The organism is Gammaproteobacteria bacterium (assembly GCA_033720895.1).
Classification (GTDB): domain Bacteria; phylum Pseudomonadota; class Gammaproteobacteria; order Natronospirales; family JAJUFS01; genus JAWWBS01.
In genome coordinates this window covers 1-115,343 of sequence record JAWWBS010000001.1, presented here as the reverse complement: position 1 = coordinate 115,343, position 115,343 = coordinate 1, and the positions used below count along the sequence as shown (strand labels likewise).

Here is a 115,343-nt window from a genome sequence, read left to right as displayed (position 1 = left end):
CGTGCGGCGAGTGTTCTGCCTGCCAGGAAATCGACCAGGGTCGTTTCGTGGACCTGATCGAGGTGGACGCGGCGTCGCGTACCAAGGTGGATGACACCCGCGAATTGCTGGACAACGTGCAGTACGCGCCGACCCGGGGCCGTTACAAGGTCTACCTGATCGACGAAGTGCACATGCTCTCGCCCAATTCCTTCAACGCCCTGTTGAAGACGCTGGAAGAACCGCCGCCGCACGTGAAATTCCTGTTTGCGACCACCGACCCGCAGAAGATGCCGGTAACGGTGCTGTCGCGCTGCCTGCAGTTCAGCCTGAAGCGCATTCCGATGCAGATGATTGCCGATCATCTTGAAAACGTGCTGGGCCAGGAAGGCATCGAACGGGATGAATCGGCGGTGAACCTGCTGGCCCGGGCCGCCGAGGGCAGCATGCGCGATGCGCTGAGCCTGATGGATCAGGCGATCGGTTTTGCCGGTGGCGAATTGCGGGATGCCGAGGTGCGCAGCATGCTGGGTACCATCGATCGCAGCCAGCTTTTCGACGTACTTGATGCGATTGCCGCTGGCGATGGCGCACGTGCCCTGGAGGTCGTGGCCGACCTTGATACCCAGGCGCCGGATTACAAGCTGGTCGCCGAGGAGCTGGCAGTGTTGTTGCAACGCCTTGCCCGTCTGCAGATCGTGCCCAAGGGCACCGAGGATTGGGAAGATCTTGCGAGACTTTCGCCCCTGGCGGAGGCCATGGCGCCGGAAGATGTGCAGTTGTATTACCAGATCGTCGTGAAGAGCATGAGCGATGTTGCAGCAGCCAGCGATGGTCGCAGTGCATTCGAAATGTTGCTGTTGCGCTTGCTGGCCTTCCGGCCGTTGGTGGACAGCGGGGAAGCAACGGCAAAAAAAGCTGAGCCGGTCGCGCCGGTAGCGCGGCCGGCCAACAAGGACAGTGCCGGCGGGGCAGCCAGCGAGACGGGTTCTGCCGGCGGGAGTGTTGCGCCCGTGACGGATGTTGCGAGCGCGGCAGTGGAGCCGGCGCCCGCGACTTCGGTGACGCCGCCGGCATCGGGCGGCAACTGGAAGGATCCCGACTGGCATGGCTTGGTCGATGCGCTGGGCATGACCGGCGTGGCGCAGCAGCTCGCCATGAACTGCGTGTATTCGCATCGCGAGGGCAATACCTTGCACCTGGAGCTGGCAGAGCAGCATGGCCAGCTGGTCAGCGGGCGACTGCAGGAGCGTATCGAGGAGTCGCTGTCCCGCTTTTATGGCGAGAAGCTGAAGATCCAGATCGATTTGAAAGAGCCGGACGGCGAGACGCCGGCGCAGCGCGATGCACGGCGCCAGGCCGAACGCCTGGCGCAGGCAAAGCGTTCGCTGGAGGTCGACCCGACCGTCAATGAACTGCGCGAGACATTCGGCGCGGCACTGAAGGAAGACACGATTGCACCGCTGGACTGATCGTCCGGCCAGAAGCGACAGGAGAAGGCAATGAAAGGCGGATTGGGCAACCTGATGAAACAGGCCCAGAAGATGCAGGAGGGCATGAAGAAGGCCCAGGAAGAAATCGCGCGTCTCGAGGTCGAGGGTGCGGCTGGCGGCGGCATGGTCAAGGTCACGATGACCGGCAAGCACGAGGTGAAGCGGGTCGAAATCGATCCGGCCGTGCTGGAGGACGATCCCGACATGGTCGAGGATCTCGTTGCCGCAGCGATCAATGATGCCGTGCGCCGGGTCGAGGAACTGACCCAGGAGCACATGTCCGGCCTTACCGCCGGCATGGGTGGCCTGCCGCCCGGCTTCAAGATGCCGTTCTGATCGATCACGAGAGGTTGGTTCGAAATGGCTTACTCACGGCGCGTTGAGACCCTGATCGAAGCACTGCGGGCGCTGCAAGGGGTCGGCCCCAAGTCGGCACAGCGCATCGCGTTCTCGCTGCTGGAGCGTGATCGTGACGGCGCCCAGCGGCTGGCAGCGGCGCTTGCCGATGCGGCCGAGAACGTCCAGCACTGCGTTCGCTGTCGGATGCTGAGCGATGACGAACTGTGTGGCATCTGTGCGGCGAAGAATCGTGACGAGTCGTTGATCTGTGTGGTCGAAACACCTGCCGATGTCATGGCGGTAGAGCAGTACACCGGCTACCGCGGTCTTTATTTCGTGTTGATGGGCAAGCTGTCACCGCTGGACGGCATCGGTCCCGAAGAGCTGGGCCTGGATCGCTTCGAAGCCCGGCTGGATGAAGGCGAGGTCACTGAAGTCATCCTGGCGACCAATCCCACCATCGAGGGCGAGGCCACGGCGCATTACATTGGCAACCTGGCCCGGGATCGCGGCATGAAGGTCACGCGCATTGCACATGGCGTTCCGATCGGCGGCGAGCTGGAGTATGTTGATGGTGGCACGCTGTCGCATGCTTTCACGGGAAGGCTGGATTTCGGTTGATAGTGCGGCTTGCCGGCAAGGCAGGCGCAAAGGGGGTTAGTACCATGAGCGATTGCCTGTTCTGCAAGATGGTGGTCGGAGACATACCGGCGGACATCATTTACGAGAACGATGATGTCATGGCGTTCCGGGACATCAATCCGCAAGCGCCGACGCACGTGCTGGTCATTCCGAAGAAGCATGTTCCGACGATCAACGACATCGGCATCGATGATGACGCGCTGGTCGGCAAGCTTTACCTGGCGGCAGCCGATGTGGCAAAGCAGGAAGGCATTGCGGACAGCGGTTATCGCTGCGTCATGAACTGCAACGGTGATGCCCAGCAGACCGTGTTCCACATTCACTTGCACATGATTGGCGGCAGGAAGATGAACTGGCCGCCAGGCTGAGGAGACTGATCAGTATTCCTTGTACTGTCGGTCCATGATCTCGGCCATGCCGAGATACGCCTCGTAGCGGCGCAACAGTATTTCTTCCGCATCGACAGCGGCCCGCACGGCGCAACCCGGCTCGGCACGATGCACGCAGTCGGCAAACTTGCAGTTGTTGGCGCGTTCGCGCATTTCCGGAAACAGTCCTGCAAGCTCCCTGACCGGCATCGGCCAGAGGCGGTACTCGCGCACGCCAGGAGAGTCGATCAGCCGGCCGCCATTGGCCAGGTGGTAAAGCGTGGAGCGGGTGGTCGTGTGCCGGCCTTCCTGTCGCGCTGCCGAGATTTCGCCGACCTTGATGTCGTTGTCGGGCAACAGGTGCTGGGCAATCGACGACTTGCCGACGCCCGATGGTCCCACGAGCACTGCGGTGTGATTCTGCAGTGCGTCCTCCAGTGCCTTCATGCCCTCGCCGGACTCGGTGCTCAGGAGGATGCTCGGGTAACCGATATCACGATACTCCTCGGTGAACTCCTGCAACCAGTCCATGACCATCTCATCGGCCAGGTCGACCTTGTTGATCACGATGACCGGCTCCGCACCGCTGGCCTCGACGGCCACCAGGTACTTGTCGACGGTAAAGGACTCCAGCATCGGTTCGAGTGCAACCACCACCAGGACGCGGTCCACGTTGGCTGCCAGCGCGGAGCGCTTGCGGGAGCTGTCGAATCGTTCCAGCACGGTTTCGCGCTCGAGGATGTTCTCGATGACGCCCTCGTCCTGCTGGGTCAGGCTGTACTCGACCCGGTCGCCGCTCACCGGCTTCAGCTGTCGGCCGCGAACCACACAGGGCAAAACGCTGCCATCTGCCGTCTCGACATCGACATGTCGGCGGTAGTTGACGATGACCGTGCCGACAGCATTGCTCACGAGGACAGCCTGGCCAGGTGCTCGATACGCACGGGTGCCGGCGGGTGTGAATCATAGAACGCCGAGTGCAGCGGGTCGGGGGTCAGGGTGCTGGCATTCTCGCGGTACATGGTAACCAGTGCCGTGATCAGGGCCCTCGGGTCGGCCTGCTCGGCAGCAAACTCGTCGGCTTCGAATTCGTGCTTGCGCGAGTAGCGCGCCGACAACGGCGTCAGCGGGAAGGTGAACACCGGCAATACCAGCAGGAATACGAGCAAGGCGGCATGATTCGATGGTGTGGCGATGCCTAGCGCGGAGTAGAGCCAGGGCTCGTCGACGAGCCAGCCGAGCAGCGCCAGTGCCAGCAGCGTCGTGACGGCGCTGACCAGCAGGCGCTTGACGATGTGCTTGCGCTTGAAGTGCCCGAGTTCATGCGCCAGCACGGCCTCGATCTGGTCGTTGTCGAGGTCGTCGATCAGGGTGTCGAAAAACACGATGCGCTTGGATTTGCCGACGCCGGTGAAATAGGCATTGCCGTGGGCCGAACGACGCGAGCCATCCATCACGAATATGCCCGAACTCTTGAAGCCGCAGCGGTCGAGCAGTGCTTCGATGCGCGATTTGAGTTCACCGTCCTCCAGCGCCGAAAAGCTGTTGAACAGCGGTGCGATGAAGGTCGGATAGGCCCAGGTCAGCACCAGGCTGAAGCCCATCCACAGGGCCCACACCCACAACCACCACAGCGCGCCGGTGGCCTGCATGAACCACAGCGTTGCGTACAGCAGCGGTGCGCCGATGGCGACCATCAGCAGCAAGGCCTTCACGGTATCGGCAATGAAAAGGCCCGGTGTCATGCGATTGAAGCCAAATCGTTCTTCGACCACAAAGGTGCTCCAGGCCGACAAGGGCAGTTCCAGCACCGTGTTGATCAACAGCACGGCCAGCACCACGGCGATACCCTGCCAGTAGCCGGAGAGGTCGCCAAACAGGGCAGGCAGTCCAGCTTCCACGAGGTTGATGCCGCCGCCAAGGGTGAACGCCAGCAGGATGATCGTGCTCAGCAACAGGTCCCAGCGCCCCAGGGCTGCTTTGGCCACGGTGTAATCGGCGGCTTTCTGATGCTGCTCCAGGTTGATGCTGTCGGCGAACGCAGCCGGTACGGCATTGCGATGGGCCTTGACGTGGGCGACCTGGCGAGCAGACAGCCACAGGCGTATCAGCAGGCCAGCAAGGAGAAAGATCAGGAACAGGACGGTGAAAGCATGCATGGTTGGCGGAATCCCGGGTAATGCGGATGGTCTGCCGCGGGCGCGGCAGTTCGAAAGGTGGAGGGTAGCGTCTGCTAGAATGCTCGGCAAGCTGTGCCGACCCGGGCACTTGCCGCGGACCGGCCTGAAGCAGCCACTGAGAACAATGATGGAGGGAGCATGCCCCAGAGCGCGGACAACCTGATCTGGATCGACCTGGAGATGACCGGCCTCGATCCGGATAACGACCGCATCATCGAGATCGCCACCATCGTGACCGATGCCTACCTGAACGTGCTGGCCGAGGGCCCGGTGCTTGCCATCCACCAGCCGGACGACGTGCTCGCCGGGATGGACGAATGGAACACCCGACAGCATGGTGGCTCGGGCCTGACGCAACGGGTCAAGGACAGCACCATCGACCTGGCGGAGGCCGAGCGCCAGACCCTGCTTTTCCTCGCGGAGTGGGTACCGGCCGGCAAGTCGCCCATGTGCGGCAACAGCATCTGCCAGGATCGCCGTTTCCTGGTTCGCGGCATGCCGGCACTGGAGCGCCATTTCCATTACCGCAATCTTGATGTCAGCACGCTGAAGGAGCTGGCAAGCCGCTGGGCGCCGGAAGTCGCGAAGGGCGTCAAGAAGAACTCCTCGCACCTGGCCATGGATGACATCAAGGATTCCATCGCCGAGCTGGCCCATTACCGGGCCACCTTGTTCGCGACCGATGTCCTGCTGGACGCGGCCAAGCCTTGAACGAGTGAGCGCATGCCCGAACTGAATTTTTCCGCGGCCAGCGAACGCAACAAGGACGCCATCCTGGCGCACATCCGGCCGGTGTTGCGCGAAGCCAGCGCCGTGCTGGAAGTCGGCAGTGGCACGGGCCAGCATGGCGAGCACTTTGCCGCGGAAATGCCCTGGTTGATCTGGCAGACCAGTGACCTGGAAGAACATCATGCCGGCCTGAAGGATCGCATCGCTGCGGCCGGTCTCGACAACCTTCGCAAGCCGCTGTCGCTGGATGTGCTGGCCGACCCCTGGCCGGACGTTTACTACGACGCGGTATTCACCGCCAATACCCTGCATATCATTCCATGGGACGGCGTGCTGCGCCTGGTCGAGGGTGCGGCCGCCCGGCTGGTCGAAAACGGCCTGTTCATTGTCTACGGACCCTTTCTCGTGGCCGGGCAGCCGACCAGTGACAGCAATGCCGCTTTCGATGCCGCGCTGCGGCGCGAGAACCCCGAGATGGGTATTCGCGAGCTCGAAAACCTGTTGGAGTTCGCGGCCAGCTGTGGCCTGACCCTGCTTGCTGATTGCGCCCTGCCGGCGAACAACCGGCTGTTGCTGTGGCAGAAACCGGCATGCTGACGGCAGCGGATGTTGCGGCGGCGGCAGAACGTATCGAGCCCCATGTCGAGCGCACCCCGGTCCTCACATCAGCCAGTCTTGATGCCGACTGCGGCGCAAGCCTGTTTTTCAAGTGCGAGAATTTCCAGAAGATCGGTGCGTTCAAGGCGCGTGGTGCAATGAATGCGGTCCTGCTGCTCGATGACGATGCCGCGGCCAGGGGTGTGGCCACGCATTCGTCCGGCAACCACGGTGCCGCGCTGGCACGTGCGGCAGCCATTCGTGGCATTGCCTGTACGGTCGTCGTGCCCCGGGGCGCAAACAAGGCCAAGCTGGCCAACATGCGGCGCCACGGTGCAAAGCTGGTGGAGTGCGAACCCACCCAGCGGGGGCGGGAGTCGACGCTGGCCGATGTTGTTGCCGGTAGCGGAGCGACCGTCGTCCACCCTTATGCCGACGACGCTGTCATGGCCGGGCAGGGTACGGTGGCGATGGAATTGTTCGCGCAGGTTGATGCGCTGGACCTGCTGATCGTGCCACTTGGCGGTGGTGGCCTGATCGCGGGTTGCGCCACCTGGGTGGCCGAGCATTTTCCCGGGACGCGTGTCATCGGGGTGGAACCCGACGGCGCGGCCGATTGCGTTGCGAGTATCGAAGCAGGCCGCGTCGTGCCGGTCGAGCCGGACACGATTGCCGATGGCTTGCGCGCCACGGTTGGCGCGCCGAACCTGGCCATCATCCGCGAACGTGTCGAACGGGTCGTGACGGTATCGGATGCCGAAATCGCAAGCGCCATGCGCGACATCATGGAGCGCATGAAAATCGTGGTGGAACCTTCCTGTGCGGTCGGACTCGCCGCCATCCAGGCCGGCAGTATCGATGTGCAGGGCCTGCGCGCCGGAATCGTGCTGACTGGCGGCAACGCCGACCTGACCGACTTGTTCGCCAGCTAGGGCAGCAATCAGTCGTCCGCAGCAACCTGGTTGCTGGTGCCGGCACCCACTTCGGGATTCAGGATGCTCACGGGCTGTCCCGGCCGCAGCCGTTCCGCGCCACGCACGATCACCAGGTCGCCAGGCTGCAAATCGCCTTCGACGGCTACCAGGTGGCCCGAGCCGGCGCCCGCAATGACATTCACCTGGTCGGCGCTGCCGGTATCGTTGATGCGGAACACGTGCGCGCCTTCACGGCGCAGTACCAGCGAGTCGCGCGGCACTGCGATCACGGTTTGCGCATCCGCGATAGGCACGGCCACTCGCAGTGCTTCACCGACCGTCCAGCGGCTGGCGTCGATGTCGATGCGCAGTTCGATCAGGTGGTTACGGGCATCGCCGAAGGGCACGACGGTTCTTACCAGGCCCTGTTCACGCTTGTCACCGTTTCTCAGCAGAATCGAATCACCTTCCCGGACATGTGTGCTTGCCGTCAGCGGAGCGCGGGCGATGACCTCGAGGTTGTCCGGGTCGACGAGCCGGACGATGGTGTCGCCGTTCTGGACGCGTTCACCGATGTTCCGCGAGCGTGAGGTCACCACGCCATTGAACGGCGCGACCAGCTGGGTCTTCTCCAGGCGGTCTTCCAGCTCTGCCAGGTTGGCGCGTGCAGCGGCCAGGTCGGCTCGCGCAACATCGCGATTCGATGTCGTCTGTTCACGCGCACTCTGCGCGGCGTTGTTGGCAGCGGCGAGCTCATTGAGTCGCACGGTCTCCTTCTCGAGGAACGTGAGTTGCGCTTGCGCTCGCTGGACCTGCGCAGCTGCTGCATCACGTTGCAGGCGCACCGCGGTGTTGTCGATGCGCGCCACGGCATCGCCAGCGGCAACTCGGGTGCCGACGTCAGCGACCCAGGTAAGTCGACCGGTGGCTTCGGCAGAAAGGTCTGCTTCGTTTCGGCTGAACACCGTGCCCGTTGCGCTGGCGGTGGCTGCCAGGTCGGCTTCCACGACCAGGTCGACCCTGACCGGCGCCGGCGGTGGCCCCTGGCGCTGCGGTCCGGCTTGTGGCGCGGTCGGCAGCATGGCGGCCACCAGGCCGGTGGCAAGAAGTCCGCGGGTTTTCAAGGCAAATCGCTTCAATGCGAATTCTCCGGTTTGCTGTTCTGGGTGGACCGCAAGCTTCGACCTTGCAGCCCGTGATTCGTTCATTGCCTGGTCCATCACCATCATACTCCTCAAGGCTCTCTCGACGGTGCGGCTGGCTGTCCTTCCCAGGCAGATCCGGCGGCACTGCGCTGCACGACATCCTCGCCGATGCGCAGCAGGCTGGGCAGCAGGATCAGCGTGAAGACCGTGCTCACGGCCATGCCGCCGACGATGACCGAGGCCATGCCGCGATAGAGCTCCGTGCCGGCGCCGGGAATGAGAACCAGTGGCAGCATGCCGAACAGGCTGGTCATGGTGGACATGAGGATCGGCCGCAGGCGCAGCCGGACGGCCTGTTCGACAGCCTCGCGGCGCAGCATGCCTTCGCGTTCAGCGGCACGTGTCTGGTGCACCAGCAGGATGGCATTGTTGACGACGAGTCCCAGCACGGTGATGAAGCCGATCATGGTCAGCAGGTCCATCGGCTGGAAGGTGAACAGGTTGACGATTCGCAGCATGATCACGCCGCCGACGGTGGCGAGAGGCAGCGCCATCACGACCAGCAGGCTGTCCTTGAAGGATCGAAACAGGGCGCTCATCAACAGGTAGAGAATCGCGATGGCAAGCGCAAAGCTGCTGCTCATCTCGACCAGCGCGTTCTTCAGGTTGCCGGCGGTGCCAGCGTACTGGATGCTGCCGTCTTCGGGCAGGGCAGCGCGAATGGCCGGTGCCGCCTGGTCACGCAGCAGGTCGATGGCATCGGAGATGGACATGTCGCTCGGTGGCGTGACACGCAGGGTCACGGTGCGGCGGCGATCGACACGGCGAATCTGGTTCGGGCCAGCCGTGCGCTCGATATCGACCAGCTCGCCAAGCGGAATCACGCCCATGTTCGGCGTGCTGACCGGCAGGGCTTCGAGTTCCTCGGGTGTGTCCCACTTGCCGGCACGCAGGACCATGTCGATGCGCTTGTCGCCGTCGAAATAATCACCCACGAACAGGCCATCGCCCATGGCACGAATGACGTTGGCGACCGTGCGTCGGTCCCAGCCCGCTTCGGCAATCCGTCGCTCGTCGGGGATGAGTCGCAATTCCGGTTCGCCGAGTTCGAGCCCTGGAATGGGCTGAACACGAGCGCCAGGGATGATCTGTGGTATTTGCGCAAAGCCCACGGCGGCAGCGTCCAGCAGCGCATTGGTGTCGCGCGACTGGATGTCGACGTCGACCACGCGGCCGCCGGACACGTTGCCGAACAGGGAGCGCCTGCTGCCGAAGGCGAGGGTATCGGGCAGCCCGCGCAGGATCTGTCCGTTCAGCAGGTTGAGAAGCTCGTCGACCTTGTCCGGATCTTCGGCACGTGCACCCATGAAACCGCCAGAGCCGAACACGCCCAGGAAGTTGCTCGATATGGCAGGTTCCTTTTCACCTGCAAGGTATGGGGCCATGCGCTCGTTGATGACCTTGACCAGCTCTTCTTCGCCGGTGCGCGCATTGTTTCCTGGCGGTCCTGCAATGAATGCGAAGATCAGGTTCTGTTTGCCATCCGGCAGGTAATCCGGCGTCGGCAGCAGCAACACGGCAACGAGCACGGGAATGCTCATCAGGCCGGCGATCCAGCCGGTGCGCTTCTTTGGCGTCGAGGTGATGTTCATGATCATCGCCGTGCCTTTTTCCCACCAGCCGGCATGCGGATCCCTGGCCGTTGCACGTTGCAGTGATGTGGCGGACAGGGTGGGGATGACGGTCACTGCGATCAGCAGCGATGCCACGATGGCAACCGAAATGGCAATGGCCAGGTCGGCAAACAGCTGCCCGGAGAGATCGCGTATGAACAGTACCGGCAGGAAGATCGCGACGGTCGTCGCAGTTGAAGCAAGCAGCGCGCCCCAGACCTGGCTGGCGCCATGTTCGGCAGCCGTGAAGCCTTCTTCGCCTCGCTCGCGCAGGCGGACGATGTTTTCCAGCACCACGATGGCCGCATCCAGCACCATGCCGACGGCAAAGGCCAGGCCCGCCAGCGAAATGATGTTCAACGTGCGACCGAAGTAGTTCAGCATGATGAAGGTGATCATCAGCGAGGTCGGGATCGCCAGCGCAACCATCAGCGTGGCGCGGAAGCGACGCAGGAACCACCACAGGATCGCGATTGCCAGGCCGATGCCGAGCAGCAGGTTGTTGCGCAGCATGGCGATCGAAGCATTGATGTACTCGGTCTCGTCATAGACCTGGGTCAGGAACAGGCCTGCCTGCTTCAAGGGGCCTTCGTTCAGCTCGACGACCGTGGCCTTGAGGTCGTCCATCACTTCAAGGACATTGATGCCCTGTTCGGCCTGGGCGTTGATCGCGATGGAGGGGCCGCCGTTCTGGGTCAGGCGACCTGAAAAATCACGATAGTCGATTTTCACGGTGGCAATGTCGCCAAGACGCACGGGGTTGCCATCGCGCCAGTCGAGCACCATGTCTTCCATTTCCGAAACGTCATACTGGCCGGCGAAGCGCACCGTGTACTGGCGTCGACCGACATCGGCAAAGCCGCCCGAGGTGTCGGTGTTGCCGCCGGTCATGCTGGCCAGCCTCGGAATGTCGATGCCGTAGGCCGAAGCTCGGTAAGGATCGAACTCGACCCGCACTTCCTGGCCACGACCGCCGTAGGCGTTCGAGTTGGCGATGCCGGGGACGCGTTCGATACGGGATTGGACCACTTCCTCGACATAGTCCTGGTAGGTCGCCATGTCGCGCTCATTGCCTTCGAGGGGTCGCAGGGCGAACCAGGCGATGGCGGTGAAGTTGCTGTTGCCACCGGTGAAAAGGATGGGTTCGTTGGCGTCGGCAGGGTAGGAGGGCACCCGATTCAGGCGATTCAGCACTTCGATCAGCGTTTCCTGCATGTCGGTATCGACATCCAGGGTGATAGTAATGCCGGCCCGGCCAGCGGCGGCCGAGGACTCCAGCTTGACCATGCCCGGCAGGCCGCGCAGCACGTCTTCCTGCGGTTCGATGATCTCCGATTCGACTTCTTCGGGCGCGGCAGCACGCCAGGTCGTCTGGATGACCACCTGCGGCCGCTCGACATCCGGCGTCATCTGGATCGGAAGCCGGAACAGGCTGATGGTGCCGAACATGACGACCAGCAGGATGCCGACCACGACAGCGACCGGGTTGGAAAGCGAGAGTTTGGTCAGGTTCAAGCCGGCGTCTCCGCAAATTCAGGGTAATGGCGTTCAGACTGCGCCAGGGCATCGAAGTTCACCAGGACCCGTCCCGATGGAACTTTGCTTGCCATTGAAGTCTAGCTCGTGTTTACTTCATAAGCTTATGTATTTAGTGAGATTTTCATGACGCGGGAGTCGATTTCCATCCGTCCTGGACGCCGCGACGATGGTCCCGAGCTGGCGGCGATGGTGCATGCCGCACTGCACGAGCATGGTCTCGTGCCAGAGCCCGCTGGCGTGGATGCAGACCTCATGGACGTCGAGGAACGCTATCTCGCCCGTGGGGGTTGCTTCGAGGTGCTGGTGAACGAAGCGGGCGACGTTGTCGGATGCTATGGCCTGGTGCCGGGCGGGGACAGCGTGGTCGAACTCAGGAAGATGTTTTTCAAGCCCGAGCTGCGCGGTCGCGGGATTGGCTCGGCATTGTTGAAGCGTGCCATCGGCAAGGCGAAAGACATGGGGTTCTCCAGCATGCGGCTGGAAACGGCCAGCTGCCTGGTGGCTGCGAAAAAGCTTTACGAGCACTTCGGCTTCGTAGCCCTGGCAGGCAGGCCCAATGTGCCGCGTTGCGACCTGGCCTACCAACTGGATCTTGGACGGCTCAACAAAGCGGCGAGAGCCACACCGCGATACGATTTCAATGATCTGCCAACTCAGCTGGAAGAGAGCGAATGATGAATTGCAAGAAGCAGATGACGGTCGGCATGTTGATGGCATTCCTGTCCATGCCGGCGATGGCGGTGCCTGGCACCGACCTCTGGCGTGTCGATATCGATCTCGATGCCAATCCGGCGATCGTGGGTGAGCCGGAGCAGCTGACCACCCGTCCAGGTTACGACAACCAGCCGTACTTCGAGGATGAAGGCACGCTGCTGTACACGCGCATGGACGACAGCGGCCAGTCCGATGCGTACAGGCTTGTCATTGGCGGGGGTACGACCCCGGTCAGGAAGACGTCGGACAGTGAGTATTCGCCGCAGTTGAACCCTGCTGGCGAAATCACCGTCGTCCAGGTCGATCCGGCGAACGTGCAGCGCCTGGCGGTACTGAAAGAGGGCGACAACATTCGCGGCTATGAAGCCGTGTTTCCCAATCTCGAAGGCGTCGGCTACCAGGCATGGCTTGACGCGTCGCGCGTCGGGCTGTTCCTGATCCGCGAATCGGCCGAGCTGCACGTGGCCAACCGCGACTCTGGCGAAGTCATTCGCCTGGCCGAGAACATCGGTCGCTGTATCGTTGCAGTGCCTGGCGTGCCTGGCTCGATGTATTTTTCGGAACCGGATGCCGGTGGCAAGTACGCCATCAAGCGTCTCGATGTCGATGCGCGCAAGATCACGCGCATTGCCCCGCATGTCGGTTCGGCAATGGATTATGCGCCCTTGCGGGATGGACGCATCCTGATGGCTGATCGATTCACCCTGAAGTTGTGGGATGGCGCGCAGTGGCAGGTGCTGAAGGAATTCAAGGGCCTGCCGGGCGAGATCACGCGCCTGGCCGTCAGTCCCTCGGGCAAGCAGCTGGTTTTCGTTGCAGCAGAATAGACGGTTGCTGTAGCCGCCGGAGCGGCCGGCTACGCACCACGATTCGCCCTACCGCGGAGCTTCAAATGACATCATCGCTGAAGACATTCCTGTTCACGTTTCTCGCCGGGCTGGCGCTTGGTGCGCATGCCGGTACCGAGCCCGATCCGGCGGATCGGATCGTCGGCTTGTGGGTGACCGACAAGGGCGAAGGTCATGTCGAGATATTCAAGGAACAGGATGGCTACGCCGGTCGCCTGGTGTGGATCAAGGAGCCGTTCTTTCCCGAAGATGATCCGATGGCCGGAGAAGTGCGAATCGACCGTGAGAATCCCGATCCGGAGTTGCGAGACCGTCCGGTCGAGGGCTTGAAGATCATGCAGGGCTTTGCCTATGACGGTGACGATCGGTGGACCGACGGCACGATCTACGACCCGGAGAATGGCAAGACCTATCGCTGCAAGATCTGGCTGACCGACGATGGTCACCTCAAGGTGCGTGGCTATGTGGGCATTTCGCTGTTCGGCCGCACGACCGAATGGATTCCCTTGCTGGGAAGTTCGGGAGCAGCCGTCGATACCGACGAGCCGGATCAAGCGCCCGCAATGGATGACGAGCAAGCCGGTACAGAAATCGAAGACGAACCCCGCACCGACAATGCCGACGACGGCAAGGATGACGCGCAATGAGCAGCCTGGAAGATCACAAGGCCGGCGAGACCACTGAAGAGTACCTGCTGAAACTCAGGAACCTGACGCCTGATGATCACGAGGCGCTGCGCAAGCTGATGGACAAGGCGTACACCGGCCTTGACGATTCGGTCTGGACGCGAGACGAATTCACCGCGCAGCTGAATCGCTTTCCCGAGGGCCAGCTCTGCATCGAGGATGGCGGTGAAGTGGTCGCTGCGGCGCTGACCATGATCGTGAACTACTCGCGGTTCGGGGACTCGCATACCTATGACCAGATCACGGGTGACGGTTACTTCACCACGCACGATCCGAACGGCGACGTGCTCTATGGCGTCGACGTGTTCGTCGACCCCGAGTATCGCGGCATGCGACTCGGGCGGCGTCTCTATGACGCTCGCAAGGATCTTTGCCGCAACCTGAACCTGCGAGCCATTATCGCTGGAGGCCGCATCCCCGGCTATCACAAGTATGCCGAGGAAATGACGCCGGAAGAGTACGTGCAGCAGGTCCGGATGAAGGAAATCTACGACCCGATTCTGAGCTTCCAGCTCGCCAACGATTTCCAGGCGCGTCGCGTGATCCGGAACTACCTGCCTGACGACAAGGATTCGCTGGGTTACGCCACGGTACTCGAATGGAGCAACATCCATTACCACGAGACCGAGCCGTCGGCGATCACCTCGTCGAGTTCCACCGTGCGGGTTGGCACGATTCAGTGGCAGATGCGGCCAATGAAGTCGGTCGACGAATTGATGAACCAGGTCGAGTTCTTTGTCGATGCCCTGGCGGGCTACAACGCCGACTTTGCCGTCTTCCCCGAGTACTTCAATGCGCCTTTGATGAGCCAGTTCAACAAGTACAGTCCGGCCGAAGCAATGCGCAAGCTAGCGGGCCACACCGAGGAAATCTGCGAGCGCCTCATAGAGCTGTCTGTCAGCTACAACATCAACATCGTCGCGGGATCGATGCCGGTCTACGAAGAGACAGGCCTGTACAACGTGGCATTCCTGTTTCGTCGCGACGGCACCTTCGAGACGCAGTACAAGCTGCATGCGACACCCGACGAAAAGAAATACTGGGGTGTTCGCGGTGGCAACAGCCTCAAGGCCTTCGATACGGACAGCGGTCGCGTCGGCATACTGGTCTGCTATGACTCGGAATTTCCCGAGCTGCCGCGGTTGCTGGCAGAGCAGGGCATGCAGCTGCTGTTCGTGCCTTACTGGGTCGATACCAAGAACGGCTACCTGCGTGTGCAGCGTTGTGCCCAGGCACGTGCGATCGAAAACGAATGCTACGTCGCCATCACGGGCAGCGTCGGCAACCTGCCGAAAGTGGAAAATGCCGATATCCAGTATTCGCAATCGGCCATATTCACACCCGCAGACTTTTCCTTTCCGCATGACGGCATTGCTGCAGAATCCACGCCGAATACCGAGATGACGCTGATCGTCGATCTGGACCTGGAAAAACTGAAGGTATTGCGTGACGAGGGTTCGGTGCAGAATTTTCGCGATCGCCGTCGCGATCTTTACCAGGTTCGCTGGCTGCCCGACGACAGGTGATCAGTTTCCGTCCAGCATCCAGGCAGCGGCACGTTCGGCAATCATGATGACAGGGGCATTGGTGTTGCCGGAGGGGATGGTCGGCATCACCGAGGCGTCCACTACGCGCAGGCCATCGATGCCACGCAGCCGCAGGTGGCCGTCGACCACGGCCATGTCGTCGCTGCCCATCCGGCAGCTGCCCACCGGGTGATAGACGGTTTCGGCTTTCTGTCGAATGAACCGATCAATACCTTCGACAGTTGTCACATCATCACCAGGAAAGACTTCCCTGTGCCGGTAGGGCGCGAAGGCCTGTTGCGCAAATATGCTGCGTGACAGTTCGACACAATCACGCATCACTGGCAGGTCCCTGTCATCGGACAGGTAGCGCGGGTCGATGCGCGGCGCGGCAGCGGGATCGCTGCTGGCCAGGGTCACGCCGCCGCGGCTCCTTGGTTGCAGGCAGCACGCGTGGATGGTCATGCCCTGCATGCCGAGCTTGTTGCGGCCGTGGTCGTCGAGCAGGGCAGGGACGAAATGCAGCTGGATGTCGGGACGCCCGTCCTCCGCCCGGCTGCTCATGGCGAAGCCGCCGGCCTCCGCAGCGTTGGTGGACCCGACACCCTTGCCGGTAAACAGGTATTCGATGCCAACCAGCGCTTCCTGCACGAAATTGAGGTCATAGGTATTGATGCCACGGGTCTCGACCAGGGTGCAGATATCGAGATGGTCGTGCAGGTTCCGTCCGACGCCGGGCAGTTCCAGCACGACCTCGATGCCGTGCTGCTCGAGATCCCTTGCAGAACCGATGCCTGACAGCATCAACAGCTGTGGCGAGTTGATGGCGCCACCGCAGATGGCCACCTCGCGAGCAGCATGGACGTCGATGAGCTGGTTGCCGAGCCGGAAACGAACGCCGCTGGCGCGGCCCTTCGTGATCAGTACTCTTTCAACGAGTGCATTGGTGACCACGGACAGGTTGCGTCGATCTCGAGCAGGCTTGAGGAATCCGCTGGCGGTGCTGCAGCGTCGGCCGTTGCGTTGCGTGACCTGGTAGAGGCCTGCTCCGAACTGTTCACGGCCATTGAAGTCCCCGTTGGCCGGCAAGCCATGTTCGGTGGCGGCCTTGATGAAGGCATGGCTGAGTTCGTGTGAATGCAGCAGGTCGGAAACTCCCAGCGGTCCGCCCGTGTCGTGAAAGACATCTTCGCCGCGACTGTTGTCTTCCGATTCGAGGAACCATGGCAGCACCTGGTCGAAGCTCCAGTCTTCCAGCCCGGGCTGGCGTGCCCAGCCATCGTAGTCTTCGCGCTGGCCACGGATGTAGCACATGGCGTTGATGGAGCTCGAGCCACCGAGCACCTTGCCGCGCGGCCACCAGAGCTTGCGGCCGGCCAGACCCTGCTGGGGTTCGGTGTAGTAATTCCAGTTCAGCGCCAGGTTGGCAGCGAGTTTCGGCAGCCCGGCCGGCATGTGGATGTAGGGACTGCGGTCGGCGCCACCGGCTTCGATCAGCAAGACGCGATTGGACGGATCTGCCGACAGGCGGTTGGCCAGTACGCAGCCGGCGCTGCCTGCGCCGACGACGATGAAGTCGAATTCGGAATTATGCATGCACCATCCCCTGGCAATGCCGTGTCATTTCGATCGCTTGAACATGCGTGGCAGGATCTTCAGGAGCTTGCCGACCCCCTTCAGGCGGCGCGCCAGGCCGCGACCGTGTATGGCGTGGATGCCACCCAGCAAGCCGTCATAGATGCTGCGGCTGAAGGGATACCAGAAGACATTGCGCTGTGCGAAACCCAGCCAGTCATCGATAACGACCTGCGGGTCGGTCATCGCTTCGAAGGCGAATTCGCCATGGCCACGACCGAGACCCGAATCGCCAGGGCCTCCCCAGGGTGTTTCGGTCAGGCCATGGCTCAGCATGTGGTCATTGATGGTGACGGCGCCAGCCTTCAGGTGGCCGGCGAGCTCGCGAGCGTGCTTGCGATTGCGTGACCACACCGAGGCGGTCAGCGCATAACGCGAGTCGTTGGCCAGCTCGATGACATCCGCTTCGTCCTTGAAGGTCATGACCCCGATGATCGGGCCGAACGTTTCTTCTCGCATGACTTCCATGTCGTGACTCACGTTGGATAGCACCAGCGGCTTGATCAGGCGCGTGCTGTCGGTGGTGAAGGGCGCCTCGGCATGGATGGTGGCGCCGGCAGCCAGTGCCGCTTCCACCTGCTGGCGCACGACGTTTGCCTGGCGCTCGGTGCACAAGGGGCCGATGTCGCTGTCAAACGGCGTTTCCTCCGACCAGCGCAGGCCATCGACCGTGTTCTTCAATGCCCGCATGAAGTCATCATGGATGCTTTCATGGACATAGAGTCGCTCCACGCCGGCACAGGACTGGCCTGCATTCATCATGCCGGCAAAGACGGCGCCCTCGGCCGCGCGCTGAATGTCGGCATCCGGCAGCACGATCATGGCGTCCTTGCCGCCGAGCTCGAGCGAGATCGGCACAAGCTGGCGTGCAGCTTTTTCTGCCAGGATCTTGCCGACGCGGACACTGCCGGTGAAACACAGCTTGTTCACGCCGTCGGCTGCCAGCATGACATCGCCACAGGCGGGTCCGTCGACGATCACGTGCTGGAAAACGTTTTCGGGCAGGCCCGATTCCTTGAACATGCGGGCAATCAGTTCACCCACCGGCAGGGTTTCCGGCGCGGTCTTCAGCAGTACGGTATTGCCAGCCAGCAGTGCGGGCACGATCTCGTGCATGGGAATGCCGAGCGGATAGTTCCAGGGCGCGATGATGCCGACCACGCCGTGGGGCTTGCGGTGCAGTACGGAGCGCTTGTTCAGGAAGAGCAGCGAACCCGGTTTCAGCTTCCTGGGACGAAGCATGCGCGGTGCCTGGCGCTCGTACCAGGCGCTGCCGAATATCGACGGCATCACGTCACCGGCCAGTGCTTCGATCGGGCGCTTGCCCACGCATTGCCGGACCAGGTCGGCGGCTTCTTCGGCATGTTCCGTCAACCAGGCGCGCATCTTCGCAATAAAGGCCTGTCGCTGCGCCAGGGTCAGGCGGCTCCAGCTCGGCTGGGCCAGGCGAGCGGCCGCAATGCGTTGCCGCAGCTCGTCGCTGTCGATCTGCTTGTAGCTGCCAATGCGTTCACCCGTTACCGGGTTGCAGACGTCGACTACGGCGTCGCTCGAGGCATGGTCCAGGGGCTTGTCAGGCGCGTGCATAGGGACTCCGATGTGATCGTCAGCAACCATGGTATCCGAACGGCAGGCAAAAAAAAGCGGCGCTGCGCCGGAATCCGGCTGGCAGCGCCGCTCGCTGGAAAGGGCTTGTTGCTGCCTATTCCCCGAAGGCCTGCTGCAGGCGCTCGGCGTCGACATGCTGGTCGAGGCCGTTCATGTAGCTGGCAACGCTCGGGGCGGACATGATGCCCTGCATGGCGACCTGGCCGAGAATGCTGAACGCCGCCTGTATGGCTTGCTCGCCTTCCTGTTCGAGGGCAGCACGCGTTTCATTCCTGCAACGGTCCGCGATCAGGGTGGTGAAAAGCTCGCCAGTGTCCTTGTTCAGCTGCGCGGCATCCTCGGCATCGACCATCGACAGCGTGGCCACTTCCGGGTGCTGCGACATGGCTGCAAAGATCCAGCGGATCAAGAGGGTGCGATCGTTAGGGCTGGTGCTGTTCACCAGGCACCTGCCCAGCGAATCGGTGGCAGTACCGGCGACAGCCGGAGCCGCAACGCCGAGCATGCCGGCGGAAAGGGTGAAAGCGGCCAGCACGGCCAGTAATTTCTTGCGCATCATTCAGCTCCGTATTCTGGGTAATGGGACCGTATCAGATTTTCTGGCCAGCGAGGTGCATCCAGGTTTCCACCACGGTGTCCGGGTTCAGCGACACCGACTCGATGCCCTGGTCCAGCAGCCACTTGGCAAGATCCGGGTGATCGGATGGCCCCTGGCCGCAGATGCCGATGTACTTGCCCTTGTCGCGACAGGCCTTGATGGCCATCGACAGCAGTGCCTTGACCGCGTCGTTGCGTTCGTCGAACAGGTGGGCGATCAGGCCGGAGTCACGGTCCAGGCCCAGGGTCAGCTGCGTCAGGTCGTTCGAACCGATGGAGAAACCGTCGAAGTATTCCAGGAACTGGTCGGCGAGCAAGGCATTGGATGGCAGCTCGCACATCATGATCAGCTTCAGTTCGTCCTTGCCACGCTCAAGGCCGTTGTCCTTCAGCAGCTGTACCACCTGCTCGGCTTCACTGACGGTGCGCACGAAAGGAATCATGATCTGGACATTCTTCAGGCCCATGTCGTCACGAACCTTCTTCAGTGCGGCAACTTCGAGCTCGAAACAGTCGCGGAAATCCTCGCTGATGTAACGTGAAGCGCCACGCCAGCCGATCATCGGGTTCTCTTCATGGGGTTCGAACTGCGAACCGCCGATGAGATTGGCGTATTCATTGGACTTGAAGTCGGACATGCGCACGATCACCGGCTCCGGCGCGAAGGCCGCGGCCAGGGTGCTGATGCCCTCGGCCAGGCGATCCACGTAGAAACCGACCGGGTCGGAGTAACCGCCCATCTGCTTGCGAATGGTGTCCTGCAGGCCTGGATCCATCTTGTCGAAGTTGAGCAGGGCCTTGGGATGCACGCCGATCATCACGTTGATGATGAACTCGAGGCGTGCCAGGCCGATGCCCTTGTGCGGCAGGGCCGCAAAGCTGAAGGCGCGCTCCGGGTTGGCCACGTTCATCATGACCTTGAGTGGAATGTCGGGCATGTTGTCCAGCTCGATTTCCTTTTTCTCGAACTCCAGCTGGCCCTTGTAGATGTAGCCGGTGTCGCCTTCGGCACAGGACACCGTGACATCCACGCCATCGGCGATCTTGTCGGTGGCGTCGCCGCAACCCACGATCGCCGGGATGCCCAGCTCGCGCGCGATGATTGCGGCGTGGCAGGTGCGACCGCCACGGTTGGTGACGATGGCGGAGGCGCGCTTCATGATCGGTTCCCAGTCCGGGTCGGTCATGTCGGTGACCAGGACGTCGCCGGATTCGACGCGATGCATGTCATCGAGGGTGCTCAGCACCTTGGCCGTGCCGGCGCCGATCCGCTGGCCGATGGCGCGGCCTTCGCACAGCACGTCACCCGAATCCTTGAGGTTGTAACGTTCGATGACCTGGCCGGCCCGCGACTGCACGGTCTCCGGGCGGGCCTGCAGGATGTAGAGCTTGCCGTCGTTGCCATCCTTGCCCCACTCGATGTCCATCGGGCGGCCGTAATGCTTTTCGATGGTCACGGCCTGCTTGGCCAGCTCCGTCAGCTCTTCATCGGTCAGGCAGAAGCGGTTGCGATCCTCTTCGGGGACTTCAATCGTCTTGACCGATTTGCCGTGGCCTTCCTCGCCCGAATAGACCATCTGGATGGCCTTGCCGCCAAGATTGCGACGCAGTACGGCGGGTCGGCCGGCTTCCAGCGCCGGCTTGTAGACGTAGAACTCGTCCGGGTTGACCGCGCCCTGCACGACGGTTTCGCCGAGGCCGTAGGAAGCGGTAATGAACACGGCGTCGCGGAAACCGGATTCGGTGTCCAGCGTGAACATCACGCCGGAGCAGCCGACATCCGAACGGCACATGCGCTGCACGCCCGCCGACAGCGCCACGACACTGTGGTCGAAGCCCTGGTGGACACGGTAGGCAATGGCGCGGTCATTGAACAGCGAAGCGAAGACTTCATGCATGGCTTCGATGATGTGGTCCAGGCCTTTCACGTTCAGGAAGGTTTCCTGCTGGCCGGCGAAGGAGGCGTCAGGCAGGTCTTCCGCCGTTGCGGAAGAGCGCACGGCGAAAGAGGCTTCGCCGCCGGCGTCCTTGACCAGTGCCTCGTAGGCCTCGGTGACTTCCTTGCGGAGCTGGTCCGGGAAGGGGGTATCCATGACCCACTGGCGAATCTGCTTGCCGGTTTCGGTCAGCGCCTTGATGTCGTCCACGTCCAGCTTGTCCAGCGCATCATTGATCCGCTTGGCGAGCCCGTCGTGTTCCAGGAAATCGCGGTAGGCCTGCGCCGTGGTGGCGAAGCCGCCCGGCACCGACACACCGGCACCGGCGAGATTGGAGATCATCTCGCCCAGCGAGGCGTTCTTGCCACCGACGCGCTCGACGTCATTCATGCCCAGGGATTCGAAGGGAAGAACGTAGTTGTCCATGCTGCTTTCCAGTCAGTCCAGTTGTCAGGTGCCCCTGGTGAAACCCGGGGGCGGCGGCCGCGCGGCGGCGGGATTCTTCAAAATGCCGGTTTTCCATGTGAACCGGCCTTGCTATGGTTCACTCTCGCCGCTGCGCGATTCCGCGGCGCAAGAATGACCTTCAAGGAGTGCCCGAGCCATGGCTCAAGCGATGGAAAAAGCCCGTACCGTGTTTTTCGTGTCGGATCGGACCGGTATCACGGCCGAAACCCTGGGACACAGCCTGTTGACACAGTTCGACGGGGTCCGTTTCCGGCAGGTGACTGTACCATTTCTCAGCACGGTTGATAAGGCGGAAGCCTTTGTCGAAAGGGTTCGCCAGACGCACCAGGAGGAGGGCGAAAAACCCATTATTTTCAGTACCTTGATTGCTGATGATATCCGCGAACTGGTGGCCGAATCGGAGTGTGTTTTCCTGGATTTCTTCGATGCCTTCATCGGTCCGCTGGAGAAGGAACTGGGGGTCAAGTCCTCGCATACCTCGGGCCGGGCCCACGGCATGCACGACGAGGCCAATTACACCACCCGCATCGATGCCATGAACTTCGCGCTGGCCAATGATGACGGCGTGACCACCAAGAATTACGAAAAGGCGGATGTGATACTGGTCGGCGTATCGCGCTCGGGCAAGACACCCACCTGCCTGTACCTGGCCCTGCATTATGGTCTCTATGCCGCCAATTACCCCCTGACCGAGGAAGAGCTGGAAACCGGCCGGTTCCCGCAGTCGTTGCTGCCGTTTCGCGACAAGCTGTTCGGGCTGACCATCGATGCCGGCCGCCTGCAGCAGATTCGTACCGAGCGTCGCCCGGACAGCCGCTATGCGTCGGCAGGGCAGGTGAACCTGGAGCTCAGGCAGGCAGAGAACATGTTCCAGACCACCAACGTGCCATTCACCAACACCACCAACTCCTCTATCGAGGAAATCGCCACCACCATCATCCACGAGACGGGCATAAAGCGCCGCTTTTTCTGAATACCCGCCGCGGGCTGGCAGTCAGGCTGGCGGCAGCTGCTGTGCTATATTCGGCCCATGTTGATCGATACCGGACAAAGCCGACTCGACTGGGTCAAGCCCCGTTCCTTCAAGGGCTTGATGGCCCTGTACGAGAGCAATTACCGGCGGCTGGGCAAGCTGCTGGGGAATCGCCGGGCGCTGCCTGACGAGGCGGTATCGGCCGTGCGCGACGACCTGGACCTGCACCTCCGGGTCGAAGAGCAGACACCGTACACGACCACCTTTCGCCTGACCTACCGCTTTGGCGAGGATGGCAGCGGCGAGGCCGATCCCGACCTGCAGGTCCGTATCTACCACGACGTGCAGGTGGCCGAGGTGCTGTCCTGCAAGCCGACGCACCGACATCACATGTTGAAGCGCTTCGATGCCCGCGGCCAGAACGAGCTGGCCAGTCGCTGGCAACGCAACCTGTTGTTGAACAAGTGGCTGGAGTACTGCCTCGAGCGCGGCCACTCCTTCGATTTCTAGGCATCCGGGATGCTCATCAAGGCTGGTCGGCAATGAGCGACAAGGACACTGCACAAAAGGAAAATGCAATGGACGCCAAGGTCCGCAAGGCCGGCAAGGATGATCCGCAGCAGCAACTGCTGCAGTTGTTCGAAAAGCGCAACGAGCTCAAGCGCGACTTCGGCAAGACGCTGGACGAACTGGAAGCGTTGAAGGCCGAGCACGAACAGCTGCGCCAGCTCCATGACGAGCAGAGCAGTCGCCTGCAGGGTGTGGAAGAAGTCCTGCTCGATGAGACCCGTTGCCAGAATGCCGTCATCTATTATCGTTTCCGTGCGCTGCATGACCATTGCCGCTCGCTGCTGGAGGAACGCAAGCGGGCGCTGATCGAGAAATTCGAAACACTCGAGCGTGACAAGCAGGTAAAGGAATTCCAGGCTCATGCTGCCGAGGAGCAGAAGCAACTGGAGAAGAAATTCGAACTGCTGGACGAAATGCACGGTGAAGCGAAGGCGGAGGTGGAAAGCCTGGAAAAGGCAATTGCCGCCAGCCAGCAGCTCTGGCATTTCTTCAAGCGCAAGAAGCTGAATGCCGCCCTTGCAGATGCACGCGAAGCGCTGGCTCCGGTTGCCGAAAAGCACGAGAAGACCCGGCTGGAGCTGCAGCGGGTCAAGGATGGGGAGCCACCTGAGTACAAGGGCCTCGGTCCGAAGTCGAAACGCGAGATCAATTTGCAGCTGATTGCGCTGGCCCAGTACCTGGTCGTGCAACTGATGGAGAACGACTTCTCGCGGCGTGCCCGCATGGTGCAGGTCAAGTCACCGGATGAATGCAATTTCGGCAGCAACGAGGAATGTCTCGCGTTGCAGAAGCCGATTCGAGATGCGATCCGGCGAGTTCAGGAAGACGACAAGCGGGCAGAGAAGCTCCAGCGCCGCTTGAGTCACCTGCGCGAGAACGTGCGATTTGAAGGCAATGGCGACACCCTGCCGCCGGTCGGGAATTTTGCCAAGCTGCAGCTCAACTTCGTCAGTGCGTCCAGTGCGGATCACATGCAGGTGGGTGGCTCGGAAATCGAGCTCAACGTGATCGAGGAGTCCTACTGGGATCTGCCGGAATTGCTGCTCGATTGAACTGGCGGCCGGCCCGGGTGAGACGGGCCGCCAATCCTGTCATGTCCTGATCAACCGTTCCCCGTACCAGCCTGCGCAATCGCCGTCAGGCGCCGCAGCGTGGTGACCCGCGCCTTGTTGAGCGCCCGCGCACTCCACTGGCCCAGGTCATCGAGCATGGCGTAGATGGTCGGCAGCATGGCCAGGCTGACAATGGTCGAGAACAGCAGTCCACCGATGATGGCGCGAGCCATGGGGAAGTAGGGCGGGCCGTCGCCACCCAGCTGGGTGTTGCCGACGGCCAGCGGGATCAGTCCGAGCACCGTGGTCGCCACTGTCATCAGGATGGGTCGCAGGCGGTCGGTGGCGCCTTGCAGGATGGCCTCGCGACGCTCCATGCCTTCCTTTCTCAGGTTGTTGATGTGATCCAGCATCACGATGCCGTTGTTCACCACCACACCCATCAGGATAAGGATGCCGATCATGGCCATCAGGTCGAAGATCGTGCCGCTCAGCCAGAACAGCCAGAAAATGCCCAGTACCGAGAAGAAGATGCCGGAGATGATCGCCAGTGGCTGCAGCAGTTTTTCGAACAGCGCGGCCATGACGATGAAAATCAGCATCAGCGCCAGCAGGAAGTTGGTTGCCATCTGGTTTTCGGTCTGCTGGGCTTCGTCGAAAGCGCGGCCAAAGCTCCACTGGTACCCCTCGGGCAGCGACAGTGCGCTAAGCTGGCGCTGCAGCTTCGGCCGGATGTCGAACATCGTCACGTCCTTGGCAAGGCCGACATCTATCTTCAGGTTGGTGGCACGATTGGATCGGCGGATTTCCGCCGGACCATCAACCAGGCGAATGCTCGCGATGGACGAAAGCAGGACCTCTTCGCCGGCGGCATTGTAGATCGGCAGCGAGTACAGCTCTGCCAGCGACTGTCGATCGTCCTCACTGAACTCGAGCCGGATATCGATCTCGCCCTGGCCGCCGCGGAACTGCCGCAGGTTCTGGCCGCGCATCGCTGTCGAAATGGTTGTTGCGACAGCGCGGGAATCGAGGCCGAGACGCTGGGCCTTGGCCCGGTCTACGACAACCTGGATCTCTCGGCTGGTGCCCTCCGTGTCCAGGCTCACTTCGGTAATGCCTTCGATGCCCTGCATGGCCCTGCGGAAATCCTCCGACAGTTCCATCAGCGTTTCGCTGGACTCGCCACGAAGGTAGATCGCCAGACCTTCCGACGCGCCACTCCGCTGGCGATTGAAACTGTACTTGCCGATCGCAATCTGTGGCAGGTTTTCGATCAGTTCATCGCGAATGGCCTTGGAGCTGCGCTTGGCTTCCTCGTCCTCGGTGAGGATCAGCGTGATGCGCGCGAAACCGGCCTGCATCCAGCTGTAGACGGAATCGATTTCGTAACGTTCCTTGTTGGCGAACAGGTATTCCTCGACACGCGTGATGTTCTCTTCCACGACCTCCAGCGAGTAGGTGCCGTTCACTTCGATATTGATGTTCAGCTGGCGCGACTCTTCTTCCGGGAACATGTCCTTCTTGACCTGTCCCATCGGTACCATCGACACGGCGACGATCAGCGCGATGATCAGTGCCGATGCCCAGCGGTGCACCAGTGTCCAGTCGAGCATGTTGCGATAGCGCTTCTTCAATCGCTCCATTCTCGAGGTGGTTTCATCCGGTGCAGGCACGTCGATTCGGGCTGCGATCATCGGAATCATGGTCAATGCCAGTGCCAGCGAGCCGATCAGGGAAAATATGATGGTGACGGCGACATGGCCCAGGAAAATCGTGATGTTGCTCGCTTCGCCAAAGACCACTGGCAGGAAGACAATGATGGTCGTCAGCGTGCCGGCAAACACGGCGGTTGCAACTTCCTTGGTGCCTTCCAGTGTTGCACCCATGGGATCACCCGGCATCTTCTGCTTGTAACGAAAGATGCTTTCCGAAACGACGACAGCGTTGTCCACCAGCATGCCGACGGCCAGCATCAGTCCCATCAGCGACAGGATATTGAGGCTGACGTCGAGGAAGTACATTGCTGCCAGGGCAATGGTGAGCGAAAACGGGACGGCCAGCGTGACCATCAGCGTGACTGACAGCTGGCGCAGGAACAGGAACAGCACGATAAGCGAGAACAGGGCGCCGATCAGGCCGGCATTCACGAGGTCCTTCAAGGAGGAGGTGACACCCTCGGCCTGGTTGCCCATGGTGAAGATGGTGATGCCTTCCATTTGCGGCAGCTTGGAAATTTCCTCGATCTCGTTCATCACCCGCTCGGTCACGGCCACCATGTTGGCACCGGATGCCTTGCGAATTTCGAGGCTTACTGCATAGGTGCCATCGAGATGCCGGCTGTAGTCCTTCTCGCGTTCGGTCATGATGACGTCGGCGATGTCCGAGAGTCGCACGCCACGGGACACGATGACGTTGCGTATGTCATCCAGTGAACGATATTCGCCGATCGGATGTACCAGCAGTCGCCGGCCATTGCTGGTGATCTTCCCGGCGGTTACGGAAAAATTGTCTGCGGCCAGCTGGGCTGACAGGTCGTTGAGATTGACGTTGTAGGCGGCAACGCGATCGGCATCGAGTTCGATGCGGATTTCCGGAGGTTCGACGCCACCGAGGTCGACCTGCGACACGCCCTCGAGACGCTCCAGGCGGCGCTTCAGGTTGCGGTTCAGGAGGTCGTAAGCACCCTCAAGGTCGCGATTGGCGCTCAATCGCAATTGAAGTATGGGCGCGTCGGACGTCACGAACTTGAAGACATTGATGCGACGCAGGTCGTCTGGCAGTTCGTTCTTGATGGCGTCGAGCTTGTCGCGCACCTCGACGCTTTTCACGCCGACATCGGAATCCCAGCCGAAGAAGACGAAAACCTGGGCGGAATCGCGCCGCGAAGTGGACTGCATGCGCTCGATGCTGCCCATGGTAGCCACCACTTCCTCGATGGGGCGGGTGATCAGTCGCTCGACTTCCTCTGGCGACGAGCCCTGGTAGGGCGCCTGGATGAACAGCCCCGGGAATTCGACCTCCGGGAAGAACTCCAGCGGCAGCAGGCGCGAGGCAATGACGCCGACCACGAACATGCTGACAAACACCATCACCGTGGTGACGGGACGACGCATGGCAATACGGGTTATCTCCCACATGGTCGTTTCCTCAGGCCTGCCGCTCGGGAAGGATGCGCTTGCGATCGATGACCGCATACATCACCGGGATGACGACCAGTGTCAGCAGCGTCGAGAAGACCAGGCCGCCAATCACGGTGATTGCCATGGGCGTGCGAATCTCCGAGCCTTCGCCAAGGCCGATGGCCATGGGAAGCAGGCCTAGCGCAGTCGTCAAGGTGGTCATGATGATGGGCCGCAGGCGCGCATGGCCTGCTTCGATGATGGCACTGACCTTGTCCATGCCGCCCAGGCGTAACTGGTTGATCATGTCCACCAGCACGATGGCGTTGTTGACCACGATGCCCGCCAGCATGATGAGACCGATGAATACCACCACGCTGATGGTCGAGTTGGTCAGCAGCAGTGCGAAGATCGCACCGGTCAGCGCCAGCGGAATGGTGAACAGGATGACAAACGGGTGCAGCAGGGATTCGAACTGCGAAGCCATCACCAGGTAGACCAGGAAGATTGCCAGCAGCAGCGCGAACTGCATGGATTCGAAAGCAATCTTCATGTCTTCGCTCTGGCCCGTGACTGTCGCGGTCAGCTGCGGCGGTATGGCCATGTCATCGAGAATCGCGTTGACTTCGGTAACGGCAGCGCCCAGGTCGCCATAGCCGAGGTTGGCGGTAATCAAGGCGATCCGCTGCTGGTTGGCCCGACGGATTTCGGAGGGGCCGAGCCCCACCTCGATATCGGCCACCGCCGACAGCGAAACCGGTCGTGCCGACTGCGGGTTGACGATCAGGCGGCTGATTTCATCCACCGATGCGCGCTGGTCTTCCTGCGTGCGAATCAGCACGTCGATCTTGCGATCTCGCCAGGTGTAACGCGTGGCAACGTCGCCACGGATCTTGGTCACGATGCGATTGGCAATGTCGCTGACGTTCAGTCCGAGCTGGGCCGCACGTTCATGGTCGAAATTGATCTGCACTTCGGGGGCACCGATCTGCAGGGTATTCTTGATGTCGGAAAAGCGATCGTTTTCGCCCATGCGGCGTACAAGTGCATCACTGGTCCGTTTCAACTGGTCGATGTCATAGCCGCTGATCTCGATTTCCAGCGGTGTATCGAACGTGAACAGTGCCGGTCGTCCGAATTTGTACTCCAGTCCGGGAACGGTATTCAGGACGCGTCGCAGCTGGTCGATGCTGGCTTCTTCCTGTTCAGGACCGAGCGCACCCTTCAGCACCACATTCAGCTTGCCGGCATTTTCGCCTGCATCGATGGGACTGGCATCGAGGCGGTTACCGGTGCCCGCGACCGAATAGGTTGTTGCAATCTGCTGCTGTTCGCGCGCGGCGGCACCGAGGCGTTGCATCACGGCATCGGTCTCCTCCAGGGGCGAGCCCGGCGGCAGCTTGACTTCGGCGTGGTACTCACCCTGGGAAAGCTGCGGAATCAGCTCGACGCCCAGCATGGGAATCATCGCAATGCTCACGGCGAACGTGGTGAAGGCAGTGCCAAGCACGGTGAACCGGTTGTTCAGTGCCCAGCGCAGCAGGCCCGGGTAGCCGTCGTCCATGCGCTGGTAATAGCGCTGGAATCCTGCGACCGGATAGCGCATTGGAATGCCGATGATGACCACCAGCAATCGCCAGGCCGACAACAGCAGCTTGAACAGCAGGTAGATGACACCGGCGAAAAACATGCCGACGAGACGGAAGGGCAGGCGGATCCAGCGCCCGAAGCCACGCTCCTGGCGATGTGCCTGCCAGAGCCCCGTGACCGGGTGCAGCGCCTGGTCCTGTTCCACTTCCGACAGGGGACGGGTGCGGATGGCAGAAAGCATCGGGATCAGGGTCAGCGCGACTACCAGCGAGAAGGCCAGTGCAAAGGTAACCGTCAGGGACTGATCACTGAACAGCTGTCCGGCAATGCCCTGTACGAATACCAGCGGAAAGAACACGGCGATGGTTGTCAGCGTGGACGCGAAGATCGCCATGCCGACTTCGCTGGTGCCCTCACGCGCTGCCTTCTCGTTGTCCTTGCCCATGCCGCGATGCCTGGCGATGTTTTCCAGCACCACGATGGCGTTGTCGACCAGCATGCCGACGGCAAGCGCGATGCCGCCGAGCGACATGATGTTCAGGGAAACGCTGTTGAAATACATCATGATGAAGGTCGCGATGACCGACACCGGGATGCTGACCGATATGATCAGCGTGGCCCAGATGTTTCGCAGGAAGAAGAAAATCACCAGCGCTGCCAGCAGGCCGCCGATCACGGCAGCATTGACGACCTCGGAGATCGCCTGGGAGATGAAGACCGACTGGTCATAGACCTTGGTCAGGTCGTACTGCTCGGGAAGCTTGCGTTTTACGCTGGCAACCCGGCGAGCCACATCTTCCGCCACCTTGACGGTATTCGCGTCGCCTTCCTTGTACAGCGCGACCTCGACAGCTTCCTCGCCGTTGATGCGCGTGATGGCTTCCCGTTCCTTGTAGCCTTGCCGAACGGTAGCGATGTCGCGCAGGTAGATGGTGCGATCATCGGTGGTCGTGATGATGGCATTCTGCATCTCCTCGATGGAGGTGAATTCGTTGATTGTCCGTACCAGGTATTCCTGGTTGCCATCCTCGAGGCGACCACCGGAGAGATTCACGTTTTCCGCGCGCAGCCTGGCAGCAACCGTCTCGATCGGAATCTGCAGCTGGGCGAGTCGGGTCTGGTCGACCAGTACCTGGATCTCATCTTCGAGGCCGCCGCTGATTTTCACGGCAGCAACACCGTCGATCGACTCGAGATCCTTTTTCAACTGTTCGTCGGCATAGCGACGCAGCTGCTTGAGACGATCCTCGGGAGAAATGTCGCTGGACTGGTCGGACTTCACGGCAAAGCCGTAGCGCAGCACGGGGTCGGAGGAGGGGTCGAAGCGCAGCAGGACCGGTTGCTCCGCATCGAGCGGCAGGGTCAGGATGTCGAGCCGATCCCTGATATCGACACCGGCGAAGTCCATGTCCGTGCCCCAGGCGAATTCAAGCGTGACGTCGGACTGGCCGGTTCGCGATACCGAAGTGACGCGACGCACGCCCTTGATGATGCCGACGGCTTCTTCGATCGGCTTGGTGATCAGGTTTTCGATTTCCTGCGGCGCCGCACCGGTCAGCTCGGTCCTGACGGTGATGGTCGGATAGGACAGTTCCGGCAGCAGATTCACGCTCAGCCTGTCCTGGGACACGAAGCCGAAGACCATGACGGCCACGGTGAACATCAGGATGGTGACGCGGCGGCGGGTCGCAAAGTCGACGATTTTCATGGGGCTTCAATGCTTCCTGGTAATTGTTCTTTTATCCGGGCGCCCGAGTCCGGGCCGTTGAAACCGGGAGTACTTGCTTCAGATGACGTCTTTCGGCATGAAGATCACAGGCTGGAAGCCGTCGATTTCACGCGCCATCTCGGCCTCGATGGGTTCGATTTCGAGGACCCGCTCGCACATCTTCTCTGCCTGCGCTTCGAGTTCGGCAGCCTTTTCTTCGGTTTTCGCTTCGAACTCGTCCATGTCGGCGCCGGTAAACACCGAAACGATGGCTTCGGTTGCGGTGGAGATGCCGAAGGCCGTGGCATCGCCGACGAGGTCGAAGACATCATCCTGTACGCGACGGAAGACGCGCCGGTAATCCCCGGCGAGTTCTCGCCCGCGTGCGGTCAATTCAAGGGACTTTCCTTTGTAGATGACATCGTCGTCGGCAGTGATGATCAGCATCTCTTCATGGTCGATGTCGATGTAGAGGTCGCCATTGTCGAAGTCGAAGGTGACGGAGTTGTGGCCGGTCGCCTTTTCAAGGCGGTCATCGCAGACGTTGTTGTTGTCGAAATCATAGTGCACTTCGTCATGGTCATGATGACCGGCCAGCGCAGCCGGACTTGTCGCAAGGCCGATGCCCACCAGGACTGCTGTCGTGAATGAAACCGTGTTGTTGCGTGTGCGGCTGTTCATGCTTCGCTCCCCTGTTTCTGCAGTGTGCCGTCAGGCCTTCAGTCGGCCGAGGCAACCTTGGTTTCGGCTTCTTCCGCGCCCGCAGGGTCGTTCTGGGGCATGGATTCACCGATGACGGCCACCTTGGCGCCATCTTTCAAGGCGTTCTGGCCGACAGTGACGATTTCGTCACCCGGTTCGAGACCTTCGAGAATTTCGATGGAGCCGTTGTTGATGTAGCCGGTCTTCACGGTACGCATGGTGGCCGTGCCGTCGTTCACGATGAACACCGATTGCTTGGCGTCCTCGGTAAGGATGGCATTGCGAGGTGCGAGCACGGCATCCTGGTGAACGTCATAGATGATGTTGACGCGGCCGAACATGCCTGGCTTCAGCAGGCGCTGTTCGTCACTGACCGCAACAGTCACGGTGAACGTGCCCGTGGTGGCGTCAACGACCGGGCTGACGCGGTCGATCTCGCCCTGGAATACCTGGTCGGGCAGCGAGTCGACGCGAATCTGCGACAGCTGGCCATCCTTCAGCTTGAACAGTTCGCGCTCCGGCACATAGAGCTTGGCCAGCAGCGGATCGTAATCCGTGACGCGGAAGGTAATGGCATTTTGCTGGACCAGGTTGCCGATCTTGATGAAGCGTTCGGCGACCAGGCCATCGAAGGGCGCCCGGATTTCGGTGTACTGCAGCTGCAGGCGTGCGAGTTCCAGGTCGGCGCGCATGGACTCGACGTCATAGCTCAGCCTCTCATAGGCCTCGCCGCTGACCAGCTGGCGCTCGTAGAGTTCCTTGTTGCGCTGGTACTCCTGCTCCAGCTTGCGGAGGTTGGCCTCGGCGCGCTGCACTTCAAGCCGCAGGCGATCATCATCGAGGCGCGCCAGTACCTGGCCGGCGACCACGGTGTCACCCTGTTCGACAAAAATTTCCTCGACCAGGCCGCTGACACGGGCAACCACTTCGGCGTCCTGCTCCGATTCCAGGGTGGCGGTGCCGGAATAGGCGGCACTGACATCGCCGCGCTTGACCAGCGCGGTCTCGACCGGAACGCTGACTTCCTTTTCTTCATCCTTGTCCGCACCGCGCTTGCCACCGGGGCCTCCCGGACCGCAGGCCGCAAGGCCGAACAGGATGATGAGCGGCAGAACGGTGATTCGCGCAATTTTCTGATTCATTTCCGTAGTCCTCGATAGCGACGGAACTTATGACACGTTGCCCTGCAAAACATTCCCCTTCAGAAGGAAAAAAACCGGGTATTTGCTGAGCCATTTATCATGCTAGTGTTGTAGAGAAGTATAACACCAAAATACAGGGCTGCAAGTCGGATCGAGAGAAACTTGAAGAGAATTCACAACTTATTGATTTATTTAAAGAAAAACCCTGGCATGCCAGGGTTTCTCGTGGGGATGAAGCGCGGAACGAGGCTCAGGGGCGAGCGCTAGCCAGGGACTCGGTCCGATGCGGCGGCATCAGCTCGGCCAGGTAGTCCGCCATGATCCGGGCAGCCTCGTGGCGGATGACGTCGTACTCGCGGTCCTCTTCGGCAGCGTCTTCCAGGGAGTCGACGGCGTCCAGTCCACGTGCGGCTCGACGGGCATTGAGCCGTTCCAGGGCAGCGGCTTCACGCTGGTCTCGCTCCAGGCGGCGTTCCTTGAGGTTCAGGGAGACGGTTTGCTGGGCGCGAAGCGCGCGCTGGGCTTCGATATCGCTCACATAGGCCTGGAACACGGCATCTTCGGACTGGCGCTCGGCGATGCGCTGGCGTACCTCCGGCAGTAGGTCAAGGGCAGGCACCCGGACTTCCTGGATGCCGTCGGCAGCCGGGATCTCGTCCCAGGGCAGGGCCGTCGGCTGGGCGCTTTCACCGAAATCCTCGGGATCGATGGGCGAGGGCAGGGTGATATCCGGCACGACGCCACGGTGCTGGGTGCTCGAGCCCGTTACCCGGTAGAACTTGCCGAGGGTCATCTTCAGCTGACCGAGATCGGCCTGCGTGTTGATTTCCATCTGGTGGCGGTTGAGCGGGAACAGGGTCTGCACCGTGCCCTTGCCGTAAGTGGTGCTGCCGACGACCAGTCCACGACCATAATCCTGGATCGCACCGGCAAAGATCTCGGAAGAGGAGGCGCTGAAGCGATTGACCAGTACCACCAGCGGCCCATCCCAGGCCACGCCGGCGTCCAGGTCTTCCTGGATTTCCAGGCTTCCAAGGGTGTTCTTGATCTGCACCACCGGGCCGCGGTCGATGAACAGGCCCGTCAGGTCGGTCGCTTCGTTCAGGAGGCCGCCACCGTTGTTGCGCAGGTCGATGATCAAGCCATCCACACCGTCTTCCGACAACTGTTCGATCAGCTTGCGTACATCACGGGTGGTGCTCCGATAGTCGTCCAGTCCCATGTCGCGAGCCCGCGTGTCCTGGTAGAAAGTCGGAATCTCGATGACGCCGATGCTGGCTTCGCCACCGCTGCGCGGAATCGTGATGGTTTCGGCCTGGGCGGCCTGTTCTTCCAGCTGGATTTCGCTGCGGGTCAGCTGGATGACCGTTTCGTCACCGCCTGGCGCACGGCCTGCGGGCAGGACCTGCAGGCGGACCACGGAGTCCTTCGGGCCACGAATCAGGTCCACGACATCATCCAGGCGCCAGCCGACGACATCGACCAGCTCGCCATCGTCCTGGCCGACTGCCGTAATGCGGTCGTCCGGGTCCAGCTTGCCACTCTTTTCGGCCGAGCCGCCCGGCAGCAGGCGCACGATCTTGACGTATTCGCCATCGGCCTGCAGCGAAGCGCCGATACCCTCATAGGACAGGCTCATGCGAATCCGGAACTCTTCCGAGTCACGCGGCGAGAAGTAGGTGGTATGCGGGTCCAGCATGGTGGCGTAGGCATTGATGAACAGGTCGAACACGTCCTCGCTGTTCACCTGCATCACCCGTCGTCGGAAATTGTCGTAGCGCGTGCTCAGCGTGTCGGCTGCTTCTTCCCAGCTCTTGTTCGACATCAACAGGCCGATGGCCTCGTTCTTGATGCGCTTGCGCCAGTAGTCGTCCAGTTCCTTTTCGGTGGCGGCCCATTCGACATTGCTGCGGTCGAACGTGAAGGATTCCTCGACGGTGAAGTCGGGACGGGTCTGCAGCAGCGCATCGATCTTCTCGATACGGGCCAGCACCTTGTTGCGGAAGGCGCCATAGATTTCGTAGGCAGGCTCGGTGCGCCCGTCCTTCAGTGCATCGTCGAGTTCCAGGCGATACTTGTCGAAGTCGGAAACATCTTCTGCCGTGAAGTAGACCCGGGACGGGTCCAGGACTTCGAGAAAGCGATTGTAGAAGGCCTCGGACAGGCCGTCGTCCAGGCTCGGTGCATTGAAGTGGTAATTCGCTGCATAATACCGCGCGATCAACTGCTCGATGATGCCCTGCTGCGGTTGTGGCTGCAGTTCCGGCAGGCCTGCGGCACTGTTGCTGTCCGCCGGCGTGCCGGCCAGGGATGGCAGGCTCGCAGACAGGCTCAGCGTGACAACGGCGCTGGCCAGCGCGGTATGCAGGAATTTTCTGGAAGCGGCGGCTATCGTCATTATCGGAAGAACCTTCTGGCATGAAGCGGTTGAGACAAGGCCCGGGAGGCCGGGCGGGCGAGACATCGCCCTTGACGAGTTTGAACATAACCGGGAACAGGAGTTCCTTCAAACCCTTCCTGCGCGAACTGCGATGAGGTGCACTGCATGCGACCGATTACCGTCCTGAACGCGATCCTGCTGGGGTCTTTCCTGGCCCTGTTTCTCGGAACAGCGGTAACCCTGTTCATTTTTGCCCTTATCGGGCCGGAAGCGCCCAGCATCAAGGGCGAATTCGGCCCACTGAGCATTTACTGTGGAATTTTCTTCGTCCTGACGCTGGCCTGTGCGGCCAGTTTTCTCGGTCATCTCAAGAAGCGGCCCTGGCGCTGGCTGGCGCAGGCGGTCGAGCTTGTCGGGCTGGCTGCGGCAATCTGGTACTTCCTGCCCTAGCTGTGGTCGCCCGGGCTTGGCGAGGCATCAGCCCTTGCTGTCCAGGAATTCCCGGTAGAGGTCGACCAGCATGTCATTCACCTGTCGCTCGAATGCGGCTCGCTCCGTATCCCCCAGGGGGTGCAGGCTGTCCGGCAGCTGGCGGGCAAGGGTGCTGGCGAGGTCGATGGCCTCGGGAGCGGCGGCTCCCATGCGTTGCCAGCTGCGATAGTCACGGCCCCGCTGCCGCCACGCCTGCCAGTCGGCATCCTGCAGGCCGGCATCATCGGCAAGCTTGAACATCTCTGCGAGGGTGTGCTGGCGTGCACTGGCGAGCAGTTCCCGAATCGCGGCTTGCAGTTCGTCGGCGCGTGCCATGCGCGCGTCAGGCGCCTTGTGGCGATTCGTTTTCGATGCGCTCTACCTTGAAGTTCATCCAGGCGTAGGCGCCGGCGAGCAGCGGATTGACGATGTTGAAGAAGCAGTAAGGCAGGTAGACCAGGGTCGGTACGCCCAGCGTGCCGGCCATGTAGGCGCCACAGGTGTTCCAGGGAATCAGGGGCGAGGTGATCGTGCCGGCGTCTTCAAGCGCCCGTGACAGGTTTACCGGAGTCAGTCCGCGGCGACGGAACTCGAGACGGTAGAGGCGGCCAGGCAGCACGATGGCGATGTACTGGTCGGCCGCGATCAGGTTGCAACCAAAGCTGGTCAGCAGCGTCGTGAGGATCAGCGAGCCGGTGCCGTGAACCATGGTCAGCGCGGCATTCAACAGCTTCTTCAGGATGCCGGTGGTTTCCAGCACGGCGCCGAAGGTCATGGCACAGAGCACCAGCCAGATGGTGTTCAGCATGCTTTCCATGCCACCGCGGCTGAGCAGGGCATCGACGGCGGCGTTGCCGGTGTCGGAGGAAAAGCCGGCGAACAAGGCGGTCCACACGCCGGACAGCAGGGCCATGCCGGTAGCGAGATCCTCGCGTGCTGCCGTGCGAATGACCTCGTCCGCCTGGAAGGCTGCTGCGAACAGGCCACCCACCAGCGCGCCGATCATCATGGTCGGGAACGCCGGCATCTTCCGGAAAGCCATGTAGATCACGAGAAACAGCGGTATCAGCATGTGAATGCCGAGATTGAAGTTTGCCTGCAGGACCTCGGTCATGTTGGAAAATTCGGCATCGGCAACACCGACCGATTCCGAGAGCCCGACCATGGTGAACAGCACGAGGGCGATCAGCATGCTGGGCACCGTCGTCCACATCATGTGGCGGATGTGATTGAACAGCTCGCTGCCGGCGACGGCAGGTGACAGGTTGGTGGTGTCTGACAACGGCGACATCTTGTCGCCGAAGTAGGCGCCGGAAATGATGGCGCCGGCGGTAATGGCCGGCGACAGGCCCATGGCGCTTGCAACACCGATCAGCGCAATACCGAGGGTGCCGGCCACGGTCCAGGAGCTGCCGATGGACAGTCCGACCAGGGCGCAGATGACCAGGGTGCTGGGATAGAAGATGCTGGGGTTCAGCCAGTTCAGGCCATAGTAAATCAGGGTCGGCACGGTGCCGGACAGCATCCAGGTACCGATCAGGGAGCCCACGGCCAGCAGGATCAGCACCGCCCCCAGCGAGACCGAAATGCCGTGCACGATGCCTTCTTCGATGGTTTTCCAGGTGATGCCGTTCTTGATGCCGATGATGGCCGCGATGCCGGCACCCAGCAGCAGGGCGATCTGGTTGGCGCCGTAGCTGGAATCGGCACCGTACAGGTAGACCGAGCTGGCCAACAGCGCGATCAGCGCGATCACGGGTATCAGCGCGTCCAGCATGGACGGCTCGCGATGGGTGGCCTCGGTCATGGGTGCTCCACTGGCTGTTCTGTCGTTTTCAGGTAAGGCAACGCCGGACACCTGTGGCATCCGGCGTCAGGCAAGCGAATCGGCTTTACAGCAGCTTGAAGCGTACGCCGCCCCCGCCGCGCTCGCTCTTGCGACGACGACGCATGCGCGAATGCAGTTCCTTGCGCTTGCCATCCAGCCAGTCGGCACGCGCCATGCCGGACTTGCCGGTACGCTTTTCCTCGCGGCTGCGGTAGTTGCAGAAATCGGCATAGGCTTCGATTTCATGCTTCAGCTCGCGCACCATCAATTCGACCATGATGGCGTCATCGAGGAAGCCGAAACCCGGGGTGGAGTCCGGAATGAGATCTTCCGGATCGCAGAAGTAGGCCAGTGCCGACAGCACGCGGTCGCGATCGGCTCCGCCCAGGCCCCAGCCCTCGTCCTGCAGCATCTCGATCATGTACTTGAGCTGCATGAGGCGGTCATGAATGAAATCCGGTGTCTTGGCATCTTCGACTTCCTGGAGAAGACCTTCCGCTGCCTCGATGATTTCTTCCTCGCCGGCATCCTTGGCCAGCTGTTTCGCACTGCTGGCAATTTTCTTGAAATGCTTGAGATCGCGTTCGCTGAGTTCGAACTGGATACGAAGACTCATGATGATTCCTGCCCTGTATATAAAGGTGTGCTGGCATCCAGGCAGACCCGGCTGCTGGCGGTTTTTCAACGATGCTATCGGCGGGGCGCAGTCAGGTCAATTGATGGCTAAAATCTCGCCGTCAGCGCCGACGGCGCGGACCATCCCACCAGCGGAAATCCTGTTCGTTGGCCCGGTACCAGGCAATGAAGTCCTGGATGGTGTCGGCGGACTTGTTGAGCGCCCGGCTGTCGTTCGTTTCGACGGCCTGGATCATGCGCCCCAGCGCACGCTGGAAGTTCAATCTCAGTCGTGGTTGCAGCCCCGGATGCAGCTTGTCGAGTACCTGATCATCGACCTGGGCCGCGGCGATATGGGCACGGCGAAGTTCGGTCAACGCCTTGTCGACGTTGTCCGGGTTCGGGTCCGAGAGCAGGCTTCCGGCCGCATTGGTGGCTTCGATGGCGTCGAGCAGTCGCTGGCCATTGCTGATTTCCCGGTCGGACCACTGCAGGCCCTTGCTGCAGCCTGCAATCAGCAACAGGGTGCAGGTGAGCGCGAGAAGCGGTCGCAAATTGACAATATGTCGCATCACCACAGTATAAACACCTTGCGAAGCTGACAGAAATCGCGAAAACGTGACTCTATTTGTACTTGAAGCAGGCGACTTGTCCTATCCTTGTCACACTTTGACAAGGATGGAAGGAAACGATGGCGACGTACCTGGTTAGCTGGGACCCGACCAAGTGGGACTGGCGCAGCATCAAGGATCAATCTGACCAAGCGAAGCGGGGTGCTCCGATCGAGCGCACCTGGTCGTGCGGTTCGGCGCGTCGCATTTTCAATGGTGATGTCGTTTACTTCCTTCGCCAGGGGCGCGAACCGCGTGGCCTGTTTGCACGCGGCGTGGTCACGCGTGGTTCCTACGAAGCGACCAACCCGGATGTGCAGGATGCCAATCGCGGGCGGCCGACGCTTGTCATCGACATCAAGTTCACGGAGCTGGTCAACGGATCCACCGAAGTGGTCGTGCCACGACCGTTGTTGAAAGGCGGACTGCTGGGCAAGTTTGTCTGGGATATCCGCGAATCCGGCGTGAAGATTCCCGAGGATGTCGCCACGCAGCTCGAGAATGTCTGGTTCAAGCAGATCCCCAAGTTCGGCTACTCGACGGACATGGCGGCCCGCCCCAAGGCCACCGAAGCCAGGGCGAAATCCGAGAAGACACAGCCACCGCCGGAAGAAGCGCCCGCCGTGAAGAGCAAGGCACAACCCGCTGCAACGCCGGCAGGCGTTACCGATGCGGAGCGCGAGAAGCTCAAGGCGGATCGCGAAGCACGGCTGGCGCGCATGAAAATGCGCGACAAGAAGAAGCCGGAACCGGTGGAGCCCGAGCCCGAACCGATTTCGGAGGACGAGCGCAATCGCATCCTGGTCGAGAACTATTTCGTCATGCTGGATGCCGAGTTGCAAGGCGAGCTATACAGCAAGGCCGACCATCGCAATCGCATCTCCAAGGAAACCGGCTTGAACGACGAGTCCGCCATCGATGCCCTGCAGCAGGATATCAGTGCCGTGCTGGCAGAGGCGGGCCTGCCCTTTGCCGATGCCTTCCCGCCGCAAAAAGCACCGTCCCCGAAAATCGAAAAGGCAGTGCACATATTCATCGAGGAGAATCCTGAGATCGTCGAAGCCTTGTGGCTGGATCCCGAGGACGCCGGCAAGTCGGTGCCCGTCGAACTCGACGAGCCGAAGCTGCGATGGAAGAAAGTACCGGAGGCAAGTGGTTTCAGGCCACGTAAGCTCGAAGGCTGGCAGCCAGCCGCCGTGGCCGATGTCGATTTCCGCTTGCGCGAACATCGCGCTACCCAGCTTTCGTCGGCCGGCGAGCGCTTTGTGCTGGCCTTTGAACGCGCGCGCCTGCGCGAGCTCGGGCTCAAGGACAAGGCGAAGGGTGTGATGTGGCAGACCCAGACGTTTGGCGAGTCCTTCGGTTACGACATCCTGTCGTTCAACGATGATGGCAGCGACCGGCTCATCTGCGTCAAGACCACGAATTACGGACCGTATTTTCCTTTCACCTTGCTGCAGCGGGAAATAGAGCTGGCCGAATCTCACCCGGAGAACTTCTATCTCTATCGCGTCTTCCAGTTCAGCAGGGGTGCGCGCCTGTTCATTCTCAATGGGCGCGAAATGCTGACCAAGTTCAAGGAACCGGTCGCTTTCCGCTTCTGGAGTTGAGAGTTTTCTCGTTCCCGCTGCTGGGGTAGTCTTCTGGCATCGCAGATGTCGGAGAGAAAATCGTGACAACACGCAAGGGATTGGCGGAAAACGCTCATCGGCCGCTGAAGGACGGTGAAACCTACGCCCCATACGTTCCTGCCATCGAATCGCCGCAGGAATTTACCATCAAGTCACTGTTTTTCGGGATCCTGTTCGGAATCCTGTTTGGTGCCGCCAATGCCTACCTTGGCCTGCGCGCCGGCCTGACGATCTCGACTTCGATTCCGGTTGCGGTAATGACAGTCGCTGCTTTCCAGGCGCTGCGCCGATTCGGCCACTCCTCGAACATCCTCGAGGCCAACCTGTCGCAGACCATCGGCTCGGCCTCCAGCTCGGTGGCGTCCGGTGTCATTTTCACCTTGCCGGCCCTGTTCCTGTGGGGGCTGACGCCAGGCTTGCTGCAAATGACCATCCTCGCGATGTCGGGTGGCCTGATCGGCATCCTGTTCATGATTCCTTTGCGGCGCTTCCTGATCGAGCGCGAGCACGGCCACCTGCCGTATCCTGAAGGCACCGCCTGCGCACACGTGCTGGTGGCGAACGAGGTGGGCGGCAGCAACGCCAAGAACGTGTTCATCGGCATCGGCGCGGGCATGCTGTTCAAGACGCTGACCTCCTGGATCAAGGTCATTCCAGGTGACGTGCACGTCAACATTCCCTTCCTCAAGAAGGGCGCGGTCGGCATGGACCTGTCCGCTGCATTGTTTGGCGTGGGTTACATTCTCGGGCCGCGCATCGCAACGGTAATGGTGGGTGGTGGCTTGCTGTCGTCACTCATCATCATTCCCGCGATTGCCTACTGGGGTGATGCGCGAGCGGTGCCGCTGTTCCCGGAAACAGAGATGCTGATTCGCGACATGTCGCCCTCGCAGCTGTGGACGCGCTACGTGCGCTACATCGGCGCGGGTGCCGTGGCCGCTGCGGGCATCATCACCCTGGCGCGCAGCATCCCGGTCATGCTGGAAAGTTTCAGCATCGGCGCCGAGCAGTTGAAAGAACGCGTCGCGCATGCGGACGACAAGGTGTCCCGCACCTCGAATGACCTGCCCTTGAAGGTGGTCGGCATCGGCATCTTCCTGATCATTGCCGCTCTTGCATTGATTCCGAACGCCTTCGGTCAGATCGACGCGATCGGCTTCCGTGCCATTGCTGCCATCTGCGTGGTCATTTTCGCGTTCTTCTTCGTGACCGTGGCATCGCGCATCGTCGGCCTGGTTGGCGTGACGTCGAATCCGACTTCAGGCATGACCATTGCGTCCCTGCTCGGCACCGCGGGCGTCTTCCTGGTGATGGGCTGGACCGATATCACCGGCAAGGCGGCAGCATTGACTGTCGGTTGCGTGGTCGCCATTGCCGCGTCCATTGCAGGCGACACCTCACAGGACCTCAAGACAGGTTACTTGCTGGGCGCAACGCCGCGTCGCCAGCAGATCGGCGAGCTCGTCGGCGTACTCACTTCGGCGACCTTCGTCTGCCTGTCGGTGTTGCTGCTGGCAGAAACGTTCGGTTTCGGTGGCGAAGAACTGCCAGCACCGCAAGCCACGCTGATGAAGCTGGTCATCGATGGCGTGCTCGACCAGTCCTTGCCCTGGGGCCTCGTTGCCATCGGTGTCGGCATCGCCATCGCCTGCGAACTGTTGCGCATTCCGTCCCTGCCTTTTGCCGTGGGCGTATACCTTCCGGTGTCGACCATGACACCGCTGTTCCTTGGCGGCATGCTGAAGCTGTGGCTCGAGCGCAAGGCGAAGAACGAAGAAGAGGCCGTGGATCGTCGTGATCGTGGCGTGCTGCTGGGCTCCGGCTTCGTCGGTGGCGAAGGCCTGCTGGGTGTAGGTATCGCTGCCGTCGCGTTCATCCAGAACAGGAAGCCGGACGGCATCGGTACCGGCTGGCTCGGACCCGACTGGATGGTACAGCTGGTCGGCTTTGCGGTGTTCATGCTGTTCGTGAGCTGGTTCGTGCGGCGCGTGCGGCGTGGCTGATGGCCAGCGTTGATTGAAATGAAAAAGGGGTGGCACCTGCCACCCCTTTTTCATACCGCCTGCGGCTGTCCGTCAGTTGCCGGTGGGCGGCAGGTCGACTGCGTCCCGGTCTTCATCCTCGAGTCGATAGAGCTCGATGGGTTCGTCCTGGCCACGAAAATCATTGGCTGCCTTTTCCACCCAGGCGACAAAGTCGCCATGCAGGTAGCTGCGGCGCTGTTGCCAGTAGCGCTGCAGGCCGGGAAGCGAGTTGATGCCCCTGACGGCGTTGTTGAAGGCGCGACGCAGCTCGGGATCCAGCGTGCCTTCCTTCGCCAGCAGGTAGCTGTTCTGCATGCTGAGGAAGAAGCTGTGCATCATCATCATGAACTGGAATTCCTCGGTGCGTTCCAGCGGTTCTTCGCTGACCAGGGCGCGATACACGACCTCGCTGGTCTGCCGATCCGAGCCAACCTCCATGTACCAGTCCTGCACGGCGGTGTTGGCATCATGCATCGCCGATGCGCGAATGGCGGACGCGCTGTCATTGACCTGGATGCCGACATATATCAGTGAAATGATCAGTGCGGCTGCGCTTACGATTTCGGCAATATTTGCCAGTTCCCCGAGTTTTGTACGCATGTTTCGATCCGGCAGCGGTGTGTTCATGAAGCTTAGCAGCGCGCTGGCAGATGTCGCTTGCCGTTTTCCCGGCCAGGATTCCCGTCGTGTTGAGCAAAGATGCAGCAGTTCGACGAAAATTTGCAGCAGTTCAACGAATGGTCCTGTACAGCTTGCATGTACAACATCGCTTCTGCTTTACTCCGGGGGCGTTTTGAAATGGCAGCGGAAGCAGGGTGGCGAGTCACACCCTTTCCCTGCGCGCGACCGGGGGGTCGGGCCAGGGCAGCACGCCAGATGACTCGGACAATCGATTCCAAATTGGGGGGATCCAATGCGTAAAACCTTGCTGGTCGCGTTCGCGGCCATGTTCTCTGTTGCGTCCATGCCGGCCTTCGCCGGAAGTTTCATCGTCAGCATCAAGGGCAATTCGGATCGGCTGCTGGCCGATATCGAAGCTGCTGGCGGTGTTGTCACATCCGACCTCAGTGTCATCAACGTGCTGGTCGTCGATGCCGACGATGCTTCTGCATTCGATGGCATTGCCGGCATCGATGCCGTGATGGAAGACGTGATGATCGAATATCGCGAGCCGCTCAAGTCGGAAGTGAACATCGATTTTGCGGCTCCGGAAGCGGCTTCGCCGCCGTTCACCGGTGATGATGACTTCTTTTTCGACCTGCAGTGGGGGCATACCGCCATCTCGGCAACCGATGCCTGGGCAGCAGGACATCGTGGTGCTGGCGTGCGCGTGGCCGTGCTGGACAGCGGTATCGATGCCGAGCATCCGGATATCGCGCCCAACCTGAATGCGGCACTCAGTGCTTCGTTCATCCCGGGCGAAGGCTGGAACGTGCGTCCCGGTACCTTCTTCAACCATGGCACGCACGTAGCCGGCACGATCGCTGCTGCGGATAACGGCTTTGGCATCATCGGCGTCGCACCCGATGCGGAGATCATTGCGGTGAAGGTCCTGTCCGAGTACAGCGGCGGTGGCTCTTTCAGCGCCATCCTCAACGGTATCGTCTACTCGGCCCAGGTGGGTGCTGATGTGATCAACATGAGCCTTGGTGCCAGCATTCCGCGCAACTGTGGCGTTAATGTGCCGGGCAACGTCGGCAACGCTTCGGCCTGTGCCGATTTCTTCTCGGTGTTTGCACGCGGTGTGAAGTACGCGCGCGACATGGGTGCCACCGTGATCGCTTCGGCGGGCAATGATGCACGTGATCTCGATCACGACAGTTCGCTGAAGAAGTTCCCGGCAGAAGTGAACGGCGTACTGTCGATCTCGGCCACCGGCCCGACGGGTTGGGCGCTGGATCCGGTCAATGCCGATCTCGACAAGCTGGCTTCCTACTCCAATTACGGCCAGTCCTCGATCGACTTCTCGGCGCCGGGCGGTGATTACATCTACCCGGGCAACGATGTCTGTGCGGTCGTGGTCTACCAGTATTGCTGGGCCATGGACATGGTGTTCAGCACCATCTCCGGTGGCTGGAGCTGGTCGGCCGGTACCAGCATGGCGGCTCCGCATGCTTCCGGTGTCGCTGCGCTGATCATTGGCAAGAACGGTGGATCGATGGATCCGCAGGCCGTTGAAAAGGCATTGCGCCAGAGCGCCGATGACCTTGGCAAGGCCGGCAATGACGACGCCCACGGCATGGGCCGCGTCAACGCCCTGCGGGCCGTCGAATGACGACAGCCTTGCAACAGCCGTAACGAGAACGCCCCGGCTTGCCGGGGCGTTTTTCATTGCGTTACGTACTGTCTGTGCCAGCTCAGGTCAGGGCATCGAGCAACGCCCTGGCTGCGGCCTCCGACGAGGCCGGGTTCTGGCCTGTCACGAGCTTGCCATCGGTTACCACGTGCGATGCCCAGTCATCACCACTCTCGTAGTGACCACCGTTGTCCTTGAGCATGTCTTCGACCGAAAACGGCACCACGTCTTCCAGGCCGGCCGCCTGCTCTTCGCTGTTCTTGAAGCCGGTTACCTTCTTGCCATGCACGACAGCCTTGGTGTTCTTGAATACCGCGGGGCCGTGGCAGACGGCGCCGACAGGCTTGTCGGCTTCGGCAAAGGCACTGATGAGCTGGATGGAGTGCTGGTCTTCCGACAGGTCCCACAGCGGGCCATGGCCCCCTGGATAGAAGATGGCATCGAACTTGCTGGCATCGATGTCACCCAGCTTGTGCGTGTTTGCCAGCGCTTCCCTGGCGGCGTCGTCTTCCTCGAAGCGACGCGTCGCATCGGTGTGCGCATCGTCGACGTCGCTGTTCGGGTCCACTGGCGGCTGGCCGCCCAGCGGGGAGGCGAGGGTGATCTCGGCGCCGGCGTCCTTGAAGACGTAATAGGGCGCGGCGAACTCTTCCAGCCAGAAACCGGTCTTGTTGCCGGTACTGCCAAGGGCGTCATGCGAGGTGAGAACCATAAGGATCTTCATCATTTACCTCCGGTTGTTCGAAGCGTTGCGCACATGACCATGTGCGGCGGCGAGATGGCTTGAATGTAACAAAAAAGACAAATAAAAACAAATAGTTACGTTGATGATGCAAAAAAGCCCGCGGTTTCCCGCGGGCCTTCCTGTTGCAAGGACTCGTGCGATCAGAGATCGAAGCGATCGTTCTGCATCACTTTCGCCCACGCTTTCACGAAGTCGTTGACGAACTTGCGATCGGCATCATCGGAGGCATAGACCTCGGCAATGGCACGCAGCTCGGAGTGCGAACCAAAGATCAGGTCGACCGGCGTGGCGGTGTACTGCTGCTCGCCACTGGCGCGATCAACACCGATGTAGATGCCATCTTCCGACGCGGACTTCTTCCACATGGTGTCCATGTCGAGCAGGTTCACGAAGAAGTCGTTGGTCAGCTGTCCCGGGGTGTCGGTGAACACGCCGTGCTGCGAACCGCCGGTATTGGCATTCAGGGCACGCATGCCACCCACCAGCACCGTCATTTCCGGCACGGTCAGCGTCAGCAGGTCGGCGCGATCCACCAGTGCAGCCGTTGGCGAGTGATAGCTTTCCGCGCTGTAGTAATTGCGGAAACCATCGGCCTTCGGCTCCAGGGCATTGAAGGATTCGACATCGGTCTGCTCCTGCAGGGCGTCAACCCGACCCGGTGCGAACGGCACCTTCACCGAGTAGCCGGCATCCTTCGCGGCCTTCTCGATGGCGGCAGCGCCGCCCAGCACGATGACATCGGCCAGCGACACGCGGGTGTTGCCCCACTTGTCGTCATTGAACTCGGCCTGCACCTTCTTCAGTTCGGCCAGGACGCGCTTCAGCTCTTCCGGGTTGTTGACGGCCCAGTTGACCTGCGGCTCAAGGCTGACGCGAGCACCGTTGGCGCCACCGCGCATGTCGGTACCGCGGTAGCTCGCAGCCGACGCCCAGGCGGTGCGGACCAGTTCCGGAACGCTCAGGCCGGTCTCAAGGATCATTTCCTTGATGTCATCGGCATCACCGGCATCGATCATGCCGTAATCGGCTTCCGGCAGCGGATCCTGCCAGAGCAGGTCCTCGTCCGGCACGCCGGGTCCGACGTAGCGGGCCTGCGGGCCCATGTCACGATGCGTCAGCTTGAACCAGGCGCGCGCGAAGGCATCCTCGAATTCCTTCGGGTTCGCCAGGAAGCGCTTGGAGATTTCCAGGTAGGCCGGATCGGCTTTCAGCGCCAGGTCGGCGGTGGTCATCACCGGAGCATTCATCTTGCCTTCGACATGGGCATCAGGCACCGAGTTGTCCAGCGCACCGTTCTTGGCCACCCATTGCGTGGCGCCGGCCGGGCTCTTGGTCATCTCCCATTCGTGGTTCAGGAGGTTGGCCAGGTACAGCATCGACCAGCGGGTCGGGGTCTGCGTCCAGGCGCCTTCCAGGCCACTGGTAATGGTGTCCTCGGCATTGCCCTTGCCACAGCTGTTCTTCCAGCCGAGGTCCTGGTTTTCTGTCGGCGCGGCAGCCGGCTCGGGGCCGACACAGCCCTTGGCATCGCGACCACCGTGCATCTTGCCGAAGGTGTGACCGCCGGCGACCAGGGCGACCGTCTCTTCATCGTTCATCGCCATGCGACCGAAGGTCAGGCGAATCTGCTCCGCCGAAGCCTTCGGGTCCGGATTGCCGCCGGGGCCTTCCGGGTTCACGTAGATCAGGCCCATCTGCGAGGCACCCAGCGGGCGCTGTGTCTTGCCGTCGGCGCCGGCACGATCGCGACCCAGCCAGACGTTTTCCGGGCCCCAGTAGACCAGGTCCGGCTCGAAATCGTCCTCGCGACCACCGGCAAAGCCGAAGGTCTTGAAGCCCATGTCTTCCATGGCCACGGTGCCTGCCAGGATCATCAGGTCGGCCCAGGAGACGTTCTTGCCGTACTTCTGCTTGATCGGCCAGAGCAGGCGACGCGCCTTGTCCAGGTTGGCATTGTCCGGCCAGCTGTTCAGCGGCTCGAAACGCTGCTGGCCACCACCAGCACCGCCGCGGCCGTCAGCCACGCGATAGGTACCGGCACTGTGCCAGGCCATGCGGATGAAGAAGGGGCCGTAATGTCCCCAGTCTGCAGGCCACCACGGCTGCGAGTCGGTCATGACCTCGCGCAGGTCCTTCTTCAACGCCTCGAGGTCGACCTTCGCGAAGGCAGCGGCGTAATCGAAATTGGGGCCGTAGGGGTTGGACGAGGCGTCATGGTCACGGAGCGGGGCGAGGTTCAGTTTCTCCGGCCACCAGAACTGGTTGGTCTTCGGCTCGCCGATGGCAGCCATTGCCGGGTTCGTGACAACCAGGGTGTACAACCCGGCGACGAACACCAGCAGCAGCGGCTTGACGAGCTTGTTGATGGACTTGCTCATGTTTGGATTCCTCCGATGGATCCTTCTGGCCCCGTTTGGCCCTTGTGGGCCCTTGGGGCAAGGCGGGCGATTGGCTCGTGAAAGTTCGAGAACGTTTCTAAACAATAGTCCAGATCCGTTTCATTTCTACAAACTTGTACAAAAACGCATCCGCAAACCTGCCGTTTCAGATTAAAACCTTTAAAAACATGGAGTTGAGGTTATAAACGCGTTTATAAAAGCTTGTTATATGCCTGTTCAGCGTAGACCCGGCCGGGGTTTTAGGGAAATTGAATCTTTGAACGCGCGTGATAGCCAATGGCTAATGGAAGGAACGGTGGCGGGAATGTTGCTCGGCTTTGCCTCGCAATCCTTCGCACTGCTCGGGACCCGTCTCGCTGCCTGGCGGCAGCATCGACGGTCCGGCGCGCCTTGCCAATGGCTGCGGCGCTGGTCGAACCCGGCTTGCTCATGGACGCGGCTTTTGAGTCGGCGACGTCCTCTCCAAAGAAAAAGGCCACCCGTTGGGTGGCCCTTTTTCTTCGGTATGGTGGAGGTGGCGGGACTCGAACCCGCGTCCGCGGATAGTCCGCCCTCGGCTCTACATGCTTATCCTGTACTTTTAATTTAACCAGACGCTACCCGACAGGCTAGGAAGACGACTGGCGATCTCTCGATTGGAGTTTCGCCACGCCGGCGAGAGCAACCTTTGTGACTAGCCTGGTTAGATTACAGTCGATCCAGCCGTTCAGGCCCGAACCGGTCGACCGCTAGCGGGGTTTAGGCCGCTAGAGCGTAGTTGTCGTCGTTGGCAACTATCAATTTTGCAGATGGTTTTACGAGCTTATCCACGAGCTCGGCATGCACCTCAGGTTTCGTGATCCGCGTCGAAGCCAAATCACCCCCGAGAAACGTGTTCAGTGTAACAGGAGATAGGGTCAGCCCGCAGGATTTCAAGAGGCCAGCCGGCAGGAACCGGGTTAGGAGCTATGGCGCATCAAGCGCTGCTTCTGGCGCTCCCAGTCCTGGTTCTTCTTCGTTTCGCGCTTGTCGTGCTGTTTCTTGCCCTTGGCGAGGCCGATGTCGAGCTTGACCAGGCCCTTCTTCCAGTAGAGTGCCAGCGGCGTCAGGGTGTAGCCCGCGCGGTCGACCTTGCCGATCAGGGTGTCGATCTCGCGGCGATGCAGCAGCAGCTTGCGGGTGCGGGTCGGATCGGCATTCTTGTGGGTGGAGGCCTGGGGCAGGGGCGTGATCTGCCCGCCGAGCAGCCAGATCTCGTTGTTCTTCACGGTGACATAGGCTTCGGTGATGCTGGCCCGACCGGCCCTGAGTGCCTTGACCTCCCAGCCTTCCAGCGCAATACCGGCCTCGAACTGCTCCTCGATGAAGTAGTCGTGGCGCGCCTTCTTGTTCAGCGCGATGGTGCTGCCGCCGTCCTTTTTTCCCTTTTTCGTCATGGCGCGGAGTATATCAGCCGGCTGGCGGCCTGCGTCCAGAGTGGCTGGCGGTCATTTCATGGGCTGGCCGCTTGAGCATGGCGGCGATTTCGACCACAATCCCGCACTTTCCGACGATGCCTGAAATCAAAGGGGTGATACATGGCACGACGTGAGTCTTTGCACGGCCAGTGGTCTTCGCGCATGGCCTTCGTGTTGGCAGCCACCGGCGCAGCCGTGGGTCTTGGCAACATCTGGAAGTTCCCGTACATGACCGGCGAGAACGGCGGCGGTGCTTTCGTGATCATCTACCTGGCGTGCGTGCTGGCCATCGGCCTGCCGATCTTCATGGCCGAGGCCTTGCTGGGTCGTCGTGGTCGTCGCAACCCCATCAACACCATGAAACTGCTCTCTGAAGAAGAAGCCGGTGGTGGCTGGTGGCAGCTGGTCGGCTGGATGGGCGTGCTGGCTGGCGTCCTGATTCTCTCTTATTACAGCGTCATCGCCGGTTGGACCTTCTTCTATGCCTGGGATACGGCGGCTGGCGTGTTCACGGACGCCACCAAGGCGGTGGTGAATACCGAGTTCGACGACCTCATGGCGAGCTGGCCCTGGTTGCTGGCCTTGCACACCATTTTCATCGGACTGACCGTGTTCGTGGTTGCGCGCGGTGTGGAGCAGGGTCTCGAGGCTGCAGTGAAGTACCTGATGCCGGCCTTGTTCATCCTGTTGCTGGTGCTGGTTGGTTATGCCATGAGCACCGAGCATTTTGCCGACGCCATGGGTTACATGTTCAAGCCCGACTTCAGCCAGGTCACCGGCGGCACGATTCTTGCCGCGATGGGGCAGGCCTTCTTCTCGCTGTCGCTGGGCATGGGCGCCATCATGGCCTACGGTGCCTACCTGCCTGATGATTCCTCGATCGGCGAGACGTCGCTGACGGTGGTCTTTGCGGACACGTCCGTTGCATTGCTTGCTGGCCTGGCCATCTTCCCGATCGTGCTGCAGCACGGCCTGAACCCTGGCGCCGGCCCGGAACTGATCTTCAAGACCCTGCCGCTGGCCTTTGGCAGCATGCCGGGTGGCCAGGTGTTCGGCACCTTGTTCTTCGTGCTGCTGATTTTCGCAGCCTGGTCGTCATCCATCGGCCTGATCGAGCCGGCTTGCGCGCGGCTGGTCGAGAATCACAACATGAGCCGTCGCAAGGCCGCCATGCTGGTCGGCGCTGTCGTCTGGGTGATCGGTATCGGCTCGGTGCTGTCGTTCAACGTGTTCTCCGGCGAGGAGTACCAGTTCATGGCGGGCACCTGGTTCGACAACATGGACTACCTGACGTCGAACATCATGCTGCCGTTGGGCGGCCTGCTGATCGCGCTGTTTGCCGGCTGGGTGATGTGCAAGAGCTCGACGGTCGAAGAGCTGGAGATGGGTACCGGCTTCCGCTACAACGTGTGGAGCTTCCTGATCCGCTTCCTGGCGCCGATCGCGCTGGTCATCGTGTTCCTGAACGCGACTGGCCTGCTGGGCAAGCTCGGCTGAAGTGCGTGAAGTCAACCGCAGCGCCCTGGTAGGTTTTCCGGCGCAGGCGATGTTCGACCTGGTGAACGACGTCGCCCGCTATCCGGAGTTCCTGCCGTGGTGCAAGCGGTCGGAAGTGCTCGAATCCTCGGATTCGCACATGCTGGCCTCGATCGAAATCGCCAAGGGCGGTTTCAATCGTGCCTTCACTACCCGCAATACCCTGACACCGGGCGAGCGCATCGAGCTCGCCCTGGTCGACGGTCCCTTCAAGGAGCTTGCCGGCAGCTGGCATTTCCAGGCGCTGAGCGATGATGCCTGCAAGGTCTCCCTGCATCTCGAGTTCAAGTTTGCCAGCCGCATGCTGGAGATGATGCTCGGCCCCGTGTTCAACCAGATCTGCGACACCATGCTGGATTCCTTTGTCCGCAGGGCGCAGGTGGTTTACGGCAACAAGGCAGGTGCCTGAGCCATGAGCACGACCGCGCCGGAAACGATTGCCGTCGAAGTCGCCTACGCCACGCCGGAGCGCCAGGAAATCATCAGTCTCCGGGTTGCGCCCGGTACGACAGCGCTGCAAGCCGCCGAGCTTTCAGGAATCCAGGAATTGTTCCCCGAGATCGATTTTGCGTCTGCAAAGTTCGGCGTGTTTGGCAAGCTGTGCCCGCCGAACCGGGAGCTGCGACCGGCCGACCGCGTGGAAATCTATCGTCCGCTGAAAGCCGACCCGAAGGAGGTCCGGCGGCGCCTTGCCGCGGAGGGCAAGACCATGGGCAAGAAGTCCTCGGCCAGCTAGTTCTGGCGAAAGCGGGCAAAGAAAAAGGACGCCGTGGCGTCCTTTTTTCGATTCGGTACCGTTCCACCTTCATTCGGTGGTCGGGTTTTCCTCGGTTTCTTCTTCGAAGCCGGCCTTGGGGACTTCACTTGCCATGCTCTCGTCATCGAAACCACCGCGCTTTTCGATGCGCTCGAGGCCATCGGCGCCGAAGTACATCACCATGTGACGGTAGCGATCACGTTCTTCCTTCATCGAATCGACATACAGCAGGTAGTCCCAGCGATCCGGATGATAGGGGTCCGCAACCATCGGCGTGCCGAGAATGAACTTCACCTGTTCGCGGCTCATGCCGAGTTCCAGTTTCTCGATATCGCGGTCCAGCAGGACGTTGCCTTGCAGGATGTCCTGGCGGTAGACGCAGCCCGACAGCAGGGCAGCGGTCAGCAGCGGCAGCATGATCTTGTTGAGCGCCTGGCGCATGATGGTCCTCGACAGGTGTAGTCTGATTGGTCAGGAATTGGCCCGTGGGCGTGTTGCGTTCCTGCAGAGGTCGGGGATAATACCGGACAGGGTAAGGGCTGGCCAGCGGCGGTCGGCAATTGCCACCAGAGTTCCACAATTCACCGGCCAGCCCCCATGCTGGTCCCGCCAGGCAGGTAAATCACCGTGGAAAGCCAGGATTTAAGGAAAGCCGGATTGAAGGTCACCCTGCCCAGGATGAAGATCCTGGAGATTCTCGATGGCGCCGAACCGCGCCACATGAGCGCCGAGGACCTCTACAAGGCCTTGCTGGATTCCGGCGAGGAAATCGGCCTGGCCACGGTCTACCGTGTCCTGACCCAGTTCGAGGACGCGGGCCTGGTGACCCGGCATCATTTCGAAGGCGGACACTCGATGTTCGAGCTCAACGAGGGCGAGCATCATGACCACATCGTCTGCGTGAAGTGCGGCAAGGTCGACGAGTTCGTCGACGAAACCATCGAAAAGCGCCAGCACCAGATTGCCGAGGAGGCGGGCTACGAGATGACCGACCACTCGCTCTACATCTACGGTATCTGCCCGGAATGCCGGAAGGAATTGAAGAAATAGGATCGTGATATCAGCATGAAAAAGGCCGCTCCCGGGAGACGATCCGGAGCGGCCTTTTCTATTGCCTGATGTCCTGGCTGCTCAGTTCGTGGCGGCCTTGATCATCTCGCGGGCATGATCGAGCGTGGTGTCGGTGATGTTCACGCCGCCCAGCATGCGCGCCAGCTCCTCGATGCGGGTGGCGTCGTCCAGCTTGCGAATACCCGTGTGGGTCTCGTCCTTGCCGGCGGTCTTTTCCACCTTGAAGTGATGATGCCCTTGCGCTGCGACCTGCGGCAGGTGGGTGACACAGAACACCTGGCGCTCCTTGCCCAGCGCGCGCATGCGCCGGCCGATCAGCTCGGCAATGCCGCCACCGACACCAGCATCGACCTCGTCGAAAATCATCACTGGCATGTTCGAGGCATTCGAGGCGATCACCTGGATGGCCAGCGAGATGCGTGACAGCTCGCCGCCCGAGGCGACTTTTGCCAGCGGCTTCAACGGCTGGCCGGGATTGGCGCTGACCCGGAATTCGACCTGGTCGCGGCCGTGTGCCAGGAAGCGGTCCTTGGCATCCGGTTCGACCGCGATTTCGAAACGACCACCGGACATGCCAAGCTCCTGCATGATCTTGCTGACATCGTCGCCCAGCTGTTTTGCGACTTTCTGGCGCGATGCGCGCAGTGCGTCGGCTGCTGCGAGGTAGGCCTGCTCGCTTTTCTCCAGTCCGGCTTCGAGCTCGGCAATCCGCTCTTCCGCATTGTCGAGGCTATCGAGTTCCGTTCGCAGGGCGTCGGCCAGCTCGGGAAGTTCGGCAGCTGCGGTGCGGTGCTTGCGCGCCAGTTCCTGGATGGACACCAGTCGCGCTTCGATTTCATCACGGCGTTCCGGATCGAGTTCCAGCTTGCCGGCATAGCGACGCAATTCTTCCGCGCCTTCCTGCAGGGTGATCATCGCCGAATTCAGTGTTTCCGAGATCGGTTGCAGGGCGTCGTCGAAATCGGCCAGTTCGTTCAGTTCGTCAACCGCATCGGCGAGCAGGGAATAGGCCGAGCCGTCCTCGCTTTCATAGGCCTTGTCCAACGCGCGCTGCGTGCCCTCCGTCAGGCGGCTGGCATGGGCGAGGCGATGTTGTTCGCTTTGCAGCTCCGGAAGTTCCTTCGGATCCAGCGCGAGAGCATCGAGTTCGCCGACCTGGAAGCGCAGCAGGTCGCGACGATCGTCGCTTTCCTGCTGGCTGTCGCGCAGCCGCGTCAGTTCTTCGCGGACTTTTTTCCAGTTGGCGTGAGCGGCTGCCGTCTTTTCCAGCAGCTCGCCGTGGTTGGCGTAGCTGTCCAGCAGTTCGCGCTGGGCTTCCTTGCGCATCAATGACTGGTGCTCGTGCTGGCCATGGATGTCGACCAGCGCGTCGCCCAATGCCTTGAGCGATTGCATCGGTACGGCACGGCCATTGATCCACGCCTTGCTGCGGCCCTCGCTGGTCACGGTTCGGCGCACCAGGCATTCGCCGCCATCATCTTCGAGTTCGTTTTCTTCCAGCCAGGCCTGCACCAAGGGCTGGTCGGAGAGGTCGAAGCCAATGGAAATTTCCGCACGGTCTGCGCCAGCGCGCACCGTGGTCGCATCGGCACGGTCACCGAGCGCCAGGCCCAGCGCATCGATCAGGATGGACTTGCCCGCGCCGGTCTCGCCGGTCAGGCAGGTCAGGCCGAGATCGAAATCCAGTTCCAGCGATTCGATGATGGCGAAGTCGGTGATGTGAGCGTGTGTAAGCATCCGGGTAATTTACCTATCGTTCCTTGCCGCTGTCATGGTCACGGCCCCAGTGCAGCTTGTGCCTGAGCAGGTGGTAATAATCGTGTCCTGCCGGGTGCAGCAATTGCAGCGAACGTTCCGCGCGGGAGATGCGCACGCGATCGCCTGCTGCCAGCGGCGAGCTTTCCTGGCCGTCCAGCACGACCTGCGCACCCGAGCCATCGGCCTGGCGCATGACGATGTCGACGTCGGCCTCGCCACCGATCACCAGCGGTCGATCGGACAGGGTGTGCGGACAGATCGGCACGATCGCAATCGCGTCCAGCGCCGGGTGCACGATCGGGCCACCTGCAGAAAGTGCATAGGCCGTCGAGCCGGTCGGGGTCGATACCACCAGGCCATCGGCGCGATGGGTGCAGACGTAATTGCCGTCGATGTGCGTTTCGAATTCGATCATGCGACCGACATCGCGCTTCTGGACGACCACATCGTTCAAGGCCTTGTCGGTCCAGTCGACCTTGCCATCGGCACGGAAGACCTCTGCCCGCAGCATGTGGCGGGTTTCGGATATGAACTTGCCGGCAAACAGGTCGTCCAGCGTGGTGGTCAATGCTTCGCGCGGGATGTCGGCGAGGAAACCGAGGCGTCCGGCATTCACACCGACAATCGGCACGCCATGCGGTGCCAGCTGTCGAGCCGTGTGCAGCAGGGTGCCGTCACCGCCAATGACAATGGCGAGGTCGGCGGTCTCGGGCGCAGCGTCGGACAGGTCGGCAGCGGGCATGTTGGCCGAGAGTTCGCGGTCGGCACAAAGCTCCAGCTTGCGAGGTGCCAGGTGGTCGATCGCCGTTCGGGCAATATCGAGGGCAAGGGCGTTGTCGTGCTTGGCAAACAGCGCAATGCGCTGGAAGCTCTTGGCATCGGGAGACTGTGTGGATTGCTGGCTCATGCGCCCGGATGTTAGCAGAGCTTGAGGATGCTCAATAGCGCCCCGGCGAGGGCAAGTGGTCGGAATTCTTGAAGTAATGCCGGCAAGCGCCGATAATTTTGGCACTCGAACCCACGGAGTGCCAGATTCACATGGCGAGAAAGCGACAGGAACCAACGCAGGGTCCCGACGGCCAGCTTTCGGAGCGTGCCCAGCACCTGATGAAGGCGCTGGTCGAGCGCTACATCCGCGACGGCGAGCCGGTGGGTTCCCGCAACCTGGCGCGCGACTCGGCGCTGGATCTCAGCCCGGCGACCATTCGCAACATCATGGCTGACCTCGAGGAGCTCGGCATGGTGCGTTCGCCGCACACCTCGGCGGGCCGCGTGCCGACCGCCAAGGGTTACCGCCTGTTCGTCGACGCGCTGTTGACGGTCAAACCGCTGTCGGCCAGCGAGATGTTCAAGTTGCAGAATCACATGCGCGACGAGGGCATGGACTCGCAAGCACTGGTCGAATCCACGTCCAAGATGCTGTCGTCCTTCACCCACATGGCCGGCCTGGTCACGGTACCGAAAAGCAACCGCAGTGCCTGGCGACATATCGAGTTCCTCCCGCTGTCCGATCGCCGCGTGCTGGCCATCCTGGTGATGAACGAGCAGGAGGTGCAGAACCGCATCATCCAGCTGGATCGTGACTACTCCCAGGCCGAGCTGATCGAAGCGGCCAATTACCTGAATTCCGAGTTTTCCGGTCGCGATGTGTCTTCGATTCGAGAACACATCCTGCGAGAAATGGGCCGGGCCCGGGAACACATGAACCAGCAGATGAGCTCGGCCATCCAGCTCGCCGAGAAAATGGTCAAGTCGCCGGTGGATCGCGAATCCGGCTACGTGCTGGCCGGCGAGACCAACCTGATGGAATTTGCCGAGCTGTCGAATGTCGACAAGCTCCGCCAGCTGTTCGAGGCCTTCAACACCAAGCGTGACCTGCTGCACCTGCTGGACCAGTGCGTCTCGGCCGACGGGGTGCAGATTTTCATTGGCGAGGAGTCCGGCTACGAGCCGCTGGATGACATGTCGCTGGTCTCGGCCCCTTACTCGGTGAATGACGACCAGGTCGGGGTGCTGGCTGTCATCGGCCCGAGCCGCATGGCCTACGAGCGGGTGATACCGATCGTCGATGTCACCTCGAAGCTGCTGACAGCGGCGTTGAACCCCAAAAAGAGCTGATTTCGACCGGTTTTTTTGCCGTCGGCCCTTGTGATGGCCGGCTGGCGTCCCCATTTTTCGAGCATCACCGGCCCGCATGGGGTCGGAATAACTTTTTTTGAATTAAGAAATGGAGTCGAGCATGGCTGACAAGCCAGAAGCCCAGAACGAGAACCCGAACGAGAACGTCGAAGAAACGAGCACCCCGGCAGAGCCGGAGCCGCAGGAATCCTCTGCCGCTGCGGCCAACGACGAAGCGGGCGTGGAAGCGGAAAAAGACCCCGTGGCCGCAGCGCTGGCAGAAGCCGAAGCCAGGGCCGACGAGTTCCGCGACCAGTACCTGCGTACCGCCGCGGAGATGGAAAACCTGCGCAAGCGCTCGGCACGCGACGTGGAACAGGCGCGCAAGTTTGCGCTGGAGCGCTTCGTTGCCGAACTGCTGCCGGTGATCGACGCCCTGGAAATGGGCCTGAGCGCGGCATCCGACGCCAAGGACCAGGCCGGTGCGCTGGTCGAGGGCACGGAAATGACCTTGAAGCAGTTCCAGCAGGTGCTGGAGCGTTTCGGGGTCGAGACCGTGTCGCCGGAAGGCGAGGTCTTCAACCCGGAATTTCACGAGGCCATGGCCACCCAGCCCTCGGAAGACGCCGAGCCTGACACCGTTCTCACGGTCGTGCAGAAGGGTTACCTGCTGAACGGCCGCGTCGTGCGCCCGGCCCGCGTGCTGGTTGCCAAGGCGCCGGAGTGATGACGGGAAAGAAATGAATGTTCAGCGGCCCTTGAAAGCCGCCGAGCCGACCTTATCTAAGGGTCATCAACAGATTCGAAGGCGGGCGAGGCTCGCCGACAACAAGCATCAACGTACTACGGAGAGACATCATGGGACGCATTATCGGTATTGACCTGGGAACCACGAATTCCTGTGTCGCCATCATGGATGGCGGCAAGACCAAGGTCATCGAAAACTCGGAAGGTGATCGCACCACGCCGTCGATCATTGCCTTCAACAAGGACGGCGAAGTGATGGTCGGTGCCTCGGCCAAGCGCCAGGCGGTGACCAACCCGACCAATACCCTGTACGCCATCAAGCGCCTGATCGGTCGCGAGTTCAACGACAAGATCGTCCAGAAGGACGTCGACATGGTGCCGTACAAGATCGTCAAGTCCGATTCCAGCGAAGACGCCTGGGTCGAAGTGAACGGCAAGAAGATGGCGCCGCCGGAGATTTCCGCACGCGTGCTGCAGAAGATGAAGAAGACCGCCGAGGACTACCTGGGCGAGGAAGTGACCGAAGCCGTGATCACGGTGCCGGCCTACTTCAACGATTCGCAGCGCCAGGCCACCAAGGACGCCGGCAAGATCGCCGGTCTCGAGGTGAAGCGCATCATCAACGAGCCGACCGCTGCGGCGCTCGCTTACGGCATGGACAAGAAGCGCGGTGACGCCAAGATCGCGGTCTATGACCTCGGCGGCGGCACCTTTGACGTGTCCATCATCGAAATTGCCGAAGTCGACGGCGAGCACCAGTTCGAAGTGCTGGCCACCAACGGTGACACCTTCCTCGGTGGCGAGGACTTCGACAAGCGCATCATCGATTACCTTGCGGAAGAATTTAACAAGGAGCAGGGTGTGGACCTGCGCAAGGATCCGCTGGCCATGCAGCGCCTGAAGGAAGCTGCCGAGAACGCCAAGATCGAGCTGTCGTCTTCCAGCCAGACAGAGATTAACCTGCCGTACGTCACGGCCGATGCATCCGGTCCGAAGCACCTGAACATGAAGCTGACGCGCGCCAAGCTCGAGTCCATCACCGAGGACCTGATCAAGCGCACCATCGAGCCGTGCAAGGTCGCACTGAAGGATGCCGGCGTGTCTGCCTCCGAAGTCACCGACGTGATTCTCGTTGGCGGCCAGACCCGCATGCCGAAGGTGCAGGAAGCCGTGAAGGACTTCTTTGGCCAGGATCCGCGCAAGGACGTGAACCCGGACGAAGCCGTTGCCATCGGCGCGGCCATCCAGGGTGGCGTACTCGGCGGTGACGTCAAGGACGTGCTGCTGCTGGACGTGACCCCGCTGTCGCTCGGTATCGAGACCATGGGCGGTGTCATGACCAAGCTGATCGACAAGAACACCACGATCCCCACCAAGGCATCGAACGTGTTCTCGACGGCCGAGGACAACCAGCCGGCCGTCACCGTGCACGTGCTGCAGGGCGAGCGCGAGCAGGCCTCGGGCAACAAGTCGCTGGGTCGCTTCGACCTGACCGACATCCCGCCGGCGCCGCGTGGCACGCCGCAGATCGAAGTCACCTTCGACATCGATGCCAACGGCATCCTGAACGTGTCCGCCAAGGACAAGGCCACCGGCAAGGAACAGAAGATCACCATCAAGGCCAGCTCCGGCCTGTCCGACGAGGAAGTCGAACAGATGGTGAAGGACGCCGAGGCGCATGCCGACGAGGACAAGAAGTTCCAGGAACTCGTCACCGCGCGCAACACCGGTGACCAGATGGTCTATGCCGTCGAGAAGTCGCTGAAGGAAGCCGGCGACAAGGTCGAGGCTGACGAGAAGGAAAAGATCGAGAAGGCCATCGAAGACCTGAAGGAAGAACTCAAGGGCGACGACAAGGAAGCCATCGAGCAGAAGACCCAGGCACTGACCGAAGTCTCGCACAAGCTCGCCGAGCAGATGTATGCCGATGCCCAGGCGCAAGCTGGCGCCGAAGGTGCTGCCGGCGAAGCCGGTGGCGAGCAGGGCGACGACGTGGTCGACGCCGAGTTCGAGGAAGTGAAGGGCGAAGACGACAAGAAGTAAGTCGTTCCTCGCCTGCTGCAAAGCCCGCGCTTCGCCTGCATCACGGTGCATGCGGGGCCGGGCTTTCGGCGTGTAACGAAAGCCAGCTGGAAAAGCGGACAACAAACGGAAGAAGCAAAGAGCAGGGTTAAATGGCCAAACGTGATTACTACGAAGTTCTCGGGGTCGAGAAGACCGTATCGGATGCCGAACTGAAAAAGGCGTACCGGCGGCTGGCCATGAAATACCATCCGGACCGCAACCCGGATGATGAAGCTGCCATCGAGAAGTTCAAGGAAGCCAAGGAAGCCTACGAAGTCCTTTCCGATGCGCAGAAGCGCGCCGCCTACGACCAGTTCGGTCATGCCGGTGTCGATCCCTCGCAGGGCGGTTTCGGTGGCGGCGGCTTCGGTGGCGGCGGTGCCGACTTCGGCGACATCTTCGGCGATATCTTCGGTGACATCTTTGGCGGCGGTGGTCGTCGCGGTGGCGGGGGGCGACGCGTGTATCGTGGCGCCGACCTCCGCATCGAAGTGCCGCTGACGCTGGAGCAGGCGGTATTCGGTGACACGGTGGAAATCACCGTGCCGCGCATGGCCAGCTGCGACACCTGCTCGGGTTCCGGTGCCAAGCCGGGCTCGGACAAGAAGACCTGCGGCACCTGTAACGGTGTTGGCCAGGTGCGCATGCAGCAAGGGTTCTTCTCGGTGCAGCAGGCCTGCCCGGAATGCCGCGGTGCCGGCGAGATCATCGACGAGCCCTGCACCGATTGCCAGGGCGCCGGTCGCCAGCGCGAGACGCGCAACCTTTCCGTCAAGATCCCGGCCGGCGTCGATACCGGTGATCGCATTCGCCTGACGGGCGAGGGCGAGGCTGGCGAGAACGGTGGCCCGGCAGGCGACCTGTTCGTCGAAGTGGTGGTAAAGCCGCACCGGATCTTCCAGCGCGAGGGTGATGACCTGAACTGCGAGGTGCCGGTCAGTTTTGCGACGGCCGCGCTGGGCGGCGAGATCGAGGTGCCGACCCTTGACGGTCGCGTGACCCTGAAGGTTCCGCCGGAGACCCAGGCTGGCAAGGTGTTTCGCCTCAAGGGCAAGGGCGTGAAGTCGGTGCGCAGCCATTCGACCGGTGACCTGTTCTGCAAGTTGAGCGTGGAAACGCCGGTCAAGCTGAACAAGGAGCAGAAGGAGCTGCTGGAGCAGTTCGAGGCCTCCCTGCAGGATGGTGGCGATCGCCACAGCCCGCGCAAGACGTCCTGGCTGGATGGCGTGAAGTCCTTTTTCGACAACCTCAAGGACTGAGGTCCTGGCCCGTGCGTGGCACGGGTGACGGAATCCCAGTAGGATTTGGCCACCAACACTGAATGCCGGGGGGCAGCGTGGCAAAACCCATCAAAGTCGGCGTGATCGGGCCGTCGGGCCGCATGGGCAAGGCCGTATGCGGTTTGTTGCTTGACGGCGCCCATGCTGGCGAGCGGGCCGGGCTCGAGCTCGTGGCGGCCTGGTCGCGGTCCGGGCAGTCCGCGGAATTGCCGCCCAAGGTGACAGTCACCGATGATCTCGAGGCCTTCATCCAGGCTGTCGACATCGCCATCGACTTTTCCCGTCCCGAAACCCTGCTGGATATCGCCAAGGCCTGCGTGGCTGCCGGCAAGCCGCTGGTTTCCGGTACCACCGGTTGCAGCGACGAGCAGCTGGGCGCCCTGGCCGGGTATGCAAGAGAGGTCCCCGTCTTCCATGCCGCCAACATGAGTGTCGGCATTGCCTTGTTGCGCCACGCGCTGGCCGAGGTCGCGTCGCGACTGGGCGAGGGCGTGGACGTGGAGATCGTCGAATCGCACCATCGCCACAAGGTCGATGCCCCCTCAGGTACCGCGCTCGCGCTGGGCGAGGTCGTTGCCACCGCCCGCGGCCAGCAATTGGACGAGGTCATTGCCACCGGCGGCACCGGCTCGCGGGACGACAGCAGCAAGGATCGCATCGCCATTCACAGCATTCGCGCCGGCGAGATCGTCGGCGAGCACGATGTGCGACTGGTCAGCGCTGCTGAGGAAATTCGCCTGGGGCACGGTGCCCGGGACCGAGGTGCCTTTGCCGGCGGTGCGCTGCGCGCTGCTCGCTGGCTGGTGGAGCAGCCGGCCGGCCTGTATGGCCTGGACGACCTGCTGCAGCTGAAAGAATAAGCGCCAAACAGCCCTGCAAGGCGCCGACTCTCGTGGACACTCCCGGTACCCTCCGGTAAAATCCCTCCGATCCAGCGCAGATTTTGCTGATCATCAAGCGGGAAGGATTTCGATCCCTCCCGCTTTCCGTATGCGCGCCAGACGCGCATCCCGTCCGGAATCGCTCTTGTGGAGGTCAGCTTGGACACGTCGGGCACAGCGAACAACGCCATCCTGGTACTGGAAGACGGCAGTGTCTTTCACGGCAAATCCATCGGGGCCGCAGGCTCCACGGTCGGCGAGGTGGTCTTCAACACCGCCATGACCGGTTACCAGGAAATTCTCACCGACCCGTCCTACAGCAAGCAGCTGGTCACTCTCACGTATCCCCATATCGGCAACACCGGCACCAATGACGGCGATGAAGAAGCCGCCGGGGTGCAGGCTGCCGGCCTGATCATTCGCGACCTGCCCTTGTTGCATTCCAACTGGCGCGCCGCGGGCTCGCTGTCCGAGTACCTGGAAGCCCAGGGCACAGTCGCCATTGCCGACATCGACACCCGCCGCCTCACGCGCCTGCTGCGCAGCAAGGGTGCCCAGAACGGCTGCATCATGACCGCCGATGAAAAGGGCGAGCCGGACGTTGACGCCGCGCTGCAACTCGCGAAGGAGTTTCCCGGCCTGAAAGGCATGGACCTTGCCAAGGTCGTGACCACTGCCAAGAGCTACGCCTGGAAGGAAGGTACCTGGGACCTGATGGACGACTCGCATCCAGAGCGCCAGGGTTCCGGCTTCCACGTGGTGGCCTACGACTTCGGCGTGAAGCGCAACATCCTGCGCATCCTGGCCGACCTGGGTTGCAGGATCACCGTGGTGCCGGCCGAGACCTCGGCCGAGGACGCGCTTGCCCTCAAGCCCGATGGCGTTTTCCTGTCCAATGGTCCCGGCGATCCGGAGCCTTGCGAATACGCCATCAAGGCGACGAAGAAGTTCCTCGGTGACCGCCTGCCGGTGTTCGGCATCTGCCTGGGGCACCAGATTCTCGGCCTGGCAGCCGGTGCAAAGACCGAAAAGATGAAGTTCGGCCACCATGGCGCCAACCACCCGGTGCTGGATATCGAAACCGGCCGGGTGATGATCACCAGCCAGAACCATGGTTTCGCGGTCGATGCGAACTCGCTGCCGGACAATGTCGCGGTGACGCATCGCTCGCTGTTCGACCAGAGCCTGCAGGGTATCGCGCTGACCGACCGACCGGCCTTCGGCTTCCAGGGTCATCCTGAAGCGAGCCCGGGACCGCATGACATCAAGCCGCTGTTCGAGCGCTTCATTCGTGACATGGCTGCCGCCCGCGGCAAGACCACGTCCTGAACTGACAACGATTAGCTAGCAGACTGCAACGCAGCCTCACGGAAGGAAGACAATGCCGAAACGCACCGACATTGAAAGCATCCTGATCATTGGCGCCGGGCCGATCGTCATCGGCCAGGCCTGCGAGTTCGACTACTCCGGCGCCCAGGCCTGCAAGGCGCTGAAAGAGGAGGGCTTCCGGGTCATCCTGGTCAACTCCAACCCGGCCACCATCATGACCGATCCGGAAATGGCCGATGCCACCTACATCGAGCCGATCCACTGGAAGCATGTCGCGCAGATCATCGAGAAGGAAAAGCCCGATGCACTGCTGCCGACCATGGGTGGCCAGACCGCGCTGAACTGCGCGCTGGACCTGTACCGTGAAGGCGTGCTGGAGAAGCATGGCGTCGAAATGATCGGCGCCTCGCGTGACGCCATCGACATGGCCGAGGACCGCGATCGCTTCAAGACCGCCATGACCGAGATCGGGCTCGACAGCTGTCGCGCCGGGCTGGCGCATTCCATGGACGAGGCGCTGGCGGTTCAGGCGGAAATCGGTTTCCCGACCATCATCCGCCCGTCATTCACCATGGGTGGTTCCGGTGGTGGCATCGCCTACAACCGTGACGAATTCATCGAGATCTGCGAACGCGGCCTGGATCTTTCGCCGACCAACGAGCTGCTGATCGAGGAGTCCATCCTCGGCTGGAAGGAATTCGAAATGGAAGTGGTCCGCGACAGGGCGGACAACTGCATCATCATCTGTGCCATCGAGAACCTCGATCCGATGGGTGTGCACACCGGTGATTCCATCACCGTGGCCCCGGCACAGACCCTGACCGACAAGGAATACCAGATCATGCGCGACGCCTCGCTGGCGGTGCTGCGCAAGATCGGCGTGGAGACGGGTGGCTCGAACGTGCAGTTCGCCATCAACCCGGAAAACGGCCGCATGATCATCATCGAGATGAACCCGCGCGTGTCGCGTTCTTCGGCGCTGGCCTCCAAGGCAACCGGCTTCCCGATTGCCAAGGTCGCGGCCAAGCTGGCGGTCGGTTACACCCTGGACGAATTGCAGAACGACATCACCGGCGGTGCCACGCCGGCGTCCTTCGAGCCGAGCATCGACTACGTTGTCACCAAGGTGCCGCGCTTCACCTTCGAGAAGTTCCCGCAGGCCAACAACAAGCTGACCACGCAGATGAAATCGGTGGGCGAGGTCATGGCTATCGGTCGCACCCTGCAGGAGTCCCTGCACAAGGCGCTGCGCGGCCTGGAAACCGGGACTGACGGTTTCAACGAAATGCTGGGTGATCTCTCCAGCGAAGAAGCGCTTGAAAAGCTGCGCAACGAACTGCGCTATCCGGGAGCGAACCGCCTCTGGTACGTGGGCGATGCCTTTCGTGCCGGCATGAGCCTCGAGGAGGTGCATGACATCTGCAGCATCGATCCGTGGTTCCTGGCGCAGATCGAGGACCTGATCCTGCACGAAAAGCACTTGCAGGAAACCGGTTTCAAGGGCATCGACAAGGACCTGATGCTGAGGTTGAAGCGCAAGGGTTTTGCCGACAGTCGCATGGCACAGTTGCTGGGCGTCGAAGAAAGCGAATTGCGCGCGAAACGTCACGAGCTGGAAGTCCGTCCTGTCTACAAGCGGGTCGATTCCTGCGCTGCCGAGTTCGATACGACCACGGCATACATGTATTCGACCTACGAAGAAGAGTGCGAAAGCGAGCCGAGCGACAAGGAAAAGATCATCGTGCTGGGTGGCGGTCCGAATCGAATTGGCCAGGGCATCGAATTCGACTATTGCTGCGTGCATGCCGCGTTTGCCATGCGCGAAGACGGCTACGAAACCATCATGGTCAACTGCAATCCGGAAACCGTGTCGACCGACTACGATACTTCCGATCGCCTGTACTTCGAGCCGCTGACGCTCGAAGACGTGCTGGAAATCGTTGCCAAGGAAAAGCCCAAGGGCGTGATCGTTCAGTACGGCGGCCAGACGCCGCTGAAGCTGGCGCGTGACCTGGAAGCCGCCGGCGTGCCGATCATCGGCACCACGCCGGATTCCATCGACCTGGCCGAGGACCGCGAACGCTTCCAGCAGCTGATCGACAAACTGAAACTGAAGCAGCCGCCGAACCGCACGGCGCGCTCGGAAGAGCAGGCCGTCGAGCTGTCGCGCGAAATCGGCTTTCCGTTGGTGGTTCGCCCGTCGTACGTGCTGGGTGGTCGTGCCATGGAAATCGTTTTCAACGAAGACGACCTGCGGCGCTACATGACAGAGGCGGTCAGCGTCTCGAACAAGTCACCGGTGCTGCTGGACCGTTTCCTGGATGAAGCGGTCGAGGTCGATGTCGATGCCATCTGCGATGGCAAGGATGTCGTGATCGGCGGCGTGATGGAGCATATCGAACAGGCGGGCGTGCACTCGGGTGATTCGAGCTGCTCCCTGCCGCCGGCAACGCTGGACCAGAAGATCGTGGACGAAATCAAGGTGCAGACTGCGGCGATGGCGCGCGAGCTTGGCGTGGTCGGGCTGATGAACGTGCAGTTTGCGGTACGCGGCGAGGAAATCTTCGTGCTCGAAGTGAACCCGCGTGCTTCACGCACCGTGCCGTTCGTGTCCAAGGCGATTGGTCTGCCGCTGGCGAAGATCGCAGCGCGCTGCATGGCGGGCACCACGCTGAAGAGCCAGGGTGTTGTCGAAGAGCGCCTGCCAAAATATTTCTCGGTGAAGGAATCCGTGTTCCCGTTCATCAAGTTTCCGGGCGTCGACCCGATTCTGGGCCCCGAGATGAAGTCCACCGGTGAGGTCATGGGCGTGGGTCGCAGCTTCGGCGAGGCCTATGCCAAGGCGCAGCTCGCTTCGGGTGTCAGCTTGCCGACCGGTGGCAAGGCATTGCTTTCGGTGCGCGAGCAGGACAAGCCTGCCGCTGTCGAACTGGCGAAGATCCTCGTCGAGCGCGGCTTCGAACTGGTCGCCACGCACGGCACCGCCAAGGCCATCAATGCGGCTGGCGTTGCCTGTGAAGGTGTGAACAAGGTTCGTGAGGGTCGCCCGCACGTCGTCGACATCATCAAGAACGATGAAGTGTCGTTGATCGTGAACACCACCGAGGGCAAGCAGGCGGTGATCGAATCCTATTCCATCCGCCGCGAGGCGCTGCACCACAAGGTCACGTATTACACGACCATTGCGGCCGCCAAGGCGACCACGATCGCCATGGATCACATCGACAGCGCCGACGTCAGCAGGTTGCAGGCACTGCATGCTGAATACGTCGAGACCGCGTAAGGAGGCGAGGCATGAACAAGGTACCCATTACCGTCCAGGGCGCGGAAAAGCTCAAGGAAGAATTGAAACGCTTGAAGTCGACGGATCGCCCGCAGGTGATCGAGGCGATTGCCGAGGCGCGCGCGCACGGTGATCTCAAGGAGAACGCCGAGTATCACGCAGCGCGCGAGCAGCAATCCTTCATCGAGGGTCGCATCAAGGAAATCGAAGGCAAGCTGTCGAATGCCGAGGTCATCGACGTGACAGCAGTGAATGCCGGAGGCAAGGTGATTTTCGGCGCGACCGTCGATCTGCTGAACGTCGATACGGACGAAGAGATCACTTACAAGATCGTTGGCGAGGACGAGGCCGACATCAAGAACGGCCTGATCAATTACAGCTCGCCGATTGCCCGTGGCCTGATCGGCAAGATGGAAGGTGACGAGCTGACGATCAATACGCCGGGTGGCGAAAAGAACTTTGAAATCCTCGAGGTGAAATACCTCTAGGGCTTACTTCTTCGGCAGGTCGATCTTGGCGCCGTCAGGATTGCGCTTGAACAAGGTCGCCACATGGCCGATGCGCTGGATCAGGATGGCGCCGGTCTCGTCGACGATCTCGTCCACCATGGCATCACGGTCGGCATGATCGCCAGCCAGCACCTTTACCTTGACCAGCTCGTGAGCGGTCAGTGCCAGGCTGATTTCACGCAGCACCGCTTCGGTCAGGCCGTTCGCTCCCGTCTGCACGATGACCTTGCGGTCATGCGCGAGTCCCTTCAGGAATTTGCGCTGTTTTTCGGTCAGGGTCGGGTTGGTCATGATGGTCGCCGTCAATATGATGTCCGGAAAGGCGGGCATCCTACCATGCCGCAGTCCTGTACGACGAAATTCCGACCACAGCGCGTCTGAAATATTGAGAGAATGGCATCATGCCCAAGCGCCGCCACAGCAAGAGTTCTTCCCGCTGGCTGACCGAGCACTTTTCCGATGAATTCGTGAAACGTGCGCAGGCCGAGGGCTGGCGTTCGCGTGCGGTTTACAAGCTGGAAGAAATCGACCAGAAAGACCGGCTATTCAAGCCCGGCATGACGGTGATCGATCTGGGCGCGGCGCCGGGCGGGTGGTGCCAGTACGTGGTGAAAAAGCTGGGGAAAAAGGGCCGCCTGCTGGCCCTGGACATCCTGGACATGGAGCCAATGGACGGTGTGGAATTCCTGCAGGGCGATTTCACCGATGACGAGCCGCTGGCGCGCCTGCTGGACACCCTCGGAAATGATCGTCCGGACCTTGTGATTTCCGATATGGCCCCCAATATGAGTGGTATGGATGCCATCGACCAGCCGAAATCCATGTACCTGGCCGAGCTGGCGCTGGACCTGGCCGAAAAGGTCCTGCGGCCCGGTGGCAGCTTCCTGACCAAGATTTTCCAGGGCGAGGGCTTTGACGAATACCTGAGGCAGCTCCGCTCGAAATTCGGGACGGTAGTCACGCGCAAGCCAAAGGCCTCGCGTGGTCGCAGCCGGGAGGTGTATCTCTTGGCCCGGAACTACCGCCTGTAGTACTGTCTAAGGTCTGAGAGACCGACGCCTGTTCTGTAAAATTCCCGCTAAATCAGCGGGTTCTGAGAGGTTCTTCCCTTGAACGATACTGCACGCACAATGATTCTCTGGGCCGCCATCCTGGTGGCGCTGATGCTGGTCTTCAACCAGCTGGGTACCAGCCAGAATGCACCCGAGAACCTCAGCTACTCCGAATTCATGAGCCAGGTCGAGCGCGGCAACGTCGCCGACGTGCGCTTCGAGGGTCCCATGGGCCGCAAGATCTCGGGCAGCTACAACAACGGCGATGCCTTCACGACCTACAGCCCCGAGACCGACAACACGGTGCTGATCGGCGAGCTGCGAGATTCCGGCGTGCAGATCACGGCCAAGGAGCCCGAGCCGAACACCCTGGCATCGATCTTCTTCAACTTCGGTCCCATCCTGCTGTTCATCGCTGTCTGGCTGTATTTCATGCGCCAGATGCAGGGCGGCGGCGGCGGCAAGGGCGCCATGTCCTTCGGCAAGTCGCGGGCCCGCCTGATGGGCGAAGACCAGGTCCGGGTCACCTTCAACGATGTGGCCGGCGTGGAAGAGGCCAAGGAAGAAGTGGTCGAGCTGGTCGAGTTCCTGCGTGATCCCGGCAAGTTCCAGCGCCTCGGCGGCAAGATTCCGCGTGGCGTGCTGATGGTCGGCAGCCCGGGTACCGGCAAGACCTTGCTGGCGCGCGCCATTGCGGGCGAGGCCAAGGTGCCGTTCTTCACCATCTCCGGTTCCGACTTTGTCGAGATGTTCGTTGGCGTGGGTGCGTCCCGCGTGCGCGACATGTTCGAGCAGGCCAAGAAGCATGCGCCGTGCATCATCTTCATCGACGAGATCGATGCGGTCGGTCGTCATCGTGGCGCCGGTCTTGGCGGTGGCCATGACGAACGCGAGCAGACCTTGAACCAGTTGCTGGTCGAGATGGACGGTTTCGAAGGCAACGAAGGCGTGATCATCATCGCGGCAACCAACCGCCCCGACGTGCTCGATCCTGCGCTGCTGCGCCCCGGTCGCTTCGACCGCCAGGTCGTGGTGCCGCTGCCGGATGTGCGCGGTCGCGAGCAGATCCTGAAAGTGCACCTGCGCAAGGTGCCGACGGCCGAGGGGATCAGCCCCTCGATCATTGCCCGCGGCACCCCGGGTTTCTCCGGCGCGGATCTCGCCAACCTGGTGAACGAGGCCGCATTGTTTGCCGCCCGTGCCAACCGCAAGGCGGTCAGCATGGAAGAGCTGGAGAAGGCCAAGGACAAGATCATGATGGGCTCGGAACGTCGCTCCATGGTGATGTCCGATGACGAGAAGAAGCTGACGGCCTACCACGAGGCCGGCCACGCCATTGTCGGCCTGTCGGTGCCGGATCACGATCCGGTCTACAAGGTCACCATCATTCCTCGCGGTCGTGCGCTGGGTGTGACCATGTTCCTGCCCGAAGAGGACCGCTACAGCTATTCCAAGCGTCGCCTGGAAAGCAGCATCTGCTCGCTGTTCGGCGGGCGCATTGCCGAGGAACAGATCTTCGGCAAGGACGCGGTAACAACCGGTGCCTCGAACGATATCGAGCGGGCCACGGCCATTGCCAAGAACATGGTGGTGAAGTGGGGCCTGTCGGAAAAGATGGGTCCGCTGACCTACGAGGAAGACGAGGGCGAGGTGTTTCTTGGCCACTCGATGGCGTCGAAGGGTTCGAGCGTGTCGGGTTATACCCAGCGTGACATCGACGAGGAAATCCGCGCCATCATCGACAAGAACTACCAGCGTGCGGAACAGATTCTCAAGGACAAGGCCGACAAGCTTGAAACCATGGCCCAGGCCCTGATCAAGTACGAGACCATCGATACGCACCAGATCAAGGACATCATGGAAGGCAAGGAGCCGCGACCGCCCGCTGACTGGAGCAACACGCCGCCGAGCGGTGGCGCCACGGCAGGTGACGAGGCCGGTGGCAAGGATGATGCTGCCGGGGATCCCGCCGAGTCACATTGACCGCTCTCTGAACTGACCTGCAATCACGACGCGCCCGGCATACGCCGGGCGCTTTCGTTTCAGGCAGGCGTTTCAGGCATAATACCGCCCGTTCTCAGGCAGCAACCGGAACAGGGATTCTCGTGCTGGAAGAAACTCGACCGCAGATCATGGGTGTGCTGAATGTCACACCGGACAGCTTTTCCGATGGCGGGAAGTTCCTCGCTGCCGATGCGGCGCTCGCCCAGGCCGAACGGATGATCGACGAGGGTGCCGACATCATCGACATCGGTGGCGAGTCGACGCGCCCTGGTGCCGATCCGGTGCCGGTCGAGGAAGAACTGCGCCGCGTGCTGCCGGTCATCGAAGCGCTGGCCGGACGGATTCGCGTGCCGATTTCCATTGATACTGCCAAGCCGGAGGTCATGCGGGCGGCAGCCGGGGCAGGTGCTTCGCTGTTGAATGACGTCAATGCTTTCCGGGCCGAGGGCGCCGTGGCAACGGCCGCCGAACTGGGGCTGGATGTCTGCATCATGCACATGAAGGGCGAGCCCCGGACCATGCAACTGCAACCGCAGTACGACGACGTGGTGGCGGAAGTGCGCGATTTCCTGCTGGCTCGAGCCAGCGAACTCGAGGCGGCCGGCCTGCCGCGCGAGAGAATCATCATCGATCCCGGTTTCGGCTTCGGCAAGACCTTGCAGCACAACCTGGCATTGCTGGCAGGGCTGGGTGAACTTGCGGCGGCCGGTTACCCCGTGCTGGCAGGCATGTCGAGAAAGTCGATGGTGGGTGCCCTGCTGGACACACCGGTGGATGACCGCCTGTATGGCAGCATTGCGCTGGCAACCATTGCAGCCATGCATGGGGCGAGTATCCTGCGGGTACATGATGTGCGCGCTACCCGCGACGCCCTGCGCATTGCCGGGGCCGTGCTGGCGCAGCAGTCGAACGTGGAGGGCGTGTAGGTGAGCAGGAAATACTTCGGCACGGACGGTATTCGCGGACGCGTCGGCGTCTCGCCGATGTCGGCCGATTTCGTGCTGCGCCTGGGCTGGGCGGCGGGCCGCGTGCTGGCTGCCGAAGCCCCCGAGACCGGCAGGCATCGCAAGGTGTTGATCGGCAAGGACACGCGCGTGTCCGGTTACCTGTTCGAATCCGCCCTGGAAGCCGGCCTGTCCTCTGCCGGTGTGGATGTGGTCCTGCTCGGGCCCATTCCGACGCCCGCGGTCGCGGCGCTGGTGCAGGAAGAGCAGGCCGACGCCGGCATCGTGATTTCCGCGTCCCACAACCCCTTCCACGATAACGGCATCAAGTTCTTCGGTCCCGACGGTCGCAAGCTGTCGGACGCGGTGGAGCTGGCGATCGAAGCGCGGCTCGGCGAGACCTTCGAGACGGTCGATTCGGAGCAGCTGGGCAAGGCCGCCCGCATGAACGACGCGACCGATCGCTACATCGAGTTCTGCCGCCAATCCGTGCCCCGGGAATTGCGCCTGGCCGGCATGAAAATTGCGTTCGATGGCGCCAATGGCGCGGGCTACCAGGCGGGACCAAAGCTGCTCAGGGCACTGGATGCCGAGGTCGTCACCGTGGGCTGCGAGCCCGATGGCATGAACATCAACCGCGACGTGGGTTCTACCCACCCGGAGGCGCTGGTCGACTGCGTCAAGCGGGAGGGCGCGGACCTCGGCATTGCGCTGGATGGCGATGGCGACCGGGTGCTGATGGTGGACGCGGATGGCCGTATTTATGATGGCGACGAGCTGGTGTATGCCATTGCCTCGCACCGCCACCAGGCGGGAACCTTGAAGGGGCCGGTGATCGGCACCTTGATGACCAACCTGGCCATCGAGCAGGCACTCAAGGCCGAGGGAATCGAATTCCACCGTGCCAAGGTCGGCGACCGCTATGTCATGGAATTGCTGGACAAGCACCACGGCGAAGTCGGAGGCGAGGGCTCCGGCCATATCCTCTGCCTGGACAAGCACAGCACGGGCGACGGGCTGATTGCGGCGTTGCAGGTGCTGGAGGCGCTCAAGGCTTCCGGCAAGAGCCTGGCCGGGTTTCTCGGGCCGGTGCAGAAGTTCCCCCAGACACTGGTCAATGTTCGGGTCGAGGAACGCCCGGCGATGGACCACCCGGAGATTGTCGCCGCCGTGTCGGCGGCCGAGGGAAGGCTGGCCGCTGATGGGCGGGTGCTGCTGCGCCCGAGCGGTACCGAACCGGTCATTCGGGTGATGGTCGAGGGCGCGGATCCCGCGCTGGTCGGGCAGTTGGCCAAGGAGCTGGCCCAAGTGGTTGAAAATGCCGCAAATAATCCCGACTGAAGCCTGATATTCGTTGATTTTCGCGGGTCCTGTCGTTAACCTTCCGCGCTTCGATTTCCAAGCCTTACACAAGCAGGGGTAGCCCATGCGTCAGCCACTGGTAGCCGGTAACTGGAAGATGAATGGCAGCCGCGAAATGACCGCGGAACTGCTGGAATCCCTTGCGCGTGGCCTGGAAGACGGGTCGGCAGCCGAGGTCCTGGTGTGTCCGCCGTTCGTCTACCTGGCCGATGCCCAGCGTGCCGTCCGTGGCACCGGCATGAAACTCGGCAGCCAGAGCGTTTGCGCCGAGGAGAAGGGCGCCTTCACCGGCGAGGTCGCGGCCGAAATGCTGCTGGATTTCGACTGTGAATACGTCATCGTCGGCCACAGCGAGCGCCGCAGCGTGTATGGCGAGGACAACGCCCTGGTGGCCCGCAAGTTCATGGCGGCCCTGAAGGCCGGCCTGAAGCCGATTGTCTGTGTCGGCGAGACCCTCGAGCAGCGGGAATCCGGCGACACCGACACGGTCATTGCCGAGCAGATTGCCGCGGTGCTGGATGCCGCGGGTGTCAGTGCATTTGCCAATGCCGTGATTGCCTACGAACCGGTCTGGGCCATTGGTACCGGCAAGACGGCTTCGCCGGAAGAAGCGCAGGCCGTGCACAAGAATATTCGCGACATCATCGCCTCGGAAGATGCTACAATCGCGGGCTCGCTGCGCATCCTTTACGGTGGCAGCGTCAAGGCCTCCAACGCCGCCGAACTGTTTGCCATGCCGGATATCGATGGCGGACTGATAGGCGGCGCTTCGCTTGAGGCGGAACAGTTCCTGAGCATCGCGCAGGCTGCTGGCTGAGCAGGGCGCGGTACTCGACAACAACGTATTGAATCGGAAGATTTTCCAGAGAAGCTGAAATGACCACCATCAACCTCGTACTCCTCGTTCACGTGATCCTCGCTTTTGCGCTGGTTCTCCTGATCCTCGTGCAGCATGGCAAGGGCGCTGACGCTGGCGCGGCCTTCGGCAGTGGCGCATCCAGCACCGTGTTCGGTGCCGCCGGTTCGGCCAACTTCCTGAGTCGTGCCACCAAGTGGCTGGCGATTGCCTTTTTTGCCACCAGCGGTGGCCTGGCCTACCTGTCGCAGGACCTGACGGCTGGCGCACCAAGCGTGATGGCGGCCGAGGGTGTCGAGCAGGCCGGCGAGCCGGCAATGATCCCGGCGGACGAGTCCGACGTGCCAGCTGCCACCGAGACGGCAGGCGCGGCTGAAGACAATGCGTCCGCCGAGGACGGCGACGAGTAAGGATTTCGCCACCGCCGGGCGGTGGCAACCCGACATGCGGATGTGGTGGAACTGGTAGACACGCAGTCTTGAGGGGGCTGTGGCGCAAGCCGTGCGAGTTCGAGTCTCGCCATCCGCACCAGTTTTTGAGTTGATGATCGAGCGGGCCACAGGCGATCCCGGCAGGGACCCCTGCTACGGCCCAGACGCCTGGGGGACATGTAAATGGCCCCCTTATTACTGTTAAAATGCCGGTCTTTCGGCAGGCCACGGGTGCGTCCGTAATGCTGCAAGAATACGTTCCGATTCTCGTTTTCCTCGGTATCGCGTCCGGACTGGGCATTGTCCTGATCCTGGTCGGCCTGACCATCGGTCGCTGGGCCTCCAAGGGCAAGTGGGATGCCGAGAAGCTCTCCCCCTACGAGTGCGGCTTCGAGGCCTTCGAAGACGCTCGCATGAAGTTCGATGTGCGCTACTACCTGGTCGCCATCCTGTTCATCATTTTCGATCTCGAAATCGCATTCCTGTTCCCCTGGGCGGTCGCCCTGGGTGACATCGGCCATTTCGGTTTCTGGGCCATGGCGCTGTTCCTCGGCATTCTCGTGATCGGTTTCATCTACGAATGGAAGAAAGGAGCTCTCGAATGGGAGTAGAAGGCGCTGCCAACAAGGGTTTCGTCGTCACCGGCGTCGACAACCTCATCAACTGGGCACGCACCGGCTCGATGTGGCCGATGACCTTCGGCCTGGCCTGCTGTGCGGTCGAGATGATGCATGCCGGTGCTTCCCGTTACGACCTTGACCGTTTCGGCGTGATCTTCCGCCCGAGTCCGCGCCAGTCGGACGTCATGATTGTCGCCGGTACGCTGGTGAACAAGATGGCTCCCGCGCTGCGCAAGGTCTACGACCAGATGCCGGCGCCACGCTGGGTCATCTCCATGGGCTCCTGCGCCAACGGCGGCGGCTACTACCACTATTCCTACGCGGTCGTGCGCGGTTGTGATCGCGTCGTACCGGTCGATGTCTACGTGCCCGGTTGCCCGCCGACGGCGGAGCAGCTGATGTACGGCATCATCCAGTTGCAGAAAAAAATTCGCAGAACCAACACCATCGCGCGCTGAGCGCCAGCAGGAGCCGGCAATGTCGGAGAAACTGAAACGGCTTGCAGCCCGGGTTGACGAGCGCTTCGAAAAGCAGCTGACCCGAGTCGAGTCACATCCAGGCGAACTGAGTTACGAAGTCGCGGCCAGGGACCTGCTCGAGGTCTGCCAGGCGTTGCACGACGAAGCCGACTTCGGCTTCGAGCAGTGCATGGACGTCTGCGCCGTCGATTACCTGAGTTACGGCCAGGGCGAGTGGCGTACCAATGATGCGACCGATACTGGTTTCAGTCGCGGCGTGCATCGCACCCTGCGTGACGCCGAACCGAATTACGACCGCCGTTTCGCTGTCGTTTATCACCTGCAGTCGAATGCCAACAACCATCGCCTGCGGCTGAAGGTTTTCTGCGATGCGGCCGAGCCGCCGATCGTGCCGTCGGTGAACTCGATCTGGAATTCGGCCAACTGGTTCGAGCGCGAGGCCTTCGACCTTTACGGGATCCTGTTCGACGGCCACCCGGACATGCGCCGCATCCTGACCGACTACGGCTTTGTCGGCCATCCCTTCCGCAAGGACTTTCCGCTCAGCGGCCACGTCGAGGTTCGCTTCGACCCCGAGAAGGGCCGCGTGGTCTACCAGCCGGTGTCCATCGAGCCGCGCACCCTGGTGCCTAAAGTCATCCGCAAGGATCACCGCTACGCGGACATGCTGAAGGCCCAGGACAACGCGAAAGTGAAGGACCAGTCGAAGGAGAACGCCGGCGATGCGTGAGATCCAGTCATACACCATGAACTTCGGTCCGCAGCATCCGGCAGCACATGGCGTGCTGCGCCTGGTGATGGAGATGGAAGGCGAGGTGATTCGCGGTCTTGATCCGCACATCGGCCTGTTGCATCGCGCGACCGAGAAGCTGGCCGAGTCGAAGCCGTACAACCAGTCGATCGGCTACATGGATCGTCTCGACTACGTGTCGATGATGGTCAACGAGCATGCTTACGTCATGGCGATCGAGAAGCTGCTGGGTGTCCAGCCGCCGAAGCGTGCGCAGTACATCCGCGCCATGTTCGACGAGCTGACCCGCATCACCAATCACCTGATGTGGCTGGGTGCGCACGGTCTCGACATCGGCGCCATGACCATCTTCCTGTATTGCTTCCGTGAGCGCGAAGACATCATGGACATGTACGAAGCCGTGTCCGGCGCGCGCATGCATGCAACCTACTACCGTCCGGGCGGCGTGCACCGCGACCTGCCTGAAAAGATGCCGCAGTACCAGGCCTCCAAGTTCCGCAGCAAGAAGGAACTGGAAAAGCTGAACGACGCGCGCTCGGGGTCGCTGCTCGACTTCATCGATGACTTCGCGAATCGCTTCCCGGGCCTGGTCGACGAGTACGAAACACTGCTGACCGACAATCGCATCTGGAAGCAGCGCACCGTCGGTATCGGTGTCGTCTCGCCGGAGCGAGCCCTGAATCTCGGCTTCAGCGGTCCGATGCTGCGCGGTTCCGGATTTGCGTGGGACCTGCGCAAGAAACAGCCGTACTCGGTCTACAACGAACTCGACTTCGACATTCCGGTCGGCGTGAATGGCGACTGCTATGACCGTTACCTGGTGCGTATCGAGGAGATGCGCCAGTCTGCAAATATCGTCAAGCAGTGCGTCAAGTGGCTGCGCGACAACCCGGGTCCGATCAAGATCGACGACCACAAGATTTCGCCGCCGCGTCGCGAGGAAGCGAAGGGCGACATGGAATCGCTGATTCATCACTTCAAGCTCTACACCGAGGGTTATTGCCCGCCGGAAGGCGAGGTCTATGCCGCGGTGGAGCATCCGAAGGGCGAGCTGGGTGTGTACCTGGTGTCCGATGGCTCCAACAAGCCGTACCGCATGAAGGTCCGTGCGCCGGGCTTTGCGCACCTCGCGTCCATCGACGAAATGTGCAAGGGCCACATGCTGGCCGACCTGGTGTCGATCATCGGCACGCAGGACATCGTATTCGGGGAGATCGACCGCTGATGTCTGAGCAAGCAAACAACGCCGTGCTGTCGGCGCACATCATCGAGGAAATCGATCACGCGCTGGCCAAGTACCCGGCCGAGCAGAAGCGATCTGCCGTGCTTGCCGCACTGCATGCCGTGCAGCACGAGCATGGGCACTTGTCCAACGAACTCATGGATGCGGTCGCCGCAAAACTCGAGATCGAGCCGATCAAGGTCTACGAGGTTGCGACCTTCTATTCCATGTTCGAAACGAAGGAGGTAGGTCGCAACAGCATCTCCGTCTGCACCAACATCTCCTGCATGCTGCGCGGCGCGGACGAGATCGTCGAGCACATCGAGAACAAGCTGGGAATCAAGACCGGTCAGTCGTCGGAAGATGGCAAGTGGCACATGAAGTGCGAGGAAGAATGCCTCGCCGCCTGTCGCAACGCGCCGATGATGATGGTGAACCACAAGTATTACGAGAATCTCACCACCGACAAGGTGGACGAGATTCTGGACGAGCTGGACTGACGCTCCACGCACGGAGTAGGGAAGCACGAAATGGCTGAACAGGTATTCGTTTGCTACGAGACGATGGAGAAGTTCCCGGACGAGCCGTGGAGCTTCGAGAACTACCGGAAAATCGGTGGTTACGACGCGCTCGAGAAGATCCTGAAGGAAAAGATCTCGCCTGAAGAAGTCGTCGAGATGGTCAAGGCGTCCGGCCTGCGTGGTCGTGGCGGTGCCGGCTTCCCGACGGGCCTGAAGTGGTCCTTCATGCCGAAGGGCGACATGCAGAAGTACGTGGTCTGCAACTCCGACGAATCGGAGCCGGGCACCTGCAAGGATCGCGACATCCTGCGCTACAACCCGCATGCCCTGGTCGAGGGCATGATCATCGCCGGTTACGCCATGGGCGCCACGGTCGGTTACAACTACATTCGCGGCGAATTCATGGACGAGCCGTATCCGCGCATGGAGCAGGCCCTCAAGGAAGCCCGCGAGGCCGGCTACATCGGCAAGAACATCCTGGGCTCGGGTTTCGATTTCGAACTGCACAACCACCTCGGTGCAGGTGCGTACATCTGCGGCGAGGAAACCGCGCTGCTGGAATCGCTGGAAGGCAAGAAGGGCCAGCCGCGATACAAGCCGCCGTTCCCGGCCAACTACGGTGTCTACGGCAAGCCGACCACCATCAACAACACCGAGTCCTATGCCTCCGTGCCGACCATCATCCGGAAGGGTCCGGAGTGGTTTGCGGGTCTCGGTACCGAGAAGAGCGGTGGTTCGAAGATCTTCTCCGTGTCCGGCCATGTCGAAAAGCCGGGCAATTACGAAGTGAAGATGGGCATGCCGTTCAAGGACCTGCTCGAGCTGGCGGGCGGTGTCTGGCAGGGGCGCAAGCTCAAGGCCGTCATCCCGGGCGGTTCGTCTGTGCCGGTCGTGCCGGGCGAGCTGATGCTGCAGGCCAACATGGATTACGAATCGATTCGTGATGTCACGGGGTCGATGCTGGGTTCGGGTGCGGTGGTCGTGGTCGATGACCAGACCTGCATGGTGAACCTGCTGAAACGCATTTCGCGTTTCTACTATTCCGAATCCTGTGGCCAGTGCACGCCGTGCCGCGAGGGCACCGGCTGGCTGTACCGGGTGCTGGAGCGCCTCGAAGACGGCCAGGGCCGCATGGAAGATCTCGACATGCTGGACGACGTGGCCAGCAAGATCGAAGGTCACACCATCTGCGCGCTGGGTGATGCAGCCGCGATGCCGGTCCGCAGCTTCATCAAGCACTACCGCGATGAATTTGCGTATCACGTCGAGCACGGCTGCTGCATGGTCGGGCCAGGTGCGAAGAAGCCGGCCGACAACGCGGCGTAATTTGGAAACGAATTTTTCAGGTCGACACCACGGTGTCGGCGCCAGGAACCAAGCTTGGAACCGAAACAGATGAGCGACGATCAGGTAACGATAGAAGTCGACGGCAAGGAGCTGAAAGCCCGCAAGGGACAGATGCTCATGGAAGTGACGGACGCCGAAGGCGTTTACGTCCCGCGCTTCTGCTATCACGAAAAGCTTTCGGTCGCGGCCAATTGCCGCATGTGCCTCGTGGAAGTCGAGAAGGCACCGAAGCCGATGCCGGCCTGTGCCACGCCGGTGATGGACGGCATGAAGGTGTTCACGAACTCGCCGCGTGCCTTGTCGGCGCAAAAGGCGACCATGGAATTCCTGCTGATCAACCACCCGCTGGACTGCCCGGTCTGCGACCAGGGTGGTGAATGCGAGCTGCAGGACCTGGCGATGGGCTTCGGTTCCGATGTATCGCGTTACACCGAGGGCAAGCGCGTCGTGCCGGACAAGAACATCGGTCCGCTGGTGTCCACCGACATGACCCGCTGCATTCACTGCACGCGTTGCGTTCGCTTCGGCGAGGAAGTGGCCGGTATCCAGGAGCTGGGTGCGACGGGTCGAGGCGAGCACATGCAGATCGGTACGTACATCGAGAAGAGCGTCGATCACGAACTGTCGGGCAATGTCATCGATCTCTGCCCGGTCGGTGCACTGAATTCCAAGCCATTCCGCATGCGTGGCCGCAGCTGGGAAATGCTCGAGCATGCGCTGGTGGCACCGCACGACTGTGCGGGTTCGAACCTGTTCGGCCACACCCTGCGCGGCAAGTTCATGCGCGTCGTGCCACGTGACAACGAATCCATCAACGAGACCTGGATCGCCGATCGCGACCGGTTCAGCTACGAAGGCATTCATGCCGGGCAGCGCCTGCAGAAGCCGATGTTGAAGATCGATGGCGAGTGGGTCGAAACCAACTGGGACGAAGCGCTGGAAGTGGCTGCCAAGCGACTGAAGGCCGTGCTGGCAGAACATGGCGCCGAGCAGCTCGGCGTGCTGGCCTCGGCGTCGTCGACGCTCGAAGAGTTCTGGCTGCTCAAGCGCCTCGCGAATGCGCTGGGCGTCGCCAACATCGACCATCGCCTCCGCCAGGTCGATTTCCGCAATGATGCCGACGCACCGGTCTACCCGTCGCTGGGTTGTGGCATCTCGGAACTCGAAGCCATGAACAGCGTGTTCGTGGTCGGTTCCAGCCTGCGCAAGGACGTGCCGATCGTGGCGCACCGCGTGCGCAAGGCGGCGATGGCTGGCGCGCAGGTGTCCTTCCTGAATCCGCGGCAATACGAATTCCTGTTCCCGGTGCATGCCGAGCGCGTGGCGGGCTACGCCGAGCTGGTGAACGAGCTGGCCGCTGTGGCAAAGGCCGTCGCCGACAAGTCAGGCAAGAAGCTGCCGGCTTCCATCGCCGGCATTGCCGACAAGGCCGAAGTCAATGATGCGGCGAGAGCGATTGCCGCCTCGTTGGTCGATGGCGAGCGCACCACGATCATCCTGGGTGACCTGGCTGAAGGTCATCCGGCGTTTGCCGACCTGGAAGTGCTGGCAGCGGCTATTGCCGACATGGCAGGCGCCACCTCTGGCGTGCTGTCCGGCGGTGCCAACAGCGTCGGTGGCTGGCTGGCCGGGGCCGTGCCGCATCGCGACGCGGCTGGCAAGCCTGCCGAGCGGGCCGGGCTGAATGCCGCCGAGATGCTGGACAAGGGTCTCAAGGCCTACCTGTTGCATGGTGTCGAGCCGGAACTCGATGCCTGGAATGCCGCACACGCCGAGAAGGCCGTGCAGGCTGCGGAAACCGTGGTCATGCTGACGTCCTTCATCAGCGAGCGCATGAAGGAATACGCTGACGTGCTGCTGCCGATCGGCACCCTGGGCGAGAGCTCCGGAACCTTCGTCAATGCCGAAGGCCTGTGGCAGCACTTTGGCGGAGCGGCCAAGGCACTCGGCGAAGCGCGTCCGGCCTGGAAGGTCTTGCGAGTGATGGGCAACCTGCTGGAAGTGGATGGTTTCGATTACATGGAGCCGGGCGATGTCACCCAGGAGTGCAGTGATGCACTCGTGTCGATCGAATCGGCCGGCACCTTGAGTTCCTCGCGCAAGCTCGAGGCCTTCAAGGCGGACAAGGGCCTGCATCGTGTTGCCGAAACGGCGCTGTACGGTACCGACATGCTGGTCCGTCGTGCGGCATCCTTGCAGGCAACCGACGATACGCTTCGCCAGCGTGCCGTGATCATGCATTCCGAAGACGCCGCGGCTGCCAAGGTGCAGTCGGGTGACGAGGTCGTGCTCAGTGCCAACGGTGACAGCACGCAGGCCGTGGTTGCCATCGACGATGGCCTGGCGCGTGGCAATGTATTCCTGGCTTCGGGTCTCGAAGGTGTTGCCGGGTTCGGCGCTCGCTTTACCCCTGTTTCGGTCAGCAAGGCTTGAGGACGGTTGAATGGAAATGATTGTCGAATTCGTTCTCGGTATCTGGAACTGGTTCTGGCCGGAAGTTCGCTATGTCCTGGCGATCGTGCCCTGGGTGTTGCTGGTCATGCTGCCGCTGGTAGTGCTGGTCGGTTTCTACACCCTGCTGGAACGCAAGGTCATCGGTGCCATGCAGGGGCGCAACGGACCGAACCGTGTCGGTTTCCATGGCACCTTCCAGTGGCTCGCTGACGTCGTGAAGCTGGTGATGAAGGAAGTCATCATTCCGGCAAACTCCAGCAAGTTCCTGTTCATCATCGCGCCGATCATTTCGCTGGCGCCGGCCTTTGCCACCTGGGCGGTCGTGCCGTTCGATGATGGCTGGGTGCTGGCCGACATCAATGCGGCGCTGCTGTACGTGCTGGCGCTGACCGGCGTGGGTGTCTACGGCGTGATCATTGCCGGCTGGGCATCCAATTCGAAGTACGCTTTCCTCGGCGCCATGCGCTCGGCAGCGCAGATCGTCGCTTACGAAATCGCGATGGGCTTTGCCCTGGTCGGCGTGCTGATGGCTGGCGGTTCGCTGAGCCTCGGCGATATCGTCCGCGCCCAGTCGGGTTCCATCATCGACTGGTTCTGGCTGCCGTTGCTGCCACTGTTCCTGGTCTACTTCATTTCCGGTGTCGCGGAAACGAACCGCGCACCCTTCGACGTCGCGGAAGGTGAATCCGAAATCGTTGCGGGCTTCCATGTCGAATACTCCGGCACGGCCTTTGCCGTGTTCTTCCTGGCCGAGTACGCCAACATGATCCTGATCTCGGCACTGACCGCGATCTTCTTCTTCGGTGGCTGGCTGAGCCCCTTTGCGGGCATCCCGGGCCTGGAAAGCATGTTTGCCGGTGTTCCGGGCATTATCTGGTTCTGCCTGAAGATGTTCTTCTTCATGTACTGCTTCCTGTGGTTCCGCGCGACATTCCCGCGCTACCGCTACGACCAGATCATGCGCCTGGGCTGGAAAGTGTTCATTCCGGTGACCATCGTCTGGTTGATGGTGATGGGCCTGTTCAAGGTCATGGAATGGGGCTGGGATGCACTGGGCATCGTGACCGGCATCGGCACCGTACTGCTTATCCTGATCGCGAAGTTCACCGGGCAGGCGCCGGCGAGCCGCGACAATGACAAGGTGACGCAATCATGACTGCACTACGCAACTGGATCGATACCTGGTTCCTGTCGGAGCTGTGGGGCGGCCTGAAGCTGACGGGCAAGTATTTCTTCAAGCCGAAGATCACCTTGCAGTACCCGGAAGAAAAGACCCCGAAGTCGCCGCGTTTCCGTGGCCTGCATGCGCAGCGCCGCTACCCGAACGGCGAAGAGCGCTGCATTGCCTGCAAGCTCTGCGAGGCGGTCTGCCCGGCGCTGGCAATCACCATCGATTCCGAAATGCGCGAGGACGGTACGCGTCGTACCACGCGCTATGACATCGACCTGTTCAAGTGCATCTACTGCGGCTTCTGCGAGGAAGCCTGTCCGGTCGATGCCATTGTCGAAACCCGCGTGACCGAGTTCCATTTCGAGAAACGTGGCGAACAGGTCATGACCAAGGACAAGCTGCTTGCGGTGGGTGACAAGTACGAAGCGCAGATCGCTGCGGATCGTGCTGCCGACCGCCAGTACCGATAAAGGGGCGAGGATAAGACATGCCATTTTCCGTCGAAGCACTGATCTTCTGGCCGACCGCCGCGCTGCTCGTGTTTGCGGCTCTCGCCGTGATCACCGTGCGCAATCCGGTTCACGCTGCCTTGTTCCTGGTGCTGTGCTTTTTCAGCAGTGCCGTTCTCTGGCTGATGCTGGAGGCCGAGTTCCTGGGCATCGCGCTGGTGCTGGTCTATGTCGGCGCCGTGATGGTGCTGTTCCTGTTCGTGGTGATGATGCTCGACATCAATATCGCTGTGCTGCGCCAGGGCTTCGTCCGGTACGCGCCGCTGGCTGCCATTTTCGCCATCGTCATGGTTGCCGAGCTGGCTTACGTGATCTGGCACAAGCAGCTCGGCATTGCCGAGTACGTGCGCACGCCGCTGCCCGAGGGTTACAGCAACACCTCGGCCATCGGCCAGGTGATGTACACCGAATACGTCTATCCCTTCGAAATTGCAGCGCTGATCCTGCTGGTTGGCATCGTTGTTGCCATCACGTTGACCATGCGCAAGCGCGAAGGAACCAGGCACCAGAATGCGGCCGAGCAGGTGAAGGTGAAGCGCGACGATCGCGTCCGCCTGGTCAAGGTCGAATCGGAAACCGATCAATAGAGTCAGCAACCAACGGTTGCTGCCAAGGAAGCTAGGGGCGAAATACTGATGATTTCCCTGTACCACTACCTGACGCTTGGCGCGGTGCTGTTCAGCATCGCCGTTGCCGGCATCTTCCTGAACCGGAAGAACGTCATCGTCCTGCTGATGTGCGCCGAGCTGATGCTGCTGGCCGTCAACATGAACTTCATCGCATTCTCGCGATTCATGGACGACCTGGCAGGGCAGGTGTTCGTCTTCTTCATCCTGACGGTAGCTGCTGCTGAAGCGGCCATCGGTCTGGCCATCCTTGTCGTGCTGTTCCGCAACCGCAACAGCATCAATGTCGAAGACCTCGACAGCTTGAAGGGCTGAGGACATGGAAAACGTCTATCTCGCAACCGTATTCGCTCCCTTGCTGGCCGCCATCACGGCAGGCCTGTTCGGCAAGGTCATCGGCCGCTCCGGCGCACACTGGATCACCATCCTCGGCGTGGCGATCTCCTTCGTGCTGTCCTGCATCGTCTTCAAGCATCACATCATCGATGGCGCAGAGGTCTACAACGCCTCTGTCTACCAGTGGATGATGGTCGACGGCATCCGCTTCGAGATCGGCTTCCTGGTCGACAGCCTGACCGTGATGATGATGACCGTGGTGACCTTCGTGTCGCTCATGGTGCACATCTACACCATCGGCTACATGCACGAAGACCCGGGTTACCAGCGCTTCTTCAGCTACATCTCGCTGTTCACCTTCTCCATGCTGATGCTGGTGATGTCGAACAACTTCCTGCAGCTGTTCTTCGGCTGGGAAGCGGTCGGCGTGGTGTCGTACCTGCTGATCGGTTTCTGGTTCAAGAAGGAAAGCGCGATCTTCGCCAACATGAAGGCCTTCCTGGTCAACCGTGTGGGTGACTTCGGCTTCCTGCTCGGCATTGCCGGCGTGCTGTTCTACACCGGCACCCTGGATTATGCCGAGGCCTTTGCAGCCGCACCGTCGCTCTCCGGCGAGACCATGCAGATCATCCCGGGCTCCGACTGGCTGGTGCTGTCGGTGATCGGCATCTGCCTGTTCGTCGGCGCGATGGGCAAGTCGGCGCAGGTGCCGCTGCATGTCTGGCTGCCGGACTCCATGGAAGGCCCGACGCCGATTTCCGCCCTGATCCACGCCGCGACCATGGTCACGGCCGGCATCTTCATGGTCGCGCGCATGTCGCCGATCTACGAGCTCGCCGAAACTGCCTTGATGGTCATCCTGGTCATCGGTTCGGTCACCGCCTTCTTCATGGGCCTGCTGGGCATCGTGGCCAATGACATCAAGCGCGTGATTGCCTACTCGACGCTGTCGCAGCTGGGTTACATGACCGTGGCGCTGGGCGCCTCGGCCTACGCCGCCGGCGTCTTCCACCTGATGACGCACGCGTTCTTCAAGGCGCTGCTGTTCCTGGCGGCCGGTTCGGTCATCATCGGCATGCACCACGAGCAGGACATGCGCAAGATGGGTGGCCTGAAGAAGTACATGCCGGTGACGTACTGGACCTCGCTGGTCGGTACGCTGGCACTGATCGGCTTCCCGTTCTTCTCGGGCTTCTTCTCCAAGGATGCCCTGATCGAAGCGGTGCATTACTCCGAACTAGGCTGGGCTGCCGAGGTCGCTTACTGGTCGGTACTGTCGGGCGTGTTCGTCACGGCGCTGTATTCCTTCCGCCTGTTCTTCATGACCTTCCATGGCGAAGAGAAATTCGACAAGAGCCATCACGTGCCGCACGAGTCGCCGCTGGTCGTGACCGTGCCGCTGGTGCTGCTGGCGATCCCGTCCATCTTCATCGGTTATTTCACCATCGGACCGATGCTGTTTGGCGACTACTTTGCCGATTCGATCCATGTTGCCGCCTCGCATGACGTGCTCGGCAAGCTGGGCGAGATCTGGCACGGTCCGGTCGCCTTCGTGCAGCATGCCTTTGCCGGCCCGGCCGTGTACCTGATGACGGCTGGCGTGATCACGGCCTGGGTGTTCTGGTCGTGGAAGCCGGAACTGCCCGGCAAGGTCGAACGCGCCCTGAAGCCGCTGCACTCGCTGCTGGTCAACAAGTACTTTGCCGACGATTTCAACCAGAAGGTCTTTGCCGGCGGTTCGACGCTGCTGGGCAAGGTGTTCTGGAAGGCCGGTGATGAAACGATCATCGATGGCCTGGCCGTGAACGGCTCGGCGCACAGTGTCGGCGCGCTCGCTGCGGTGCTGAAGAAGGTCCAGACGGGTTACCTGTATCACTATGCCTTCGCCATGATCATCGGCGTGTCGGGCATGCTGGCCTGGCTGTTGTTTGCATAGGTCGAATCCAGAACAAGAACCGGACACGATTTCCCGACAGGGGTTGAGGAACAAGAATGTTTAACGATCTTCCATTGCTGAGCCTGGTCATCTGGTTGCCGATTTTCGGTGGCCTGGCCGTGCTGCTGATCGACAAGGCGGGTGACGAGGCGGCCGGCATGCGTGCTCGCTGGGCATCGCTGATCGTGGCGCTGGCCACCTTCCTGGTCAGCCTGCCGCTCTACACGGGCTTCGACATGGCGACGGCGGACATGCAGTTTGTCGAACGCCTGCCGTGGATCGATTACCTGAACGTCTGGTACCACCTCGGCATCGACGGCATTGCCTTGCCGCTGATCCTGCTGACGACCTTCGTGACCGTGCTGGTCGTGGCCGCCGGCTGGGAAGTGATCAAGGACCGGGTGGGGCAGTACATGGCCGCCTTCCTGATCATGGAAGGCCTCATGAATGGCGTGTTCTCCGCCGTCGACGGCCTGCTGTTCTACATCTTCTGGGAAGCCATGCTGATCCCGATGTTCCTGATCATCGGCATCTGGGGTGGTCCGCGCCGCGTCTACGCGACCATCAAGTTCTTCCTCTATACCTTCCTCGGCTCGGTATTCATGCTGGTGGCGCTGATCTACCTCTACATGCAGGCGGGTGGCAGCTACAACATCCTCGATTTCCATGCGCTGCCGCTGCCGATGACGGCGCAGATCCTGATCTTCCTGGCGTTCTTTGCTGCCTTCGCGGTGAAGATCCCGATGTTCCCGGTGCACACCTGGTTGCCGGATGCGCACGTGGAAGCACCGACCGGCGGTTCCGTCATCCTGGCGGCCATCATGCTGAAGCTGGGTGGTTACGGCTTCCTGCGCTTTGCGCTGCCGATCGCCCCCGACGCTTCGGCTTACCTTGATGGTTTCGTGATTGCGTTGTCGCTGATCGCGGTGGTCTACATCGGATTCGTCGCGCTGGTGCAGCAGGACATGAAGAAGCTGATTGCCTATTCCTCGATTGCCCACATGGGCTTCGTGACCCTGGGCTTCTTCCTGCCGTTTGCCATCTGGACGGCCACGGGCTCGACCCAGGGTGCCGTGCTGGGCATGGCTGGCGGCATGGTGCAGATGATTTCCCATGGCTTCATCTCCGGCGCGCTGTTCCTCTGCGTGGGCGTGATGTATGACCGCGTGCACAGTCGCGAGATCTCGGCCTACGGCGGCGTGGCCAACACCATGCCGGTGTTCGCCGCGTTCATGGTGCTGTTCGCGATGGCCAACTCGGGCCTGCCAGGTACCTCGGGCTTCGTGGGTGAATTCATGGTGATCCTGGCGAGCTTCAATGCAAGCTTCTGGATTGCCTTTGCCGCTGCAATGACGCTGATTCTCGGCGCTGCCTACACGCTCTGGCTGGTCAAGCGCGTGCTGTACGGTGAAGTCGCCAACGACAACGTGGCGAAGCTCGAAGACGTCAATCGTCGCGAGTTCGCCATCCTCGCCGTGCTGGCCGCGACGGTGCTGTTCTTCGGCATCTACCCGGACCCGCTGACCGAGGTCATGAACGCCAGTATCGAAAACCTCGTCGCGCATGTAATGCAGTCGAAACTGTAAGGGATCGAAACAGAAACCATGGCTACGAATTTCATAACTCCCGACCTGATGCCCGCCTTGCCGGAAATCTTCCTGATGAGCATGGCTTGCATCATCCTGGTCGCCGATCTCTTCCTCGAGCAGGATCGCCGCATCGTCACGCACTGGATGTCCATGGGGACGCTGGTGATCCTTGCGCTGATCACCATGTCGCAGAATGACAACGTGACGGTGTCGACCTTCGGTGGCATGTACATTGCCGATGGCATGGCGCATGTATTGAAGCTGGTTGCCTACGCGACCATGGGCGCGATCTTCATCTATTCCAAGGAATACCTGGAGGCGCGCAATCTCTTCCAGGGCGAGTTCTACACCCTTGGCCTGTTCGCCTTGCTGGGCGTGATGGTGATGATTTCGGCGCATCACTTCGTGGTGCTGTATCTCGGTCTCGAGCTGCTGTCGCTGTCCCTGTACGGCCTGGTGGCCATGCAGCGTGACAACGGGGTAGCCTCCGAAGCCGCCATGAAGTACTTCATCCTGGGTGCGATCGCCTCCGGCTTCCTGCTCTATGGCATGTCGATTCTTTACGGTGTGACCGGCGCCCTGGGCATCACCGAGGTCGCTGCCTATGTCAGCAGTCATTCGATGTCCGTCGGCCTGGTGCTGGGCGTGGTGTTCGTGGTGGCCGGACTTGCCTTCAAGCTGGGTGCCGTGCCGTTCCACATGTGGGTGCCGGATGTTTATGACGGCGCGCCGACGGCCATGACCCTGATGATCGGTACCGTGCCCAAGCTCGGTGGCTTTGCGCTGTTCATGCGCCTGCTGGCCGATGGCCTGGGCGATGCACAGCAGGCCTGGCAGCTGATGCTGATCGTCCTGTCGGTGGCTTCCATGGCCATCGGTGCCACGGTCGCCATCGTCCAGACCAGCATGAAGCGCCTGCTGGCGTATTCGACCATCTCGCACGTCGGCTTCATCCTGCTGGGCATCCTGGCCGGCACGGAGCAGGGCTATGAGGCGGCCATGTTCTACACCATCATCTACGTGATCATGTCGGCCGCCGGCTTCGGCATGATCCTGCTGCTGGCCCGCAATGGCTTCGAGGCCGACCAGGTCAGCGATTTCGCCGGGCTGGCGCGTCGCAGCCCCTGGTTCGCCGCGATGATGATGTTCGTCATGTTCGGCATGGCCGGCGTGCCGCCATTTGCCGGTTTCTTTGCCAAGTTCGAGGTGATTCGCGCCGTGCTGGACGTGGACCTGCTCTGGCTGGCCATTGCCGCGGTGGTGTTCTCGGTCATCAGTGCCTATTACTACCTGAAGGTCGTCAAAGTGATGTACTTCGACGAGCCCGAGGGCGAGATCCTGCCGCTGGAGGCAGCCGCGAATGTCCGCACCGTCATGACCGTCAACGGCCTGCTGATCCTGGGCCTGGGCATCTTCCCGAACGCCCTGATGACGGTCTGCATGCGGGCAATTGGGTACTGAGTAGCCAGAGTCGCACCTTTGGTCGGATCTATGCGGCATTAGTCGCTGATTTGGCTTGAAAAATGGCGCATAAGTCTCTAGTATGCGCGTCTGTCGGGTGCGGGGTGGAGCAGTCTGGCAGCTCGTCGGGCTCATAACCCGAAGGTCGCAGGTTCAAATCCTGCCCCCGCTACCAACTTTGTTGAAAAACCCCGATGGTTATCGGGGTTTTTTCGTTTACGGCCCTGATTTTGGCCCATGCATGGCTGGGGTCGAACTGGAATTGACGTGAGGTTGTTTCCAGAAAGGATATAGAAGTCCTTGATTTACAAGGGCTTTAGGGAGTGGGCCATTGGCCCATTTTTTATTTGATGCAGCGAGTGAGTGTAGGGCGTCCGGATGGCATTGCGTGACCAGATGATCGAACTGCTGGAGCCGACCGTCGAAGCCATGGGCTACGAGCTGGTCGAGGTGGAGTGCAGCACCAATCCCAAGAACGGGCTGTTGCGCCTCTACATCGACGGACCGGACGGCATCGGGCTCGAAGACTGCGAAAAGGTCAGTCACCAGGTCAGTGGCGTGCTGGACGTCGAGGACCCGATGCCGGGCGAGTACTCGCTGGAAGTGTCCTCCCCGGGGCTGGACCGGCCGCTGCGCACGGGCGCGCATTTCGAGGCCGTCATCGGCCAGCGGGTCAAGCTGGAGCTGGACAAGCCGGAGAACGGCCGCTGGCGCTTCACCGGCGAATTGAAAGGTTTTGCCAACGATGTCCTGACCGTGGACGTCGATGGCGAGGAAGTGAACGTGGAAGCGGCAGCGCTGAAGAAGGCGCGGCTGGTTCCGGAATTTTGAGACTGAATAGTCAGGAACTGCAGTCATGACGAAAGAAATTCTGTTGGTTGCCGATGCCGTTTCGAACGAGAAAGGCGTCGACAAGGAAGTGATCTTCGAGGCAATCGAGGCGGCGCTGGCATCGGCCACGCGCAAGCGCCACGGTGGTGACATCGAAGCGCGGGTGGTGATCGATCGCGAAACCGGCGATTACGACACCTTCCGCCGCTGGGAAATCATCGAAGACGATGCCGAGATGGAGTTCCCCGAGAAGCAGATCACCCTCAGTGCCGCGCAGCACGACGAGCCGGACCTGCAGGTCGGTGATTACGTCGAAGAGCAGGTCGAGTCGGTCGCCTTCGGCCGCATCGCTGCCCAGACCGCCAAGCAGGTCATCGTGCAGAAGGTGCGCGAAGCTGAACGTGCCCAGGTCGTCGAGCAGTACGAGGATCGCATCGGCGAATTGCTTACCGGCATCGTCAAGCGCGTCGAACGCGGCGCGGTCTACATCGACCTCGGCGGCAATGCCGAAGCCTACATTCCGCGCGAAGAAATGATTCCGCGCGAGGCCGTGCGCCCGGGTGACCGCGTGCGTGGCTACCTGAAGGAAGTGCGCTCCGAGCAGCGCGGTCCGCAGCTGTTCGTCAGCCGTTCGGATCCGCGCTTCCTCGAAGAGCTGTTCAAGATCGAAGTGCCGGAAATCGGCCAGGGCCTGATCGAGATCATGGGTGCTGCCCGTGATGCCGGCCAGCGCGCCAAGATTGCCGTCAAGTCGAACGACCAGCGCATCGATCCGGTTGGCGCCTGTGTCGGCATGCGTGGTTCGCGCGTGCAGGCCGTGTCGAACGAGCTGGCCGGCGAGCGCATCGACATCATCGTCTGGGACGACAACCCGGCACAGTTCGTGATCAATGCCATGTCGCCGGCCGAGGTCGTGTCGATCGTGGTCGACGAAGACAAGCATTCGATGGATATCGCCGTCGAGGAAGACAAGCTGTCGCTGGCCATTGGCCGTGGCGGCCAGAACATTCGCCTGGCATCACAGCTTTCCGGCTGGGAGCTGAACGTGATGACCGAGTCGCAGGCGGAAGAGAAGACCGAGAGCGAGCTCAAGGAGCTGCAGCAGGTTTTCATGGAACACCTCGACGTGGATACCGAAGTTGCTGCAATCCTGGTTCAGGAAGGCTTTTCCAGCATCGAGGAAGTGGCCTACGTGCCCGAGTCCGAGCTGGAGCAGATCGAGGAATTCGACGAGGACATCGTCGCCGAACTGCGCGGTCGTGCGCGCGACGTGCTGCTGACGCAGGCGATCCAGAGTGAAGAGCAGATTGGTGATGCCAAGCCGGCAGACGACCTGCTGGGCATGGAAGGCATGGACGAGGCGCTGGCCTACGTGCTGGCTGCCAAGGGCATCATCACCATGGAAGATCTCGCCGAGCAGGCGACCGATGAACTGATGGAAATCGAAGGCATGGACGAAGAACGTGCCAAGCAGCTCATCATGACGGCCCGCGAGCCGTGGTTTGCCGAGCAGGAATAAGGAACCGGTCACACCGGGAGGGATTCAATGGCGGAAGTAACCGTTAAGCAATTTGCAGACGTACTGGGTATCGGCCCGGACAAGCTGTTGTCACAGCTGGCCGAGGCTGGCCTGGACCACAAGAGTGCTGATGAGACGATCGACGATGATCAGAAGCTGCAGCTGCTGACGCACCTGCGTCGCAGCCACGGCAAGGGCGAGTCGGGCGACTCTGCGCCTGGCAAGATCACGCTGAAGCGTCGCAGCACCAGCGAGTTGCGTACGGGTGACAACCGCGGCAAGTCCAAGACCGTCAGCGTCGAAGTTCGCAAGAAGCGTACTTACGTGAAGCGTTCCGTGCTCGAGGAGCAGGAAGCAGCTCGCAAGGCCGAGGAAGAGGCCAAGCGCGCAGCCGAGGAAGACGCCAAGCGCGCCGAGCAGGAAGCCGAGGAAGCCAAGAAGCGCGAGGCCGAGGAAGCCGAGCAGCGCGCCAAGGCCGAAGTGGAAGCCAAGCAGGCCGAGGTGGTCGCCGAGGAAGAAGCCAAGCGCGCCGAGGAAGAAAAAGCCGAGCGTGAAAAGGCCGACGAGGAAGCCCGTGCTGCCCGCGAGGAAGCGGAACGTCGCAAGGCCGAGGAAGAAGCCAAGAAACAGGCTGCCGAGGACGAGCGCAAGCAGCAGCGTGGCAAGGCGGCCACGCGCTACGGCCGCAACGAATTGCATGTCGCGGCCGGCAAGTCCGGTCGTCGCCAGGCCGGCAAGAAAGGACCGAGGCGTCGCGGTGGAGCTCCGACGGGCGGTGGTCAGCATGGCTTCGAGAAGCCGGCGGCCCCGGTCAAGCGGGAAGTCAACATCCCGGAATCCATTACGGTCGGCGAGCTGGCCCAGAAGCTGGCCATCAAGGCGCCCGAGCTGATCAAGCAGTTGATGGGCCTTGGTGTCATGGCGACCATCAACCAGGCGCTGGACCAGGAAACGGCCCAGATCGTGGTCGAGGAGATGGGACACACCGCCAAGCTGATGAAGGAAAACGAGCTCGAGGAGCAGGTCATTGCCGAAACCATCGGCACGACGGAAGAGGGCGAAGGCGTAGCCCGCCCGCCGATCGTGACCATCATGGGTCATGTCGATCACGGCAAGACCTCGTTGCTCGACTACATTCGCACCACGACCGTTGCCGACGGCGAAGCCGGCGGTATCACCCAGCACATCGGTGCCTACCACGTCGAAACCAAGCGTGGTGTGGTCAGCTTCCTCGATACCCCGGGTCACGCGGCGTTCACCGCCATGCGTGCCCGCGGTGCACAGCTGACCGACATCGTGGTGCTGGTCGTGGCTGCCGATGACGGTGTCATGCCGCAGACCAAGGAAGCGGTCGAGCATGCGCGCGCCGCCGGCGTGCCGCTGGTCGTGGCTGTCAACAAGATGGACAAGCCTGAAGCCGATCCGGATCGCGTCAGGAACGAGCTCTCGCAGCTAGAAGTGATCTCCGAGGAATGGGGTGGTGACACCCAGTTCGTACCGGTTTCCGCGAAGACCGGCGAAGGCATCGATACCCTGCTGGAATCGCTGGTGCTGCAGGCCGAACTGCTCGAGCTGAAGGCGCCGACCGATGGATTCGCCAAGGGCGTGGTCGTCGAGTCGTCGCTTGAGAAGGGTCGTGGTCCCGTGGCAACCGTGCTGGTGCGCAGCGGCAAGCTGAAGCGCGGCGACATCCTGCTCGCTGGCCAGGAGTATGGTCGCGTGCGTGCCATGTTCGACGAGCATGGCGAGCAGATCGACGAAGCCGGTCCGTCCATTCCGGCCCAGGTTCTGGGCCTGTCGGGCGTGCCGTCTGCGGGTGACGAAGCCTTTGTCGTCGCTGACGAGCGCAAGGCGCGTGAAGTCGCCAACTTCCGTTCGTCCAAGCAGCGTGAAGCCAAGCTGGCACGCCAGCAGTCAGCCAAGCTCGAGAACATGTTCACCAACATGACCGAAGGTGATGTCGGTGTCGTCAACCTGATGATCAAGGCTGACGTGCAGGGTTCCGTGGAGGCACTCAGCGAGTCCTTGACCAAGCTGTCCACCGACGAAGTGCGCGTGAACATCGTCGCTTCCGGCGTGGGCGGCATCACCGAGTCCGACGTCAACCTGGCGACGGCTTCGGAAGCCATCATGATCGGCTTCAACGTGCGCGCCGATGGCACGGCACGCAAGCTGATCGACGAGAATGGCGTCGACGTTCACTACTACAGCGTGATCTACGAAGCCATCGACCAGGTGAAGGCGGCCATGTCGGGCCTGCTGTCGCCGGAAATGCGCGAAGAGATCATCGGTCTTGCCGAGGTTCGCGATGTCTTCAAGGCACCGAAAATCGGCCAGGTCGCCGGCTGCCTGGTCATCGAAGGCTCGGTCAAGCGCAACAATCCGATTCGCGTGCTGCGCGACAACGTGGTCATCTACGAAGGCGAGCTGGAATCGCTGCGCCGCTTCAAGGATGACGTGAACGAGGTCAAGTCGGGTGTCGAGTGCGGTATCGGCGTGAAGGATTACAACGACGTCAAGGTCGGCGACCAGATCGAGTGTTTTGAAAAGGTCGAGGTTGCACGAACCATCTGAGGTTCGTGAACTGCCGAGAGCGACGAGATGCCCAAGGAATATTCCCGCAGTACACGCGTAGCCGAGCAATTGCGTCGCGAGCTCAGCGAGCTCGTGCGCTGGCAGGTGAAGGACCCCCGCGCGCAGGATGTTTCCGTGACCGAGGTCGAGCTGTCGAAGGACCTGGCCTATGCCAAGGTTTTCTTCAGCCGGCTTGACGAAGACGCGGATGCCATCAAGGAAAGCACGCAGGCCTTGAATCGAGCGGCCGGCTTCCTGCGTCGCGAGCTGGGCAAGTCCCTGCGCATGCGTCACGTGCCGGAACTGCGCTTCCTCTATGACGACAGCTTGGCCAAGGGCGCACACATGGATGCCCTGATTGCCACTGCGCGCAAGCGTGATGAAGAAAACAGCAATACCGACGCAGACGAGGAATCGTCCGACTGATGGCCAGGCGTCGCAAGGGCAGGTCGATTGATGGAGTGTTGTTGCTGGACAAGTCCACCGGCATGACATCCAATCGCGCACTGCAGGCCGTCAAGCACATGTTTGGCGCGGCCAAGGCCGGCCACACGGGGAGCCTCGACCCGCTGGCGACCGGCATGCTGCCCATCTGCCTCGGCAATGCCACCAAGTTTTCCGCTTTTCTCCTGGACGCCGACAAGCACTATCGTGTTACCGCGAAGCTTGGCGAACGCACCGACACGGCCGACGCCGAGGGCAAGGTCATCGAATCCATGCCGGTGCCTGCAATGGAAGAGGCCGCGGTGCTGACCGTGCTGGAACAGTTTACCGGTGCCATCGAGCAGGTTCCGCCGATGTACTCGGCGCTGAAGCACGAGGGCAAGCGGCTGTACGACATCGCCCGTGCTGGCGGAGAGGTCGAGCGCAAGGCGCGCCGGATCCGAATCTATTCCCTGTCTCTGGAAGCGCTCGACCAGGAGTCGTTCAGCCTGGACGTGCGTTGCTCCAAGGGCACCTACATTCGCAGCCTGGTTGAGGACATCGCCGAGGCGCTGGGTACCGTTGCGCACGTGACCGAGCTGCGACGACTGGGTGTCGGGCCATTCGAAAAGCGCCCCATGCTGTCGCTGGAAGAGCTCGAGGCCGTGCGCGACGAGGGCGGCCATGCGGCGCTGGACCAGCGCCTGCTGCCGGTGGACAGCCCGGTTGCGGACTGGCCGTTGTTGCGTCTCAACGAGGACCTGGCGCATTACGTCATGCATGGCCAGGCCGTGCAGGTGCCGCAGGCGCCGAGCGAAGGCGAGGTGCGCCTGTATGCCGAAGCGGGCAATTTCCTCGGCATCGGCGAGGTCGCCGACGATGGCCGGATTGCGCCAAAACGCCTGATGAGCTGAGGATTTTGCGGCCTGCCGGGGCGGTTTTTGGTCGAAATATCGTAATTATCGGATTTTTAACGCTTTTTCTGGTCTGTCAGGGCGCATTTTGGCTTGTGACAGGCCTTGCACGCCGCTAAAATACGCGGCTCATTCTCGGGGCTTAGCGCAGTCGGGTCCCTGGTAACCATAGGAAATATTGAAATGCCTTTGACAGTAGAAAAGAAGCAGGAAATCATCGCCGAGTACAAGACGGGCGAGGGCGATACCGGTTCGCCGGAAGTGCAGGTTGCACTCCTTTCCGCACGTATCAACGAATTGACGGGTCACTTTGCCGACCACAAGCATGATCACCACTCGCGTCGTGGCCTGCTGAAGATGGTCAACCAGCGTCGCAAGCTGCTCGATTACCTGAAGAGCAAGAACCGCGACCGCTACCAGGATCTGATCAAGCGACTGGGCCTGCGCCGCTAAGCGCTTCCCACTGAACGTGATCCACGAATAGCTTGTAACGCAGGAACCGGACTCAACCCCGGTTTCTGCGTTTTTGCGTTTCGAGGGTCGAAACGCACTTCCGCCGGAGGGCCGGCAGGAAGTTGTAGGTAACCAAAGAGAGAGTACTTAACGTGAAATCCATCAAGAAGTCCTTCCAGTACGGTGAGCACACCGTTTCCATCGAAACCGGCGAGATCGCCCGTCAGGCTGACGGTGCCGTTCTGGTCAACATGTCCGATACCGTCGTGCTGGTCACGGCTGTCGGCCGCAAGAAAGCCAACCCGGACCAGGGTTTCTTCCCGCTGACGGTCAACTACCAGGAAAAGACCTACGCAGCCGGCAAGATCCCAGGTGGTTTCTTCAAGCGTGAAGGTCGTCCTTCCGAGAAGGAAACCCTGACCTCGCGCCTGATCGATCGCCCGATCCGCCCGCTGTTCCCGGAAGGATTCAAGAACGAAGTCCAGGTCATTGCCACTGTCGTGTCGATGAACCCGGACGTGGACCCGGACATCCCGGCCATGATCGGTGCCTCCGCAGCGCTCGCGCTGTCGGGTATCCCGTTTGACGGCCCGATCGGCGCTGCACGCGTCGGTTACAAGGACGGCCACTACCTGCTGAACCCGACGTTCAGCCAGCTGGCTGATTCGGACCTCGACCTGGTGGTCGCCGGTACCGAAGGTGCCGTGCTGATGGTCGAATCCGAAGCCAAGTGCCTGCCGGAAGACGTGATGCTGGGTGCCGTGCTGTTTGGCCACGAAGCCATGCAGGAAGCCATCAAGTGCATCAAGGAACTGGCTGCCGAGTGCGGCAAGCCGCGCTGGGACTGGCAGGGTCCGGAAGCGGACAAGGCGCTCGTCGAAGCGGTCAAGGCGGCGTGCGGTGCCGACATCAATGCGGCCTACCAGGTTGCCGACAAGCAGGAACGTGGCGACAAGCTCGGCGAAATCCGCGAGCGCGTGCTCGAGGAACTGGCCGGCGGCGAGACGCCGAAGTTCGATGCAAAGGCCGTGGCCGAAGTCTTCCACGACATCGAGTACACCACCGTGCGCGAACGCGTCCTGTCGGGCGAGCCGCGAATCGACGGTCGCGACACCCGTACCGTACGTCCGATTTTCGTCAAGACCGGCGCGCTGCCGCGCACCCATGGTTCGGCGCTGTTCACCCGCGGTGAAACGCAGGCGATCGTCGTGACCACCCTGGGCACCGGCCGCGATGCACAGATCATCGATGCCATCGAAGGCGAACGCAAAGAGCCGTTCATGTTGCATTACAACTTCCCGCCGTACTGCGTGGGCGAAACCGGTTTCGTCGGTTCGCCGAAGCGTCGCGAGATCGGCCACGGTCGTCTTGCCAAGCGCGGCATCATGGCCGTCATGCCGGACATGGAAGAGTATCCATACGTCATCCGCGTCGTCTCTGAAATCACCGAGTCGAACGGCTCCAGCTCCATGGCATCGGTCTGCGGCACCTCGCTGTCGCTGATGGATGCCGGTGTGCCGATCAAGGCGCCGGTGGCTGGTGTGGCCATGGGCCTGGTAAAGGAAGACAACCGCTACGCCGTCCTGACCGACATCCTCGGTGACGAGGATCACCTCGGTGACATGGACTTCAAGGTGGCCGGTACCGAAGACGGCGTGTCCGCGTTGCAGATGGATATCAAGATCCAGGGCATCACGCCGGAAATCATGCAGGACGCCCTGTCGCAGGCCAAGGATGCGCGTCTGCACATCCTCGGCGAGATGAACAAGGTCATCGACAAGCCGCGTACCGAGATGTCCGACTGGGCACCGCGCATCATCACCATGAAGATCCACACGGACAAGATCCGCGACGTGATCGGCAAGGGTGGTGCGGTGATTCGCCAGCTGACCGAAGAGACCGGTGCGACCATCGACATCCAGGACGACGGCACCATCAAGATCGCTTCGGTCGATCGTGCTGCTGGTGAAGAAGCCAAGCATCGCATCGAAGAGATCACGGCTGATGTCGAAGTCGGTCGCATCTACGAAGGCAAGGTCGTCAAGCTGATGGACTTCGGCGCATTCGTGACGATCCTGCCGGGTCGTGACGGACTCGTGCACATCTCGCAGATCTCCGATGAGCGTGTCGAAAAGGTTTCCGACAAGCTCAGCGAAGGCGACGAAGTGCGCGTCAAGGTGCTGGAAGTGGACAAGCAGGGCCGTATCCGCCTGTCCATGAAGGCCGTCGACGCCGAAGCCGAATCTGCCTGATTCGGTTTCGACTGCTGCATGCAAGAAGGCCGACCCTTGCGGGTCGGCCTTTTTCTTTGCGCGGAAGGATGTCTCAGAGTGGCAGGTGCTCCCTGAGGTAGGCGGGTATGCGCTCCTCGAGGTAATAGCGAGGCTGCCATGGCCAGCGGCCGCCGACAAAGCCGACGTGACCACCACCCTCTGCCAGCTCCAGCGTGACAGCATCGGCAAGCATGTCGTCGGTAGGCGGTGTGGCCGGCGACATGAAGGGGTCGTCCTTGGCGTGGATGATCAGGGTAGGCGTACCGATGTGCCTGACCAGGGGCCGTGAACTGCAGCGTGCATAGTAATCGTCGGCATCCGCGAAGCCATGCAGGGGCGCGGTCAGGGCATTGTCGAACTGCCGGAAGGTCCTGAGGCTGGCAATGTCCGGTTCGAGTCCCTCCTGTTCGAACAGGTGTCGCTTGGCCCGGGCCGTCTTCTTCATCTTCAGCATCAGGTGGGCCTGGTAGACCTTCGAGAAGCCGCGATTGATGAATTCGGAGCAGGCCTTCAGATCGAACGGCACGGAGACGGCGACCCCGGTGACCAGCAGGTCCTGCTGCGGGTTGTCGGCCAGCCACTTGAGAATGGCATTGCCGGACAGCGAGTAACCGATGGCAGCCAGCGGCGCGTCCGGCTCGCGCTCTTTCAACAGCTTGAAAAAGAATTCGAAGTCGCGGGTCTGTCCCGAGTGGTAGGACTGCGGCAGCCGATTGATTTCACCCGAGCAACTGCGCGAATGCATGATGACCGCGCGGTAGCCGGCGTCGGAAAGCTTTTTCAGCATCCAGCCCGCGTAGCGCGACTTGATCGAGCCTTCCAGGCCATGCAGCAGGATGACGATCGGCGCATCGACACGACCGCCGGCGACCCAGTCGGCATCCACGAAATCACCATCCGGCAGCTCGATGCGTTCGCGTCGTATCGCGAGATCCGGCTGTGGTCTGAGTATGTTGGGAACAATGGTCTGCAGGTGGCGGTTGGACAGCCACCAGGCCGGTTTGAAGTCGCTGCGTTTCAGCACGGACAATCCCTTTGCCGCTGTGGCAGTGGCTCATAAAACGCCGGCCGCAGATGCGGCCGGATACAAGGGGGGATTGTAGAGAAATCAGGCGTGTTGTGCGACGCGCGGCACGTTCGCCGGCTCGGGCAGCTCGCGCAGTGCGCCAAGCAGCTGGGGTTCGACTTCGTTCTGCTGGTAGGCGCCATACGCGCGAATCAATGCGCCCAGGACTTCCGGGCCCAGCAGTCGGGCGTCGGTGCTTTCGAGTTCGCTGACGACCTGCAGCAGCACCGAGGTGGTGATGTCGGTGTCGCTGCGCCGCTCGATCACCTGGAACGGAACTTGCTGATCCACCAGCTGCCGAATCTCGGCCAGGGTGATGTATCGGCTTTCCTGCGTGTCGTAAAGGCGACGATTCGGGTATTTCTTGATGATTCTGCTGCTCATCCGGTATTCCTGCCCCGTGAGAAAGTTCTGCAAGCAACAGCGGTTGCTTGCTGTTTCCCTGTCAGACAGGGCCTGGACGGGCGAGTTCCCGAGAAATGCAGAAAAATCGACGGCCTGGATGCCGAGGTATCAAACTGGGCCTGGATGCCCATCAAAGTGGGCCCAGCGCCGCCTCGTGGGTGAAGCTGGCGGGATTCCAGGCGGGCAGGGCCCAGGCCCAGATCTCTTCGACCGGGGCGCCAGCCAGCTCGGCTGGGGGCTGCTGGCCAAGCAGGTCCAGGGCCTGGTGGAGTGCCCGTCCGGGGGCCTGGAGGTCGATGCCCGGGCTGCCGCCTTGCTTGGCGTATTTGTCGCCGGCCGCGGTGAGCAGCAGCGGGTGGTGGGCGTAGCGCGGAACGGGCCAGTCGAGTTGCTGGTAGATCCAGGCCTGGCGGGGTGTGGACAGCAGCAGGTCGGTGCCCCTGACCACGTCGGTCACTCCCAGCTCTGCATCATCCACGACCACGGCCAGCTGGTAGGCCCAGTAGCCATCGGCTCGGAGGATGACGAAGTCGCCGATGTCGCGCTCGAGGCGTTGCAGCTGCTCGCCTTGCCAGCGATCCATGATGCGGATCGGGGCGTTGTCGGTGCGCATGCGCCAGGCCTGCCGCGGCCGCTGTCTTGGCAGGCCGGCACGGCAGGTGCCCGGATAGACCGGGCCTTCGATGCCATCCGCTGCCACGGCAGCGATCTCCTTGCGGGAGCAGATGCAGGGGTAGACCAGGTCGCGTTGCTTCAGGTATTCGAAGGCCTGCTGGTAGGCGGCGTCACGGTCGGACTGGAAAACGATGTTGCCATCCCACTGGAAACCGAGGGTTTCCAGTGCGCGGCAGATGCTCGCTGCACTGCCGTCCACTTCGCGTGGCGGGTCAAGGTTCTCGATCCGCAGGTGCCAGCGGCCAGCATGGCTGCGGGCATCAAGAAAGGACACAACCGCGGCAACCAGGCTGCCCATGTGCAGTTCGCCGGTAGGCGAGGGGGCGAAGCGACCTATGTAATCGGGTGATTCCGGCATGCGGGCAATCATAGCGTGGAAACGAAAACGGGGCGCAAGGCCCCGTTTTGCAGTGAGTGCGTGATGCTCAGTTGCGCATCTGCTTTTCGCGAATTTCGTCCAGCGTCTTGCAGTCGATGCACTGGTCTGCGGTCGGTCGTGCCTCCAGCCGGCGCACACCGATCTCGACACCACAGGTTTCGCAGAAGCCGTAGTCGTCGGCATCGATGTGGCGAATCGAGGAGTCGATCTTCTTGATCAGCTTGCGTTCGCGGTCGCGGGTCCGGAGTTCCAGCGAGAACTCGGATTCCTGCGTGGCACGATCGTTCGGATCCGGGAAGTTGGCTGCCTCGTCCTGCATGTGGTGCACGGTGCGATCCACTTCCTCCATCAGCTCGCGCTTCCAGGCCTTAAGAATCTCCCGGAAGTGATCGAGCATGGCATCGCTCATGTACTCCTCGGACTTCTTCTGCTGGTAGGGCGTGAAGCCAAGGTGTTCGGCAGCAGCACCACCGGCAGCGGCCAGTCCCTTGGACTTGCGCTTGGTGGCCGGCTTCTTTTTCGGCGCAGCCTGCTTGGCCGCCGCCTTCTTCTTGGGCGCAGCTTTCTTGGCAGCAGCCTTTTTCTTGGGAGCCGCCTTCTTGGCCGCAGCTTTTTTCTTTGCCGGGGCCTTCTTGGCTGCCGTCTTCTTGCTTGCAGCTTTTTTCTTGCTGGAGGCCTTGGTCGTGGCCTTCTTCTTGCTAGCTGCCTTCTTAGTGGCTTTCTTCTTCGCCGCCATTATCAGAAATCTCCGCTGAAACCGGTCTTGAAAGGACCGTGGGTTTATACAGTATGCGTGCTACTGCCGCAAGGCGGCTTGCGTGGATGAGTCATCCGGGCTCGGACCATTCGAAGCGGTACCGTTGCCCGCGTCGGAATCCAGCCGCTCGGACCAGAACGAGACCGCGCCGGCGACCGCCGCCGGCATCACGAGGAAGTTCAGCAGCGGCACCAGGGTGGCGCCCGTTGCAGCCGCCCCGAAGCCCATTGCGGCCCAGCGGTGGCGGCCCAGCAGGCGTCGTTGGCTGGCGAAATCGAGACCCTGGTTAGCCAGGTGGAAATCCGAGTACTCCAGCGACAGCATCCAGGCAGAGAAGGCGAACCACAGCAGGGGCACCAGTGGCGCGAGCGGCGTCCAGATCAGCACCAGGCTGATCACGCCGAGGCCCAGCGCCCGAACCAGGAAGTACAGCAGCTTGCGAACCTCCTGCTTGACGTCGGTCAGCATCTGCTTGAGCAGCGGCTGATCACCGTCCTTTGCTGCTGGCAGGCCCAGTGAAATGGCAACGCGCTCCGCCAGCAGGCCGTTGAACGGCGCACCGATCAGGTTGGCGACCAGGGTGAAGGTGTAGAACACCAGCAGGACTGCCAGCAGGCCGAACAGCAACCAGGCCAGCCAGGCCAGCCAGGCCAGCCACTCCGGCAGGTCCGGCTGAAGCCAGCCCAGCAGCTGGTCGAAACGGTCGGCGGCCAGCCAGATCAGGCCGCTGAATACCAGCAGGTTGATACTGAAGGGGATCAGCACGAACCAGCGTACACCCGGCTGGCGGATGAGCTTGAAGCCCTTCAGGAGATGTTGGATACCGTCGGCTACTGTCTGCATGCGGACCTCAGGGCAGCTCGACCGGCACCGGCGCCGTCCAGCCGTCCTTGCGGTGTTCGGCAATTACGTCTGTCCAGATGCCGCCACGCACGTTCCACTTGCCCGTCAGGCGCATGAACCGTGGCTGGGTGGCTGCGACCAGGTCGTCGAGGATGCGATTGGTCATGGCTTCGTGGAAGCCGCCTTCTTCACGAAAGCTCCACATGTAGAGTTTCAGCGATTTCAGCTCGACACAGAGCTCGTCGGGCACGTATTCGAGCAAAAACTCAGCAAAATCCGGCTGTCCCGTCTTGGGACAGATGCATGTGAACTCGGGGAGCTCCATTCGGATGGTATAATCCCGGCCGGCTCGCGGATTCGGGAAGGTTTCCAGGTCTTTACTCGGGCGAGTACTCATAATAAAACGTCCTGTCAGTACCAGTGAGTCAAGGCCGTCGAGGCAGACGGCGTTGCAGGGGCGGGCATTTTAACACCGAAGCGCGGCAAAGACTGCGCCTCCATGGACACGGCGGGCAAACCGCCAACACAGCCAGGGCAATCATGCGTCTCAGAACGATCAAACTTGCAGGATTCAAATCCTTCGTCGATCCAACCAATATCAATCTCCCCAGCAACCTGGTCGGCGTGGTCGGCCCCAACGGTTGCGGCAAGTCGAACGTCATTGATGCCGTGCGCTGGGTGATGGGCGAATCCTCGGCCAAGCACCTGCGCGGTGATTCCATGGCCGACGTCATCTTCAACGGGTCGCATGCGCGCAAGCCGGTCGGCACGGCGTCGGTGGAACTGGTGTTCGACAACTCGGATGGGTCCGTCGGCGGCCAGTTCGCGAGCTATTCGGAAATTTCCGTCAAGCGCCAGGTGACGCGCGATGGCACCTCGCAGTATTTCCTCAACGGCACGCGCTGCCGTCGCAAGGACATCCAGGACATCTTCCTCGGTACCGGCCTTGGTCCGCGCAGCTACGCCATCATCGAGCAGGGCATGATTTCACGCCTGATCGAGGCAAAGCCGGAAGAGCTGCGCGTGTTCCTGGAAGAAGCGGCCGGCATTTCCAAGTACAAGGAACGCCGCCGTGAAACCGAGAACCGCATCAAGCACACGCGCGAAAACATCGATCGACTCGATGACCTGCGCGGTGAAATCGAAAAGCAGATTGCCCACTTGCAGCGGCAGGCGCGCACCGCCGAGCGTTACAAGGAACTGAAGTCCGTCGAACGCCGCCAGCGGGCCGAACTGCTGGCACTGAAGTGGCATGCACTCGACGAACAGGTCGGTGTGCAGGATCGCAATATCAACGAAAAGCAGAACCTGCTGGAAGCCGGCATCGCGGACCAGCGTTCGGTCGAGCTGGATATCGAGAAGACCCGCGAAGCCAGCGTCGAAGCCAATGACGCCTTCAACGAAGTGCAGGGTCGTTTCTATGCCGTGGGCGCGGACATCGCGCGCATCGAGCAATCCATCCAGCATGGCAAGGAAATGCGCCAGCGCCAGGAGCGTGAACTCGCCCAGGCCGAGCATTCCCTGCAGGAAGTCGAAGGCCATATCAATCGTGACAAGGAACAGCTCGGCGATGTCGATGCCGCGCTGGCCGAAATGGAGCCAGGTCTCGAGCGCCTGCGCAATGCCGAAAAGGAATCCGGCGAAGCCTTCTCCGCGGCCGAAGAAGCGATGCAGCAATGGCAGAGCGCCTGGGATGCCTTCAACAAGGATTCCTCCGAGGCTTCGCAGTCGGCCACGGTCGAGCGCACGCAGATCGAATCACTGGAGCGACAGGTCCAGCAGATGTCGACGCGCATTGCCAAGCTGGACGAGGAAGCGAAGACCCTAGACCCGCAGGCATTGAACGAAGAGCTGGAACGCATGGCGGCTGCCGAACGGCAGGCGGCCGAAGCGCGCGAGAAACTGCAGCAGGAACTGGACGAAGTGCTGGCGCGCATCACCGGCCTGCGCGAGCAGGACAAGGAAATGACCCAGGCGCTGCATGCCAAGCGCAGCGAACTGGAAAACGGCAAGGGCAGGTTGTCCTCGCTGGAAGCCTTGCAGCAGTCTGCACTGGGCAAGAGCCGCGATGCGGTGAATGACTGGCTGGCTGGCCACTCCCTGGAATCCCTGCCGCGCCTGGCCGAAAAGCTTGACGTGGAAGCAGGTTGGGAGCGTGCGGTCGAAACGGTATTGGGGCATTACCTCGAGGCCGTCTGCGTCGAGGAAATCAGCGACCTGGATTCGGCGATTGCCGAGCTCACCTCGGCATCCGTGACGCTGGTGGACGGCAATCGTCCGTCGGGTGCAAGCAATGCGGCGGATGCATTGTCCGGCAAGGTATCGGGCGACGCGGCCGTTACCGGCCTGCTGGTCGGCGTGAAGACGGCCGACAACCTGGACGCGGCACTGCGCATGCGAGCATCGCTGGCAGCCGGTGAATCCGTCGTCACGCCGGATGGCGTGTGGCTGGGTGCCAACTGGATTCGCATCAATCGCGAGGAAGACGAGCACGCTGGCGTGCTGGCGCGCGAGCAGGAGATCAAGACGCTCAAGGAGCGCATGGTCGCGATCGAAAACGAAGTAACCGAGCTGTCCGCTCAGCAGGAAGTGAATCGCGAACAGTTGAAGGATGGCGAACTGCGGCGCGAAGAGCTGCAGAGCGAGGTCAACCGCGCACATCGCTCGCATGCCGATGCCAAGGCGCAGTACGAGGCTCGCAAGGATCGCCAGGACCAGTTGAAGAAGCGTGCCGACGAGGTGAATGCCGAGCTGGCCGAACTCAACAAGGAAATGGACGAGCACAGCGAAAGGATTCGCGAAACGCGAGCGCGCCTGGCCGACTCCATGTCGAGCCTGCAGGGCTTCGAAGCAGACCATGAAAAGCTGCTGGCCAGGCGTGACGAATTGCGCGCCGAGCTGGACCGTGCCCGTGCCAAGTCGAAGGAAGACCGCGAGGCCGTGCACGAGCTGGCCCTGAAGGTCGAGTCACGCAAGTCCATGCGCGAGTCCACGCAACGCAACCTGGAACGCATGCAGATGCAGCTGGACCAGATCACCACGCGTCGCAGCGAGCTGAAGGCTACGCTGGAAAACAACGACTCGCCGGTGGAAGGCCAGAAGGAGCAGCTGGAAGAGCTTCTGGAGAAGCGCGCCAAGGTCGAGATCGAACTGAATGAAGCTCGCAGCAAGGTCGAAGAGCACGATGTGCAGTTGCGCAACCTGGAGCAGGAGCGTGGCGCCAAGGAAAAGCGTGTCGTGCAGCTGCGCGAGGAACTGAGCCAGCTGAAGCTTGATTCGCAGGAAATGCGCGTGCGTCGCCAGACCCTGAAGGAACAGCTCGACGAGATGGATTTCGAAGTCGAGAAGCTGTTCGAGGAAATGCCGGAAGAGGCGAATGTCGACAACTGGCAGCAACAGGTCGATGACATTACCCGCAAGATCGACCGGCTCGGCCCGATCAACCTGGCGGCCATCGACGAGTTCAAGGAACAGTCCGAGCGCAAGGAATACCTCGATGCGCAGTACGAGGACCTGATCGAAGCGCTGACCACGCTGGAGAATGCGATCAAGAAGATCGATCGCGAGACGCGCACGCGTTTCAAGGAGACCTTCGATCGCGTCAATACCGGTTTACAGAAGAACTTCCCGAAACTGTTCGGTGGGGGGCATGCCTATCTCGAGCTGACCGGCGAGGAACTGCTGGACGCCGGTGTCACCGTGATGGCTCGCCCGCCGGGCAAGCGCAACAGCACCATTCACCTGCTGTCGGGCGGCGAAAAGGCGCTGACAGCTGTCGCGCTGGTGTTCTCGATCTTCGAATTGAATCCGGCACCGTTCTGCATGCTCGACGAGGTCGATGCACCGCTGGACGATGCCAACGTGGGTCGCTTCTGCGCCATGGTCAAGGAAATGTCCGAGCGCGTGCAGTTCATCTTCATCACCCATAACAAGGTGACCATGGAACTTTCCAAGCAACTGACCGGCGTCACCATGCACGAGCCTGGCGTGTCTCGCCTCGTGGCCGTCGACGTGGACGAAGCCGTGCAGATGGCGGCCATGTAATCATGTCTGAATTGCGATTGATTCTTCTTGGTATCGGTGCCGTTGTGATTGCGGGTATCTACCTGTACTCGCGTTACGTGCGCAGGGAAGAAGAGGCGTTCGATCGCGAGAACGGGGACTGGAGCCTGCCGGATGGCGAGGATCCGATCGGTCCTGCAGCCGAAGCGCGACAGGAACCGGCAATGGGCGATCGTGACGCCGAGCTGTTCGACGATGAGGAGCTGCCCTCCATTCGTGCAACCGGCAGCAGGGCTGACAGTTCGGACGATCATGCCACCAGTGCGGCGAGCAGGGCATCGAATGGATCGCCGCCTGCCGGCGAGAAGATCATTGCGCTGAGCATCCTGCCGAGCGATTCCAGCGGCCGTTTCCAGGGGAACCACTTGCTGGACATCTTCGAGCGCGCGGGACTGGTCTACGGCCGCTTCGATGTCTTTCATCGCATGATCGAAACGGATGATGGTCCGCAGTCGGTGTTCAGTGTCGCAAGCGCGACAGAACCGGGCAGTTTCGACATCACCGAGATGGCGGACCAGACTTTCAAGGGCTTGAGCCTGTTCATGCTGCTGCCGGGTCCGCAGGGAGGCGTTGCCGCCTTTGCCGACATGCTGGCGACAGCCAGGCGCATCGCGCAGCAACTGGGGGCCGAAGTTACCGACCAGCAGCGCAGCACCCTGACCAAGCAGACCGCGCATCACTTGCGCGAAGAGATCATTGCTTTCGAGCACCAGGCGCGGAGCTGATCGCCCGGTATCGAACCACCAGTCACCAGCCGCGAAACGGAAAGCCCGATGAGCAAGACCGTGCAGCAGGACAGCCAGCGAATCGATGCCTTGCGCGAACAGATTCGCACACTCAACTACCACTACTACGTGCTGGACGATCCGCAGGCTTCGGATCCGGAGTACGACCGCCTCATGGCGGAACTCAAGGCGCTGGAAGACCGGCACCCCGCGCTCGTCACCGACGATTCACCCAGCCAGCGTGTTGGCGGCAAGGCCGAGGAGGGCTTTGCCGAGGTTGTGCATGCAGTGCCGATGCTTTCCCTGGACAATGGTTTCGAGGAGCAGGACATCGCCGATTTCGACCGGCGTGTCCGCGAGCGGCTGGAAGGCATCGACTCCGTCGAGTACTTCTGCGAACCCAAGCTGGACGGGCTCGCTATCAGCATTCGATATGAAAAGGGCAGGCTTGTGCGGGCGGCGACACGTGGTGATGGCCGCACGGGTGAAGACGTGACCGCCAATGTCCGCACCATCAAGAGCGTGCCGCTCAGGCTGCAAGGTGATGGTTTCCCCGACGTTCTCGAAGCACGCGGCGAGGTGTTCATTTCGCACGCCGGATTCGAGGCGATGAACGAGCAGGCCCGCCGCGATGGCAGCAAGCTGTTCGTCAATCCGCGCAATGCGGCCGCCGGCAGCCTGCGACAGCTCGATTCCTCGCTGACAGCGGCCCGTCCGCTGGAAATCTATTTCTATGGTGTTGGCGAAGTTTCCGAGAGCCTCGCCGAGCGTCACAGCGAAATGCTTGATCGAATGAAGTCCTTCGGCTTGCGGATCAATCCCGAGGTGAAGCTGGTCGAGGGAGCCGCCGGCTGCCTTTCCTATCATGCAGACATGGCCAGTCGTCGGAGCTCCCTCGCTTACGATATCGATGGCGTGGTCTACAAGGTCGATCGCCTGGACCAGCAGCGCGAGCTTGGTTTCGTGTCGCGCGCGCCACGCTGGGCCATCGCCCACAAGTTTCCGGCCCAGGAAGAGACGACCGTCGTGCGAAATGTCGATTTCCAGGTGGGTCGAACCGGGGCGCTGACGCCTGTCGCAAGGCTCGAGCCGGTATTTGTCGGTGGTGTCACGGTCAGCAATGCGACGTTGCACAACATGGATGAAATCGAGCGACTTGACGTGCGTGTTGGTGACACGGTCATCATCCGTCGCGCCGGCGATGTCATTCCGGAGGTCGTGAAGGTGGTCGCCAGCAGGCGACCGAAGACCGCGAAGCGGGTCAGCATGCCGACGCAATGCCCGGTCTGTGCGTCGGATGTCATCCGCGAGGAGGGCGAGGCGGTTGCGCGGTGTACCGGGGGGCTGGTCTGTGCGGCGCAACGCAAGGAGGCCCTGAAGCATTTTGCATCACGCAAGGCACTCGATATCGAAGGCCTGGGTGACAAATTGATCGAACAGTTTGTCGACGCCGACCTGCTGCACAGTCCGGCTGATATCTATCGGCTGCGCAAGCACGCCGACACCTTGAAAGAATGGGACGGCCTGGGCGAAAAGTCCGTGGACAAGTTGCTGGCATCCATCGAGAAGAGCCGTGCAACGACGCTGCCGCGTTTCCTGTTCGGACTGGGCATCAGGGAAGTGGGCGAGGCGACGGCCCAGCAGCTGGCGCTGCATTTCGGTTCGCTCGACAAGTTGATGTCGGCCGAGATCGAAAACCTGGTTCAGGTGCCCGATGTCGGCCCGATCGTGGCAAGCCGCATCCATGATTTCTTTTCCGAATCGCACAACCGTTCGGTGATCAAGGACCTGGTGGCAGCGCTTCGGTGGGACGATCTCGACAGCGTCGGGGATGGGCCGCGACCGCTCGAAGGGCTGACCTTTGTCATTACCGGTACGCTGGACTCCATGACGCGCGATGAAGCCAAGCAGCAATTGCAGGCGCTGGGCGCGAAAGTCACCGGCAGCGTATCGAAAAAGACCGATTTCCTGGTTGCAGGTGAAGCGGCAGGTTCGAAGCTGGCCAAGGCTGAATCGCTGGGCGTGCCGGTTCTCGACGAGGCGGGATTGAAGAAGAAGCTTGCCGAGTAAGTTGCGACATGCCTTCCCCTTGGCGCGCATAAAAAAAGCCGGTGCAGAGCACCGGCTTAAACCTCATCGACCGTAGGAGCACTTTACGAAGAGGCAGGAACCGAGATTGTCGGTTGGCGACGGGATTGCGAGGTTTCCCTTCGCGTTCCGGCAATCTCGGGAATCACGTTAACAATCCGGTCCTGTCTCGAACGTGACCCGCTTCACGCTTCAGGAATCGGAACACGGCGTGCAACGGTCGAGTTAACTTATTCTGCCGCTTCCGGTGCTTCCTCGGTTCCTTCGGCATCGGCACTGCCGGTGTCGACAGCCGGTCCGGACTTCTCGATGTTTGCATCATTGCGCAGCACGTTGATGTATTCCTGGATCTTCTGATTGGTCAGGAAGCGCTCGATCTGCGGCTTGATGTCTTCGAAGGCCGGCGGGGGCACATCGCGCGACTCCTCGCGACGAATCACGTGCCAGCCGAACTGCGTCTGGACCGGGGCGGCACTGATGCTGCCGTCTTCCATGTTGCCAACCGCTGTGGCGAAGGGTTCGACCATCTGGCTCGGTGCGAACCAGCCGAGGCTGCCGGCACTCTGTTCGGCGCCGGGTTCGATGGAACGTTCCCGTGCCAGGGTTTCGAAGTCGGCACCCTCATCGAGTTCGGCAATGATGGCATTGGCCGTCTCTTCGTCTTCGACCAGGATGTGACTGGCCTTGAACTCCTGGCTGCCCAGCTCGGCAACGCGCGCTTCATACTCGGCGCGCAGCGTGTCTTCGCTGATCGGATCCTGTTCGAGGTAGGCGGTCATGCTGGCATCGGCCAGACCGGTGGCACGCTGGAAGGCCAGTTCCTGCTTCAGCGGTGCGCGCTGGTCGAGACCCTGGTTCCGTGCTTCCTGCGCCAGCAGCTCGATATTGATGAGTTCGTTGACGATCTGCTCGCGCATCTCGGGATCCAGCTGTTCGACCGGCATGCCGGTGCGTCGCTCGGCATAGAAGGCCACGGCTTCCTGCGTGACCGGCTCGCCGTTGACCACGGCAGCAGCGTCGGCAGGGGTCTCGGCAGTTGTCGTGCCTGACTTGTCGGAACCGCAAGCTGCCAGCAAGGCGAGTGCCAGGGTGAGTACGGCGCCTTTCAAGGCGTTCATTGCATTCATGTAAATCTCCATTGGTATCGCGTGAGAATTTCGCTGGTCGCATCCCTGCACCAGCAGTGTGACTGTGCTGTCAGCCTTCGCCAGGCGCCTCGGCGTCGATGCTCAGCGCATGGATGTCGGTATTCATCATGTCGCCCAGGGCGGCAAAGACCGTTCGATGGCGCTGCAAGGATGACATATCGCGAAATTGCTCGCAGGCGATTCGCAGCCGGAAATGCCCCCGTCCATCGGCAGCCCCGGCATGGCCGCGATGGCGAGCCGATTCGTCCTCGATCTCCAGCAGGGTGGGCGACAGCGCGTCTTCGAGCAGCGCCCGCATCCTGGCAATGCGCTGCCTGTTGGTGTCTTCCAGGTTCACGGCAGGACTTTCTTGAACGGCTTGACGACGACATCCGCGTAGACGCCGGCATCGCGGTAGGGATCCTCGCTGGCCCATTGTTCGGCCTCAGCAAGCGAGTCGAATTCGGCAACGATCAGCGAACCGCTGAAGCCGGCTGCCGGGTCTTCACCCAGCGGATGCGGTCCTGCCAGCAACAGCCGGCCCTCGTCACGCAGGACTTCGAGGCGTGCCAGGTGGGCTGGTCGGGCAGCCTGGCGTTTGTCGAGGCTGTCCGCGATATCAGTCGCGATGATGGCGTAGTGCATGCTCAAGACTCCTTTTTCTCGTCCGCATTGTCCTCCAGCACATCGTCCGGAAGGTGCCTTGCCAGGTAGACGCCCTGCAGCAGGGCGAACAGCAGGGTCAGGCCGATCACGCCCCAGGTCTTGAAGTCGACCCAGTCATCGGTCGAGAAATAGTGCATGACATAGAGGTTGATCAAGCCGATGACCGTGAAGAAACCGATCCACAACAGGTTGAGGCGGCGCCATACACCGGCGGGCAGTTCGACCGCCTCGGACATCAGCCGCTCGACAATGGTGCGGCGTTCGCCGACGTAGGCCGAAGCGAGGAAGCCGGCGGCAAACAGCCAGTTGACGATGCTGACCTTCCACTTCAGGAATTCCTCGTCCTGCAGGATCAAGGTGATACCACCGAAAACAAGCACCAGCACGGCGCTTATCAGGTGCATTTTCTTCACTTCACGGGTGCGCAGCCACTGGATGAGAAGCTGGGCAAAGGTGGCAACAATGAATACGCCGGTCGCGACGAAGAAATCGGTCAGCTTGTAAGCGACGAAAAACAGCAGGACCGGAAAGAAATCGAATAATTGCGACATGTTGTCCCTGGTGTCGTGGAATGGGTCAGGCGCGGTATCATAGCAGCCCGGCTGCCGGCATCGAAACGGCAGCACTCCAGATATCCGGCGCAAGGCAGCTACCCAGGGGCAGGCATGAGCCAATACTTCGAAATCCATCCCGACACGCCACAACCGCGCCTGGTCAAGCGAGCGGTGGAAATCATCCGCGCGGGCGGGGTGATCGCCTATCCCACGGATTCGCGTTATGCACTGGGATGTCACCTTGACGACAAGCCGGCGATGGAGCGGCTTGCCCGTATTCGCCAGACGGACAAGGACCACAATTTCACCCTGGTCTGCTCCGACCTGTCCGAGATCGCGCGCTATGCGCGGGTCGATAACTGGGCTTTTCGTCTCTTGAAAGCGCACACGCCAGGGCCGTTCACGTTCATCCTGAAGGCCAGCAACGAACTGCCACGGCGCCTCCAGAACCCCAAGCGCAAGACCATCGGCATCCGTGTGCCGGGCCATCCTGTTGCGCAGGCCTTGCTGGCCGAGCTGGGCGAGCCACTGATGAGCTCGACCTTGTGGCTGCCGGGCGACGCGTTGCCGTTTACCGAGGGCTGGGAGATTCGCGAGCGCTTCGAGCACGAGCTGGATCTTGTCATCGACGGCGGGCATTGCGGCATCGAACCGACCACCGTGGTCGAGCTGGACAAGGGTGCGGTCAGGGTGTTGCGCCATGGCCAGGGCGATGCCTCGGCGTTCGACTGATGCGTCCGGCCCGCAGGTGGTCAAAAAGTCACCAACCCGTGCCCAGATAATCCGCCTGATTGCGCCTGCAGGCTAGGAGCCCGGCCGCCCGCCTGCGTATAATGCCGGGATGTCCGATATGTCCGAAATCCTGCGCCAGATCAGCATCTGGGCGGTTCCCACGATCTTTGCCATCACGGTCCACGAGGTCTCGCACGGCTACGTGGCGAAGCGCTTTGGTGATCGCACGGCCGACATGCTCGGACGGCTCACACTGAACCCGGTCAAGCACATCGACCCGGTCGGTACGATCCTGGTACCGCTGGTCTTGCTGATCCTGCCGACCGGTTTCATTTTCGGCTGGGCCAAGCCCGTGCCGGTGGCAATGCGCAACCTGCGCAACCCGAAACGTGACATGGCGATTGTTGCGGCCGCGGGGCCGGCGTCGAATTTTGCCATGGCCCTGTTCTGGGGAATTGTCGCGAAGATTGCCGATGTCATCGCCGTCGCCAGCGTATCGCCCTGGCTGGTGCGCGTCGGCCTGGCGGGCATCGTCATCAACCTGGTGCTGGCGGTGCTGAACCTGCTGCCGGTGCCGCCGCTCGATGGTGGTCGGGTGCTGAGCGGCCTGCTGCCGAATCACCTGTCGGATCGTTACGATCGCATCGAGCCGTATGGCTTTTTCATCATCGTGGGCCTGCTCGCCTTTGGCGTCCTTGGCCTGCTGATCGGTCCGCCGATCAATTTCTTCATGGACCAGATACTTTTCATCACGGGGTTGAGGTAGACATTGAATACCATGGTTGATTCCGCACAACGCGTCATGTCCGGCATGCGCCCGACCGGCGCCCTGCATCTCGGTCATTACCGTGGCGCGCTGAAGAACTGGCTGAAGCTGCAGCATGAATACGATTGCACGTTCGTGGTCGTGGACTGGCATGCGCTGACTACCCATTACGAAGATCCTCAGGACATCGAAAAGAACACCTACGAAATGGTGATCGACTGGCTGGCAGTGGGTATCAGTCCGTCGCAGGCGAACATCGCCATCCAGTCCAAGGTGCCGGAAATCGCCGAATTGCACCTGCTGCTGTCGATGGTGACACCGCTGGGCTGGCTGGAGCGTGTGCCAACGTACAAGGAACAGAAAGAGAACCTGACCGAACGTGACCTCAACACCTACGGTTTTCTTGGTTACCCCTTGCTGCAGGCAGCCGACATTCTCGTCTACAACGCCGATCTGGTGCCTGTGGGCGAGGACCAGGTGCCGCATATCGAAATGGCACGGGAGATAGCACGTCGTTTCAATTACGTGTTCGGTCGCGAACCGGATTTCGAAGCCAAGGCCGAGGCGGCCGTGAAGAAGCTGGGCGGCAAGAACGCCAAGGTCTATCGGGAAATGCGTCGCCAGTACACAGAGGAAGGCAATGACGAAGCGCTGCTGAAAGCGCGTGCCTTGCTGTCGGAAAACCAGAACATTACCAAGGGTGACCGTGAGCGCCTGCTGGGCTACCTGGCCGGCATCGGTCGCACCATCCTGCACGAGCCGGGTGTGTTGCTGACCGATACGCCGAAGGTGATCGGCCTGGATGGTCGGAAGATGTCGAAATCCTATGGCAATGCCATTGCATTGCGCGAGGATCCGGAGTCGGTCGAAAAGAAGATGCGCACCATGCCGACCGATCCGGCACGCGTCCGCCGCACCGATCCGGGTGATCCGGAAAAATGCCCGGTATGGGAATTCCACAAGGTCTATTCTGACGAGGACACCCGGAACTGGGTCAAGGAAGGCTGCACGTCCGCCGGCATCGGCTGCATCGACTGCAAGATGCGGGTGATCGACAAGGTGAACGAAGAGCTCGAACCGATTCGCCAGCGGGCGGCGGAATTCGAGCAGGATCGCGACCTGTTGCGTTCGATCGTGACCGAAGGGTCGGAGTCGGCACGCGACATGGCGCGCGAGACACTGGAAGAAGTACGCAATGCCATTGGCATCAGCTATCGTTGATGACCTTCGCTGATCTGCCAGGTGCGATCAGCCGGGGTGGGGAAACACATGCAAAGTGACGCAAGCGAACAGCAGGATCATCGGGACGGCGAGCAGGCCGAGGCGACTGATGTCGAAGTCAGTGGCGAGGTCAGCGTGACGCCGGAGGGTGGTGTTGCCCTGCAGGCAACCATCAGTCCCGAGCAGGGCGAGATGCCGTTTGCGCTGGTGCTGGGCGAACCTGTCACCACGATTCCGCGTGACCTGTACATCCCGCCGGATGCACTGGAGGTATTCCTCGAGGCTTTCGAGGGCCCGCTGGATCTCCTGCTGTACCTGATCAAGCGCCAGAATCTCGATGTGCTGAACATTCCGATTGCCGAGATCACGCGGCAGTACATGGAATACATCGAGTTGATGAAGGAAATGCGCCTGGAGCTGGCAGCCGAGTATCTCGTCATGGCCGCAATGCTGGCCGAGATCAAGTCCCGCATGCTGTTGCCGCGACCGGTCAGCGAGGACGACGACGAGGACGATCCGCGGGCCGAACTGGTACGTCGCCTGCAGGAGTACGAGCGCTTCAAGACGGCGGCCGAAGACATCGATTCGCTGGAGCGGCTGGGTCGTGACGTCTACAAGGCCGAGGCCGAGGTGGTTGACCGGCGGGTTGTCGAAATCCTGCCCGATGTCACGCTGAAGGAAGTGCTGGTGGCGTTCAAGGATGTTCTGCGCCGCGCCGAAATGTTCCAGCACCATCACGTGCAGCGCGAAGCGCTCTCGGTCAGGCAGCGCATGTCGGACGTGCTCGGCCGCTTGCAGGACAAGGAAGGCTACTCGGATTTCTCGTCGCTGTTCGATCCCGAGGAAGGTCGCCTGGGTGTTGTTGTCACCTTCCTCGCCATGCTCGAGCTGCTGAAGGAGAAGCTGGTGGAGATCGTGCAGGCCGAACCGTTCGCACCGATTCACATGCGAGCTGCGGCCAACGTCACAGAATTCGATGAAGAGAATTTCGAAACCGACCTGGATGACGACATCCGGGACAGCGTAAGGGAACAAAACGACTGAACCGCCATGCGGTACGGTCCCAACGTGAATTGGCAGGAAAATGAACCAGGATCAGATCAAGAACATTGTCGAGGGCGCCATGCTGGCGGCCGGTCGCTCGCTGTCGCTCGATGCCATGCAGGCACTGTTTGCCGAGGATGGCCAGCCGGACAAGGGCACGCTGCGCAAGGCCATCGACGCCTTGCAGGAAGACTTCCAGGACCGCAGCATCGAAATCAAGGAAACCTCGAGCGGTTATCGCATCCAGGTGAAGCAGGACTATTCGCAGTGGGTATCGCGGCTCTGGGAGGAGCGTCCGACTCGCTATTCACGTGCCTTGCTGGAGACGCTGGCCCTCGTTGCCTACCGACAGCCCATCACGCGTGGCGAGATCGAGGAAGTGCGTGGTGTCAGCGTGTCGAGCTCCATCATTCGCACCCTGCAGGACCGCGACTGGGTTCGCGTGGTCGGGCATCGCGATGTTCCTGGTCGCCCGGCAATGCTTGGGACGACCAAGACCTTCCTTGATTACTTCGGCCTCAAGACGCTTGACGAGCTTCCGACGCTGGCCGAGCTGCGTGACATCGACAGCATCAATGTCGAGCTTGACCTGGATGGTGATGATGACCACGGTGGCGCAGCCAATGATGGCGCTGCACCTGTGGACGAAGCCGCCGAACTGGAGCACGACGATGCCGAGGAATCAATTGCCGTCGAAGTGCATGCCGATGGCCTGAATGTTGACGACGCCGAGATGGCGGAGGAGGGCGAAGATGCATCGCCGCAAGAAGAAGACGAGTCGGAAGAAGAGTCAGACGACGACAACTACGACGACGAAGACCACTCCGGGGAAAACGGGGAAGAAGACGGCGCAGCGAAAGCTCACGAACAAGAGCAATCGCAAGGCTCCTGAACATCAACCGCTGAATCCGGCCGAGCTGTCGCTGTCGCCCACCGAGCCGCAGCGATTGCAGAAGCTCCTTGCGCAAGCGGGTTTGGGCTCGCGCCGCGAGATCGAAGGCTGGATACGTGAAGGCCGAGTGATCGTCAACGGCGAGGCGGCCGAGCTGGGTCGCAAGGTCCTGCCCACCGACGAAATCGATATCGGTGGTCGTCGCATCCGGCTAGCCAAGCGCCTCGACCAGGCACCGCGAGCCATCCTTTATCACAAGCCCGAAGGCAAGCTCACCTCGCGCAAGGATCCGCAGGGTCGGCCCACCGTGTTCGACGACCTGCCGGAACTGAAGGGTGGTCGCTGGATCGCCATCGGGCGTCTCGACATCAATACCACCGGACTGCTGCTGTTTACCAACGATGGTGCACTGGCGGACAGGCTCATGCATCCCTCGTCCGA

The 115,343-nt window shown here is 61.5% G+C and carries 101 protein-coding genes, 2 tRNA genes and 1 other RNA gene (1 of these 104 running past the window's edge); 68 read left to right on the top strand and 36 right to left on the bottom strand.

Features of this window, described 5'->3' with window-relative positions; translation table 11 throughout:
• The 4 genes in view from dnaX to R3217_00505 are tightly spaced (at most 44 nt apart) and all read left to right on the top strand, a layout consistent with a single transcriptional unit that may run on beyond the window.
• A protein-coding gene (dnaX, locus tag R3217_00520; protein ID MDX1453919.1) for a DNA polymerase III subunit gamma/tau crosses the window boundary here: on the top strand, positions 1–1,451 show its 3' portion. The gene continues 214 nt to the left of window position 1, outside the view; only the last 1,451 of its 1,665 coding nucleotides appear in the window; the start codon falls outside the window, past its left edge; the stop codon is at positions 1,449–1,451.
• A 30-nt stretch (positions 1,452–1,481) separates the two neighbouring features.
• The gene (locus R3217_00515; GenBank protein ID MDX1453918.1) at positions 1,482–1,808 is read left to right on the top strand and encodes a YbaB/EbfC family nucleoid-associated protein; all 327 of its coding nucleotides are present in this window, start codon (positions 1,482–1,484) and stop codon (positions 1,806–1,808) included.
• 24 nt (positions 1,809–1,832) lie between these two features.
• The gene (gene recR / locus R3217_00510) at positions 1,833–2,432 is read left to right on the top strand and encodes a recombination mediator RecR (protein MDX1453917.1); all 600 of its coding nucleotides are present in this window, start codon (positions 1,833–1,835) and stop codon (positions 2,430–2,432) included.
• 44 nt (positions 2,433–2,476) lie between these two features.
• Positions 2,477–2,821 (top strand): histidine triad nucleotide-binding protein, encoded by a 345-nt coding sequence (locus tag R3217_00505; protein MDX1453916.1) that lies wholly within the window; start codon positions 2,477–2,479, stop codon positions 2,819–2,821.
• Positions 2,822–2,830: 9 nt separating this feature from the next.
• On the opposite strand, the gene rsgA is transcribed toward R3217_00505, so the two are convergent.
• Both rsgA and R3217_00495 read right to left on the bottom strand, forming a co-directional pair.
• Entirely contained in the window at positions 2,831–3,733 is a 903-nt protein-coding gene (rsgA, locus tag R3217_00500) for a ribosome small subunit-dependent GTPase A (protein ID MDX1453915.1), read from the bottom strand.
• Entirely contained in the window at positions 3,730–4,980 is a 1,251-nt protein-coding gene (locus R3217_00495) for a M48 family metallopeptidase (GenBank protein MDX1453914.1), read from the bottom strand. Before R3217_00495 ends, rsgA begins: the two co-directional genes overlap by 4 nt.
• Before the next feature lie 159 nt (positions 4,981–5,139).
• Between R3217_00495 and orn the strand changes: the two genes are divergently transcribed.
• From orn to R3217_00480, 3 genes are read left to right on the top strand one after another with little or no spacing between them, the layout of a single operon-like run.
• Positions 5,140–5,712: an oligoribonuclease gene (gene orn, locus R3217_00490; protein ID MDX1453913.1), complete on the top strand. Its 573-nt coding sequence runs from the start codon at positions 5,140–5,142 to the stop codon at positions 5,710–5,712.
• Positions 5,713–5,724: 12 nt separating this feature from the next.
• Positions 5,725–6,327 carry a DUF938 domain-containing protein gene (locus tag R3217_00485; GenBank protein MDX1453912.1) on the top strand — a complete coding sequence of 201 codons (603 nt, stop codon included), beginning with the start codon at positions 5,725–5,727 and terminating at the stop codon, positions 6,325–6,327.
• A complete protein-coding gene (locus tag R3217_00480; GenBank protein MDX1453911.1) occupies positions 6,321–7,259 on the top strand; it encodes a threonine/serine dehydratase in 939 nt (312 codons plus the stop codon). Before R3217_00485 ends, R3217_00480 begins: the two co-directional genes overlap by 7 nt.
• Before the next feature lie 8 nt (positions 7,260–7,267).
• On the opposite strand, the gene R3217_00475 is transcribed toward R3217_00480, so the two are convergent.
• Both R3217_00475 and R3217_00470 read right to left on the bottom strand, forming a co-directional pair.
• The gene (locus tag R3217_00475) at positions 7,268–8,380 is read right to left on the bottom strand and encodes an efflux RND transporter periplasmic adaptor subunit (GenBank protein MDX1453910.1); all 1,113 of its coding nucleotides are present in this window, start codon (positions 8,378–8,380) and stop codon (positions 7,268–7,270) included.
• Between the two features lie 95 nt (positions 8,381–8,475).
• Positions 8,476–11,574, bottom strand: coding sequence for an efflux RND transporter permease subunit (locus R3217_00470; GenBank protein ID MDX1453909.1), 3,099 nt, complete (start codon positions 11,572–11,574; stop codon positions 8,476–8,478).
• Between the two features lie 147 nt (positions 11,575–11,721).
• Between R3217_00470 and R3217_00465 the strand changes: the two genes are divergently transcribed.
• From R3217_00465 to R3217_00450, 4 genes are all read left to right on the top strand, one after another.
• Positions 11,722–12,273 (top strand): GNAT family N-acetyltransferase, encoded by a 552-nt coding sequence (locus R3217_00465; protein ID MDX1453908.1) that lies wholly within the window; start codon positions 11,722–11,724, stop codon positions 12,271–12,273.
• Positions 12,270–13,139 carry a hypothetical protein gene (locus R3217_00460; GenBank protein MDX1453907.1) on the top strand — a complete coding sequence of 290 codons (870 nt, stop codon included), beginning with the start codon at positions 12,270–12,272 and terminating at the stop codon, positions 13,137–13,139. The genes R3217_00465 and R3217_00460 overlap by 4 nt, the downstream gene beginning before the upstream one ends.
• A gap of 65 nt (positions 13,140–13,204) precedes the next feature.
• Positions 13,205–13,807 carry a DUF2147 domain-containing protein gene (locus R3217_00455; protein MDX1453906.1) on the top strand — a complete coding sequence of 201 codons (603 nt, stop codon included), beginning with the start codon at positions 13,205–13,207 and terminating at the stop codon, positions 13,805–13,807.
• Positions 13,804–15,372, top strand: a complete 1,569-nt coding sequence (locus R3217_00450; protein MDX1453905.1) for a bifunctional GNAT family N-acetyltransferase/carbon-nitrogen hydrolase family protein — start codon at positions 13,804–13,806, stop codon at positions 15,370–15,372. Before R3217_00455 ends, R3217_00450 begins: the two co-directional genes overlap by 4 nt.
• Here the strand turns inward: R3217_00450 and R3217_00445 are convergent, their stop codons facing one another.
• The 4 genes from R3217_00445 to ppsA form a co-directional block, all read right to left on the bottom strand.
• Positions 15,373–16,968, bottom strand: coding sequence for a choline dehydrogenase (locus R3217_00445; GenBank protein ID MDX1453904.1), 1,596 nt, complete (start codon positions 16,966–16,968; stop codon positions 15,373–15,375).
• Positions 16,969–16,992: 24 nt separating this feature from the next.
• Positions 16,993–18,594 carry an aldehyde dehydrogenase family protein gene (locus R3217_00440; GenBank protein MDX1453903.1) on the bottom strand — a complete coding sequence of 534 codons (1,602 nt, stop codon included), beginning with the start codon at positions 18,592–18,594 and terminating at the stop codon, positions 16,993–16,995.
• A gap of 115 nt (positions 18,595–18,709) precedes the next feature.
• A complete protein-coding gene (locus R3217_00435; GenBank protein ID MDX1453902.1) occupies positions 18,710–19,171 on the bottom strand; it encodes a hypothetical protein in 462 nt (153 codons plus the stop codon).
• Positions 19,172–19,205: 34 nt separating this feature from the next.
• Positions 19,206–21,575 carry a phosphoenolpyruvate synthase gene (gene ppsA, locus R3217_00430; GenBank protein ID MDX1453901.1) on the bottom strand — a complete coding sequence of 790 codons (2,370 nt, stop codon included), beginning with the start codon at positions 21,573–21,575 and terminating at the stop codon, positions 19,206–19,208.
• Between the two features lie 178 nt (positions 21,576–21,753).
• Between ppsA and R3217_00425 the strand changes: the two genes are divergently transcribed.
• The 3 genes from R3217_00425 (at position 21,754) to R3217_00415 (ending at position 24,212) form a co-directional block, all read left to right on the top strand.
• Positions 21,754–22,590, top strand: a complete 837-nt coding sequence (locus tag R3217_00425) for a pyruvate, water dikinase regulatory protein (GenBank protein MDX1453900.1) — start codon at positions 21,754–21,756, stop codon at positions 22,588–22,590.
• 57 nt (positions 22,591–22,647) lie between these two features.
• Positions 22,648–23,100 (top strand): DUF1249 domain-containing protein, encoded by a 453-nt coding sequence (locus R3217_00420; GenBank protein ID MDX1453899.1) that lies wholly within the window; start codon positions 22,648–22,650, stop codon positions 23,098–23,100.
• A gap of 68 nt (positions 23,101–23,168) precedes the next feature.
• Positions 23,169–24,212 (top strand): hypothetical protein, encoded by a 1,044-nt coding sequence (locus R3217_00415; protein ID MDX1453898.1) that lies wholly within the window; start codon positions 23,169–23,171, stop codon positions 24,210–24,212.
• Between the two features lie 50 nt (positions 24,213–24,262).
• Here R3217_00415 and R3217_00410 read toward each other — a convergent pair whose 3' ends face one another.
• The 5 genes from R3217_00410 to R3217_00390 form a co-directional block, all read right to left on the bottom strand.
• Positions 24,263–27,349: an efflux RND transporter permease subunit gene (locus tag R3217_00410; protein ID MDX1453897.1), complete on the bottom strand. Its 3,087-nt coding sequence runs from the start codon at positions 27,347–27,349 to the stop codon at positions 24,263–24,265.
• A 10-nt stretch (positions 27,350–27,359) separates the two neighbouring features.
• Positions 27,360–30,629 (bottom strand): efflux RND transporter permease subunit, encoded by a 3,270-nt coding sequence (locus tag R3217_00405; GenBank protein MDX1453896.1) that lies wholly within the window; start codon positions 30,627–30,629, stop codon positions 27,360–27,362.
• Positions 30,630–30,707: 78 nt separating this feature from the next.
• Positions 30,708–31,310, bottom strand: coding sequence for a hypothetical protein (locus R3217_00400; GenBank protein ID MDX1453895.1), 603 nt, complete (start codon positions 31,308–31,310; stop codon positions 30,708–30,710).
• 38 nt (positions 31,311–31,348) lie between these two features.
• Positions 31,349–32,473 (bottom strand): efflux RND transporter periplasmic adaptor subunit, encoded by a 1,125-nt coding sequence (locus R3217_00395; GenBank protein MDX1453894.1) that lies wholly within the window; start codon positions 32,471–32,473, stop codon positions 31,349–31,351.
• Between the two features lie 250 nt (positions 32,474–32,723).
• A complete protein-coding gene (locus R3217_00390) occupies positions 32,724–34,871 on the bottom strand; it encodes a carboxy terminal-processing peptidase (GenBank protein MDX1453893.1) in 2,148 nt (715 codons plus the stop codon).
• A 147-nt stretch (positions 34,872–35,018) separates the two neighbouring features.
• On the opposite strand from R3217_00390, the gene R3217_00385 reads away from it, so the two are divergent.
• Positions 35,019–35,303, top strand: a complete 285-nt coding sequence (locus tag R3217_00385; protein ID MDX1453892.1) for a hypothetical protein — start codon at positions 35,019–35,021, stop codon at positions 35,301–35,303.
• A gap of 27 nt (positions 35,304–35,330) precedes the next feature.
• On the opposite strand, the gene R3217_00380 is transcribed toward R3217_00385, so the two are convergent.
• The 4 genes from R3217_00380 to R3217_00365 all read right to left on the bottom strand — a co-directional run bounded on the left by R3217_00380 (position 35,331) and on the right by R3217_00365 (position 38,342).
• Positions 35,331–35,660 (bottom strand): hypothetical protein, encoded by a 330-nt coding sequence (locus R3217_00380; protein MDX1453891.1) that lies wholly within the window; start codon positions 35,658–35,660, stop codon positions 35,331–35,333.
• A 7-nt stretch (positions 35,661–35,667) separates the two neighbouring features.
• Positions 35,668–37,131 carry a Na+/H+ antiporter NhaC gene (gene nhaC / locus R3217_00375; protein ID MDX1453890.1) on the bottom strand — a complete coding sequence of 488 codons (1,464 nt, stop codon included), beginning with the start codon at positions 37,129–37,131 and terminating at the stop codon, positions 35,668–35,670.
• Between the two features lie 85 nt (positions 37,132–37,216).
• Positions 37,217–37,768 carry a YkvA family protein gene (locus tag R3217_00370; protein ID MDX1453889.1) on the bottom strand — a complete coding sequence of 184 codons (552 nt, stop codon included), beginning with the start codon at positions 37,766–37,768 and terminating at the stop codon, positions 37,217–37,219.
• 121 nt (positions 37,769–37,889) lie between these two features.
• Positions 37,890–38,342, bottom strand: a complete 453-nt coding sequence (locus R3217_00365) for a hypothetical protein (protein ID MDX1453888.1) — start codon at positions 38,340–38,342, stop codon at positions 37,890–37,892.
• Between the two features lie 116 nt (positions 38,343–38,458).
• Here R3217_00365 and R3217_00360 point away from each other — a divergent pair, with 116 nt between their 5' ends.
• Positions 38,459–39,988 (top strand): DUF3883 domain-containing protein, encoded by a 1,530-nt coding sequence (locus R3217_00360; protein MDX1453887.1) that lies wholly within the window; start codon positions 38,459–38,461, stop codon positions 39,986–39,988.
• 62 nt (positions 39,989–40,050) lie between these two features.
• A complete protein-coding gene (locus tag R3217_00355) occupies positions 40,051–42,012 on the top strand; it encodes an oligopeptide transporter, OPT family (protein ID MDX1453886.1) in 1,962 nt (653 codons plus the stop codon).
• Positions 42,013–42,084: 72 nt separating this feature from the next.
• Here R3217_00355 and R3217_00350 read toward each other — a convergent pair whose 3' ends face one another.
• Complete coding sequence (locus R3217_00350; protein ID MDX1453885.1) at positions 42,085–42,633, bottom strand: hypothetical protein; 549 nt, start codon at positions 42,631–42,633, stop codon at positions 42,085–42,087.
• 313 nt (positions 42,634–42,946) lie between these two features.
• On the opposite strand from R3217_00350, the gene R3217_00345 reads away from it, so the two are divergent.
• Positions 42,947–44,308 (top strand): S8 family serine peptidase, encoded by a 1,362-nt coding sequence (locus tag R3217_00345; GenBank protein MDX1453884.1) that lies wholly within the window; start codon positions 42,947–42,949, stop codon positions 44,306–44,308.
• An 82-nt stretch (positions 44,309–44,390) separates the two neighbouring features.
• Here R3217_00345 and R3217_00340 read toward each other — a convergent pair whose 3' ends face one another.
• The 4 genes from R3217_00340 to smpB all read right to left on the bottom strand — a co-directional run bounded on the left by R3217_00340 (position 44,391) and on the right by smpB (position 48,888).
• Positions 44,391–45,053 carry a type 1 glutamine amidotransferase domain-containing protein gene (locus R3217_00340; protein MDX1453883.1) on the bottom strand — a complete coding sequence of 221 codons (663 nt, stop codon included), beginning with the start codon at positions 45,051–45,053 and terminating at the stop codon, positions 44,391–44,393.
• A gap of 161 nt (positions 45,054–45,214) precedes the next feature.
• Positions 45,215–47,365 carry a catalase/peroxidase HPI gene (gene katG, locus R3217_00335; GenBank protein ID MDX1453882.1) on the bottom strand — a complete coding sequence of 717 codons (2,151 nt, stop codon included), beginning with the start codon at positions 47,363–47,365 and terminating at the stop codon, positions 45,215–45,217.
• A 614-nt stretch (positions 47,366–47,979) separates the two neighbouring features.
• Positions 47,980–48,337, bottom strand: a transfer-messenger RNA (tmRNA) gene (ssrA, locus tag R3217_00330).
• Between the two features lie 74 nt (positions 48,338–48,411).
• Positions 48,412–48,888 (bottom strand): SsrA-binding protein SmpB, encoded by a 477-nt coding sequence (smpB, locus tag R3217_00325; GenBank protein MDX1453881.1) that lies wholly within the window; start codon positions 48,886–48,888, stop codon positions 48,412–48,414.
• Between the two features lie 141 nt (positions 48,889–49,029).
• Between smpB and R3217_00320 the strand changes: the two genes are divergently transcribed.
• From R3217_00320 to R3217_00310, 3 genes are read left to right on the top strand one after another with little or no spacing between them, the layout of a single operon-like run.
• Positions 49,030–50,406, top strand: coding sequence for a sodium-dependent transporter (locus R3217_00320; protein ID MDX1453880.1), 1,377 nt, complete (start codon positions 49,030–49,032; stop codon positions 50,404–50,406).
• A 1-nt stretch (position 50,407) separates the two neighbouring features.
• A complete protein-coding gene (locus tag R3217_00315) occupies positions 50,408–50,854 on the top strand; it encodes a type II toxin-antitoxin system RatA family toxin (GenBank protein ID MDX1453879.1) in 447 nt (148 codons plus the stop codon).
• Positions 50,855–50,857: 3 nt separating this feature from the next.
• Positions 50,858–51,181, top strand: coding sequence for an RnfH family protein (locus R3217_00310; protein ID MDX1453878.1), 324 nt, complete (start codon positions 50,858–50,860; stop codon positions 51,179–51,181).
• A gap of 69 nt (positions 51,182–51,250) precedes the next feature.
• On the opposite strand, the gene bamE is transcribed toward R3217_00310, so the two are convergent.
• Positions 51,251–51,643 carry an outer membrane protein assembly factor BamE gene (gene bamE, locus R3217_00305; protein ID MDX1453877.1) on the bottom strand — a complete coding sequence of 131 codons (393 nt, stop codon included), beginning with the start codon at positions 51,641–51,643 and terminating at the stop codon, positions 51,251–51,253.
• 186 nt (positions 51,644–51,829) lie between these two features.
• Between bamE and fur the strand changes: the two genes are divergently transcribed.
• On the top strand, positions 51,830–52,252 hold the full coding sequence (fur, locus tag R3217_00300; protein ID MDX1453876.1) for a ferric iron uptake transcriptional regulator: 423 nt from the start codon (positions 51,830–51,832) through the stop codon (positions 52,250–52,252).
• Positions 52,253–52,333: 81 nt separating this feature from the next.
• On the opposite strand, the gene recN is transcribed toward fur, so the two are convergent.
• The gene (recN, locus tag R3217_00295; GenBank protein ID MDX1453875.1) at positions 52,334–54,010 is read right to left on the bottom strand and encodes a DNA repair protein RecN; all 1,677 of its coding nucleotides are present in this window, start codon (positions 54,008–54,010) and stop codon (positions 52,334–52,336) included.
• Between the two features lie 13 nt (positions 54,011–54,023).
• Positions 54,024–54,938, bottom strand: coding sequence for an NAD(+) kinase (locus R3217_00290; protein MDX1453874.1), 915 nt, complete (start codon positions 54,936–54,938; stop codon positions 54,024–54,026).
• 131 nt (positions 54,939–55,069) lie between these two features.
• Between R3217_00290 and hrcA the strand changes: the two genes are divergently transcribed.
• The 8 genes from hrcA to greA all read left to right on the top strand — a co-directional run bounded on the left by hrcA (position 55,070) and on the right by greA (position 66,221).
• Positions 55,070–56,149: a heat-inducible transcriptional repressor HrcA gene (gene hrcA, locus R3217_00285; GenBank protein MDX1453873.1), complete on the top strand. Its 1,080-nt coding sequence runs from the start codon at positions 55,070–55,072 to the stop codon at positions 56,147–56,149.
• Positions 56,150–56,270: 121 nt separating this feature from the next.
• Positions 56,271–56,876, top strand: coding sequence for a nucleotide exchange factor GrpE (gene grpE, locus R3217_00280; protein MDX1453872.1), 606 nt, complete (start codon positions 56,271–56,273; stop codon positions 56,874–56,876).
• Positions 56,877–57,007: 131 nt separating this feature from the next.
• Positions 57,008–58,939 (top strand): molecular chaperone DnaK, encoded by a 1,932-nt coding sequence (gene dnaK / locus R3217_00275; protein ID MDX1453871.1) that lies wholly within the window; start codon positions 57,008–57,010, stop codon positions 58,937–58,939.
• Between the two features lie 131 nt (positions 58,940–59,070).
• On the top strand, positions 59,071–60,219 hold the full coding sequence (gene dnaJ, locus R3217_00270; GenBank protein ID MDX1453870.1) for a molecular chaperone DnaJ: 1,149 nt from the start codon (positions 59,071–59,073) through the stop codon (positions 60,217–60,219).
• 77 nt (positions 60,220–60,296) lie between these two features.
• Complete coding sequence (gene dapB / locus R3217_00265; protein ID MDX1453869.1) at positions 60,297–61,100, top strand: 4-hydroxy-tetrahydrodipicolinate reductase; 804 nt, start codon at positions 60,297–60,299, stop codon at positions 61,098–61,100.
• A gap of 180 nt (positions 61,101–61,280) precedes the next feature.
• A complete protein-coding gene (carA, locus tag R3217_00260; GenBank protein ID MDX1453868.1) occupies positions 61,281–62,450 on the top strand; it encodes a glutamine-hydrolyzing carbamoyl-phosphate synthase small subunit in 1,170 nt (389 codons plus the stop codon).
• A gap of 52 nt (positions 62,451–62,502) precedes the next feature.
• A complete protein-coding gene (carB, locus tag R3217_00255) occupies positions 62,503–65,733 on the top strand; it encodes a carbamoyl-phosphate synthase large subunit (protein MDX1453867.1) in 3,231 nt (1,076 codons plus the stop codon).
• Between the two features lie 11 nt (positions 65,734–65,744).
• Positions 65,745–66,221, top strand: coding sequence for a transcription elongation factor GreA (gene greA, locus R3217_00250; protein ID MDX1453866.1), 477 nt, complete (start codon positions 65,745–65,747; stop codon positions 66,219–66,221).
• Between the two features lie 3 nt (positions 66,222–66,224).
• Here the strand turns inward: greA and yhbY are convergent, their stop codons facing one another.
• The gene (gene yhbY, locus R3217_00245) at positions 66,225–66,533 is read right to left on the bottom strand and encodes a ribosome assembly RNA-binding protein YhbY (protein ID MDX1453865.1); all 309 of its coding nucleotides are present in this window, start codon (positions 66,531–66,533) and stop codon (positions 66,225–66,227) included.
• A 110-nt stretch (positions 66,534–66,643) separates the two neighbouring features.
• Here yhbY and rlmE point away from each other — a divergent pair, with 110 nt between their 5' ends.
• The 29 genes from rlmE to pnp all read left to right on the top strand — a co-directional run bounded on the left by rlmE (position 66,644) and on the right by pnp (position 96,879).
• On the top strand, positions 66,644–67,273 hold the full coding sequence (gene rlmE / locus R3217_00240) for a 23S rRNA (uridine(2552)-2'-O)-methyltransferase RlmE (protein MDX1453864.1): 630 nt from the start codon (positions 66,644–66,646) through the stop codon (positions 67,271–67,273).
• Positions 67,274–67,351: 78 nt separating this feature from the next.
• Positions 67,352–69,277 carry an ATP-dependent zinc metalloprotease FtsH gene (ftsH, locus tag R3217_00235; GenBank protein ID MDX1453863.1) on the top strand — a complete coding sequence of 642 codons (1,926 nt, stop codon included), beginning with the start codon at positions 67,352–67,354 and terminating at the stop codon, positions 69,275–69,277.
• A 149-nt stretch (positions 69,278–69,426) separates the two neighbouring features.
• Positions 69,427–70,224, top strand: coding sequence for a dihydropteroate synthase (gene folP / locus R3217_00230; GenBank protein MDX1453862.1), 798 nt, complete (start codon positions 69,427–69,429; stop codon positions 70,222–70,224).
• Complete coding sequence (gene glmM / locus R3217_00225) at positions 70,225–71,583, top strand: phosphoglucosamine mutase (GenBank protein ID MDX1453861.1); 1,359 nt, start codon at positions 70,225–70,227, stop codon at positions 71,581–71,583.
• 85 nt (positions 71,584–71,668) lie between these two features.
• A complete protein-coding gene (gene tpiA, locus R3217_00220; protein ID MDX1453860.1) occupies positions 71,669–72,421 on the top strand; it encodes a triose-phosphate isomerase in 753 nt (250 codons plus the stop codon).
• Positions 72,422–72,480: 59 nt separating this feature from the next.
• A complete protein-coding gene (gene secG, locus R3217_00215; GenBank protein MDX1453859.1) occupies positions 72,481–72,870 on the top strand; it encodes a preprotein translocase subunit SecG in 390 nt (129 codons plus the stop codon).
• Between the two features lie 36 nt (positions 72,871–72,906).
• Positions 72,907–72,991, top strand: a tRNA-Leu gene (locus R3217_00210).
• 142 nt (positions 72,992–73,133) lie between these two features.
• A complete protein-coding gene (locus R3217_00205; protein ID MDX1453858.1) occupies positions 73,134–73,502 on the top strand; it encodes an NADH-quinone oxidoreductase subunit A in 369 nt (122 codons plus the stop codon).
• Entirely contained in the window at positions 73,493–73,969 is a 477-nt protein-coding gene (locus R3217_00200; protein ID MDX1453857.1) for an NADH-quinone oxidoreductase subunit B family protein, read from the top strand. Before R3217_00205 ends, R3217_00200 begins: the two co-directional genes overlap by 10 nt.
• A gap of 19 nt (positions 73,970–73,988) precedes the next feature.
• Positions 73,989–74,720 (top strand): NADH-quinone oxidoreductase subunit C, encoded by a 732-nt coding sequence (locus R3217_00195; protein MDX1453856.1) that lies wholly within the window; start codon positions 73,989–73,991, stop codon positions 74,718–74,720.
• Entirely contained in the window at positions 74,713–75,966 is a 1,254-nt protein-coding gene (locus R3217_00190; protein ID MDX1453855.1) for an NADH-quinone oxidoreductase subunit D, read from the top strand. Before R3217_00195 ends, R3217_00190 begins: the two co-directional genes overlap by 8 nt.
• Positions 75,966–76,463: an NAD(P)H-dependent oxidoreductase subunit E gene (locus R3217_00185; protein ID MDX1453854.1), complete on the top strand. Its 498-nt coding sequence runs from the start codon at positions 75,966–75,968 to the stop codon at positions 76,461–76,463. Before R3217_00190 ends, R3217_00185 begins: the two co-directional genes overlap by 1 nt.
• Positions 76,464–76,493: 30 nt before the next feature.
• Positions 76,494–77,810 carry an NADH-quinone oxidoreductase subunit NuoF gene (gene nuoF, locus R3217_00180; GenBank protein MDX1453853.1) on the top strand — a complete coding sequence of 439 codons (1,317 nt, stop codon included), beginning with the start codon at positions 76,494–76,496 and terminating at the stop codon, positions 77,808–77,810.
• A gap of 69 nt (positions 77,811–77,879) precedes the next feature.
• Positions 77,880–80,264 carry an NADH-quinone oxidoreductase subunit NuoG gene (gene nuoG / locus R3217_00175; GenBank protein ID MDX1453852.1) on the top strand — a complete coding sequence of 795 codons (2,385 nt, stop codon included), beginning with the start codon at positions 77,880–77,882 and terminating at the stop codon, positions 80,262–80,264.
• Between the two features lie 16 nt (positions 80,265–80,280).
• A complete protein-coding gene (gene nuoH, locus R3217_00170) occupies positions 80,281–81,441 on the top strand; it encodes an NADH-quinone oxidoreductase subunit NuoH (protein MDX1453851.1) in 1,161 nt (386 codons plus the stop codon).
• Positions 81,438–81,926: an NADH-quinone oxidoreductase subunit NuoI gene (nuoI, locus tag R3217_00165; GenBank protein MDX1453850.1), complete on the top strand. Its 489-nt coding sequence runs from the start codon at positions 81,438–81,440 to the stop codon at positions 81,924–81,926. The genes nuoH and nuoI overlap by 4 nt, the downstream gene beginning before the upstream one ends.
• 17 nt (positions 81,927–81,943) lie before the next feature.
• Entirely contained in the window at positions 81,944–82,552 is a 609-nt protein-coding gene (locus R3217_00160) for an NADH-quinone oxidoreductase subunit J (protein MDX1453849.1), read from the top strand.
• A 48-nt stretch (positions 82,553–82,600) separates the two neighbouring features.
• Positions 82,601–82,906 carry an NADH-quinone oxidoreductase subunit NuoK gene (gene nuoK, locus R3217_00155; protein MDX1453848.1) on the top strand — a complete coding sequence of 102 codons (306 nt, stop codon included), beginning with the start codon at positions 82,601–82,603 and terminating at the stop codon, positions 82,904–82,906.
• Positions 82,907–82,910: 4 nt separating this feature from the next.
• On the top strand, positions 82,911–84,863 hold the full coding sequence (gene nuoL / locus R3217_00150) for an NADH-quinone oxidoreductase subunit L (protein ID MDX1453847.1): 1,953 nt from the start codon (positions 82,911–82,913) through the stop codon (positions 84,861–84,863).
• 56 nt (positions 84,864–84,919) lie between these two features.
• The gene (locus R3217_00145) at positions 84,920–86,449 is read left to right on the top strand and encodes an NADH-quinone oxidoreductase subunit M (protein MDX1453846.1); all 1,530 of its coding nucleotides are present in this window, start codon (positions 84,920–84,922) and stop codon (positions 86,447–86,449) included.
• 18 nt (positions 86,450–86,467) lie between these two features.
• On the top strand, positions 86,468–87,913 hold the full coding sequence (gene nuoN, locus R3217_00140; protein MDX1453845.1) for an NADH-quinone oxidoreductase subunit NuoN: 1,446 nt from the start codon (positions 86,468–86,470) through the stop codon (positions 87,911–87,913).
• Positions 87,914–88,011: 98 nt separating this feature from the next.
• Positions 88,012–88,088 (top strand) — tRNA-Met (locus R3217_00135).
• Positions 88,089–88,291: 203 nt separating this feature from the next.
• Positions 88,292–88,744, top strand: coding sequence for a ribosome maturation factor RimP (gene rimP / locus R3217_00130; GenBank protein ID MDX1453844.1), 453 nt, complete (start codon positions 88,292–88,294; stop codon positions 88,742–88,744).
• 25 nt (positions 88,745–88,769) lie between these two features.
• On the top strand, positions 88,770–90,263 hold the full coding sequence (gene nusA / locus R3217_00125; protein MDX1453843.1) for a transcription termination factor NusA: 1,494 nt from the start codon (positions 88,770–88,772) through the stop codon (positions 90,261–90,263).
• 27 nt (positions 90,264–90,290) lie between these two features.
• Positions 90,291–92,837 (top strand): translation initiation factor IF-2, encoded by a 2,547-nt coding sequence (gene infB, locus R3217_00120; GenBank protein ID MDX1453842.1) that lies wholly within the window; start codon positions 90,291–90,293, stop codon positions 92,835–92,837.
• 27 nt (positions 92,838–92,864) lie between these two features.
• Complete coding sequence (gene rbfA, locus R3217_00115) at positions 92,865–93,263, top strand: 30S ribosome-binding factor RbfA (GenBank protein ID MDX1453841.1); 399 nt, start codon at positions 92,865–92,867, stop codon at positions 93,261–93,263.
• Positions 93,263–94,174 carry a tRNA pseudouridine(55) synthase TruB gene (gene truB / locus R3217_00110; protein ID MDX1453840.1) on the top strand — a complete coding sequence of 304 codons (912 nt, stop codon included), beginning with the start codon at positions 93,263–93,265 and terminating at the stop codon, positions 94,172–94,174. Before rbfA ends, truB begins: the two co-directional genes overlap by 1 nt.
• A gap of 183 nt (positions 94,175–94,357) precedes the next feature.
• Positions 94,358–94,627 (top strand): 30S ribosomal protein S15, encoded by a 270-nt coding sequence (gene rpsO / locus R3217_00105; GenBank protein ID MDX1453839.1) that lies wholly within the window; start codon positions 94,358–94,360, stop codon positions 94,625–94,627.
• Between the two features lie 152 nt (positions 94,628–94,779).
• Positions 94,780–96,879: a polyribonucleotide nucleotidyltransferase gene (gene pnp / locus R3217_00100; protein MDX1453838.1), complete on the top strand. Its 2,100-nt coding sequence runs from the start codon at positions 94,780–94,782 to the stop codon at positions 96,877–96,879.
• A 73-nt stretch (positions 96,880–96,952) separates the two neighbouring features.
• Here the strand turns inward: pnp and R3217_00095 are convergent, their stop codons facing one another.
• The 6 genes from R3217_00095 to queF form a co-directional block, all read right to left on the bottom strand.
• Positions 96,953–97,924, bottom strand: a complete 972-nt coding sequence (locus tag R3217_00095) for a hydrolase (protein MDX1453837.1) — start codon at positions 97,922–97,924, stop codon at positions 96,953–96,955.
• A gap of 84 nt (positions 97,925–98,008) precedes the next feature.
• Positions 98,009–98,350, bottom strand: a complete 342-nt coding sequence (locus R3217_00090) for a polyhydroxyalkanoate synthesis regulator DNA-binding domain-containing protein (GenBank protein ID MDX1453836.1) — start codon at positions 98,348–98,350, stop codon at positions 98,009–98,011.
• A 151-nt stretch (positions 98,351–98,501) separates the two neighbouring features.
• Positions 98,502–99,404: a tRNA glutamyl-Q(34) synthetase GluQRS gene (gene gluQRS / locus R3217_00085; protein MDX1453835.1), complete on the bottom strand. Its 903-nt coding sequence runs from the start codon at positions 99,402–99,404 to the stop codon at positions 98,502–98,504.
• Positions 99,405–99,471: 67 nt separating this feature from the next.
• Positions 99,472–100,161 (bottom strand): RNA polymerase-binding protein DksA, encoded by a 690-nt coding sequence (gene dksA / locus R3217_00080; protein MDX1453834.1) that lies wholly within the window; start codon positions 100,159–100,161, stop codon positions 99,472–99,474.
• A 60-nt stretch (positions 100,162–100,221) separates the two neighbouring features.
• Positions 100,222–101,025, bottom strand: a complete 804-nt coding sequence (gene cysZ / locus R3217_00075) for a sulfate transporter CysZ (protein MDX1453833.1) — start codon at positions 101,023–101,025, stop codon at positions 100,222–100,224.
• A 7-nt stretch (positions 101,026–101,032) separates the two neighbouring features.
• Positions 101,033–101,422 carry a preQ(1) synthase gene (queF, locus tag R3217_00070; protein ID MDX1453832.1) on the bottom strand — a complete coding sequence of 130 codons (390 nt, stop codon included), beginning with the start codon at positions 101,420–101,422 and terminating at the stop codon, positions 101,033–101,035.
• A gap of 143 nt (positions 101,423–101,565) precedes the next feature.
• Here queF and smc point away from each other — a divergent pair, with 143 nt between their 5' ends.
• From smc to ligA, 3 genes are read left to right on the top strand one after another with little or no spacing between them, the layout of a single operon-like run.
• A complete protein-coding gene (smc, locus tag R3217_00065; GenBank protein MDX1453831.1) occupies positions 101,566–105,069 on the top strand; it encodes a chromosome segregation protein SMC in 3,504 nt (1,167 codons plus the stop codon).
• Between the two features lie 2 nt (positions 105,070–105,071).
• Entirely contained in the window at positions 105,072–105,812 is a 741-nt protein-coding gene (gene zipA, locus R3217_00060; GenBank protein MDX1453830.1) for a cell division protein ZipA, read from the top strand.
• 48 nt (positions 105,813–105,860) lie between these two features.
• Positions 105,861–107,882, top strand: a complete 2,022-nt coding sequence (ligA, locus tag R3217_00055; GenBank protein MDX1453829.1) for an NAD-dependent DNA ligase LigA — start codon at positions 105,861–105,863, stop codon at positions 107,880–107,882.
• A 248-nt stretch (positions 107,883–108,130) separates the two neighbouring features.
• On the opposite strand, the gene R3217_00050 is transcribed toward ligA, so the two are convergent.
• From R3217_00050 to R3217_00035, 4 genes are all read right to left on the bottom strand, one after another.
• Positions 108,131–109,027, bottom strand: a complete 897-nt coding sequence (locus R3217_00050; GenBank protein ID MDX1453828.1) for a peptidylprolyl isomerase — start codon at positions 109,025–109,027, stop codon at positions 108,131–108,133.
• Positions 109,028–109,097: 70 nt separating this feature from the next.
• Positions 109,098–109,346 carry a BolA family protein gene (locus tag R3217_00045; protein MDX1453827.1) on the bottom strand — a complete coding sequence of 83 codons (249 nt, stop codon included), beginning with the start codon at positions 109,344–109,346 and terminating at the stop codon, positions 109,098–109,100.
• A 35-nt stretch (positions 109,347–109,381) separates the two neighbouring features.
• On the bottom strand, positions 109,382–109,672 hold the full coding sequence (locus R3217_00040; protein MDX1453826.1) for a YciI family protein: 291 nt from the start codon (positions 109,670–109,672) through the stop codon (positions 109,382–109,384).
• Between the two features lie 2 nt (positions 109,673–109,674).
• Positions 109,675–110,244: a septation protein A gene (locus R3217_00035; protein ID MDX1453825.1), complete on the bottom strand. Its 570-nt coding sequence runs from the start codon at positions 110,242–110,244 to the stop codon at positions 109,675–109,677.
• Positions 110,245–110,358: 114 nt separating this feature from the next.
• Between R3217_00035 and R3217_00030 the strand changes: the two genes are divergently transcribed.
• The 6 genes from R3217_00030 to R3217_00005 form a co-directional block, all read left to right on the top strand.
• Complete coding sequence (locus R3217_00030; GenBank protein ID MDX1453824.1) at positions 110,359–110,979, top strand: L-threonylcarbamoyladenylate synthase; 621 nt, start codon at positions 110,359–110,361, stop codon at positions 110,977–110,979.
• Between the two features lie 118 nt (positions 110,980–111,097).
• Entirely contained in the window at positions 111,098–111,745 is a 648-nt protein-coding gene (locus R3217_00025) for a site-2 protease family protein (protein MDX1453823.1), read from the top strand.
• A 12-nt stretch (positions 111,746–111,757) separates the two neighbouring features.
• Positions 111,758–112,966, top strand: coding sequence for a tryptophan--tRNA ligase (locus tag R3217_00020; protein ID MDX1453822.1), 1,209 nt, complete (start codon positions 111,758–111,760; stop codon positions 112,964–112,966).
• A 192-nt stretch (positions 112,967–113,158) separates the two neighbouring features.
• Positions 113,159–114,010, top strand: a complete 852-nt coding sequence (locus R3217_00015; GenBank protein MDX1453821.1) for a segregation/condensation protein A — start codon at positions 113,159–113,161, stop codon at positions 114,008–114,010.
• 40 nt (positions 114,011–114,050) lie between these two features.
• Complete coding sequence (gene scpB / locus R3217_00010) at positions 114,051–114,902, top strand: SMC-Scp complex subunit ScpB (protein MDX1453820.1); 852 nt, start codon at positions 114,051–114,053, stop codon at positions 114,900–114,902.
• A 55-nt stretch (positions 114,903–114,957) separates the two neighbouring features.
• Positions 114,958–115,343 (top strand): S4 domain-containing protein (locus tag R3217_00005; GenBank protein ID MDX1453819.1); only part of this gene is annotated, 386 nt, incomplete at its 3' end.

What these genes read in the sequence shown, in the direction of transcription:
- R3217_00160 (MDX1453849.1), top strand. Translation starts at nt 81,944, where the DNA reads ATGCCATTTTCCGTCGAAGCACTGATCTTCTGGCCGACCGCCGCGCTG.
- R3217_00480 (MDX1453911.1), top strand. Translation starts at nt 6,321, where the DNA reads ATGCTGACGGCAGCGGATGTTGCGGCGGCGGCAGAACGTATCGAGCCC.
- R3217_00145 (MDX1453846.1), top strand. Translation starts at nt 84,920, where the DNA reads ATGTTTAACGATCTTCCATTGCTGAGCCTGGTCATCTGGTTGCCGATT.
- hrcA (MDX1453873.1), top strand. Translation starts at nt 55,070, where the DNA reads ATGGCGAGAAAGCGACAGGAACCAACGCAGGGTCCCGACGGCCAGCTT.
- R3217_00390 (MDX1453893.1), bottom strand. Translation starts at nt 34,871, where the DNA reads ATGACGATAGCCGCCGCTTCCAGAAAATTCCTGCATACCGCGCTGGCC.
- zipA (MDX1453830.1), top strand. Translation starts at nt 105,072, where the DNA reads ATGTCTGAATTGCGATTGATTCTTCTTGGTATCGGTGCCGTTGTGATT.
- carB (MDX1453867.1), top strand. Translation starts at nt 62,503, where the DNA reads ATGCCGAAACGCACCGACATTGAAAGCATCCTGATCATTGGCGCCGGG.
- R3217_00190 (MDX1453855.1), top strand. Translation starts at nt 74,713, where the DNA reads ATGCGTGAGATCCAGTCATACACCATGAACTTCGGTCCGCAGCATCCG.
- R3217_00385 (MDX1453892.1), top strand. Translation starts at nt 35,019, where the DNA reads ATGCGACCGATTACCGTCCTGAACGCGATCCTGCTGGGGTCTTTCCTG.
- truB (MDX1453840.1), top strand. Translation starts at nt 93,263, where the DNA reads ATGGCCAGGCGTCGCAAGGGCAGGTCGATTGATGGAGTGTTGTTGCTG.
- orn (MDX1453913.1), top strand. Translation starts at nt 5,140, where the DNA reads ATGCCCCAGAGCGCGGACAACCTGATCTGGATCGACCTGGAGATGACC.
- R3217_00020 (MDX1453822.1), top strand. Translation starts at nt 111,758, where the DNA reads ATGGTTGATTCCGCACAACGCGTCATGTCCGGCATGCGCCCGACCGGC.
- R3217_00445 (MDX1453904.1), bottom strand. Translation starts at nt 16,968, where the DNA reads ATGCATAATTCCGAATTCGACTTCATCGTCGTCGGCGCAGGCAGCGCC.
- dnaJ (MDX1453870.1), top strand. Translation starts at nt 59,071, where the DNA reads ATGGCCAAACGTGATTACTACGAAGTTCTCGGGGTCGAGAAGACCGTA.
- R3217_00200 (MDX1453857.1), top strand. Translation starts at nt 73,493, where the DNA reads ATGGGAGTAGAAGGCGCTGCCAACAAGGGTTTCGTCGTCACCGGCGTC.
- rimP (MDX1453844.1), top strand. Translation starts at nt 88,292, where the DNA reads ATGGCATTGCGTGACCAGATGATCGAACTGCTGGAGCCGACCGTCGAA.
- nuoI (MDX1453850.1), top strand. Translation starts at nt 81,438, where the DNA reads ATGACTGCACTACGCAACTGGATCGATACCTGGTTCCTGTCGGAGCTG.
- R3217_00380 (MDX1453891.1), bottom strand. Translation starts at nt 35,660, where the DNA reads ATGGCACGCGCCGACGAACTGCAAGCCGCGATTCGGGAACTGCTCGCC.
- R3217_00420 (MDX1453899.1), top strand. Translation starts at nt 22,648, where the DNA reads ATGTTGATCGATACCGGACAAAGCCGACTCGACTGGGTCAAGCCCCGT.
- R3217_00495 (MDX1453914.1), bottom strand. Translation starts at nt 4,980, where the DNA reads ATGCATGCTTTCACCGTCCTGTTCCTGATCTTTCTCCTTGCTGGCCTG.
- R3217_00465 (MDX1453908.1), top strand. Translation starts at nt 11,722, where the DNA reads ATGACGCGGGAGTCGATTTCCATCCGTCCTGGACGCCGCGACGATGGT.
- nuoK (MDX1453848.1), top strand. Translation starts at nt 82,601, where the DNA reads ATGATTTCCCTGTACCACTACCTGACGCTTGGCGCGGTGCTGTTCAGC.
- R3217_00360 (MDX1453887.1), top strand. Translation starts at nt 38,459, where the DNA reads ATGGCGACGTACCTGGTTAGCTGGGACCCGACCAAGTGGGACTGGCGC.
- R3217_00050 (MDX1453828.1), bottom strand. Translation starts at nt 109,027, where the DNA reads ATGAATGCAATGAACGCCTTGAAAGGCGCCGTACTCACCCTGGCACTC.
- scpB (MDX1453820.1), top strand. Translation starts at nt 114,051, where the DNA reads ATGAACCAGGATCAGATCAAGAACATTGTCGAGGGCGCCATGCTGGCG.
- ppsA (MDX1453901.1), bottom strand. Translation starts at nt 21,575, where the DNA reads ATGGACAACTACGTTCTTCCCTTCGAATCCCTGGGCATGAATGACGTC.
- R3217_00030 (MDX1453824.1), top strand. Translation starts at nt 110,359, where the DNA reads ATGAGCCAATACTTCGAAATCCATCCCGACACGCCACAACCGCGCCTG.
- nuoG (MDX1453852.1), top strand. Translation starts at nt 77,880, where the DNA reads ATGAGCGACGATCAGGTAACGATAGAAGTCGACGGCAAGGAGCTGAAA.
- gluQRS (MDX1453835.1), bottom strand. Translation starts at nt 99,404, where the DNA reads ATGCCGGAATCACCCGATTACATAGGTCGCTTCGCCCCCTCGCCTACC.
- R3217_00415 (MDX1453898.1), top strand. Translation starts at nt 23,169, where the DNA reads ATGGACGCCAAGGTCCGCAAGGCCGGCAAGGATGATCCGCAGCAGCAA.
- tpiA (MDX1453860.1), top strand. Translation starts at nt 71,669, where the DNA reads ATGCGTCAGCCACTGGTAGCCGGTAACTGGAAGATGAATGGCAGCCGC.
- secG (MDX1453859.1), top strand. Translation starts at nt 72,481, where the DNA reads ATGACCACCATCAACCTCGTACTCCTCGTTCACGTGATCCTCGCTTTT.
- R3217_00440 (MDX1453903.1), bottom strand. Translation starts at nt 18,594, where the DNA reads ATGCACGCGCCTGACAAGCCCCTGGACCATGCCTCGAGCGACGCCGTA.
- R3217_00195 (MDX1453856.1), top strand. Translation starts at nt 73,989, where the DNA reads ATGTCGGAGAAACTGAAACGGCTTGCAGCCCGGGTTGACGAGCGCTTC.
- R3217_00035 (MDX1453825.1), bottom strand. Translation starts at nt 110,244, where the DNA reads ATGTCGCAATTATTCGATTTCTTTCCGGTCCTGCTGTTTTTCGTCGCT.
- smc (MDX1453831.1), top strand. Translation starts at nt 101,566, where the DNA reads ATGCGTCTCAGAACGATCAAACTTGCAGGATTCAAATCCTTCGTCGAT.
- R3217_00425 (MDX1453900.1), top strand. Translation starts at nt 21,754, where the DNA reads ATGGCTCAAGCGATGGAAAAAGCCCGTACCGTGTTTTTCGTGTCGGAT.
- queF (MDX1453832.1), bottom strand. Translation starts at nt 101,422, where the DNA reads ATGAGTACTCGCCCGAGTAAAGACCTGGAAACCTTCCCGAATCCGCGA.
- R3217_00090 (MDX1453836.1), bottom strand. Translation starts at nt 98,350, where the DNA reads ATGAGCAGCAGAATCATCAAGAAATACCCGAATCGTCGCCTTTACGAC.
- recN (MDX1453875.1), bottom strand. Translation starts at nt 54,010, where the DNA reads ATGCTTACACACGCTCACATCACCGACTTCGCCATCATCGAATCGCTG.
- R3217_00205 (MDX1453858.1), top strand. Translation starts at nt 73,134, where the DNA reads ATGCTGCAAGAATACGTTCCGATTCTCGTTTTCCTCGGTATCGCGTCC.
- recR (MDX1453917.1), top strand. Translation starts at nt 1,833, where the DNA reads ATGGCTTACTCACGGCGCGTTGAGACCCTGATCGAAGCACTGCGGGCG.
- R3217_00410 (MDX1453897.1), bottom strand. Translation starts at nt 27,349, where the DNA reads ATGTGGGAGATAACCCGTATTGCCATGCGTCGTCCCGTCACCACGGTG.
- yhbY (MDX1453865.1), bottom strand. Translation starts at nt 66,533, where the DNA reads ATGACCAACCCGACCCTGACCGAAAAACAGCGCAAATTCCTGAAGGGA.
- dnaK (MDX1453871.1), top strand. Translation starts at nt 57,008, where the DNA reads ATGGGACGCATTATCGGTATTGACCTGGGAACCACGAATTCCTGTGTC.
- smpB (MDX1453881.1), bottom strand. Translation starts at nt 48,888, where the DNA reads ATGACGAAAAAGGGAAAAAAGGACGGCGGCAGCACCATCGCGCTGAAC.
- rlmE (MDX1453864.1), top strand. Translation starts at nt 66,644, where the DNA reads ATGCCCAAGCGCCGCCACAGCAAGAGTTCTTCCCGCTGGCTGACCGAG.
- infB (MDX1453842.1), top strand. Translation starts at nt 90,291, where the DNA reads ATGGCGGAAGTAACCGTTAAGCAATTTGCAGACGTACTGGGTATCGGC.
- rbfA (MDX1453841.1), top strand. Translation starts at nt 92,865, where the DNA reads ATGCCCAAGGAATATTCCCGCAGTACACGCGTAGCCGAGCAATTGCGT.
- greA (MDX1453866.1), top strand. Translation starts at nt 65,745, where the DNA reads ATGAACAAGGTACCCATTACCGTCCAGGGCGCGGAAAAGCTCAAGGAA.
- bamE (MDX1453877.1), bottom strand. Translation starts at nt 51,643, where the DNA reads ATGCGCCAGGCGCTCAACAAGATCATGCTGCCGCTGCTGACCGCTGCC.
- nuoL (MDX1453847.1), top strand. Translation starts at nt 82,911, where the DNA reads ATGGAAAACGTCTATCTCGCAACCGTATTCGCTCCCTTGCTGGCCGCC.
- nuoF (MDX1453853.1), top strand. Translation starts at nt 76,494, where the DNA reads ATGGCTGAACAGGTATTCGTTTGCTACGAGACGATGGAGAAGTTCCCG.
- R3217_00435 (MDX1453902.1), bottom strand. Translation starts at nt 19,171, where the DNA reads ATGCGCAAGAAATTACTGGCCGTGCTGGCCGCTTTCACCCTTTCCGCC.
- dksA (MDX1453834.1), bottom strand. Translation starts at nt 100,161, where the DNA reads ATGGCGGCGAAGAAGAAAGCCACTAAGAAGGCAGCTAGCAAGAAGAAG.
- nusA (MDX1453843.1), top strand. Translation starts at nt 88,770, where the DNA reads ATGACGAAAGAAATTCTGTTGGTTGCCGATGCCGTTTCGAACGAGAAA.
- R3217_00405 (MDX1453896.1), bottom strand. Translation starts at nt 30,629, where the DNA reads ATGAAAATCGTCGACTTTGCGACCCGCCGCCGCGTCACCATCCTGATG.
- R3217_00515 (MDX1453918.1), top strand. Translation starts at nt 1,482, where the DNA reads ATGAAAGGCGGATTGGGCAACCTGATGAAACAGGCCCAGAAGATGCAG.
- R3217_00320 (MDX1453880.1), top strand. Translation starts at nt 49,030, where the DNA reads ATGGCACGACGTGAGTCTTTGCACGGCCAGTGGTCTTCGCGCATGGCC.
- R3217_00370 (MDX1453889.1), bottom strand. Translation starts at nt 37,768, where the DNA reads ATGAGTCTTCGTATCCAGTTCGAACTCAGCGAACGCGATCTCAAGCAT.
- R3217_00485 (MDX1453912.1), top strand. Translation starts at nt 5,725, where the DNA reads ATGCCCGAACTGAATTTTTCCGCGGCCAGCGAACGCAACAAGGACGCC.
- grpE (MDX1453872.1), top strand. Translation starts at nt 56,271, where the DNA reads ATGGCTGACAAGCCAGAAGCCCAGAACGAGAACCCGAACGAGAACGTC.
- R3217_00340 (MDX1453883.1), bottom strand. Translation starts at nt 45,053, where the DNA reads ATGAAGATCCTTATGGTTCTCACCTCGCATGACGCCCTTGGCAGTACC.
- R3217_00460 (MDX1453907.1), top strand. Translation starts at nt 12,270, where the DNA reads ATGATGAATTGCAAGAAGCAGATGACGGTCGGCATGTTGATGGCATTC.
- cysZ (MDX1453833.1), bottom strand. Translation starts at nt 101,025, where the DNA reads ATGCAGACAGTAGCCGACGGTATCCAACATCTCCTGAAGGGCTTCAAG.
- folP (MDX1453862.1), top strand. Translation starts at nt 69,427, where the DNA reads ATGGGTGTGCTGAATGTCACACCGGACAGCTTTTCCGATGGCGGGAAG.
- R3217_00400 (MDX1453895.1), bottom strand. Translation starts at nt 31,310, where the DNA reads ATGAACAGCCGCACACGCAACAACACGGTTTCATTCACGACAGCAGTC.
- R3217_00505 (MDX1453916.1), top strand. Translation starts at nt 2,477, where the DNA reads ATGAGCGATTGCCTGTTCTGCAAGATGGTGGTCGGAGACATACCGGCG.
- R3217_00395 (MDX1453894.1), bottom strand. Translation starts at nt 32,473, where the DNA reads ATGAATCAGAAAATTGCGCGAATCACCGTTCTGCCGCTCATCATCCTG.
- R3217_00345 (MDX1453884.1), top strand. Translation starts at nt 42,947, where the DNA reads ATGCGTAAAACCTTGCTGGTCGCGTTCGCGGCCATGTTCTCTGTTGCG.
- R3217_00450 (MDX1453905.1), top strand. Translation starts at nt 13,804, where the DNA reads ATGAGCAGCCTGGAAGATCACAAGGCCGGCGAGACCACTGAAGAGTAC.
- nuoN (MDX1453845.1), top strand. Translation starts at nt 86,468, where the DNA reads ATGGCTACGAATTTCATAACTCCCGACCTGATGCCCGCCTTGCCGGAA.
- R3217_00290 (MDX1453874.1), bottom strand. Translation starts at nt 54,938, where the DNA reads ATGAGCCAGCAATCCACACAGTCTCCCGATGCCAAGAGCTTCCAGCGC.
- R3217_00040 (MDX1453826.1), bottom strand. Translation starts at nt 109,672, where the DNA reads ATGCACTACGCCATCATCGCGACTGATATCGCGGACAGCCTCGACAAA.
- R3217_00455 (MDX1453906.1), top strand. Translation starts at nt 13,205, where the DNA reads ATGACATCATCGCTGAAGACATTCCTGTTCACGTTTCTCGCCGGGCTG.
- rpsO (MDX1453839.1), top strand. Translation starts at nt 94,358, where the DNA reads ATGCCTTTGACAGTAGAAAAGAAGCAGGAAATCATCGCCGAGTACAAG.
- R3217_00045 (MDX1453827.1), bottom strand. Translation starts at nt 109,346, where the DNA reads ATGCGGGCGCTGCTCGAAGACGCGCTGTCGCCCACCCTGCTGGAGATC.
- R3217_00025 (MDX1453823.1), top strand. Translation starts at nt 111,098, where the DNA reads ATGTCCGAAATCCTGCGCCAGATCAGCATCTGGGCGGTTCCCACGATC.
- R3217_00310 (MDX1453878.1), top strand. Translation starts at nt 50,858, where the DNA reads ATGAGCACGACCGCGCCGGAAACGATTGCCGTCGAAGTCGCCTACGCC.
- R3217_00015 (MDX1453821.1), top strand. Translation starts at nt 113,159, where the DNA reads ATGCCGTTTGCGCTGGTGCTGGGCGAACCTGTCACCACGATTCCGCGT.
- R3217_00350 (MDX1453885.1), bottom strand. Translation starts at nt 42,633, where the DNA reads ATGCGTACAAAACTCGGGGAACTGGCAAATATTGCCGAAATCGTAAGC.
- nuoH (MDX1453851.1), top strand. Translation starts at nt 80,281, where the DNA reads ATGATTGTCGAATTCGTTCTCGGTATCTGGAACTGGTTCTGGCCGGAA.
- R3217_00185 (MDX1453854.1), top strand. Translation starts at nt 75,966, where the DNA reads ATGTCTGAGCAAGCAAACAACGCCGTGCTGTCGGCGCACATCATCGAG.
- katG (MDX1453882.1), bottom strand. Translation starts at nt 47,365, where the DNA reads ATGGCTGCCATCGGCGAGCCGAAGACCAACCAGTTCTGGTGGCCGGAG.
- ligA (MDX1453829.1), top strand. Translation starts at nt 105,861, where the DNA reads ATGAGCAAGACCGTGCAGCAGGACAGCCAGCGAATCGATGCCTTGCGC.
- nhaC (MDX1453890.1), bottom strand. Translation starts at nt 37,131, where the DNA reads ATGACCGAGGCCACCCATCGCGAGCCGTCCATGCTGGACGCGCTGATA.